This window comes from Streptomyces sp. NPDC006552, assembly GCF_040611655.1.
Taxonomy (GTDB): Bacteria; Actinomycetota; Actinomycetes; order Streptomycetales; family Streptomycetaceae; genus Streptomyces.
In genome coordinates, this window is sequence record NZ_JBEXOS010000023.1 from 1 (window position 1) to 97,828 (window position 97,828).

Annotated in this window: 65 protein-coding genes; 17 read left to right on the forward strand and 48 right to left on the reverse strand. The window is 73.5% G+C overall.

The genetic code is table 11. The annotated features are described in order from the left end of the window. Nucleotides 1-524: sigma-70 family RNA polymerase sigma factor (locus ABZY33_RS15895; RefSeq protein WP_356492151.1), on the reverse strand; the 524-nt coding region annotated here is incomplete at its 3' end. A gap of 138 nt (nt 525-662) precedes the next feature. Continuing rightward, nucleotides 663-1,610 (reverse strand): DUF389 domain-containing protein, encoded by a 948-nt coding sequence (locus tag ABZY33_RS15900; RefSeq protein WP_356492152.1) that lies wholly within the window; start codon nt 1,608-1,610, stop codon nt 663-665. A gap of 107 nt (nt 1,611-1,717) precedes the next feature. Here ABZY33_RS15900 and ABZY33_RS15905 point away from each other — a divergent pair, with 107 nt between their 5' ends. After that, nucleotides 1,718-2,116, forward strand: a complete 399-nt coding sequence (locus ABZY33_RS15905) for an ATP-binding protein (protein ID WP_356492153.1) — start codon at nt 1,718-1,720, stop codon at nt 2,114-2,116. Nucleotides 2,117-2,146: 30 nt separating this feature from the next. On the opposite strand, the gene ABZY33_RS15910 is transcribed toward ABZY33_RS15905, so the two are convergent. From ABZY33_RS15910 to ABZY33_RS15935, 6 genes are all read right to left on the reverse strand, one after another. Beyond that, nucleotides 2,147-2,557: an STAS domain-containing protein gene (locus tag ABZY33_RS15910; RefSeq protein ID WP_356492154.1), complete on the reverse strand. Its 411-nt coding sequence runs from the start codon at nt 2,555-2,557 to the stop codon at nt 2,147-2,149. A gap of 34 nt (nt 2,558-2,591) precedes the next feature. After that, complete coding sequence (locus ABZY33_RS15915) at nt 2,592-3,734, reverse strand: serine hydrolase domain-containing protein (RefSeq protein ID WP_356492155.1); 1,143 nt, start codon at nt 3,732-3,734, stop codon at nt 2,592-2,594. Further along, nucleotides 3,734-4,663 carry a hypothetical protein gene (locus ABZY33_RS15920; RefSeq protein ID WP_356492156.1) on the reverse strand — a complete coding sequence of 310 codons (930 nt, stop codon included), beginning with the start codon at nt 4,661-4,663 and terminating at the stop codon, nt 3,734-3,736. Before ABZY33_RS15920 ends, ABZY33_RS15915 begins: the two co-directional genes overlap by 1 nt. Nucleotides 4,664-4,808: 145 nt before the next feature. Further along, nucleotides 4,809-5,546, reverse strand: coding sequence for a hypothetical protein (locus ABZY33_RS15925; RefSeq protein WP_356492157.1), 738 nt, complete (start codon nt 5,544-5,546; stop codon nt 4,809-4,811). A gap of 56 nt (nt 5,547-5,602) precedes the next feature. Further along, on the reverse strand, nt 5,603-5,797 hold the full coding sequence (locus ABZY33_RS15930; RefSeq protein WP_356492158.1) for a hypothetical protein: 195 nt from the start codon (nt 5,795-5,797) through the stop codon (nt 5,603-5,605). 302 nt (nt 5,798-6,099) lie between these two features. After that, nucleotides 6,100-6,561: a DUF6299 family protein gene (locus ABZY33_RS15935; RefSeq protein WP_356492159.1), complete on the reverse strand. Its 462-nt coding sequence runs from the start codon at nt 6,559-6,561 to the stop codon at nt 6,100-6,102. A 469-nt stretch (nt 6,562-7,030) separates the two neighbouring features. Here ABZY33_RS15935 and ABZY33_RS15940 point away from each other — a divergent pair, with 469 nt between their 5' ends. The 4 genes from ABZY33_RS15940 (at nt 7,031) to ABZY33_RS15955 (ending at nt 9,763) form a co-directional block, all read left to right on the forward strand. Beyond that, nucleotides 7,031-7,234, forward strand: coding sequence for a cold-shock protein (locus tag ABZY33_RS15940; protein ID WP_324768226.1), 204 nt, complete (start codon nt 7,031-7,033; stop codon nt 7,232-7,234). A 219-nt stretch (nt 7,235-7,453) separates the two neighbouring features. After that, on the forward strand, nt 7,454-7,861 hold the full coding sequence (locus ABZY33_RS15945) for a YciI family protein (RefSeq protein ID WP_356492160.1): 408 nt from the start codon (nt 7,454-7,456) through the stop codon (nt 7,859-7,861). Nucleotides 7,862-7,869: 8 nt separating this feature from the next. Then, entirely contained in the window at nt 7,870-9,030 is a 1,161-nt protein-coding gene (locus ABZY33_RS15950) for a DUF6596 domain-containing protein (protein ID WP_356492211.1), read from the forward strand. An 88-nt stretch (nt 9,031-9,118) separates the two neighbouring features. Then, nucleotides 9,119-9,763 (forward strand): GPP34 family phosphoprotein, encoded by a 645-nt coding sequence (locus ABZY33_RS15955; protein ID WP_356492161.1) that lies wholly within the window; start codon nt 9,119-9,121, stop codon nt 9,761-9,763. Between the two features lie 13 nt (nt 9,764-9,776). Here the strand turns inward: ABZY33_RS15955 and ABZY33_RS15960 are convergent, their stop codons facing one another. Next, nucleotides 9,777-10,748, reverse strand: coding sequence for a quinone oxidoreductase (locus tag ABZY33_RS15960; protein WP_356492162.1), 972 nt, complete (start codon nt 10,746-10,748; stop codon nt 9,777-9,779). A gap of 159 nt (nt 10,749-10,907) precedes the next feature. Further along, on the reverse strand, nt 10,908-12,539 hold the full coding sequence (locus tag ABZY33_RS15965; protein WP_356492163.1) for a tannase/feruloyl esterase family alpha/beta hydrolase: 1,632 nt from the start codon (nt 12,537-12,539) through the stop codon (nt 10,908-10,910). 492 nt (nt 12,540-13,031) lie between these two features. Between ABZY33_RS15965 and ABZY33_RS15970 the strand changes: the two genes are divergently transcribed. Beyond that, nucleotides 13,032-14,666 carry an ABC-F family ATP-binding cassette domain-containing protein gene (locus ABZY33_RS15970; protein ID WP_356492164.1) on the forward strand — a complete coding sequence of 545 codons (1,635 nt, stop codon included), beginning with the start codon at nt 13,032-13,034 and terminating at the stop codon, nt 14,664-14,666. Between the two features lie 31 nt (nt 14,667-14,697). Here the strand turns inward: ABZY33_RS15970 and ABZY33_RS15975 are convergent, their stop codons facing one another. Beyond that, nucleotides 14,698-14,844, reverse strand: coding sequence for a hypothetical protein (locus ABZY33_RS15975; protein WP_356492165.1), 147 nt, complete (start codon nt 14,842-14,844; stop codon nt 14,698-14,700). Nucleotides 14,845-15,020: 176 nt separating this feature from the next. Then, nucleotides 15,021-15,935 carry a LysR substrate-binding domain-containing protein gene (locus ABZY33_RS15980; protein ID WP_356492166.1) on the reverse strand — a complete coding sequence of 305 codons (915 nt, stop codon included), beginning with the start codon at nt 15,933-15,935 and terminating at the stop codon, nt 15,021-15,023. A 101-nt stretch (nt 15,936-16,036) separates the two neighbouring features. Here ABZY33_RS15980 and ABZY33_RS15985 point away from each other — a divergent pair, with 101 nt between their 5' ends. Further along, complete coding sequence (locus ABZY33_RS15985; protein WP_356492167.1) at nt 16,037-16,870, forward strand: oxidoreductase; 834 nt, start codon at nt 16,037-16,039, stop codon at nt 16,868-16,870. Between the two features lie 364 nt (nt 16,871-17,234). On the opposite strand, the gene ABZY33_RS15990 is transcribed toward ABZY33_RS15985, so the two are convergent. After that, on the reverse strand, nt 17,235-20,471 hold the full coding sequence (locus ABZY33_RS15990; protein WP_356492212.1) for an RHS repeat-associated core domain-containing protein: 3,237 nt from the start codon (nt 20,469-20,471) through the stop codon (nt 17,235-17,237). A gap of 243 nt (nt 20,472-20,714) precedes the next feature. Continuing rightward, nucleotides 20,715-21,290: a hypothetical protein gene (locus ABZY33_RS15995; protein WP_356492168.1), complete on the reverse strand. Its 576-nt coding sequence runs from the start codon at nt 21,288-21,290 to the stop codon at nt 20,715-20,717. 1,386 nt (nt 21,291-22,676) lie between these two features. Between ABZY33_RS15995 and ABZY33_RS16000 the strand changes: the two genes are divergently transcribed. Both ABZY33_RS16000 and ABZY33_RS16005 read left to right on the forward strand, forming a co-directional pair. Beyond that, complete coding sequence (locus ABZY33_RS16000; protein ID WP_356492169.1) at nt 22,677-22,892, forward strand: hypothetical protein; 216 nt, start codon at nt 22,677-22,679, stop codon at nt 22,890-22,892. Next, nucleotides 22,879-24,051, forward strand: a complete 1,173-nt coding sequence (locus tag ABZY33_RS16005; protein WP_356492170.1) for a helix-turn-helix transcriptional regulator — start codon at nt 22,879-22,881, stop codon at nt 24,049-24,051. Before ABZY33_RS16000 ends, ABZY33_RS16005 begins: the two co-directional genes overlap by 14 nt. A gap of 82 nt (nt 24,052-24,133) precedes the next feature. Here ABZY33_RS16005 and ABZY33_RS16010 read toward each other — a convergent pair whose 3' ends face one another. Continuing rightward, complete coding sequence (locus ABZY33_RS16010; RefSeq protein WP_356492171.1) at nt 24,134-25,576, reverse strand: aldehyde dehydrogenase; 1,443 nt, start codon at nt 25,574-25,576, stop codon at nt 24,134-24,136. A gap of 178 nt (nt 25,577-25,754) precedes the next feature. Between ABZY33_RS16010 and ABZY33_RS16015 the strand changes: the two genes are divergently transcribed. Then, a complete protein-coding gene (locus ABZY33_RS16015) occupies nt 25,755-26,798 on the forward strand; it encodes an alpha/beta hydrolase (RefSeq protein ID WP_356492172.1) in 1,044 nt (347 codons plus the stop codon). Between the two features lie 51 nt (nt 26,799-26,849). On the opposite strand, the gene ABZY33_RS16020 is transcribed toward ABZY33_RS16015, so the two are convergent. The 5 genes from ABZY33_RS16020 to ABZY33_RS16040 all read right to left on the reverse strand — a co-directional run bounded on the left by ABZY33_RS16020 (nt 26,850) and on the right by ABZY33_RS16040 (nt 29,747). Beyond that, nucleotides 26,850-27,188 (reverse strand): MerR family transcriptional regulator, encoded by a 339-nt coding sequence (locus ABZY33_RS16020; RefSeq protein ID WP_356492173.1) that lies wholly within the window; start codon nt 27,186-27,188, stop codon nt 26,850-26,852. A 327-nt stretch (nt 27,189-27,515) separates the two neighbouring features. Beyond that, nucleotides 27,516-27,878, reverse strand: coding sequence for a hypothetical protein (locus ABZY33_RS16025; RefSeq protein ID WP_356492174.1), 363 nt, complete (start codon nt 27,876-27,878; stop codon nt 27,516-27,518). Nucleotides 27,879-27,882: 4 nt separating this feature from the next. Next, nucleotides 27,883-28,821 carry an alpha/beta hydrolase gene (locus ABZY33_RS16030; RefSeq protein WP_356492175.1) on the reverse strand — a complete coding sequence of 313 codons (939 nt, stop codon included), beginning with the start codon at nt 28,819-28,821 and terminating at the stop codon, nt 27,883-27,885. A gap of 153 nt (nt 28,822-28,974) precedes the next feature. After that, nucleotides 28,975-29,169, reverse strand: coding sequence for a hypothetical protein (locus tag ABZY33_RS16035; RefSeq protein WP_356492176.1), 195 nt, complete (start codon nt 29,167-29,169; stop codon nt 28,975-28,977). A 143-nt stretch (nt 29,170-29,312) separates the two neighbouring features. Continuing rightward, a complete protein-coding gene (locus ABZY33_RS16040; RefSeq protein WP_356492177.1) occupies nt 29,313-29,747 on the reverse strand; it encodes a DUF6299 family protein in 435 nt (144 codons plus the stop codon). 331 nt (nt 29,748-30,078) lie between these two features. On the opposite strand from ABZY33_RS16040, the gene ABZY33_RS16045 reads away from it, so the two are divergent. Both ABZY33_RS16045 and ABZY33_RS16050 read left to right on the forward strand, forming a co-directional pair. After that, on the forward strand, nt 30,079-30,282 hold the full coding sequence (locus tag ABZY33_RS16045; protein WP_324768226.1) for a cold-shock protein: 204 nt from the start codon (nt 30,079-30,081) through the stop codon (nt 30,280-30,282). A gap of 105 nt (nt 30,283-30,387) precedes the next feature. Beyond that, nucleotides 30,388-31,188: a GNAT family N-acetyltransferase gene (locus ABZY33_RS16050; protein WP_356492178.1), complete on the forward strand. Its 801-nt coding sequence runs from the start codon at nt 30,388-30,390 to the stop codon at nt 31,186-31,188. A 28-nt stretch (nt 31,189-31,216) separates the two neighbouring features. Here the strand turns inward: ABZY33_RS16050 and ABZY33_RS16055 are convergent, their stop codons facing one another. After that, entirely contained in the window at nt 31,217-32,098 is an 882-nt protein-coding gene (locus ABZY33_RS16055) for an alpha/beta hydrolase (protein ID WP_356492179.1), read from the reverse strand. Nucleotides 32,099-32,444: 346 nt separating this feature from the next. Between ABZY33_RS16055 and ABZY33_RS16060 the strand changes: the two genes are divergently transcribed. Beyond that, nucleotides 32,445-32,933, forward strand: coding sequence for a TetR/AcrR family transcriptional regulator (locus tag ABZY33_RS16060; protein WP_356492213.1), 489 nt, complete (start codon nt 32,445-32,447; stop codon nt 32,931-32,933). Between the two features lie 161 nt (nt 32,934-33,094). After that, the gene (locus ABZY33_RS16065) at nt 33,095-33,604 is read left to right on the forward strand and encodes a hypothetical protein (RefSeq protein WP_356492180.1); all 510 of its coding nucleotides are present in this window, start codon (nt 33,095-33,097) and stop codon (nt 33,602-33,604) included. Between the two features lie 141 nt (nt 33,605-33,745). Here ABZY33_RS16065 and ABZY33_RS16070 read toward each other — a convergent pair whose 3' ends face one another. After that, on the reverse strand, nt 33,746-35,197 hold the full coding sequence (locus tag ABZY33_RS16070) for an MFS transporter (protein WP_356492181.1): 1,452 nt from the start codon (nt 35,195-35,197) through the stop codon (nt 33,746-33,748). A gap of 146 nt (nt 35,198-35,343) precedes the next feature. Here ABZY33_RS16070 and ABZY33_RS16075 point away from each other — a divergent pair, with 146 nt between their 5' ends. After that, a complete protein-coding gene (locus tag ABZY33_RS16075; protein WP_356492182.1) occupies nt 35,344-35,907 on the forward strand; it encodes a TetR/AcrR family transcriptional regulator in 564 nt (187 codons plus the stop codon). 59 nt (nt 35,908-35,966) lie between these two features. On the opposite strand, the gene ABZY33_RS16080 is transcribed toward ABZY33_RS16075, so the two are convergent. From ABZY33_RS16080 to ABZY33_RS16105, 6 genes are all read right to left on the reverse strand, one after another. After that, entirely contained in the window at nt 35,967-37,994 is a 2,028-nt protein-coding gene (locus tag ABZY33_RS16080; protein ID WP_356492183.1) for an ATP-dependent DNA helicase, read from the reverse strand. Nucleotides 37,995-38,285: 291 nt separating this feature from the next. Further along, on the reverse strand, nt 38,286-49,670 hold the full coding sequence (locus ABZY33_RS16085; protein ID WP_356492184.1) for a type I polyketide synthase: 11,385 nt from the start codon (nt 49,668-49,670) through the stop codon (nt 38,286-38,288). A 2-nt stretch (nt 49,671-49,672) separates the two neighbouring features. Next, nucleotides 49,673-68,269 (reverse strand): type I polyketide synthase, encoded by an 18,597-nt coding sequence (locus tag ABZY33_RS16090; protein ID WP_356492185.1) that lies wholly within the window; start codon nt 68,267-68,269, stop codon nt 49,673-49,675. A gap of 88 nt (nt 68,270-68,357) precedes the next feature. Continuing rightward, nucleotides 68,358-69,902: a long-chain fatty acid--CoA ligase gene (locus ABZY33_RS16095; RefSeq protein ID WP_356492186.1), complete on the reverse strand. Its 1,545-nt coding sequence runs from the start codon at nt 69,900-69,902 to the stop codon at nt 68,358-68,360. Further along, nucleotides 69,899-71,185, reverse strand: coding sequence for a 5-aminolevulinate synthase (hemA, locus tag ABZY33_RS16100; protein WP_356492187.1), 1,287 nt, complete (start codon nt 71,183-71,185; stop codon nt 69,899-69,901). The genes ABZY33_RS16095 and hemA overlap by 4 nt, the downstream gene beginning before the upstream one ends. An 87-nt stretch (nt 71,186-71,272) precedes the next feature. Next, nucleotides 71,273-72,841, reverse strand: a complete 1,569-nt coding sequence (locus ABZY33_RS16105) for a long-chain fatty acid--CoA ligase (RefSeq protein WP_356492188.1) — start codon at nt 72,839-72,841, stop codon at nt 71,273-71,275. A 230-nt stretch (nt 72,842-73,071) separates the two neighbouring features. Here ABZY33_RS16105 and ABZY33_RS16110 point away from each other — a divergent pair, with 230 nt between their 5' ends. After that, the gene (locus tag ABZY33_RS16110; RefSeq protein WP_356492189.1) at nt 73,072-73,602 is read left to right on the forward strand and encodes a DUF3291 domain-containing protein; all 531 of its coding nucleotides are present in this window, start codon (nt 73,072-73,074) and stop codon (nt 73,600-73,602) included. 67 nt (nt 73,603-73,669) lie between these two features. On the opposite strand, the gene ABZY33_RS16115 is transcribed toward ABZY33_RS16110, so the two are convergent. From ABZY33_RS16115 to ABZY33_RS16135, 5 genes are all read right to left on the reverse strand, one after another. Next, nucleotides 73,670-74,947 (reverse strand): MFS transporter, encoded by a 1,278-nt coding sequence (locus ABZY33_RS16115; protein WP_356492190.1) that lies wholly within the window; start codon nt 74,945-74,947, stop codon nt 73,670-73,672. Nucleotides 74,948-74,951: 4 nt separating this feature from the next. Beyond that, nucleotides 74,952-76,841: a carbamoyltransferase C-terminal domain-containing protein gene (locus ABZY33_RS16120; protein WP_356492191.1), complete on the reverse strand. Its 1,890-nt coding sequence runs from the start codon at nt 76,839-76,841 to the stop codon at nt 74,952-74,954. Then, on the reverse strand, nt 76,838-77,563 hold the full coding sequence (locus tag ABZY33_RS16125) for a hypothetical protein (RefSeq protein ID WP_356492192.1): 726 nt from the start codon (nt 77,561-77,563) through the stop codon (nt 76,838-76,840). The genes ABZY33_RS16120 and ABZY33_RS16125 overlap by 4 nt, the downstream gene beginning before the upstream one ends. Further along, the gene (locus tag ABZY33_RS16130) at nt 77,560-78,252 is read right to left on the reverse strand and encodes a hypothetical protein (protein ID WP_356492193.1); all 693 of its coding nucleotides are present in this window, start codon (nt 78,250-78,252) and stop codon (nt 77,560-77,562) included. The genes ABZY33_RS16125 and ABZY33_RS16130 overlap by 4 nt, the downstream gene beginning before the upstream one ends. Nucleotides 78,253-78,365: 113 nt before the next feature. Next, nucleotides 78,366-78,680, reverse strand: a complete 315-nt coding sequence (locus ABZY33_RS16135) for a hypothetical protein (RefSeq protein WP_356492194.1) — start codon at nt 78,678-78,680, stop codon at nt 78,366-78,368. Nucleotides 78,681-78,845: 165 nt separating this feature from the next. On the opposite strand from ABZY33_RS16135, the gene ABZY33_RS16140 reads away from it, so the two are divergent. Then, nucleotides 78,846-79,379, forward strand: coding sequence for a GNAT family N-acetyltransferase (locus ABZY33_RS16140; RefSeq protein ID WP_356492195.1), 534 nt, complete (start codon nt 78,846-78,848; stop codon nt 79,377-79,379). Between the two features lie 19 nt (nt 79,380-79,398). Here ABZY33_RS16140 and ABZY33_RS16145 read toward each other — a convergent pair whose 3' ends face one another. The 15 genes from ABZY33_RS16145 to ABZY33_RS16215 all read right to left on the reverse strand — a co-directional run. Then, nucleotides 79,399-79,947 (reverse strand): ABATE domain-containing protein, encoded by a 549-nt coding sequence (locus tag ABZY33_RS16145; protein WP_356492196.1) that lies wholly within the window; start codon nt 79,945-79,947, stop codon nt 79,399-79,401. Between the two features lie 218 nt (nt 79,948-80,165). Next, the gene (locus ABZY33_RS16150) at nt 80,166-80,480 is read right to left on the reverse strand and encodes a WhiB family transcriptional regulator (RefSeq protein WP_356492197.1); all 315 of its coding nucleotides are present in this window, start codon (nt 80,478-80,480) and stop codon (nt 80,166-80,168) included. Nucleotides 80,481-80,638: 158 nt separating this feature from the next. Further along, on the reverse strand, nt 80,639-81,862 hold the full coding sequence (metK, locus tag ABZY33_RS16155) for a methionine adenosyltransferase (protein WP_356492198.1): 1,224 nt from the start codon (nt 81,860-81,862) through the stop codon (nt 80,639-80,641). A gap of 198 nt (nt 81,863-82,060) precedes the next feature. Continuing rightward, nucleotides 82,061-82,651, reverse strand: a complete 591-nt coding sequence (locus ABZY33_RS16160) for a TetR family transcriptional regulator (RefSeq protein WP_356492199.1) — start codon at nt 82,649-82,651, stop codon at nt 82,061-82,063. A 321-nt stretch (nt 82,652-82,972) separates the two neighbouring features. Next, nucleotides 82,973-83,821, reverse strand: coding sequence for a class I SAM-dependent methyltransferase (locus ABZY33_RS16165; RefSeq protein WP_356492200.1), 849 nt, complete (start codon nt 83,819-83,821; stop codon nt 82,973-82,975). Then, nucleotides 83,815-84,588, reverse strand: coding sequence for an alpha/beta hydrolase (locus ABZY33_RS16170; protein WP_356492201.1), 774 nt, complete (start codon nt 84,586-84,588; stop codon nt 83,815-83,817). Before ABZY33_RS16170 ends, ABZY33_RS16165 begins: the two co-directional genes overlap by 7 nt. Further along, on the reverse strand, nt 84,585-85,229 hold the full coding sequence (locus ABZY33_RS16175; RefSeq protein ID WP_356492202.1) for a LysR family transcriptional regulator substrate-binding protein: 645 nt from the start codon (nt 85,227-85,229) through the stop codon (nt 84,585-84,587). Before ABZY33_RS16175 ends, ABZY33_RS16170 begins: the two co-directional genes overlap by 4 nt. Further along, entirely contained in the window at nt 85,223-85,987 is a 765-nt protein-coding gene (locus ABZY33_RS16180) for a DUF6182 family protein (RefSeq protein WP_356492203.1), read from the reverse strand. The genes ABZY33_RS16175 and ABZY33_RS16180 overlap by 7 nt, the downstream gene beginning before the upstream one ends. Beyond that, nucleotides 85,984-87,108, reverse strand: a complete 1,125-nt coding sequence (locus ABZY33_RS16185) for a hypothetical protein (RefSeq protein ID WP_356492204.1) — start codon at nt 87,106-87,108, stop codon at nt 85,984-85,986. Before ABZY33_RS16185 ends, ABZY33_RS16180 begins: the two co-directional genes overlap by 4 nt. Then, nucleotides 87,108-88,565 carry an FAD-dependent oxidoreductase gene (locus ABZY33_RS16190; RefSeq protein ID WP_356492205.1) on the reverse strand — a complete coding sequence of 486 codons (1,458 nt, stop codon included), beginning with the start codon at nt 88,563-88,565 and terminating at the stop codon, nt 87,108-87,110. The genes ABZY33_RS16185 and ABZY33_RS16190 overlap by 1 nt, the downstream gene beginning before the upstream one ends. Beyond that, entirely contained in the window at nt 88,562-89,416 is an 855-nt protein-coding gene (locus tag ABZY33_RS16195; RefSeq protein ID WP_356492206.1) for an SAM-dependent methyltransferase, read from the reverse strand. Before ABZY33_RS16195 ends, ABZY33_RS16190 begins: the two co-directional genes overlap by 4 nt. A gap of 92 nt (nt 89,417-89,508) precedes the next feature. Next, complete coding sequence (locus ABZY33_RS16200; RefSeq protein WP_356492207.1) at nt 89,509-91,209, reverse strand: GH3 auxin-responsive promoter family protein; 1,701 nt, start codon at nt 91,207-91,209, stop codon at nt 89,509-89,511. Next, nucleotides 91,206-91,907: a hypothetical protein gene (locus ABZY33_RS16205; protein ID WP_356492208.1), complete on the reverse strand. Its 702-nt coding sequence runs from the start codon at nt 91,905-91,907 to the stop codon at nt 91,206-91,208. The genes ABZY33_RS16200 and ABZY33_RS16205 overlap by 4 nt, the downstream gene beginning before the upstream one ends. A 309-nt stretch (nt 91,908-92,216) precedes the next feature. Beyond that, complete coding sequence (locus ABZY33_RS16210; protein WP_356492209.1) at nt 92,217-93,725, reverse strand: MFS transporter; 1,509 nt, start codon at nt 93,723-93,725, stop codon at nt 92,217-92,219. 154 nt (nt 93,726-93,879) lie between these two features. Beyond that, the coding region (locus ABZY33_RS16215; protein WP_356492210.1) for an SDR family NAD(P)-dependent oxidoreductase at nt 93,880-97,828 on the reverse strand (3,949 nt) is incomplete at its 5' end.

The window sequence follows — 97,828 nt, forward strand, 5'->3', positions numbered from 1 at the left end:
TGCATCAGCTCGGCCAGCTCGGCGGTGGAGGGCGTGCGGCCGAGGCGGGTGCGCAGCTCCTCGGTGGCCTTGGACAGTTCGATCCGGGCTTCCTGGAGGCGGCGCGGGACGTGCACGGCCCAGGAGGTGTCACGGAAGAACCGCTTGATCTCGCCGGTGATGTAGGGGACGGCGAAGGAGGTGAACTCGACCTCGCGGGTCAGCTCGAACCGGTCGATCGCCTTGATCAGGCCGATCGTGCCGACCTGGACGATGTCCTCCATCTCCTGCGGGCCGCGGTGCTTGAACCGGGAGGCCGCGTACTGCACCAGGGAGAGGTTCATCTCGATCAGGCAGTTGCGTACATAGCTGTACTCGTGCGTGCCCTCTTCCAGTGCGGCCAGCCGGTCGAAGAAGTGCCGGCCGACCTCACGGGCGTCCTTGGGCGCGATCGACGCGGGGTCCGCGTACGCGCGCTCGATCAACCCCTGCGCCGTCTGCGCGGTGAGGTCCTGAGCCTGCTGCTGCGTAGCCACGGTGGTCATGCTCTGTCCCCTTCGCCTCTGCTCGCTCCGCTCGTACGGAAGCTGTGCGTCGGGCCCGCTTACCCCGGACCCGGCCCTTCATACCTATCACCCGGCACGAGATCCTCCGAAGTGGCTCCCCATGCCGGACCCGGCTCCTCAGGGCCGCCGTGGCGTGGCGCCGCGGGTGCGCTGCCGCGCCCACAGCCCCTTCTGGACGACGAGGGTGAGGGTGCCGGCCAGGACGATGCCCAGGAGGTTCAGCAGGAGTTGCTGCGTGGAGCCCCAGGTCTGCCCGGTGTCGCGGTAGCCGAGGGCCACCGCCGCGTTCGCCGCCGCGGGCACCGTGGTCACCGAGATCGCCACGCCCACCAGGGCGCCCGACTTCGCCGAGGTGAGGGAGAGCATGCCGGCCGCGCCCGCGAGCACGGCGACCACGAAGGAGAACCAGTCGGGCGCGTAGACGAAGCCGGTGTTGGGGCGGTCGGCCTCCAGTTGCGCCCGGCTGAACAGGCCCACCGCGTCCATGAACCAGCTGAAGCCGACCGTCACCGCCATCGCCGCCGCGAAGCCGACGAGCAGCGCCACCAGCGAGCGCAGCGCGAGGCGCGGGGCGCGCTGCACCAGGGCCGTGCAGACACCGGCGAGCGGGCCGAACTCCGGGCCGACCGCCATCGCGCCCACGATCAGGATCGCGTTGTCGAGCACGACGCCGCACGCGGCGATCATCGTGGCGATGACGAGGAACGCCACGTACGTGACGGTGAGCGTCGACTCCTCGTGCGTGGTGTCGCTGAGCTGTTCCCACAGCACGGCGTCCGCGCCCTCGCCCGGCGCCTCGTGCTCCGCGCGGTCGGCGCGGCGCGACAGCGACAGGCCGATGTGCTCGACGGCGATCGAACCCACCTCGTCGATGCCCAGCCCGCGCAGCCCGTCGATGAGTTCGTCCCCCGCCTCCCGGGCGGCGTCACACAGCACGACGTCGCCGGCCGGGGCACGCGCCGCGCCCGGCAGCACCGCCAGGTGTGTGGTGCCGACCGTGCTCTCGATCAGACGCACCACGGCGTCCGTCTTGTCGGCCGGTGTGATCAGGCGCAGGTGCAGCATGCGCGTACCGTAACCGGCGGCGTCCGCCCCGAGGTGTGCCCACCCCGCTGACGGGCACGCGGTGTGCGTAGGACACCCGACGCACCCGCACGAAGGAGGTTCCCGCCATGAGCGCTCCCGCCATGCCCTTCACGGAGCGCATGACCTGCTCACAGGCGCGCGCCGAGACCAGTACGGCCGTCCTGCCCCTGTGTGAGGGCCTCGCCCACCACCAGGCGCGGCGGCTGCGCGAGGACGCGCTGCTGGTCGCCAGCGAACTCGCGGCGAACGCGCTGCGCCACGGCGGCGGCATCACCCGCTTCAGTGCCTGTGTCCGCGAGCACGCGCTGGTGGTACAGGTCAGCGACCGCAGCGGCAAGGAGCCGCTGCTGCTCCCGCACGATCCCACGACGCCCGGCGGTTTCGGCTGGCTCATGGTGCAGAACCTCTCCCGCTCGGTCACCGTCGAGCGGCACGGCGGCGGGAAGACGATCACGGCCGTGCTCGCGCCGCCACCCCGCTCCTGACCGGGCCGGCCCGGTCTGCGGGCCAGGTCCTCAGGACGTCTCGGAGGCGCGCAGCCGGTCGAGGGCGTCCTGTCGGCCGGCGGCCAGCGGCAGGACGGTATCGGTGCCCGTGACCTGCAACAGCCGTGCCACGGCCGCCTGGAGCGGTCCGCACAGGACGAGCGGGCGGCGCTTCACGGCGTGCCCGGAGTAGGTCACCAGGAGCTGGTTGAGGAAGGCGCTGTCGGCGAACGACACCTGCGAGAGGTCGATCAGCGTCGCGTCGGTCGCCGGGTCGGACAGGACCCCCGCCAGCGTGTCGACGACCTCGGTGAGGTCGTGCAGGTCCAGCTCACCGCGGGGGGCGACCACCGCCACTCGTTCCTGCTGGTCAACGCTTATCTTTCCGCCGCCGGACGTCATGGGCAGCACCCTCGCACATCTCCCGCCCCGGATGCACATCGCCCGCGGGCCGCCGGTGACGCCCGCGTTCCGGTCAGGCGCCCAGCCGGCGCAGTGTGGTGTACGCCTGCTGGATGAGGCCGTTGCCGTGGCCGGGGGCGCAGTTGGCCAGGGCGACGACGGCGACGCGGCGCCGGGGGTCGAACCCGGCGAAGGCGGTGCAGCCGCGGGTGCCGCCCGAGTGGTGGTAGACGCGTGAGCCGTCGGGCTGCGGGCGCAGGTTCCAGATGAGGGCGGTCTGCTGTGTGCCGCGCCGCAGGGCGAGCCGCGGCCGCACGGTGTCGGCGAGGGCGGCGCGCAGCGGGCCCTCGCCGACACCGGCGTCGTCGGGGGCGAGCAGCGCCTCGGTGAGGGTCAGCAGGTCGCGCGCGCTGGAGCGGAGGGCGCCGGCCGCGGGCATGCCGGGGATGCGGAACGGCGGCCGGGGGCGGTGGTGCCAGTAGCCGGTGGCGTCGGCGGTGCGGTCCGCGCCGCCCGGGTCGCCCGCGCTCTCCATGTCGTCCGCGGGCGTGCTGCCGCAGTCCGTGTCGCGCAGGCCCAGCGGGCGCAGGACGCGGGCGTCCAGGAGGGCGGCGTACTCCTGCGTACCGGCCGCGCCGCACAGGGCGTGGCCGAGGAGGCCGACGCCGAAGTTCGAGTAGTGGACGCGGCTGCCCGGCCGGGAGCGCAGCCGGGTGCGGGCCAGGGCGTCGAGGGTGTCGGCGGCGGTGAAGGCGGCGTAGGGGTTGGTGAACAGGTGGGGCAGGGCCGTGCGCAGCAGGCCCGGGGGGAGGCGGGGCAGGCCGGAGGTGTGGGTGGCGAGGTGGGCCAGGCTGATGGCGGCGCCGCCGGGCGGCAGGCGGGTGCCCGGCGGCAGGTGACGGGCGAGGGGGTCGCGCAGGCGCAGTTCGCCGCGGGCGGCCTGTTCGGCCAGGAGCAGGGCGGTGAACGTCTTGGTGAGCGAGCCGATCTCGAAGCGGGTCGCCTCGCCGGCCGGTACGCCGCCGTGGTGGGCGGTGGCGCCGTGCACGAAGAGGGCTCGCCGTCCGCGCCGGTGTACGCCGACGGCGACCGCGGCGGCCGTCGGTACCGCGGCCAGCAGTGCCTGGAGGTGCGGGGTCGCCGCGGGCCACAGCGGGTCGTCCCGCGGCGGGCCGGGCGGCGTCCGGCCGGTCGCGGGGTGTTCGGCGCGCGGCATCAGCTCGGTCGCGGGGTGTCCAGCGCGCGGGTGAGCGCGAGGTTGCCGGCGATCACGGCGACGATGGTGGGGTGCTGGTGGTCGTCGAAGCGCTGGGCGGGGTCGTCGGCCACGGGCTGGTCGTCGCGGGGCACCATGCCGTCCTCGTGCTGGACCTCGGCGAGGCGGTGCCAGTCCGCGGGGTCGACATGGGCGTCGGGCAGGCACATCTCGACGATCATCAGCTCGGCCATCAGGTCCCAGTGGCCCGCCTCCGACCAGATGTCGGTCCACACCGGGAGCCAGCGGTGCAGGTACGCGGCGAGCTGCGTGGGCAGGCCGGTGGGCAGCCGCCCCCAGTCGGTGAGGTGGTAGACGGTGTGGGTGACGGCGTAGGCGGTCAGCCAGTCCAGGTGCCAGGGGTCGGGTGTGCTGCCGAGCCAGGTGGCGCGGGTGAGTTCGGCCCATCGGGGGGTGCCCTCGCCCCGGTCGAGACCGCTGACCCGGATGGCGTTGGCGACGCCGAGCCGGCGGTTGGGCACGTGTTCCGAGGCGTGGGTGGACCGCAAGGTGACCGTGTGGGCGAGGAGTTCGTCCAGCTCCCGGTGGCGGAACCCGCCGCGGATGAAGTGGGCGTACGTCTCCAGCGGGTCGGTCTTCAAGGGGTAGCGCAGCAGCCGCTCGTACAGCAGGGAGCCCTCGCCGGCCTGCTGCCAGCAGTAGGTGAGCAGTTCGCGGGCGAGGGTGAGTTCGGTGGTGCCGGCCGCGCCGCTGCGCAGGACCAGGGAGGCGGCGAGCGCGGTCTCGCCGAGCGCCTTGTACGCGCCCCGGTCCGCGCTGAGGTCGGCGTCGGGCAGCTCGGACAGGGCGCCGTAGTGCCGGTTGGCGTGCAGCCAGCCGAGCGCCCGGGAGCTGATCGCGTGGGCGAGGTCGGCGGGAGGGTGGCTCATCGGTTCTCCAGGCGGCACGGGCGGGGAGGTACGGCGGACGTGTCGCGGCGGGTGCGGGTGCGGGCAGGTGCCGTGCAGCGTGTGCGCGTACGGGCGGGCGCCCCGCCGCGCGGGTCCGTACGGGCGGACGTCGCGTACCGCGCGTTCACGTGGTGTCCAGGCCCAGGAGGCGGTGGGCGATGGCCGTGTCCAGGGCGACGCGGCCGCCGCCGCCCAGCAGCGCGAGGTGCTCCGTCAGCGGCACCGGGTCCAGGGGCAGCTCGGTGCGCTCGGCGTGCAGCCAGGCCAGCCAGCGGGTGATGCGGGCGGCGGTGGGGTAGTCACGGCGCAGGACGGCGCGGGTGGCACCGCGCGCCAGACCCAGCGCACCGTCCCGGGCGGCCCGGTGCACCGGTCCGTCCAGGCCGGGCAGGGCGAGCGGGGCCAGCGCGCCCATCCGCACCGACCAGGGCACCCACCCCTCGCGCGTCCCGTCGCCGTGCGGCGTGGCGGGAGCGCGCCGGGGCGCGGTCGGGGCCTCGCACCGCGGCGGGGGCGGGGGTTCGGGCGCCGCGGGGGCGACGGCCGCGGGGTCGACGCGGGTCAGGACGGTGACGAGGGACCAGTCGATCCAGGCCCGTACCCAGGCGGGTTCCGCGCCCTCGGGCGGGGCGGCGGGCGGCGGCTGGACCGGCGGGAGCGCGTCCAGCGTCGCGGCGATGGCGACGGTCTCCTCGGCGGGCGGGACCTGGCCGGTCAGGACGGCGGGCGCGAGGACGTCGGCGCCGAGGAGGCGGATCGCGCCGAGGGCGGCCACCTGTTCCTGGGGCGGCAGAGCGGCGGCTTCCTCCAGGTGGGCGGCGGCGACAGCCGTGTGCCCGGCGCCCCGGAGGGCGTCGAGCACACGACGAGCCAAACGCTCAGCCGACCCGCTGTGGGCGGTGCGTGAGCATTCGTCGATCACCGGCCTTTCGGCTCCTTCGGCTCCTTCGGCGAGAGCAGCAGGCCCAGGCCGAGCAGCAGCGCTCCGGCGCCCTCGCCCGCGTCTTCCAGGGAGGGGATCGGAGCGTCACTCACCGGCGCTTCCGCCGGAGCCATCAACACATCGATGACGTCCTTGTCGAGCACGAGGCCCGTGGTCTGGAGGGTGAGCATCGTTAGCTCCTCCGCATCGAGGTCGGCACTTCCTGAGTGCCCCAACACCTCACCCAAACACCACAAATTGGTACGCAGCAACATATGCGGGACGCCGCTGGGCGGCCGAGGGAGCGCAAGCGCGGCGCCGAACCCCCGAGGCCCCGTACGGACGCGCGGGAGACCGGTGGGCACCGCCGCCGGGCCGACCGTCCGGCGCTGTTCCGGCATTACGCCGAACGGGTGAATAGATGAAAATAATACGAAAGGAGGACAAGAAGGGTGCGGCGGCGGCCGGGTCCCGGGCGGGCCCAGCCTTCCGCTCAGCCCTTCAGGGTGACGTCCTGCTTCTGCACCGCGTGGAAGTACGGCAGCGGCAGGCCGTGCTGGAGCCGGAGTTCCATCACGGTGGCCTCCACCTCCACGGCGCCGGCCCTGACCCCGGCCCCGGAGGCCTTGCCCGTGTTCTCCCAGCGGTGCTCGGCGCCGTCGCAGACGGCCGCGCTGCCGCCGATTCCCTGCCGGGCGATCGAGCCGCCCTGCCGGACGGAGGAGGAGACGAGGGGCAGGCCGGCGCTGTCGGCGCAGCGGTAGGTGCCGGACAACGTCACCGTGCCGTCCGCGGTCACCTTGCCGACCGGGTCGACGGTGACGAACTCCTTCGGTTCGGCGGGCGCCGCGGCCGGGGCGGCGACCGCGGCCGGGGCGGCGACCGCGGCCGGGGCGGCGAGCAGGAGCGAGGCGCCGACCACCGCGCCCAGGGTGGGGTGAAGCCGAGGTGACATGGGAGATCCTCCTAGTTCGGGATCTCCATTGATATCCGGCCTCCCGCGTCCCGTCGCCGACCGTCATCCCTTCGGCGGCGAGTCCGTCACGGTGATGGACGCATGCGCCGTCACGGGGCCCCGCGCACCGGTGGCCGGGAGGCCCGCGCCCGGCCGGCCCCGCCCCCGAAGTCGGTCTGGCCGGTGGCGAGTTCGGGGCCGTTGCCGGATGTGCGCCGCGGCCGGTGGCGACGGTGCCGGGCCACGTGGCCCGGCGGCGCCGACACGGAGCGTCGCGGCCCCCGCCCGCACGGCCGTCACTCCGGGTCAGAACCGGCCCTCAGCAGAACGGAGCAGCGTGGCCGGGGCAGGGCTGGTGTGTGCACACGTACGCGGGGTAGAACGGTGCATGGCCTGCCCGTGATCATCGGACAGTGCTCTCGACATCCCAGCCCGGCACCCTGTCGGGCGAGAGTTAAAGGACAGCAGTATGGCCAGCGGTACCGTGAAGTGGTTCAACTCCGAAAAGGGCTTCGGCTTCATCGAGCAGAGCGGTGGCGGACCCGACGTGTTCGCCCACTACAGCAACATCGCCGGTAACGGCTACCGCGAGCTCGTCGAGGGCGAGACGGTCACCTTCGACATCACCCAGGGCCAGAAGGGCCCCCAGGCCGAGAACATCGTCCGGGGCTGAACCACCCCCCGGCACTGACACAGGCCCACGAGGGCGGACCCGACCGGCACCCCCGGCCGGGCCCGCCCTCCGCCGTTCCCCCACCCGCGGGCCCGTCCGGCCATGCGGGCGAAGAAAACCGGAAACGGTCCGGCCGATGATGTCGAGAACCCCGGACCCGCTCCGTCCCCGGTGCGAACGCGGCCACAATGGGCCGCACCCGCACCAAGGAGAGCTCTCATGGCCAAGTACCTGCTGCTGAAGCACTACCGCGGCGCCCCGGCCCCGGTGAACAACGTACCGATGGACCAGTGGACGCCGCAGGAGGTCTCGGCGCACATCCAGTACATGAACGACTTCGCGGGCCGGCTCGAGAAGACCGGCGAGTTCGTCGACGGCCAGGCGCTCGCCCCCGAGGGGACGTTCGTGCGCTACGACGGCGAGGGGCGCCCGCCGGTCACCGACGGCCCGTTCGCCGAGACCAAGGACCTCATCGCGGGGTGGATGGTCATCGACGTCGACAGCTACGAGCGCGCCGTCGAGCTGGCCGGGGAGCTGTCCGCCGCTCCCGGCGCGGGCGGCGAGCCGATCCACGAGTGGCTGGAACTGCGCCCGTTCCTGAGCGCGCACGGCACCGTCACGGAGTGAGCGTTCCGATGGACGAGGCCCTGCTGCGCGGCCTCACCCCGGGCGTGCTCGCCGTCCTCGTCCGCCGCGGAGCCGACTTCGCGGCGGCCGAGGACGCGGTCCAGGACGCGCTGACCGAGGCGGTGCGCGTCTGGCCGGACGATCCGCCGCGCGACGCCAAGGGCTGGCTGATCACCGTGGCCTGGCGCCGGTTCCTCGACGCGACCCGCGCGGACGCCGCGCGCCGCCGCCGCGAGGACCTCGTCGACGAGCAGCCGGCGCCGGGCCCGGCCGCCGCGCGGGACGACACCCTCCAGCTCTACTTCCTGTGCGCGCACCCGTCCCTGACACCGTCGTCCGCCGTCGCGCTCACCCTGCGCGCCGTCGGCGGCCTGACCACGCGGCAGATCGCCCAGGCCTACCTGGTCCCCGAGGCGACGATGGCGCAGCGCATCAGCCGGGCCAAGCGCACGGTCTCCGGCGTGCGGTTCGACCAGGCGGGCGACGTCGCCACCGTGCTGCGCGTCCTCTACCTGGTCTTCAACGAGGGCTACTCCGGCGACGTCGACCTGGCCACCGAGGCGATCCGGCTCACCCGGCAGCTCGCGGCCGCGATCGACCATCCCGAGGTGTCCGGGCTGCTCGCCCTCATGCTGCTGCACCACGCCCGGCGGGCCGCGCGGACCGCGCCCGACGGCAGCCTCGTCCCCCTCGCCGAGCAGGACCGCGGCCGGTGGGACACCCGGGCGATCGCCGAGGGGGTGGCAGTTCTGCAGGCGGCGCTCGCCCGGGACCGGCTCGGCGAGTTCCAGGCGCAGGCCGCCGTCGCGGCGCTCCACGCCGACGCGCCCACGGCGGCGGAGACGGACTGGGTGCAGATCGTGGAGTGGTACGACGAACTCGCGCGGCTGACCGACAGCCCTGTCGTGCGGCTCAACCGCGCCGTCGCCGTCGGGGAGGCCGACGGGGCGCGGGCGGGTCTGGCGGCGCTCGCCGCGCTGGACCCCACGCTGCCCCGGCACACTGCGGCCGCCGCCTACCTCCATGAGCGCGACGGCGACCTGGCGACGGCGGCACGGCTGTACGCCGAGGCCGCGCTGCACGCTCCCGCTCTTGCCGAACGCGACCACCTCACACGTCAGGCGGCCCGGCTCAACACCCGGCTGCGCCACGGGCCCACAGCTGGGTGAGAGGTGGGGAAGCGACCCTCGGGTCCTGCGGGTCCTGGCCGTGGACGGCACCCTGGACGGACCACCGGCGAGCCACATGGAGGCACGTATGAACACCGCACGCGACCTGGCGATCACCGTCCTGTCGGCGCCCGACCGTGAGGTGGGCCAGGGGGATCTGTCGCTCGCGCTCGCCGGTGCCGAGCTCCTCGACCTCGTCGAGGCGCGGGTCGTCGCCCTGGACGGCGACCGGCTGATCCCCGCCGGCGGGCCGGCGCCCGGCGACCGGCTGCTGGGCGAGGCCGCCGCCACCCTCGTCCGGCAGGCGCCGTACGAGCCGGTCGAGGAGTGGCTGTGGCGCCGGGGGCACGAGCTGTCCCGCGCCTACACGGCCGAGTTGGCGCGGGCCGGCGTGGTCCACCACGCCCGCGGCTCACGGCTTCTGGGGCGGAACGAGCGGACGGTGGTCGTGGATTCGCCCGCGGGCCGCGAGGCCGCGGCGCGCCGGGTGGCGGGCGAACCCGTGCTCGCCGCGCTCGCCACCGCGGTCGGCCTGCCGGACCGCGCGGACGAAAGCGCCGGGGCCACCGGGGGTGACCCGGCGGCGGCAGGGGCGGGCGTGGACATGGGGCTCACCGATGACGAGACCGTGGTCCTGGCCGCGGTGGGGGACGCGGTGATGGAGCTGGAGGCCGTACGCCAGCGACGTTCGATCGAGAAGGCGGCCTTCGACAACATCTGGCGGGGGTTGTGAGCGGCTCGGTCCGTCAGCGGCCCGCGTCGAGCAGCAGCTTGCCGGAGGTGCGCCGGGATTCGATGTCGGCGTGGGCCCGTGCGGCCTCGCCGAGCGGGTAGCGGCCGGTGATGTCGACCCGCAGGTCCCCCTGGCGGATCTTGTCGAACAGGTCCGTGGTGTGCCGGAGCAGCAGCTCCCGGGTGGGGATGTGGTCCGCGAAGACCGCGTAGCTGACCTTGATGCTCTTCGGCAGTTCGAACAGCCGCACCGTGGGGACGTCGCCGATGAGCGGGCCGAAGTAGACGAGCGTTCCGGAGCGCCGGAGCACTTCGGTGGAGGGCCAGAACGTGCTGGCCCCGCCGCCGTCGAACACCGCGTGCACGCCCTCGCCGCCGGTCAGTTCCCTGACCCGGTCGACGAAGTCACCGCCCTGGGAGACCAGGACGTCGGCCGCGCCCGCGTCCTGGGCGGCCGCGGTCTTCTCCGCGCGGGAGACGAGGCCGATCACCCGGACCCCGCGCTGGGCGAGCAGTTGGGTGAGCATGCGGCCCACCCCGCCGGCGGCGGCGTGCACCAGCGCGGTCTCGCCCGCGGCCAGCGGCGCCGTCTCGGTGACGAAGTGGTGGGCGGTGACGCCCTGCATCATCGTCGCGGCGGCGACATCGCTCGGGATGTCGTCCGGTACGGGCACGGCCTGGTCGGCGGGGATCGCGATCTTCTCGGCGTAGCTGCCGAAGACCCGGACCCAGGCGACGCGGTCGCCGAGCGCGAAGCCCTCGACGCCCGCGCCGATCGCGGAGACCCGGCCCGCGCCCTCGACGCCGGGGACGAGGGGGAGTTCGCCGGGGAGCGAGAAACCGGTCCGGCTGCCGGTGTCCATGAAGTTGACGCCGGCGAACTCGACGTCGACGACGAGTTCGCCCGGGCCTGCCTGGGGGTCGGGCCACTCCTGCGCCCGGAGCACCTCGGGACCGCCCACCTCGTTCAGAACGACAGCACGCATGGTCACACCTTTCTCTGTCCGGTTCCTCTTTACGGTCACACGTATGCAGGGACCCAGGGAGGGGAGACACCTGCACACGTGGTGGCCGGTATTGCCGTTGTCGCGTTACGAGGAGGAACGTAGGCCGCATTTTTTGGACCAGCAAGTCCAAAGTGGGTGTCAGTGCCGGGCGGGGGCGACGCAGCGGAAGCCGGCGGGACGGGACGGGTCGCCGTGGCCCTGGTAGCGGGAGACCTTCGGGTAGGCGCACAGGTCGCGGCCGACCTGCTCGCCGTCGGCGTTGACCAGCGTGGCGGGCAGGGTGGCGGGCGCCGTGCCGTGTTCGACCCAGCGCGTCAGGGCGGCGAGGCCGTCGGTCGAACCGTCCTGCCCGTCGAGGCCGCAGTGGCCGGTGCCGGGCGCGAGGAAGAGCCGGTAGAAGTCGTCGACCCGCCGCGCGCCGCCCAGCTCGCGCGCGACCTGCTGGTGGTAGCGGACCGTGCCCTGGGCGGGGATGAACTCGTCGGCGTCGCCCTGCCAGGTCAGCAGCTTGCCACCGGAGCGGCGGAAGTCCGAGAGGTCCGGGTCGTCGGTGCCGATGACCTTGTCGTACTCGGCCTGGGACTGCCGGAACAGCGTCGTGAACTCGTCGTAGCCGATCCTCGTGAGGTCGAACGACGGGTCCTTCTTCAGGAAGAGCTGGACCCAGCGGGCCGGGACCGGGAAGGGCTGGCCGGCGAGGGGGCCGCCGGGCTCCGCCGGCGCGGAGTGGGCGAGGCCCGCCAGGTCGGCTCCGACCGGGACACCGGCCCACAGCTTGCGGCCCGAGGTGGTGCGGGGGCCGTCCCAGATCTTGCGGACCACGGCCGCGTCGGCGGCGGTGACGGTCAGCTCCTCGCCCTCGCAGTCGACCTTGGTGCCGATCAGCCGGCGCGGGTCGAAGTCGCAGCGGGACGCGTCGTCGACCAGCCCGTCCCTGACCCCGTCGAGCTGGTCGCACGCCGTGACGGCGGCGTCGGTGAACGCGGTCAGCTCGCAGTCGCTCGGGTGCGTCTTCTCGTTCTCCAGGACCACCTGCGGCCACAGGGTGGCGACCTCGAACTCGTCCCAGTTGATGGCGGGCGCGTCCGCGAGGATGCCGTCGTAGTCGCCTGGGTGGGCCTGGGCCTCCATGTAACCCTGGCGTCCGCCGGTGGAGCAGCCGGTGAAGTAGGAGTACGCGGCCGGCTTGCCGTAGACGCCGCTCACGACGGCCTTGCCGACGGCCGCGGCCTCGTGCTGGGAGCGGGAGGCGAAGTTCTTCAGCGCGGTGCGGTCGACCTCGCCCTCGTGGTCGAGGACCCAGCTGGTGTCCAGTACGTCGCCGACGCCGGCGTCCGTGGTGGTCACCGCGTAGCCGGCCTTGACCGCGCCGCCCAGGCCGACACCGTTGTCCCCGGCGCGGTAGGCGCTGCCGCCGATCGCCTGGAAACGGCCGTTCCACCGCTGCTCGGGCAGCCAGGTCCGCACCGTGGCGTGGTCGCCCTCCCCGGGGTGGGTGAGCACGACCGTCACCTGGCAGAACGCCGGAACGCCAGAGACCTCGCCGCCGAGGAGACCGGTGCCCTTGACGGTGCCGCCGGCCTGGCGGACCGCTGTCACGGACTCGATCCTGGTGCCGTCCGGCGCCCGCGGGGAGGGGGCCGTACAAGCGGTGGTCGACGTGGTCGCGCCGGCGCCACGGGTCTCTGCCGCCGAGGCGGCCGGCGGCAGCCATACCGCCGCCGCGATCAACGGCACACCGGCCGCTAGTGCCGTCAGAACCTTTTTCATCGTTTCCCGTCCCGGGGGTGAGGTGAGCAGGCAGGGGTGGAGTGAACAGGCAGGGGTGAGGTCAGCAGGCAGGTGAGTCAGTGGAAGGCGGCGCCGGGGAAGGTCTCGCTCGCCACCGGTGCCGTTACCAGTGCCACTGCCGGCGCCAGTGCTGCAGCCACTGTCGCTCGTCACCGTTCAAACCGGTTATGAGATTGGCATGGCCTAGGACCGCTGTCAACGCGTTCGTCCGGGACGCTTTCGGCACACGTATGAGGTACGGGGGCGCCCGCTCCGCCCGGCTGTTAAGCTGCTGAGGGACATCGACTGTCGAGCGGGAGTTCACGGACATGGTGGGTGACGACGACATCTCCGGATGAGATCCGGTGGTGACGGCCCAGCGGCCGGCGCATCGGGCGCCGTCGACGCGGGCCGGTTTCTGCGTACCTCCTTCCCCCCTTCCTCCCGGGGCAGAGCTCTGTTCTCCGCCTCCACACCGCCGAGGTCATCGCCATGTCCCACGCCTCCGTCGTCTGCTCGAACGTCTCCTTCGCCTGGCCCGACGACACCCCGGTCTTCCACGACCTGTCCTTCAACCTCGCCCCCGGCCGCACCGGCCTGGTCGCGCCGAACGGCGCCGGCAAGAGCACGCTGCTCAAGCTGCTCGCCGGTGAGCTGCGGCCCACCGCCGGTTCCGTCTCCGTCGACGGCACTCTCGGCTACCTCCCGCAGTCCCTCCCCCTGACCGGGGAGCTCACGGTCGCCGAGGTGCTGGGCGTCGACGCGGTGATCCGCGCGATCGACGCCGTGGAGTCCGGCGACGTGGCCGAGGAGCACTTCACCACGATCGGCGACGACTGGGACATCGAGGAGCGCACCCGCGCCCAGCTCGACCGCCTGGGCCTGGCCGGCCTCGCCCTGGACCGGGTCCTCGCCACGCTCAGCGGCGGCCAGGTCGTCTCCCTCGGCCTCGCCGCGCAGCTCCTGCGGCGCCCCGACGTCCTCCTCCTCGACGAGCCCACCAACAACCTCGACCTGGAGTCTCGCCACCGCCTCTATGACGTGCTCTCCGACTTCTCCGGCTGCCTGCTGCTGGTCAGTCACGACCGTGCGCTGCTCGACCGGATGGAGCGCATCGCCGAGCTGAGCGTCGACGAACTGCGCCTGTACGGTGGTGACTTCACCACGTACGAGGAGGCCGTCCGCGCCGAGCAGGAGGTCGCCGAGAAGAACGTGCGCAACGCCGAGCAGGAACTCAAGCGGGAGAAACGGGAGTTGCAGCAGGCCCGGGAACGCGCGGAGCGCCGCGCGAGCAACGCCGCCAAAAACCTGAAGAGCGCCGGGCTGCCGAAGATCTTCGCCGGCAATATGAAGCGCGGTGCCCAGGAGGCCGCCGGCAGGTCCGGCACGATGCACGCCTCCCGGGTCGGCGAGGCCAGGGCCCGCCTCGACGAGGCCGGCCGCGCCCTCCGTGACGAGCAGCGGCTCACCCTCGAACTGCCCGACACCCAGGTGCCCGCCGGACGCAACCTCTTCCTCGGCGAGGGCATGCAGGTCCGGCTCGGGGACCGGGACGTGTTCGCTGCGGGCGGGGTCTCGCTGAGTGTCCGCGGGCCCGAGCGGATCGCGCTGGTCGGGCCGAACGGCGCCGGGAAGACCACCCTGCTGCGGCTGATCACGGGCGAACTCACCCCGCGGAGCGGGGAGATCAAGCGCAACGACGGCCGCATCGCCTACCTCTCCCAGCGCCTTGACCTGCTCGACCTGGAGCGCACGGTCGCGGAGAACTTCGCCGCGTTCGCCCCCGAGCGGCCCGAGGCGGAGCGGATGAACCTCCTCGCCCGCTTCCTCTTCCGGGGTACCCGGGCCCACCTGCCGGTCGGGGTGCTCTCCGGCGGCGAGCGGCTGCGGGCCACGCTGGCGTGCGTGCTGTGCGCCGAGCCGGCCCCGCACCTGCTGCTGCTCGACGAGCCCACCAACAACCTCGACCTGGTCAGCGCGGCCCAGCTGGAGGGCGCGCTCAACTCCTACCAGGGCGCGTTCATGGTGATCAGCCACGACGAGCGGTTCCTCGGCGAGATCGGCGTGAACCGGTGGCTGCGGCTGGCCGGGGGCGAACTCACGGAGACGGCCGCGCCGGTGCGGTGAGGACGGACCGCCCTGAAGGAGACTCGGTGCGTCAGCGCCTCCGCTTCCGCGTTGACCGCCCATAAATGATCATCCCGATGATGACGGCTATCGCCACCAGGAAAATGACCAGCCCGGCCGTTCCGTCGGGCATGAGCCGACCACTGTTCGCAAGCGGAATCCGTTCCAGCTCACTCATGATCCTCCTCGCTGCGCCAATAACGGTGAAGCAGGCCGCCATGACGACGACTTCACCTCAACGTGCCCGAGGCGGCTGTGAACGAACGACGAGACCGAGGCTTTTTCCCTGCGCTCTCCATGCCATCAAGCGCAGAATGACGGTACCGATCAACGAGGACGAGCTGAGCGGCCATCTCAGTGGGCGGTAGGTGTCGTCTCGGTCGCCAGCGCACACGCCCGCGCGTACGCCTGCACCAGCGGGCGGCGGTCGTCGGCGCGCCAGGCCAGGGCGAAGCGGCTGGGCGCGATGCCGCTCACCACACGGGTGACGACTCCGCCGAGGGTGATCAGCGGGGTGTTCCCGGCCGCCAGCAGGACCACGCCGAGACCCGCGACGAGCGCCTCGTACGTCTCCTCGGTACTTGCCACCTCCGCACCGATCCGTGCCGGTCTCCCGCCGCGGGCGTCGGTGGCGAGCCAGTAGTCGCGCAGCGGCCCGGCGCTGCCGGGCAGGGCGAGGAACGGCTCGTCCAGGAGATCGGTGAAGTCGATGATCTCCCTGTCGGCGAGCGGGTGAGTCTCGGGCATGGCGACCAGGCGGGGCTCCTCGGCGACCACCACCCACCGGTAACGGTCCGGATCGGGCAGCGGCAGCCAGACGAACGCCGCATCGCACGTGCCGTCGGCGAGCCCGGCGGTCGCGTCGTACCAGGGGACCTGGTGAAGTCGGAGGCGGGCGTCGGGGCGCGCGGCGGTGAAGCGGGAGCGGATCGCCGGCAGCACACCGCCGCGGCCCGGGCTGGTGCTCATCCCCACGACGAGGACAGCCGCCTGGTCGGCCACGGCCCGGGCGACCGCTTCCTGGGCTGCCTCCCACTCGGCGAGCATGCGCTGAGCGTGGGGCAGCAGCGCTGTGCCCGCCGCGCTCAGGCGTACCTCGCGCCGGTCACGCTCGAACAACGCGGCCCCCACCTGCTTCTCCAGCATCCTGATCTGCTTGCTCAGCGCGGGCTGTGAGACGTACAGCCGCTCGGCTGCGCGCGTGAAGTGCAGCTCCTCGGCCACGGCAGCGAAGTACCGCAGGTCCCGTCCGTGAACGTCCATAACCATCGGCTATCACAGCGGATCTTGGACGGGCAACCGCTGTGCCCCGCAGGGTAATTCACACGAACCGCCGAGAACGGCGGATCACCCGGCACAAGGAGAAGACCGTGAACAAGGTATGGCTGGTCACCGGGGCGAGCAGCGGGTTCGGCCGGGCGATCACCGAAGCGGCGGTGGCGGCGGGAGACATCGTGATCGCCGCCGCCCGCCGCACCGAGCCGCTCGCCGACCTGGTCGCCGCGCACCCGGACCAGGTCGAGGCGCTGCCGCTGGACGTCACCGAGATCGCCGGCATTCAAGACGCGGTCGACGGCATCGTGGCCCGGCACGGCCGCATCGACGTCCTGGTCAACAACGCCGGACGGGGCATGGTGGGAGCCGTCGAGGAGACGACCGACGCCGAACTGCGGAACCTGATGGACCTGCACTTCTTCGGCCCGGCCGCGCTCACCCGGGCCGTACTGCCCCACATGCGCCGCCGGGCCTCGGGTGCCGTCGTGCAACTGACCAGTATGGGCGGGCGGTTCGCCTTCGCCGGGGTCGGCGCCTACTGCGCCACCAAGTTCGCCCTGGAAGGGCTCTCCGAGGCGCTGGCCGCCGAGGTCGCCCCGCACGGCATCCGGGTGCTGATCATCGAGCCCGGAGCGTTCCGCACCGGCTTCGCCGGCACCGGGGCCCTGCAGCAGTCCGCGGCCCTGAACGCCTATGAGGACACCGTGGGTCCCGTCCGTTCCGGCCTGCCGGGCGGGGCCGGCCAGGAGCCCGGGGACCCGGCCAAGGCCGCGGCCGCCATCCTCACCGCGCTGGACGCCGACGAACCGCCGCTGCGTCTGCCACTGGGAAACGACGCCACCGACGCGATCATCCACCACCTCGACCGTGCCCGCACCGAACTCCACTCCTGGGAAAAGCTCGCCCGCTCCACCGACTTCGGCAACTGACGCCTGGAGAGCTGAAGGCACGACGTCCCTTGCCGGCCGCGGCGAGTCAGCGGCCGGATCTGCTCGCCCCCATCAGCTTCCCTCCTCGCCGACCGCCGCATGTCGGCCGCCTGTAAACGTCCTGTAGAGGGCGCTTGCCGCTCACGTCGACCGGACCGGTTCTATTGCCACGCATAGTTGGGGGCCCGGGGAAGTAATCAGACCCCGGGCCCCCAACACTGGCTTATTTACGGCGCTTCGCCAGATGAACGAGGAATACCACAGCCAGAACCGCAACGATGATGCCGAAAACTATGCCAAGCCACGGCGGCCCATCAGGGCCCCCGCCAGGAGCCGCAAAATCAATCATGCCTACCTCCCTTTGTCACCATGTCTTTTTGATCTTTGCCGAACACCCCGGCTTGGCGCTGTAGTCCGTGCTCACCCCAGCCGACGTCTCGCCCTGCGTGCTGGCGGAGGCTCGGTAGAAGCCGGCGGAGCACTCAGCTTCTCCAGTCCAACCCGCCGAAGCGTCGCTCGCGCTCGCCTCGTACCCGCCGCTGACTCCCGGAGTGCCTGCTCCCAAAGAGAGGCTGGGGTGAATACCGCCATCGTCGTTGACACTGACCCCGCCTCCGATGCATCCACCGAAGGCACAGACCTCGAGGTTGACTCCTTGCGATGACAGGCCCGAGGCGTCGAAGCGGTTGATGGGGTCGCCGGCTGCGTAGGCGTAGAGGTTGGATTCCTTGCCCGACGGGTCGGGCTGGGTGAAGCGGCCGAGCTGGGGGTCGTAGTAGCGGGCGCCCGTCTTGTACAGGCCCGACGGGTCGAGGTAGGTGCCGGTGTAGCGGTAGGGCTGGTTGGTGCCGGTGGTGGTGCGGGCCTCGCCGTAGGGGCCGTAGCTGTAGGTCGCGGTGCGCTTGCCGCTCGCGTCGACCAGGCCGATGACGCTGCCCTGGACGTCGGTGAGGTAGTACTGGCTCGCCCCGCCGCTCGTCATGGCTGTCAGCGTGCCCGAGGCTTCCCGGACGAAACCGGTCGTGTTCTCGCGGGTCATGCCGGTCGCGGCGTTGGTGAACGTCGAACTGCCGCGCGTGAGACGGTCGTTGTTGTCGACGCCCGCGTAGGTGTACGTCGACGCCGTGCCCGACGCGGTCAGGGCGGACAACTGGGCGTACGGGGTCCACTCGCCGCCCGAGCGCGTACCGGTGGGCGAGGCCGCGGAGGTCTCGTTGCCGTCGCTGTCGTAGGTGAAGCCGGAGTTGCCGCCGAGGGAGGTGAGTTCGTTCGCGTTGTTGTAGGCGCGGGCGGACTGCGTGTCGGCGCAGGCGGGGAGGGTGGTGCCGGTGGAGCGGCCGGTCATGTTGCCGGCCTTGTCGTAGCAGTAGGCCCAACCCGCGGTCGTGGCGCCGTCCTTGGTCTCCACGGCCTTGGTCAGGCGGCCCTTGGAGTCGTAGGTGTAGGCGGTGGCGGCGCCGTCGGTGGTCCGCTTGTAGATCTTGTCGCTGTCCTTGCCGGACTTGTTGTAGTCGTAGGAGATCGTGGACAGGACGGTGGTGCCGTTCTTGACCTCGATCTTCTGGGCGCGGCTGGACTTGTCGTAGTCCGTCTTCTGCACCGTGCCACCCGGGTAGGTGGTCGTGATGCGGTCGCCGTTCTTGTCGTAGTCGTAGCTGGTCTTCGCGCCGCCCGGCTGGGTGAGGGTGATGAGCTGGTTGGCGTCGTTGTAGTCGTAGGTGAGGGTGCCGCCCGCGTCGGTGGCGGTCTTCACGTTGCCGGACGCGTCGTAGGTCACCGAGCCGGCGCCGCCGGCGGGCAGGCTGCGGGTGCGCTCGCGGCTCTGCTCGTCGTAGGTGTACGTGCTCGTGCCGGCGGGCGACGTACGGGTCTTGACGTTGCCGTCGGCGTCGTAGACGAAGGTCGTGACTTTGCCGTCACTGGTCTGTGTCTTGAGCCGGTCGCGCTTGTCGTAGGTGTAGACCGTCTTGACTCCGCGGCCGTCGGTGACCGTGTCGGTGCGGCCCAGCGCGTCGTAGGTGTAGGTGATGTCCTCCTGCGCGGAGGGGCGGTCGACCTTGGCCAGGTTTCCCTTGGAGTCGTAGGTGAAGGACGTCTTGTTGTCCTCGGGGTCGGTGGCCGAGCAGCGCTGGCCGGGCAGGCCGCCGCAGTCCATCGTGCCGGACTTCGGGTTGTAGGCGTAAGACCACTTGGCACCGTCGGAGCCGGTGGTGGTGTCGGTCTGCGACATCATGTTGCCCGAGGTGTCGTAGCCGTTGGTGACCTTGTCCCCGCTGGCGGAGGTGAGGGTCTCGGGGTAGTGGCCGCCGGACTTCTGCGTCCAGGCCGCGGTCGACTGCGCGCCGGTGGGCTGGGTCGCCGTCTTCGGGTTGAAGGAGTCGTCGTAGTCGAACTTCACCGTGTTGCCCGCGGTCGAGCCGGTGCCCATGCCGTCGACGGCGCTGGTGACGTTGTTGTCCGGCCCCCACGACTTGGAACGCTCGCGGCCGAGCGGGTCGGTGGTCTTCGTCACGCGCCAGCGTGCGTCGACCGTCTTCTCGGTGCTCTTGCCCCGCGGGTCGGTGATACGGGCCACGCCCTCACCCTCGCTGCCGGGCTGCGGCAGGATGTAGCGGAACGCGGTGGTGGCGCCGGTGCCCGCGGTCTTGTCCACGACCCGGGTGACCGACGCCAGGAGGTTGGTGTTCCAGGTGAACCGGGTCTCGCGGCCCTCCGGAGTGGTCACCTTCGTCATGCGGTGTGAGGTGTCGTAGTCGAAGGCCGTGGTCTTGCCGTCGGTGTCGGTGAACGCCTTGAGGTCGTTCCCGGACCACGTGTACGACGCGTAGCGACCGGTGTTGTCGGTGACCTTCGTGATCTGCTTGCCGTCGTTGTCGAAGGTCAGCGTGCGCCCGGACGCAGCGGTGATCTTCGACGTGAACGCGCCGGAGTACGCGATGGTGGTGGCGTTGCCGTTCTTGTCCTCGACCTTGCTCACCCGCGCGTCGCCGGTGGTGCCGGAGCGGGTGAAGGTCGTCTTCTGCCCGTTCTTGCGCGAGGTGAGCGTGAACGACTTCTTGTCCGAGGACTCCGTGAGGTCCTGCTTGTAGCCGGGGGCGGGGGTGAACGTGGACCCGTCCCGCTCGAACACCGCGATCGTGCTGGAGGGGCCCTGCACGTAGACCGAGGTGGTGTTCGGCTCGTGGATCAGGTAGTCGCTGCCGGTCGTCGCCTTCCAGCTGGTGTTCAGGCCGTTGTAGGCGTGGCCGAGCGAGAGGCCGGGGCCCGCGTCGGCGATGTCGAAGGCGTTCACGGAGACCAGCAGGTTGCCGTTGCCGTAGTTGACCTGCGCGCCGACCGAGTCCGACAGCGGCGCCTCGAAGAACTCCGACCAGGGGACCTGACCGATGCCCAGGCCCTGGAAGGTGGACTGGAGGATGCCGGGCTCCACCAGCTTGCGGTCCTTGCCCGCGGTGCCGATGGGGGTGCTCTTGGGGGCCGCGGTCCGGCCGACGGGGGACGCGGACAGCCTCGGCGGGGCGGGTTCGTCGGCGGGCGCGGCGGACGCCGTCGCCGGTATCAGGGCGACGAGCAGCGCGGTTCCCGCGGCCGCGGAGACCATCGCGGTCACTGCGGAGCGTCTGCCGCGTCTGGCTCGCCGGTTTTCGGGCATGACAGAGTGCACGAGGAACTCTCCTTGGATCAAACAGGCTTCGCAGGCCGTGTGGTTGAGGAGTGGGACCCGGCGGGTGGCAGCCGGTGGGCGGCTGCCACCCGCGCACATCAGGTGTGGGTCACGGCGCGGAGGGCCGCGGGGTCCCGTCGTGGGAGCCGGTGCGGGGTGGGCGCCCGCGCCGACGGCGGGTCAGCAGCGCTTGGACGTCCTGGCGGAGTAGCCGCCCTGTTCGTCGGCGATGGTCAGCGTGCCGTCGCCGGAGGTGCAGTCGTCGACGGTGTCGGCGCCGTTACCCCAGAACTCCTGGCTGAGGGAGTCGTATTCACGCCGGACACCCAGCAGCGTGGAGCGGTCGTAGTCCCAGACACCTACCTGGAGATCGAACTTGATCTTCTTGTCCAGGAACGACTTCCACACCCACACGTAGCCGTAGTTCTCCTTGCACCGCGGTGAGTAGAACTGCTTGACCGAGGCGATCGTCTCGGTGCCCCGGTACGCGTACGAGACCGTGCCGATCTGGTACGCGTCCGAGCAGACGCCGGCGGCCGCCGCCCGGGCGGTCAGCGGGTTTCCCGCCTCGGACGGAACGCTCGAGGCCGGAGGCTGATCGCTGCCGGGCGTCGGCGTCGGGCCCTCCCCCGCGGACGCCGTGCCCGCCCCGGCCAGCGTCAGGGCGAAGGCCCCCGACGCGGCGGCCGCGCAAGCAAGCGATCTGAGGCTCTTCTGGGCGCGCGAGAACCGCGCACCGTTGGTGCGTCGCAGCAAGACTTCCCCCCACAGGAAGACAACCCCGCAGACCCCAGCGGTCACGAGGGAGCCACAACCTGTCACAGGAACCACACAAGCCGGGCCGCGCTGCCCTCGAACGCGCGTTCAACACGGTCTAGAACAAGCCCCTCCGCATCACGTCTTTCAGACAGACCGCCCGCTCCAACACCGGCCTACGCGCGTCCGCAGGCCGGCCACACCCCCGCAAAGCGGCGGTAAAACGCGACCGGAAATTGCTGTTTTTGGCACCGACCGCGCACCTATGGGCAGTAAGTCGCACACTTTCAGCCAGGCTTGAACTATGAAGGCGTACTGTTTGTCCGTTATTCCGTCCCGTTTGCAGCTACATACCCCTTCTACGGGGGTGGGGAGAATGGCGCCCGGCATCAGTCACACGCAGAAATGCGATTGACAAGCGCTTTCTCGGCCGGTTCGGCTCCGGCCGCAGAGATGCGTACCGACGCGGCGTTCGCGCACTGGGCAGGGGCGGGCCGGCGGAACCGTCCGAGCGGGACGACCCACGGTTCGAAGGGTTCTCGTTGGGCTGGTCAGTCGCTTAGGGCGGCCATCGACCCCGGCGTTCTTGTGACATGCGCCACACGCGTACCTTCATTTCGAAGGGAGGGGTCTAGACCCCTTCGGCGTGATCAATCGCGGGCGCTTGTGAACAAGTGAAAGGGGCGGCTCCTGAGGGCCGCCCCTTCCTGGTGCGCCCGGGGTCGTTGCAGCGACTTCCCAGGTCATTCAGGTGTATCCACGCTCGGACTGGTACGCCGAACTCATAGCTCCGGCACACCCCCGCAGGGCGAGGGGCGACAGGCCTACACCTGGGAGTTTGTGTGTGGCGCCGTTGTACGTACAGCCGCGGCTCGTCACTCGTATGACGCCGTAAGGGCGCGGACAATCCTTATCAAGCCAATCAACCCTCCCCCACCCCTCTGACCTGGGCTGACATCGCTCTCCGGCATTTTTGTCACGGCAGGACGGGCGCGAGTTGTTCAGGTAGCAATATCTGCGCAGTAATCAAAAACCGGGCCCGTTACATCCCTTTCGGGATATTTCTAAACGGAACTCGATATTCCTTTGCCTATTACTTGCCGGTACGCAAAACGGGTGTGATGCGGCGACCGATCCGATCTCCGGTTTAATCGAACGCGGCGGTGCTCGATTGCAGTCGGCACCGCTCGGACTGGTGAGACGGGAGGCTTTCGGGCCGCACGTCACGGCGCTCGCTTCTCCTCGGAGGAGCGAGCGCGCCGACTTATATGGATCTTGTCGACGGCTCGCCGCCGACAGGCCGAAACGGGAGCGAGAATGCCTCCGAAAAGCAATGACGCCGGGCGGTCCACACCGTCCTGGCGGTCCATTTCGATGATCTTGGTGGTGCTGGGCGGAATCTGCGGGGTGATCTGCCTGCTGGTCGCGCTGGGCCTGCCCGTGGGTGCGGCGATCGGCGCGGTGGGCGGTCTCGTGGCCGCCGCGGTCGCGGTGGTGCACCCGCCGCAGCGTCCCCAGGACCCCCCGCGCGTGCGGCGCCCGCCCGCGGGCGACCGGATATCCGCCGGCCCGGACGAGGGAGGGCGGCATGGGGCGGCCTGAGGCCCCGATCTCCCCGAGCGCACCCCCGCCGCTGCGCCGTTTCGCGGAGGGCCTGCGGGCGCTGCGCCGGGAGGCAGGTCTGAACTACCGGGCCATGGGCCAGGCCGCCGGGGTCTCCTCGACGGCGCTGTCGCAGGCGGCCTCGGGACACCGGCTGCCGACCGAAGCGGTCGTCACCGCCTACGTCTCCGCCTGCGACGGGAACACCCGGGAGTGGCTCCAGCAGCGACGCGCGGTGGAACTCCGGCTCCAGGAAGCCGCGTCGCCGGTGCCGCCGCCGGTGAGCGCCCCGCCGTCCGCACCCGTGGTCCGGGAGGGAGGAGCGGCGCTGCGGCGCTCGCGCAGGACGTGGGAGCGGAATCTGTCCACGGCGGGAGAGCGGGCCAGGTCCGTGCGGCACCGGACATGGTGCCGCACGCTCGCGGGGGCCCTGCGCGACGTCGGCTACGAGCGCGCCGGCGGTTCGGCGCTGGCGAGCGGTCAGGTCCTCAGCGGCCTGACCATGGTCGGCGAGCCGTTCGTGTCCCGGCAGTTGCTGGCCCTGAACGTCCCGCTGACCGTGTGCGAGGGCCTGTGCGCGGAACTCGGCGCGGTCCTGGCGGACCTGGCGGGCGCGCGGGGGGCCGCGGGCCCCGCCGAACTGGCCGGCAAACCGGACGAGGGGCGCGAGGAACCGTTTCTGTACGAGGCCGTCGCCGTGGCCCATGTGGGCCGCCGGCCCGAGCTGGAACTCGTGGCACTGCCCGGGGAGTTCATAAGGGAGCTGCGCCGTGCGCTCACCGTCTCCGGCAAATCGTTCCGCCAGCTCAGCAAGGCGTCCCACATACCGTCGAGCACGATCAGCGATCTGATCCGCCCGACCAAGAGCCTGAGCGGCGATGTCCGTCTGCCGTCCTTGGATCTGGTGACCCGGCTGCTGAAGGCCTGCGGTGTGACGCCGCTGGAAATGACCTACTACGAACAGGCGTTGCGGCGGGTCCAGAAGGTCGAGATCGAACTCAGTGACCGTCAGGGCCGGCCGCCGGCGCCGAAGGCACCGGCGATCTCGCGGGCCAGGTTCGGTGGGCGGTTCTTCTCGCAGCGGGCGGGCCTGCTGATGCTCGGGTTGTCGACACTCGGCCTCGTGTCGTCCCTCTACATGCTGGTCCGGACGAAGTAGGCGGACGGGCGGTACGCAGGCCCGGGGTGAGGCTGCCCCGGGCCTGCGTGCCGCCCGCTCCCTTGGCCAGGGCAGTGCGGCCTCACACCGTGACGGTCTTGTACTCGGTGTACGTGCCGAGCCCGACCGCGCCGTACTCGCGGCCGATGCCGCTGGCCTTGAAGCCGCCGAACGGGCCGTCGAAGCCGACGGAGGCGCCGTTGACGGTCACGGTGCCGGTGCGCAGGCGGCGGGCGAGCGCGAGGGCGCGTTCCTCGTCGGTGGACCAGACCCCGCCGGACAGGCCGTACTCGGAGTCGTTGGCGATCCGGACGGCGTCGTCCTCGTCCTCGTAGGCGATGACGACCAGGACCGGGCCGAAGATCTCCTCCTGCGCGATCCGCATGGAGTTGTCGACGTCGGCGAAGACGGTGGGCGTCACGTAGTTGCCCTGCTCCAGTCCCTCGGGGACGTCCGGACCGCCGACGACCAGGCGGGCGCCCTCCTCGATGCCGAGCGCGATGTAGTCGCGTACCCGCTGCTGCTGGTCGGGGCGGATCATCGGGCCGATGAAGGTGTCGGGGTCGGCCGGGTCGCCGACCCGCAGCGAGCCGACCAGTTCCTTCAGGGCGGCCACGACCTCCTCGTACCGCTCGCGCGGGGCCAGGACGCGGGTCTGCGCGATGCAGGACTCGCCGTTGTTGAGCAGGGAGGCGTACTTCAGGCCCGCGACGGCCTGGTCGATGTCGGCGTCGGGGAGGATGACGGCCGCCGACTTGCCGCCCAGTTCCAGGCTGACCCGCTTGAGCTGCTCGCCGGCGATCGAGGCGATCCGGCGGCCGGCCCGCGTCGAACCGGTGAAGGCGATCTTGTCGACGTCCGGGTGCGACACCAGGTACTCGCTGGTCTCCCGGTCCGCGGGCAGCACGCTGACGACGCCCTCGGGCAGTCCCGCCCGCTCCAGGAGTCCGGCCAGGAAACCCATGCTCAGCGAGTTCTCCGGCGAGACCTTCAGGACCACGGAGTTGCCCGCGAGCAGGGCGGGGAGGAGCTTCGACGTGGCGGAGGAGAAGGGCGAGTTCCACGGGATCACCGCGGCGACGACGCCGATCGCCTCGCGGCGCACCACGCTGCGCACCGGGGACGACGGGTCCGAGGGAGCGAGCGTCTCCTCCCAGCCGAACTCCTCGGCCGCCTTGAGGTAGGCGTTCGCCTGCCGGGTCAGGCCGGGCTGTCCGGCCCGGGTGAACCAGCCCGCCGAGCCGTTCTCCTGCGAGATCAGCCGGGCGGCCCGCTCCGCGTTCTCCTCGCGCAGCGCGTTGAACCGGCGCAGCAGCGCGATCCGCTCGGCCGGCGGGGTCAGCCGCCACTCCCCCTTCTCGAACGAGGCACGGGCCGCGGCCACCGCGCGGTCGATGTCCGCCGGGCGCGCCTGGACCGCGCGGCCGATCAGCGATCGGTCGTGCGGCGAGACGAGGTCGAGCGGTGCGGGGTCGCTCGGCTCCACCCAGGAGCCGCCGATGAAGAGCCGGTCGTAGGTGAGCACGTGCCTTCTCCTTACTGTTCTGATCTGTCCCTGTTAAGTGTCACGCCACTGTAGCACTTAATCGCTCGGGCGCGCCGATATGTTTCTGTCTCCTCCGGCCGAATAACTAGTTAGAGGGGTGACAAGGGCGGTGAGGGTGTGTCTCAATGGTCATCGCGCACACACGAGAGGATCCGACATGATCAACAGGCGTACCTTCGGCAAGGCCGTCGGCCTGGGCGGCGCCGCGGCCGCGGCCTCACTGTCCGGCCTGCCGGGTTCCGCGTCCGCCGACACTTCCGGCGCCCACACCGGCTTCGCGCGGCTCAAGCACGTGCGGGCAGGTGTCCTGAACATCGGTTACGCCGAGGCCGGCCCGGCTCATGGCCCGGTCGTGCTGCTGCTGCACGGCTGGCCGTACGACATCCACAGCTACGTCGACGTCGCCCCGCTCCTGGCCGATCAGGGGTACCGGGTGCTCGTCCCTTATCTGCGCGGCCACGGCAGCACCACGTTCCTGTCCCGCCGCACTCCGCGTACGGCCGAGCAGTCCGCCGTCGCGCTCGACATCATCGCGTTCATGGACGCCCTGAAGATCCCCGAAGCGCTCCTCGCCGGCTTCGACTGGGGCTCACGCACCGCGGATGTGATCGCCGCCCTGTGGCCGGAGCGGGTCACCTCTCTGGTCTCCACCAGCGGTTATCTGATCACCGACGTCACGGCGCAGGCCGAGCCGGCCGCGGCGGCCGTGGAGCACAACTGGTGGTACCAGTGGTACTTCGCGAGCGAGCGCGGCAAGCGGGCCATGGAGAACGAGGAGGACCGCATCGCGCTGTGCCGGTACGTGTGGACGCTGACCTCACCGAACTGGCACTTCTCCGACGCCGTCTTCGCGCGCACCGCGGAGGCCTTCAAGAACCCCGACTACGCCGCGATCGTGCTCTTCAACTACCGCTGGCGCATCGGTCTCGTCGAGGGCGAGCCGCGCTACGACCGGTACGAGAAGCGGCTGTGGGCGCAGCCCTCCATCGGCGTGCCGACGGTCACGCTGGACGCGGCGCTCGATCCGTTCACGCCGCCCGGCGACGGTTCCGGGTACCGCGGCCACTTCACCGGGCCCTACCTGCACCGCACGATCGCGGACGTCGGGCACAACCTGCCGCAGGAGGCGCCGGCCGCCTTCGCCCGCGCCGTGGTCGACGCGGATCACCTTCGATGGTCCCGGCCGCGCAGGGCGTTCTGACCGCTCATGCCCCGCGGGCCGGTGCCCGCGGGGTGATGGGTGCGGGCCGGCTCAGGGTGCGGCGGTCGGCTTCGCCGTCCCGGTGGCGCGGCGGTACTCCTCGTTGATGCGCTGTGCCTCTTCGAGCTGGTCCTCAAGGATGACGATCCGGCAGGCGGCCTCAATGGGGGTGCCCTGGTCGACGAGTTCGCGGGCGCGGGCGGCGATGCGCAGCTGGTAGCGGGAGAAGCGGCGGTGCCCGCCCGGGGAGCGCAGCGGCGTGATGAGGCGGGCCTCGCCGATGGCCCGCAGGAAGCCCTGGGTGGTGCCGAGCACTTCGGCGGCCCGGCCCATCGTGTAGGCGGGATAGTCGTCGTCGTCGAGACGGCCGTAGGAGTCGTCCGCTGTCATCGCACCTCTCTGTGGAACGCGTGGAGGGGCCCTGGCGCCATTGGCGCCAGGGCCCCGAAGGAACTAGCTACACCATCTGCCGGCCCTGGTACTGCGCCGGCTTGCCGTTACCGCTGTTCCCGGCCTGACTGCTGTCGGGTATGCGGCTGCTGGGATCGCGTCTTGCCTGACCGGAGACCACCTCACTATCGATGTCCTGCGGTACCCGGGCTCAGCAGTTCCGCCCGGGCGATCCTGATGGCGCCGCTCCTCCGTTCTTTCCCTCGGTGAATCTCTGTCAACTGCTGGTGGCGGCCCCTGATCACTGCGGGCCACCCGGTCCGGTCGTCAGTCCCGTCGCCGTCCTGCGAACACCTGGCTTCGGAACTCCACCACCGCACCGTCCTGCACCTGCTGGTACTGCACTTGCTGATACTGCGTTTCCGACGGCGGGCAGTCCGTGTCTGCCGCGCCTTGTTGATCTCGGCTACAAGAGAAACCATAGTCACCCGGCATCGCAATGTCTACCGTGACCGCCATAGATTTTCGCGTGTTCGACAGCGAGGTAATCGGCCTCGAACAGCCTCCGCCGCCGGTGGACGTCCCGTCCGCGAACAGCGCGTTCACACCGGCCAGGTCGCCGGTGTCGACCGACTCCGCGTACGCGGCGATGAGACGGGTGTTGGCGGTGGTGTCCGCGAGGGTGCTCATGGCGTCAGCGGTCCGTTTCCGGGTGGGGGCCGAGGTGCGTGGCGCAGAAGTCGGTGAGCTTGTCGACGGCGCGGTCGACGTGCTCCTTCTTGTCGTACAGGTCGACGTGGTCGGCGCCCTCGATCCAGTGCAGCTCCTTGGGGCCGGTGGCCCGCTGGTGGACGTCGACGGCCATCCAGGAGGTGACGGCGCGGGCGCCGACGATCTGGAGCAGAGGGCGCGGCGCGAGCAGCGGCACCGCGTGGAAGGCGTCGAAGGAGGCGAGCCTGTCGACGCTCTCCCAGGCGAGGAACTTCGCCGACCGCTCGTGCGCGCCGCGCGGGGTGCAGTAGTACTCGAAGCCCTGCACACCGTGCTCGCCGCCGAGTGCGCCGGCCTGTTCGGCGGTCTCGGGGAACATCGTCAGCACGCCGGGGTGCTCGCCGCGGGCCGCGGTGGTGCGGGCCCGCGCCGCGGCGTCGAGCAGGCGCTGGAAGACGGCCGGGTCCTGGGTGCCGTCGGCGCCGAGCCGGAACTGGCGGGCGACGTCCACCCCGCTGACCGTGGCGACGGCCCGCACGCGGTGGTCGCCGCCGGCGGCGGCGAGCGCGTAGCCGCCGGAGGCGCAGATGCCCAGCAGGCCGATGCGGCCGGCGTCGACCTCGTCCCGGGTGGTGAGGTGGGAGACGGCGGCCTTGAAGTCCTCGACCCGCTGGGCGGGGTCTTCCAGGCCGCGTGGCAGGCCCCCGGACTCGCCCTGGTAGGCGGCGTCGAACGCCAGGGTGACGAAGCCGCGCTCGGCCATCCGCCGCGCGTAGGCGCCGGCGGTCTGCTCCTTCACGCCGGTGCCGGGGTGGCCGACCACGAGCGCCGGGCGCGGGCCCGCCGCCGGGGCGCCGGGGGTGTAGAGGTGTGCGGCGATGCGGATGCCGGCGCTGTCGAAGGTGACAGTGGTCCGGGACATGTGGGTCCCCCTGGAGGGTGTGAGTGGGTTTCTCCGGTGGCCGGGGTGGTCTCTCCGTACGGTCGTCGCGGCCGCGGCCGCGGCCGGGGCCGGGACCGGGGTGGGGACAGGAGCCCCTCACACGCGTCCCGGACCCGGGCGGCATCGTCCGTCCTACAGGCCCAGATCGAGAGCCAGGCAGGAGAAGTACTGCCACTGCCCCTCGGGGTTGTACGCGCCGGCGGACCGGCCCGGTCCGGTGTGCACACCCTGAGTCGTGTCCTCGGTGCGGATGCGCTCCGGGAGCTGCCCGAAACGTGCGTGCCGGGCCGCAGCTGCGGTGTCGATGGCGGTGGCTTCCTGATCCATGGCCGTCCTCCACTTCGTGGACCGTGTCCGTCTGCCTCCCGGACAGCCCTCAGTCTCCCCCGCTCACACGTAACCAGTCAAGGCGGTGATGCGAGAGAAGGGGAGGGGAAGGGGAGGAGGAGAGCAGCGCGGCCGTGCAGGACTCAGCCCTGCAGGGTGACCTCCTTCTTCTGCAGCGCGTGGAAGTACGGCAGCGGCAGGCCGAGCAGTTGCGTGCGCAGCTCCATCACGGTCGCCTCGATCTCCGCGGTGCCCGGCTTCACGGCGCCCTGGGTGACCTCGCCGGTGTTCTGCCAGCGGTGCTCGGCCCCGTCGCAGTCGGCCAGGGTCCCGCCGACGCCGTACCGGGTGTTCGCGGAGCCCTGTCGCACGGACGAGGAGACGAAGGTGCGGCCGGGACTGCCGGTGCAGCGGTAGGTGCCGGACAGAGTCACGGTCTGCCCGGTGACGCGGCCGACGGGGTCGACGGTGACGTACTCGCCCGGGGCGGCGGAGGCGGACGGGACGGCGAGCAGGAACGAGAGGCCGAGGGCGGCGCCGAGGCCGGGGCCGAGAGCGGTGCGGAACCACGTGGACATGGGGTCCTCCTTGGTTGGGGAGTCCCTTCCTAGGGGCCGCGGCGGGTCCGGGGGGCGACCGTCATCCCTTCGGCGGCGAGTTGCTGCCGCCCCCTGGGCGAGGCGGCGGGGTCCGGGGGCGGTGCGGCGGCCTGCCGCCGCGCTCCATGGCTCGAGGGGCAGTGGTGGATCGAGCGATTTTTACCTGACGAGTCTGTTGTCAACGGCCTGTGGGGCTGGTGTGTGCACACGTCGTCGGGGTAAAACGGTGCAGGGCCCACCCGTGTTCGTGGGTGGCGCCTTCGGCATCCCAGCCCGGCACCTGGCCGGGCGTCAGTCAAAGGACAGCAGTATGGCCAGCGGTACCGTGAAGTGGTTCAACTCCGAAAAGGGCTTCGGCTTCATCGAGCAGAGCGGTGGCGGACCCGACGTGTTCGCCCACTACAGCAACATCGCCGGTAACGGCTACCGCGAGCTCGTCGAGGGCGAGACGGTCACCTTCGACATCACCCAGGGCCAGAAGGGCCCCCAGGCCGAGAACATCGTCCGGGGCTGAACCACCCCCCGGCACTGACACAGGCCCACGAGGGCGGACCCGACCGGCACCCCCGGCCGGGCCCGCCCTCCGCCGTTCCCCCACCCCACGCCCGGAGGAGCTCGGATGCACGCGCTCGCGGACTCGATCGAATCGATGGAGCAACTCGCCGTGGTCTGGCGGGCCATGGTGCTGGACCGCGATCCGGACGCCGACGTCCGCGACCTGCCGGGCATCGCCGTGCGGTGGGCCGACTCCCGCTTCCCGTTCTGGAACTGCCTGACGCTGACCGAGGTGCGTGCGGACACCGCCCTCGTGGGCCGACGCCTCAGCGAGGCCGCCGCGATCATGCGGTCGAAGCGGCGGCCCGGCTTCCTGTGGGTCTTCGACGACCTGCTCCGGGACGACGCCGCCGCGGCGCTCGACGCGGCGGCCGGCCGGGCCGGGCTCGTCCACGCCTTTCCCGGCACGGGGATGGCGGGCGACTTCCTGCCGCTCCCCGAACCCTCCCACCCCGAGCTGACGTTCGTCCGGGTGACGACCGACGCGCAGCTGCTGGCCTACGCCGATCTGAACGCGCGTGCCTACGGCTTCCCGGTGCAGGACGCCCGCGACGGCCTCGCCGGGTCCACCCTGTGGCGGACCGGCGTGCACGCCTATCTGGGGCTGCGGGACGGGGCGCCGGTGACGTGCGCCGCCACCGTCGAGGCCGACGGGCGCCTGTTCGTCGCGCTGGTCGCCACCGATCCGGCCTGGGAGCGGCGCGGGTACGGCGAGGCGGTCACCCGCAAGGCGCTGTACGAGGGGGCGCGGGCCACCGGGCTGACCCGGGCGACCCTGCACGCCACGGTCGCCGGGGCGCCGGTCTATCCGCGCATCGGCTTCGAGCCGAACTCGCCGATGCGTTTCTACGCGCTCACGGACTGAACCGGCCGCCCTGCCCCGCTGCCGGGGTTCAGCGCAGGCCGTGGACCTCCAGGACCGCGGAGACGAACGCGTCGGGGCGCTCCTGCGGCAGGTTGTGGCCCGCGCCGGGGACGACGTGGTGGCGCCAGGCTCCGGTGTAGTGCGCCGCGTAGGAGCCGCCGTCGGTCCAGGGCGTCACGCCGTCGGCCTTGCCGTCCAGCGTGACGGTGGGCGCGGCGACGGCGGGCTGGGCGAGGAGGCGGTGCTCCAGTGGGGCGTAGCGGGGCGCGCCGGGCGCCGCGCCGAGGCGGTGGCGGTAGCTGTGCAGCGTGACCGGGACGTGGTCGGGGTTGTGCCACACGTGCGCGGCCTCGGCGAACTCCGCCTCGGTGAACCGCCATGCGGGCGAGTTGTGCCGCCAGACGACGCGGCCGATGTCCTCCCGGCTCCGCTCCAGGCCCTTCGCGCCGCGCTCGGTGAGGAAGTAGAAGAAGTACCAGAAGCCCTGTTCGAGGGAGGGTGCCAGGGGCTCCTGGGCGCGGGCCAGATTCTGGATGAGGTAGCCGTTGACGGAGACCAGGCCCGCGCAGCGGTGGGGCCACAGAGCCGCGGCCACGTTGGCGGCGCGCCCGCCCCAGTCGTACCCGGCGTACAGGGCACGGCGGATGCCGAGCGCGTCCATGAAGTCGATCAGGTCGGCGCCGAGCGCGGCCTGCTGGCCGGAGCGGTGGGTCTCCGCGTGGCGAAACGTGGTCGTGCCGTGGCCGCGCAGGTAGGGGATGTAGCAGCGGAACCCCTGGGCGGCGAGCGGCGGCGCCACCCGCGCGTAGGAGCCGACCGGGCTGAACGGCCAGCCGTGCAGCAGGATCACCGGCGTTCCGTCGACTGGGCCGAGGGCGTGATAGGCGATGTCGAGGACGTCGGTACGCACGTGTCGCACCGGTCCGAGCCCCTGGTGTGACCGTTCCTGGGGGTGGTCGGGTGTGTCCACCTTGGCGGGTGTCTGGGTCCGGCCCGCTTCCGCCGTGCCGATCGCGCCTGCCACCGCCCGGGAGACCCTGCCTCTGCTGATCACGTGGTTCCTTTCGTCGCCGCGGGGACGGGGCGGCCGCGCGCCGTCGTGTGCCGCCTCCGTTACGTCACCACTCTGACAGGTTACTTGCACACCCACAAGGCTTCCGGCCGGGCGGTCACCGGCACCGGGCTCGTCTAGACTCCCGGCCATGAGGGCCGACGCCGCACGCAATCTCGAAGCCGTCCTGACCACCGGGGCGCGCATGCTCGCCGCCGATCCGGGTGCGAGCATCGCGAGTATCGCCGCGCAGGCGGGTGTGGACCGCAGGACCGTCTACCGGCGGTTCGCCACCCGCGAGGAGCTGCTCGCGGCGATCTATGTGTCGCGGCTCGAGGCCATCGAGCGGGCCATCGCCGACGCCCGCCTGCGCGAGGCGCCCGTCCCCGTGGCCCTGCACCGGTACGTGGAGAACATCATCGGGGTGAACCGCACCTGGCCGGTCGACCTCGCGCGCATGCTCGCCGACGACGCGGTGCGCGAGCGGCGGGACGCCTCGGTCCGGGAGGTCGACGCGTTCGTGCGGCGGGCGGTCGACGAGGGCATCTTCCGGGCCGGGGTGCCCGACGGCTGGGCGCAGGCGCTCCTGCCGGAGCTGATGCACCTGGTGGTCCGGCGGATGCCGGGGCTCTCCGACGGGCAGGCGGCGGACCTCGTCGTCGACACCGTCCTGACCGGGCTCGGCGCCGCGTGACGGGCCCGGAGCCGGTGCGGCAGGGACAACCCACCGGGTATGGACGGCCCGTGCGGGTATGAACACCTCGGCGCACACCTGACCGCTTCCGCTCTCCTCCTCACGGGCTCCCGGCGTGGGTACCATGCCGAGGGTCCACCATTACTAGGGAGTGACCGGTTGTGACCAGCCAATCAGCCGCCACGCTCCGATCGCGGTACGCAGAGCAGGCCGCGTCGGATCTGGAGGAGAACCGCCGCCGACAGCAGGAACTCCACGAGAAGCTGCGGATGTTGCAGCAGGAGGAGACTCTCCTGGCGGACATCATGAAGCTCGCCGAGCGCGCCGGTGCCCCCGCGGACCCCGCCCCGCTGCCCGGGCAGGCGCAGAGCGCGCCCGCGCCTGCCGGCAAGGCGTCCCGGCAGCGGTCCGCCGCCCCGAAGGCGAAGACCGCCGGTGGTGCGGCCGGGCGGCAGCCGCTGCTCGGCGCGCTGCTGATGGAGCTGCTCGCGCGGCACGACGGGCCGCGTCCGGCGAAGGAGTTGCGCGCGGAGCTGATGCGCGAGCACCCGGACCGCGAGCCGACCCCGCAGGTCGTGCGGAACACCCTGGAGTCGCTGGTCGCCAAGGGAAAGATCCGGCGCCACAAGCAGGACCGGTCGGTGATGTACACCCTCGTGGCGGGCGCGTAGCCGGGCCGGGCCACGGGCTCGCCGGTCGACGCCGGTCCCGTCCACGTCAGTTGCGGTACGCCCCGGCCCTTCTCTTTCGTGTCGTCATCGGGGCCGCCCGGGACACACACGTCCGGCACCGGCCCCGCACAGGTGTCGCCGTCAGTGGCTGGTCGCGGGTGCCGCCTGCGACGGGGTGAGTGTGTCCGCGGCGGCGGGGGCCTGCGCGGGCCTGGACCTCGCCAGCCACAGGCCGGTGAAGACCGCGGTGGCCAGGGTGACGGCGCCGGCGGCGAGGAAGGCGCTGTTGAGGCCGGTCTCGAAGGAGGCGCCGCCGGACTGGCGGGTGCGCACGACCGCTCCGAGCAGGGCCACGCCGAGGACCGCGCCGATCTGCCGGGTGGTGGCGCTGATGCCCGAGGCGAGGCCGCCCTCCTGGGGGCTGACCGCCTGGATGGCGGCCCCCGTCAGGGGGGACAGGGCCAGGGCGAAGCCGGCGCCGGCGAGGGCCAGGCGCCACCACACGTTCCCGTAGCCGGTGTCGGCGTGCACCGTGCCGAGCGCGAGGAGACCGAGGCCGGCCAGGGCCAGGCCGGTGGTGACCACGGAGCGGAAGCCGTACCGGGCGGCGAGCCGGCCCGCGTACGGGCTGACGACCACCATGGCGAGGGAGAGCGGCAGGGTCTGCAGGCCGGCCCGGAGGATCGAGCTGCCCTGGACGTAGACGAAGAACTGGGAGAAGAAGAACGACGAGCCCATGAGCGCGAACCCCACCACGGTCATGGCGGTGTTGGACACGGTGAACAGGCGCTGCCGGAACAGCCGCAGCGGCAGCATCGGGGCGCGGCGGCGCGCCTCGACCGCGAGGAAGGCGGCGAGGAGGAGCACCGCGGCGGCGAAGCCGCTCAGGATCAGCGGTGACGTCCAGCCGCGGGCGCCGCCCTCGATCAGCGCGTAGGTGAGCACTCCCACGCCGAGAACGGAGAGCACGGTTCCGGGGACGTCGATCGCGGGGGCGTTCGGGTTGCGGGATTCGCCGAGGCGGCCCAGGCCGACCAGCAGGAGGAGCGCGCCGATGGGCAGGTTGACCAGGAAGATGGCGGGCCAGCCGTAGGCGTCCGTCAGGACGCCGCCGGCCACGGGGCCCGCGGCCAGGCCGATTCCGCTGAGTCCGGCCCACAGGCCGATCGCCTTGACGCGTTCCTGCGGCACCGGGTAGGCGGCGGCGAGCAGGGCGAGCGAGGCGGGGCTCAGGGCCGCGGCGCCGATGCCCTGCAGGACCCGGCCGGCGATCAGCCAGCCGAGGGAGGGGGCGAGGGCGCACAGCAGCGACGCGGCGGTGAAGACGGCGACGCCGGTCAGGTACACCCGCTTGCGGCCGAACCGGTCGGCGAAGACGCCGCCGGACAGCAGCAGCATGGCGACCAGCAGGACGTACGCGTCGACGATCCACTGCAGGCCGGTCAGCTCGGTGTGCAGCCGGTGCTGCATGTCGGGGAGCGCCGCTCCGACGATCGTGTTGTCGAGCAGGACCATGAACTGGCCCAGGCAGGTCACCGCGAGCAGCACGCCCCGGTTCTGTCGACTGCCTGCGCCCGCGGGCGATGCTGCCATGGGGGTTCCTCTCAAGGGTTGTGGTGCCTCTCCACGGCTGACGTGATCAGCCTTCGGATCCGCTAAAGCAGTCAAGGGCTGCGTTAGTCGACTATAGAGAGGTCCGACCCCTTAACGCAAGTCTCGACTGCGTTAAGGTGGTGGGTATGAATGAGCAACAGCGAGCCCGGCGGCCCGGCGGGCGCAGCGCCCGGGTCGGCGCGCAGGTGCACCAGGCCGTCACCGACCTGGTCAACGAGCGCGGCTACGGCACCTTCACCGTCGGCGAGGTCGCGGCCCGCGCGGGGGTGGCCGACAGCAGCGTCTACCGCCGGTGGGGCAGCCTGGAGGCCCTGCTCACCGACGTGGCGCTCACGCGTCTCAACGCGCAGTCGCCGATGCCCGACACCGGGAGCCTCGCCGGGGACCTGCGCACGTACGCGGCCACCGTGGCCCGCGAGATCACCGGGCCCGACGGGCTCGCGGTGGTGCGGCTGGCCGTCGCCCTGTCGAGCAACGGTCCGCAGGGCCTGCGGGCGCGGGACGACCTTCTCGCCGAACGGACGCGGCAGCTCCAGGCCATGCTCGACCGCGCCCGGGCACGGGGTGAGGAGCCGCCCGACGCGTTCGGCGTGCTGGACCACATCATGGCGCCGATGTACATCCGCGTCCTGTTCGGTATGGAGCTCACCCCGGAGTACGTCGACGGGCTGGTCGACCGGTTGCTGTGACCGCGATCCGGCGCGTCCGCCGGGTGCGCCCGCGGCGACGGCACGGGCGCACCCGGGCATCAGACGGGCTGGACGGTCAGGGTGCACAGGCGTTTGGTGGCCCGGGTCAGGGCTACGTACAGGTCCCTCTCCCCGCCGGGGCGGGCCGCGATGATCTCCTCGGGGTTCAGGACGACGACCCCGTCGAATTCCAGGCCGCGGGCCTCGGACGCCGGCACGATGCGTGCCTGGTCGGCGAGGCCCCGGGCCGTCAGTTCGTTCACCCGGGTGTCCGCGCAGACCACTCCCAGCAGCTCGCCGGGGTGTGCGCTGCTCTGGGCGCGCAGTTCCCGGGCGACGGCGGCGACCGAACCGTCCGGGGGCGTGGTCACGGTGCGGGGGCTTTCACCGCTGCGCAGCGAGCGGGTGGGTTTCTGGTCCGGGGCGATCCGCGAGAGCAGGTCCCGGACGCTCTCCAGGATCTCCTGCGTGGTGCGGTAGCTGACGGTCAGGTCGTGCAGTTTGAACCGCGGTCCGACGTGCGGGCTCAGGGCTTCCTTCCAGTCGCGCGCCGTCGCGACCGGGCCCGCCTGGGCGAAGTCGCCCACCAGCGTCATCGACCGTGCCGGGCAGCGGCGGACGATCATCCGCCACTGCATGGCGGTCAGTTCCTGCGCCTCGTCGACGACGACGTGCCCGTACGTCCGCTCGGGCGGGCCGCCGACCAGACTCGCCGCCTCGTCCAGCAACGGCAGATCGGCGTCGGTCCACGGGGCGTCGGGGCCGCGCAGCAGCAGGGCCCGCTCCGGCGCGCTCAGGCGGGGCAGCCACTCGGCGAGGGCGTCGGCGTCCGTCAGGAGCGCCGCCACGAGGTCGCCGGGGGCCAGCCGCGGCCACAGCGCCTCCACCGCCGCGTCGACGCCGGCGTCGTCGAGGAGGTCGGCCCGGATGGCGTCCAGGTCCAGCTCGTGGGCCGGGCCCGCGTCGGCCGCACCCTCGGCACGGCGCTGGGCGACGCCGGTGAACCGGTCGAGGTTCAGGCCGGTCATCCGTTCGGTGTCGGCGTCGATCTGCTCCAGGAGGTCGCCCATGTCCCGTTGCATCGCGTCGGTGACGGCGTCGGCCAGGAGCTCCTTGAACACCTGGCGCGCGGGGTTGTGGCCCTGCACGGCCGCCAGCGCCGCGTCGCGGGCCGCGGCGACCTCCCCGGCGGGCAGGTGCACCCGTTCCTGGCCGACCCGGACGGTGAAGTCGCCGGCCGGGGCCTGGTGGCGGCGGAGCAGGCCCGCCAGGGCGTCGGCGAGGTCGACGCCGCCCTTGAGCCGTGCCGTGCCGATGGGGTCCGCCGCGTCCGTGGCGACCCCGGCCAGCTCCCGGCAGGTCGCGAGGTCGACGTCGTTCTCGCCGAGCGAGGGAAGGACCTGGGAGATGTAGTCGAGGAACCGGGCGTTCGGGCCCACCACCAGGACGCCCTCCTCGGCGGCGCGCGGGAACGCGTACAGGACGTAGGCCGCCCGGTGCAGGGCGACGACGGTCTTGCCGGTGCCGGGGCCGCCCTGCACCACGGTCACGCCGCGGTGGGCGGAGCGGACGATCTCGTCCTGCTCGGCCTGGAGCGTCGCGACGGCTGCCTGCATCGTGCCCGTACGCCGCGCCGACAGGGCCTCGGTCAACGGGCCGTCCCCCACGACGTCCTCGTCCGTCGGGGCGGTTCCGTCGAGGAGTTCGTCGCTCACCGAGACGACCGTGCGCTCCTCCAGGCGCAGGTGCCGGCGCCGCCGCAGGCCCATCGGGTGGACCGGGGTCGCCTCGTAGAAGGGCCGTGCCGCGTTCGCGCGCCAGTCCACGAGCAGCGGCAGGTCGTCCTCCTCCGTGTGCACTCCGATCCGGCCGATGCGCAGGGCGGTGCCGTCCGTCCAGTCGATACGCCCGAAGACGAGACCCTTCTCGGCGCCTTCCAGGCGGGCGATCTCCTTGGCCAGGCGCTCGGCGGCGATTTCTCTCTCGTATGCCTCACCCGCGCTGTCGGCCGGGGCCTTCAGCACATTCGCCCGGTGTACTCGCGCCTCGGAGATCCGCTCGCTGATCAGCTCGTACAACGAGGACACATAATCCTGCTCCGACGCAAGCGCACGCACAGCGGGATCATTCTTCTTCGACAACAGGGGCTCCTTCGATTCGAGCAATACCATACGGCCAACAATCCCCAAAGGTAAGTCTTGACTTGCTTGTTGAAGCTATGCCCCTGCGCTGTTCCTGCTCTGCCCGTGCGGCTGGATCCACCAGGGCCGCATTCACTGTGACCGGATCCATAATGCCGGGTCGTCGACGGTATTGCGGTCCGCGTATTTCATTGTTCCTCATCTCTCCAATTGCACTCCCTTTCCCTCGTCCGGATATCAGTGACCGCCGAGCGAATCAAGCCAGCGGCGAAGGTGCGCGGCGGTTTGTGCCGCCTTTTCCTCGACGATCGAGAAGTGGTCCCCCTCGACGTGCTCGACCGGTCCGCGGTGCTGCCAGCCGGGGACGGGGGCGACGTCGCCGAAGCTGCTCAGCGTCTGGGTGGCGCGCAGGTTCAGCGTCGGCGCGGTGATCGGCTCGGCCGCGCGCTCGGCGTATATCCGCACGTAGCCGCCCATGGCGACCAGGGCGTGGTCGTCGACGGGGGTCAGCGCGTTGTCCCGGGAGAGGATCTGGCCGAGGGCGTCGGTGAGCACGCGCCGGTTGAGGTCGGCGTCCTGCGGGGAGTAGGTGTCGATCATCGCGACGCCCGCGAGTTCGTGGCCGTCGTCCTCCAGCCGCCGGGCGACCGCATGGGCGAGCGCGCCACCGGCCGAGTAGCCGACGAGCGCCACCGGGCTGCGTCCGAGTTCCGCCGCGACGGTCGCGGCGAGGGATGCGATCGCCGCTTCCCAGGTCGCCGGCAGGTCGTCGCCCGCGCGCGTGCCGGGCAGCCGCACCGCGCTGACCTGTCGCTCGCCGCCCAGTTCGCGGGCGAGACGGGCGAACTGGTGCGTGCCCGACCCCGCCAGGAACGAGGGGAGGCAGATGAGCGCCGGCGCCGTGGCGCCGCGCGCCAGGAGCTGGACGGCCGGGCGCCGCGCACCGGCCTCGGCGGCGGAGTAGGTCGTCATCAGGGCCGAGCCGGCCGTCAACAGGGGCAGCGCCCCGGCCAGTTCGCCGCGGCGGTGCGCCGCCGACACCAGGTCGGTGATCGTGCCGCGCGCGCCGGCCGGTGGCTGCTCGGCCACCCCGGTCTCGCTCTCCTCGATCCGCGAGCGCACCAGTTTCGCCACGTCGGCGACGGTCGGCTGGTCGAAGACGAGCGTCGGCGGGAACGTCAGCCCGGTCAGCTGTGCGAGCCGGTTGCGGAACTCGACGGCGCTGAGGGAGTCGAAGCCGAGCTCCGTGAACGGCGCGTTCGGGTCGACCGCGTCGCCGGACGGGTGGCCGAGGACCGACGCGGCGACCGTGCGCACCTCCCGCAGGACCATCGCCTCGGCGTCGGCGTCGGAGCCCGCGGCCAGCTGCCGCGCCAGGCCGAGACCGGCACGCGCGGCGGCCGGGGGGACCCGGACCAGGTCGCGCAGGACCGCGGGCAGGGTGCCGCCGCGTGCCAGGGCGGTGAGCGCCGCCGTGTCCAGCAGGGCCGTCGTCGGCGTCGCCCGGTCGCTCGCGAGCGCCTGGTCGAACAGGGCCGTCCCGGCCTCTTCGTCGATCGGGACCAGGCCCAGTCTGGTCCGGATCTGGCGAGCGTACTGCTCGGCGCCGTCCCCGCTGAGCGCCTCCGCCATGCCGACGGTCCACAGTCCCCACGCCAGCGAGTGCGCGGGCAGGCCCGCGCTGCGGCGCACGCGGGCCAGCGCGTCCAGCACGCTGTTGGCGGCGGCGTAGTTGCCCTGTCCTTGTCCGCCGAGCATCGGCGCCGCGGACGAGAACAGCACGAACGCCGACAGCTCCAGGTGGCGGGTCAGCTCGTGCAGGTGGAGTGCCGCGTCGGCCTTCGGCGCCAGGACCCGTGTCGTCTGCGCGGCGGTGAGGGTGTCGAGCGTGCCGTCCGCCAGGACGCCCGCCGCGTGGACGACGGCGGTCAGCGGGGCATCGGCGTCGATGCCGGCCAACAGTGCCTGGAGCGCGCCGCGGTCGGTGACGTCGCACGCCTCGACCCGCACGTGGGCGCCGAGGCCGGTCAGCTCGGCGGCCAGGCCGGCGGCGCCCTCCGCGGCGCCGCCGCGCCGTGACACCAGCAACAGCCGGCGTGCGCCGTGCGCGGCGACCAGATGCCGGGCGACGATCGCGCCGATGCCGCCGGTGCCGCCGGTGATGAGCACCGTGCCGCGGCCGAGCGGGAGCGGCGCCTCGGGCCGGGTGACGGGCAGCGGCCGCAGGCGCGGGGCCAGGAGCCGGCCGCCGCGCACGGCCAGGTGGGGTTCGTCCTGGGCCAGGGCGGCGGCGAGCGTCCCGACCGGCAGGGCGTCGCCGTCCTGGTCGATGAGGAGGAAGCGGCCCGGGTGCTCGGACTGCGCGCTGCGCACCAGGCCCGCCACGGCGGCACCGACCAGATCGGGTTCCTCGCCGGGCAGTCCGGCGGATGTGCGCGTCAGGATCACGAGCCGCCCGGGGTGTTCGGCGCTGATCCACCGTTGCAGCAGGCGCAGCGTCGTCAGTACGCCGTCGTGTACGTCCGCCGCGCCGGCGCCGGTCCTCCGGGGCGCCGGCCAGACCACGGTGTCGGGCGCGTCGCGCAGCACGGGCAGGTCCGCGAGGTCGGCGCGGCTCGCCGGCGGCTCGGCGGCCTCGACGGCCGCCGGGTCGCCGAGCACGACCAGGCGCCCGGTGTCCGCTCCGGGGACGGTGGGCACGGCGGTCCACTCGATGTCGAACAGCGGCGGCGCGCCGCGCAGTTGGGCCAGCGCCCGCGGCTCGACGGGGCGTACCCGCACCGTGTCCATGGTCAGCACCGGGGCGCCGGCCGCGTCGACCGCCTCCACGCGGAACGTGTCCGGTGCGACGCGGGTGACGCGGGCGCGCACGGCACCGGCGCCGGACCGGTCCAGCTGGACACCGTCGAAGGCGGACGGCAGGGGCACCCGGTCGCCGGGCCCGTCCTCGGCGAGCCGGCCGGCCGTCGCGTGGAACACGGCGTCCAGCAGCGCCGGGTGGACCCCGAAATCGGTGGCGTGCGCCGCGGTGCCGGGGTCGAGCGCCAGGTCGGCGAAGATCTCGTCCCCGCGCGTCCATGCGGCGCGCACGCCCTGGAAGGCCGGGCCGTACCCGAAGCCGAGGTCGCCGAGCGCGCGGTACAGCTCCGCCACGTCGAGCGGGTCACCCGCCGGGGGCCAGGCCCGGGACCAGTCCGGCGCCGCCGCCGGTGCGGCGGGTGCGAGCAGGCCGCGGGCGTGCGGCGCCCAGGTGTCGCCGGCGCGGGAGTGGACGGTCAGGGGCCGGTGCCCGTCGGCGTCGGGTGCGCCCACGGTGAGTTGCAGGTCCGCGCCGCCGTCGGCCGGGAGGATCAGCGGCGCCTCGACCGCCAGTTCCGCCAGGCGCGGTACGCCGAGCCGGGCACCGGCGGCCAGCGCCAGTTCCACGAGTGCGGTGGCCGGCGCCACGGCCGTGCCGAAGACGGTGTGGACGGCGAGCCAGGGGTGGGTGCGCGTGGAGAGCCTGCCGGTGAACAGCCACTCGTCCGTGCCGGCGAGCTGCATCTGGGTGTGGAGCAGCGGGTGGCCGGCGGAGTCGGCACCGGCGAGGGGCGCGACGGCCTCGGCCGGCCGCAGCCAGAACCGTTCGTGCTGGAAGGGGTAGGTGGGCAGCGTGGTCCGGGTCCTGGGCCGGGCGCCGAAGAACTCCGTCCACCGCACCGGCCGCCCCGCGCAGTCCGCGGTCGCCAGCGCGGTGACCAGCTGCTCGGGTTCGGCGACGGTGCGCCGCGATCCGGCGACCGCCGTCGCGTGTGTGGCGGGGTCCGCCGCCAGGGTGGCGCGGGTCATCGTCGTCAGGACCGCGTCCGGGCCCAGTTCGACGAAGAGGCGCACACCGGAATCGAGCAGGGACCGCACCGCCGGCGCGAAGCGCACGGTCTCGCGCACCTGCCGGACCCAGTACGCGGGTGTCCCCATCGCCTCGTCGGCGACGGCGCCGGAGACCGTGGAGCACAACGGCAGGCGGGGCTCGTGGTACGTCAGTTCCGCGGCGATCCGGGCGAACTCGGGCAGCATCGGGTCCATCGAGGCGGAGTGGAACGCGTGGCTCACCCGCAGCCTGCTGGTCCGCACGCCCTCGGCCGCCAGCGTCGCTTCGAGCGCCGCCACCGCGTCGCCGTCCCCGGAGAAGACAACGGCGTCGGGGGCGTTCACGGCGGCCAGCGAGACGGCGGTGTGGTCCGCCGCGAGCAGTTCCAGGGCCCGCGCCTCCGGCACCGCTGCGGCCAGCATGCTCCCGCCGGCCGGCAGCGCGCCCATCAGCCGGCCCCGGGCCGCGACGAGCCGGCACGCGTCCGGCAGCGACCACACCCCGGCGACGTGCGCCGCGGCCAGCTCGCCGACCGAATGCCCGGCGACCGCGTCGGGGACCACGCCCAGCGACTCCACGAGGCGGTACAGCGCCACCTCGAACGCGAACAGCGCGGGCTGGGCGTACTCGGTGCGGTCCAGCAGGGGTTCGGCGGTCGCGCCGGACATCACGTCCCGCAGCGGATGCTCCAGCTCGGCGTCGAAGTGCGCGCACACCTCGTCGAGCGCGGCGGCGAAGGCCGGGAACGCCCGGTACAGCTCCGTGCCCATGCCGGCCCGCTGCGCGCCCTGGCCGGTGAAGAGGAACGCGGTCGTACCCGTCCGGCCGACGCCGTCGATGAGGCCCGTCCCCTGCTCGTCGGCGGCCAGCCGTGCCAGGGCCGCCAGCAGCGTCTCCCGGTCCTGGCCCACGACGGCGGCGCGCTGGTCGAGTCGCGCGCGGTGCTGCGCCAGCGTCACCGCGACGTCGGTCAGGTCGAGTTCCGGGCGCTCGCGCAGCGTGTCGTGCAGCCGGTGCGCCTGGGCCCGCAGCGCGGCGGGCGTCTTCGCGGAGAGCAGCAGCGGCAGGGCCGCCGGGCGGGTCGGGGCGGCCGGCCGCGGCGGGGCCGGGGGCGCCTCCTCGAGGATCACGTGCGCGTTGGTGCCGCTGATCCCGAACGACGAGACCCCCGCCCGGCGCGGACGCTCCGTGGCCGGCCACGGTTCGGCCTCGGTCAGGATGCGGACCGCGCCCGCCGACCAGTCCACGTGCGGCGAGGGCGCGTCGACGTGCAGGGTGGACGGCAGCGTCTCGTGCCGCAGCGCCTGCACCATCTTGATGACGCCGCCGACACCTGCCGCGGCCTGGGTGTGCCCGATGTTCGACTTGAGCGATCCGATCCGCAGCGGCTCGGCGCGGTCTTGTCCGTAGGCGTTGATCAGCGCCTGCGCCTCGATCGGGTCGCCGAGCGTGGTGCCGGTGCCGTGCGCCTCCACCGCGTCCACCTCGGCCGCGCTCACCCCCGCGTTGCTGAGTGCCTGCGCGATCACCCGTTCCTGGGAGGGGCCGTTCGGTGCGGTCAGGCCGTTGCTCGCACCGTCCTGGTTGACGGCGCTGCCGCGGATCACGGCCAGCACGGGGCGCCCGTTGCGCCGCGCGTCGGAGAGCCGCTCCAGGGCGAGTACGCCGACGCCCTCGGCCCAGGAGACACCGTCCGCGCCGTTCGCGAACGCCTTGCAGCGTCCGTCGGGGGAGAGCGCCCGCTGCCGGGAGAACTCCAGGAACAGCAGCGGGGTCGACATGACCGTCACGCCGCTGGCCAGGACCAGTGACGTCTCTCCCGCGCGCAGGGCCTGCACCGCCAGGTGCAGGGCCACCAGCGACGACGAGCACGCGGTGTCCACCGTCATGGCGGGGCCTTCCAGGCCGAGGGCGTAGGAGACCCGGCCGGAGACGACGCTGCCGGCCGATCCGGTCGCCAGGTAACCGTCCGCGGCGCCGTCGGCGGCCTCGCGCGCCGTGTAGCCGTAGTCCTGGTACATGACGCCCGCGTACACCCCGGTGTCGCTGCCGCGCAGGGTGGTCGGATCGATGCCGGCGTCCTCGAGCGCTTCCCAGGACGCTTCGAGCAGCAGTCGCTGCTGCGGGTCCATCGCCGCGGCCTCGCGGGGGCCGATGCCGAAGAAGGCGGCGTCGAAGTCGCCCGCGGCGGGCAGGAATCCGCCTTCCCGGCTGTAGATCCTGCCCGGTTTGCCGGGGTCGGTGTCGTACAGGTTCTCGACGTCCCAGCCGCGGTCGTCCGGGATCGGGGTGATCGCGTCGACGCGCCCCTCGATCAGCTCCCAGAGCTGGTCGGGGGTGTCGGCGCCGCCGGGGTAGCGGCAGCTCATGCCGACGATCGCGATCGGTTCGTCGGCCGGGGCCGTGGTCCGGGGCCGGGCCGGGGCGGGGCGCGGCCGGGACGGCTCCGCGTCGTCGACCCGGGTGCGCAGGAAGCCCGCGACCGCGGCGGCGGTCGGGTAGTCGAAGACCAGGGTGGAGGGGAGCGGGACGCCGGTGGCGGCGGTCACCTTGTTGCGGAACTCGACGCCGCCGAGCGAGTCGAAGCCCAGTTCCGTGAACGGGGTCTCGGGGTCGATGGCGTCACCCGACTCGTGGCCTAGGACCCCGGCGACGATCGCGCGGACCTCGTCGCGGATCAGCGCCTCCCACTGTTCGGCGGGGGCGTCGAGCAACCGGGTGCGCAACGGGCTGTCGCCGGCCCGGCCGCGCGCCGGGAGGTGGATCAGGCCGCGCAGCAGCGCGGGCAGGGTGCCGAGGCGGGCCAGCGCGGTGAGGGCGGGAGTGTCGAGCACCGCGGTCATCAGCAGCGGGTCGCCGGTGTGCAGCGCGGCGTCGAACAGCTGCATACCGGTGTCCGGCTCGATCGGGGAGAGCCCGAGACGGGTGCGGATCCGGCGCACCAGGTGTGCGCCGCCCGGCTCGTTCAACGCCTCGGCCATGCCGCGCTTCCACAGCCCCCACGCCAGCGAGTGCGCGGGCAGGCCGGCGCTGCGGCGGGCCTGGGCGAGCGCGTCCATCGCCGCGTTCGCGGCCGCGTAGTTGCCCTGGCCCGCTCCGCCGAGCAGCGGCCCGGCGGAGGAGAACAGCACGAACGCCGAGAGGTCCAGGTCGCGGGTGAGTTCGTGCAGATGCCAGGCGGCGTCGACCTTCGGGGCGAGGACGCGGTCCACCTGCTCGGCGGTCAGGGTCTCGACGGTGCCGTCGTCGACCACGCCCGCGGTGTGCACGACGGCGGTCACCGGGGCGTGCTCCGGTACGGAGGCCAGCAGCGCCCCGACGGCGGCGCGGTCGCTGACGTCGCACGCGGCGACGCGTACGGCGGCGCCGAGTCCGGTCAGTTCGGCGACCAGTTCCCCGACACCCGGTGCGTCGGCGCCGCGGCGCGAGACGAGCAGCAGGTCGCGCACCCCGTGCCGGGTGACGAGGTGGTGCGCGGTGACGGCGGCCAGCCCGCCCGCGCCGCCGGTGATCAGGACGGTGCCCTCACCGAAGGGCTTGCCGGCCGGTGCGGCGGTGGTCGTCCAGGTCAGCCGCGGTGCCAGCAGGGCGGCGCCGCGGAGCGCGAGTTGCGGTTCGTCCGTGGCGAGCGCGGCGGCGATGTGCTGGTGCAGGCCGGTGGGGTCGCCGGCGTCGAGGTCGAGGGTGACGATGCGCCCCGGGTGTTCCGATTGCGCGCTGCGGACCAGGCCGCGGACGGCCGCCGCGGCGGGGTCCGGCGTCTCACCGGGCAGCCCCGCCGCGTTGCGGGTCAGGACGGTCAGCGTCGCGTCGGCGCAGCCCGGCGCGGAGAGCCAGTCGCGCAACACCGCGAGGGCGTCGTGCACGGCCGCGCGGACGGCCGCGGGGACGTCGGCGCCGTCCGCAGGCGAGGTCCGGGGCGTCCAGAGGACGGCCGCGCCAGGCTCTCCCCCGCGGGCCGCGAAGTCCGCGGCGTCCGCGTACGTCTCGGCGCAGCCCGCGACGGGCCGGCCCAGGGCGACGAGGCGCCGGGGCGCCGCCGCGGCCGCCGGCAGCGCCGTCCAGTCGAGCGCGTAGAGCGGGCTGCGGGCCCCGGCGAGGGCGCGCGCCTGCGCGGGGCGGGCGAGCACGGCGTCGATGGACAGCACCGCGGCGCCGGTGGCGTCGCAGGCGTCGATACGGACCTTCTCGGGGCCCGAGCGGATGATGCGGGCGCGCACCGCGGTGGCGCCGGGCCGGTACAGGCGGACGCCGCCGAAGGAGAAGGGGAGCGGCAGTTCGCCGTCGGGCAGGTCGGCGGCGAGCACGTCGATGACGGCGTGGAAGGTCGCGTCCAGGAGCGCCGGGTGCACCCCGAAGCCGGCCGCCCGGCCCGCTGTGGTCTCGTCCAGGGCCACCTCGGTGAAGACCTCGTCCCCACGGGTCCAGGCGGCGCGTACGCCCTGGAAGCCGGGGCCGTAGCCGAATCCCAGGTCGGTGAGCCGGTCGTAGAGCCGCTCCGCGTCGACCGGCGCGCCGTCGGCGGGCGGCCAGTCGGGGCCGGTCCAGGCGGGCGCCACGTCGTCGGCGGGGGCGAGGGTCCCGGTGGCGTGCAGCGTCCACTCCGGCTCGCCGGGGTCGGGCGCGGTGGCGCCGGTGGCGGTGCGCGAGTGGACCGACAGGCGCCGGCGGCCGGTGTGGTCGGCCTCGGTCACGGAGAGCTGTACGTCCACGGCGGCGGCGCCGTCGAACAACAGGGGCGCCGACAGGACGAGTTCGTCCAGGACGGGCAGGTCGAGGCGGCGGCCCGCGGCCAGCGCGAGGTCCACGAATCCGGTGCCGGGCAGGAGCACCGACCCGAAGGCGGCGTGGTCGCTCAGCCACGGCTGGTCGGTGGTGGAGAGCCTGCCGCTGAACAGCCATGCGTCGCGGCCGGCGAGCGGCGCGGCGACGCGCAGCATCGGGTGGTCGAGCGCGGCGAGTCCGGCGCGGCCCAGGTCGCCGAGCGCGCCCTCGTCGGGCCGCACCCAGTAGCTGCGGTGCTGGAAGGCGTAGCCGGGCAGGTCGAGGTGGGCGGCCGGTCCTTCGGGGGCGAGCGGCGTCCAGTCGACGGCGGCGCCCGAGCAGTGGGCGGCGGCGAGCAGCCGCAGGAACTGCTCGGCCTCGTCGACGGTGCGCCGGGCCGCCGCGGCGACCAGTGAGCGGGAGGCCACCTCGTCGGTCAGGGTCTGGCGGGTGAGTGCCGCCAGCACCGCGTCCGGGCCGACCTCGACGAACCGGCGCACACCGGCGTCGGCGAGGGCGCCCACCGCGGGGGCGAACAGCACGGCCTCGCGCACCTGGCGCACCCAGTACCGCGGGGTCAGCAGTTCGGGGCCGGCCGGTGCGCCGGTGACCGTGGAGCACACGTCGATGCGCGGTGCCCGGTAGGCCACCGAGCCGGCGACCTGTTCGTACTCGGCGAACATCGGCTCCATCAGCGCCGAGTGGAAGGCGTGACTGACCGTCAGGCGATGCGTCTTCACGCCCTCCCGCGTCAGCCGCTCCTGGAGTGCGGCGATCTCCGCGCTCGCGCCGGAGAACACCGTCGCGGCCGGCGCGTTCACGGCCGCCAGGCTGACCGTCCCGGCCGCGGCGATCTCCCGCGCCCGCTCCTGCGGGAGGGCGGCGGCGAGCATCGCGCCGCCGGACGGCAGGGCGCCCATCAGCCGGCCGCGGGCGGCGACGAGCCGGCACGCGTCCGGCAGCGACCACACCCCGGCCACATAGGCCGCGGCCAGTTCACCGATCGAGTGCCCGACCACCACGTCCGGGGTCACACCGAAGGACTCCAGGAGGCGGTACAGCGCCACCTCGAACGCGAACAGCGCGGGCTGGGTGTACTCCGTCCGGTCGAGCGGGGCCGTGCGCCCGCTGGCGTCGGCGCTGTCCCCGGCCCCCTCGCTCCCGCCGAACATGATGGCGCGCAGCTCCACGCCCAGCAGGGCGTCGAAGTGGCCGCACACCTCGTCCAGGGCGGCGGCGAACACGGGGAACGCGGCGGCCAGTCCGGCGCCCATCCCGGCCCGTTGCGCGCCCTGCCCGGTGAACAGGAAGGCCGTCTCGCCGGTGGTGGCGGCGTCCGACACCACCTGCGGGGAGTCCTCGCCCGCGGCCAGGGCCGTGAGGCCGGCGAGCAGGGCGGCCCGGTCGGCGCCGAGCACCGCGCCGCGCCGGCCCAACTGGGCGCGGGTACCGCTCAGGGCGGCGGCGATGTCGGCGTCGGCCGCCTCGGGATGGTCGGCGAGCCAGGCCAGCAGCCGGCCGGCCTGGGCCCGCAGCGCGCTCTCCGATCTCGCCGAGAGCAGCCACGGGGCCGGCGGGGTCGAGGGGCGCGCCGACGTCTGTGGTGCCGCGGGGGCGCCGTCGCGCGGCGCCTCTTCGAGGATGACGTGAGCGTTGGTCCCGCTGATGCCGAAGGACGACACACCTGTACGCCGGGGGCGGTCGAGTTCGGGCCACGGCTGAGCCTCCGTCAGCAGCCGCACCGTCCCCGCCGACCAGTCGGCCTCGGAGGTCGGCTCGGCCACGTGCAGCGTCGGGGGCAGGACCCCCGCGCGCATCGCCATGACCATCTTGATCACGCCCGCGACGCCCGCCGCGGCCTGCGTGTGGCCGATGTTCGACTTGAGGGAGCCCAGCCACAGCGGATGGTCCTCCCCCCGGGCCGTGCCGTACGCGGACACCAGCGCCCGCGCCTCGATCGGGTCGCCGAGCCGCGTGCCCGTACCGTGCGCCTCCACCGCGTCGACGTCGGCGGCCGCCAGGCGGGCGTCGGCGAGCGCGGCGCGGATGACCCGCTCCTGCGCGGGCCCGTTCGGCGCCGTCAGCTGGCTGCTCGCGCCGTCCTGGTTGACGGCGGAGCCGCGCAGCACCGCGAGCACCCGGTGCCCGTTGCGCTGGGCGTCCGAGAGCCGCTCCAGCACCAGCACGCCGACGCCCTCGGCCCAGCCCGTGCCGTCCGCCGACGACGAGAACGCCTTGCACCGCCCGTCCGGCGCGAGGCCGCGCTGCCGGGAGAACTCGACGAACGTGCCCGGTGTCGCCATCACCGTCACGCCGCCGGCGAGCGCCATCGAGCACTCACCCTGGCGCAGCGACCGGGCGGCGAGGTGCAGCGCGACGAGCGAGGACGAGCACGCGGTGTCGACCGTCACCGCGGGACCTTCGAGACCGAAGGTGTAGGACAGCCGGCCCGACGCGATGCTGCCCGCGCTTCCGGTCAGCAGGTAGCCCTCGAACTCCTCCGGCGCCTCGGGGGTACGCGATCCGTAGTCGTCGTACATGACGCCCGCGTACACGCCGGTGCGGGTGCCGCGCAGCGTGGTCGGGTCGATGCCCGCGTGCTCGAAGGCCTCCCAGCCGGTCTCCAGGAGCAGCCGCTGCTGGGGGTCCATCGCCGCGGCCTCGCGGGGGCTGATGCCGAAGAACTCGGCGTCGAAGCGGTCGGCCTCGTACAGGAACCCGCCTTCGCGGCAGTACGAGGTGCCGAGGCGGGCCGGGTCCGGGTCGTACAGCTTCTCCAGGTCCCAGCCGCGGCCCTGCGGGAAGGGGCCGACCGCGTCGCGGCCGGCGCTCAGCAGCTCCCACAGCTCCTGCGGGGTGGTGACACCGCCCGGGAGCCGGCAGGCCATGCCGACGATCGCGATCGGCTCGTGGGCGCGCTCCTCCAGCTCCTGCACCCGCTGGCGGCTCTCCCGCAGGTCGACCGTTGCCCGCTTGAGGTAGTCGCGAAGTTTCTGCTCGTTGTCCATGTCTACCTGCCGAGTTCGGAGTCGAGTGCCGCGAAGAGTTCGTCGTCGGTGATCAGGGCGAGGTCGGAGCTGTCGGGGCCGCCGTCCACCGTCCGGAGCAGGCCGCGCAGTTGCGCGGCGTAGGTGTCCGCCGGTCCGTCGCCGTCCAGGGGGCCGGCCGCCGCGAGGGCGGCCTCCAGGGCGTTCAGGGCCGCCTGGACCGGGTCCGCCGCCTCGCCGGTCAGCTCGCCGCGCAGGTGTTCGGCGACGGCCCGGGGGGTCGGGTGGTCGAAGACGAGCGTGCTGGGCAGCCGCAGCCCGGTGGTGGTGCTCAGCCGGTTGCGCAGTTCGACCGCGGTGAGGGAGTCGAAGCCCAGGTCCATCAGGCCGCGCTCGACGTCGATCGTCCGCGGGGCCGGGTGGGCCAGGACGATGCCGACCTGCTCCCGGACGAAGTCGAGGAGCAGCCGCTCCTGCTCGTCCGCGTCCAGGCCCGTGAGTCGCTGCGCCAGCGGGACCTGCGCCGCGGCGGAGGCGGGCGCGGCGGTGCGGCGCTCGGTGCGCAGCAGGTCCCGGTACAGCTCGGGGGCCGCGTCCCCGAGGCCGCGCAGGGCCGCGAGGTCGAGGGCCAGCGGCGCGAGGACCGGGTTGGTCCTGGCCGCCCCGCCGGCGGGTGGGCTCCCGGCTCCGGCGAGGGCCGCGTCGAGGGCGGCGAGGGCCTGGCCGGTCGGCATCGGCAGGATCCCGTTGCGGGCGAGCCTGGCCCGGCCGGCCCGGTCGAGGTCGTTCGCCATGCCGTCCTGCCACCGGCCCCAGGCGAGAGAGACGGCGGGCAGGCCGGCGGCGCGGCGGTGTGCGGCGAGCGCGTCCAGGAAGGTGTTGCCGGCCGCGTAGTTGGCCTGTCCGGCGTTGCCCACCAGGCCGGCGACGGAGGAGAAGAGGACGAAGTCCGTCAGCTCGGCTGTGGCGGTCAGCTCGTGCAGGTTCCACGCGGCCGCCACCTTGGGCCGCAGGACGCGGGCGAGGCGCTCCCCGTCCATGGCCTCCAGCGTGGCGTCCTCGACGACGCCGGCCGCGTGCACGACCGCGGTGAGCGGGTGCGCGTCCGGGACCGAGGCGAGCAGTTCGGCCAGCGCGGAGCGGTCGGCCGCGTCGCAGGCCGCGACCCGCACGTGCGCGCCGAGCGCCGTCAGTTCGGCGGCCAGCTCCTCGGCCCCGCCCCGCCGGCTGGTGAGCAGCAGGTGGCGGGCGCCGCGGGCGGTCACCAGGTGCCGGGCGACCTGGGCGCCGAGTGCGCCCGTGCCGCCGGTGATCAGCACCGTGCGCTCCGGGTCGAACGCGTCGTCGTCATCCGGGGTCCGGGCCGGGTGCGCGGCCTTGGCGAGCCGGGTCACGTAGGCCGTGCCGTCGCGCAGTTCGAGCTGCGGGCGGGGGTCGGCCAGGGCCGCGGCCAGCAGCGCGCGGCCGGCCGGCGAGCCGTCCGTGCCGTCCGTGATCACGTGCTGGAACCGTCCCGGGTGTTCCGCCGCGGCGGTCCGCAGCAGCCCGGACAGCGCGCTGTGCGCCAGCTCCCCATTGCTGACCACGGCGAGCCGCGCGCCGGGCGGGGTAGCGGTGGTGAGCCACTGCCGCGCCACCGCCAGCACCTCCGCCGTGACGCGGCCGGTCTCCGGCACGGTGGCCGGGGGCACCGGCAGGACGACCACGTCGGGTGCGGCCGCGCCGGCCGCCGTCGAGGCGGCCAGGGCGGCGAGGTCGGCGTGGTGCTCGGCGGTGAGTCCGAGGTCCGCGGAGCCGAGGACCGCGAGGACCGGGTCGCCGCCTCTCGCGAGCTGCACGGCGGCCTGCTCCACGGCGTACACGTGCCGTCCGGCGGGGCGGGCCGGCGCGGTCCCGGCCGGCAGGGGCCGCAGGGCGAGCGAGGCGACGGTGGCGACGGGCGTGCCCGCCTCGTCGGCGGCGGTGAGGGCGACCGTGCCGTCCGGGCCGGGCGCCAGCCTGACCCGCAGGGTGTCGGTGCGGGCGCCGGTCAGCTGGACGCCGCCGAAGGAGAAGGGCAGCCGCACTCCGGCGGGATCCGCCAGGAGCAGTGCGTGCAGCGCGGCGTCGAACAGGGCCGGGTGCAGGGCGAACTGCCCGGGGTCGACCGGCAGCCGTACCTCGGCGTAGAGGTCGTCGCCCGACCGCCACGCCGCGTGCAGGCCCTGGAAGGCGGGGCCGTATCCGTAGCCCTGGTCGGCGAGGCGGTCGTACAGGTCCTCGACCGGCAGGGGTGCGGCGCCGGCCGGGGGCCAGGACGCCAGGCCGGGGTCGGGGGCGCCGGGAGCGGCGGCCGTCACGGTTCCGGTGGCGTGCCGCTGCCAGACGTCCCCTTCCTGGTTCCCGCGGGAGTGGACGGCGACGGGCCTGCGGCCGTCCTCGTCGGGGTCGCCGACGGTGATCTGGAGCTGGAGCGCGCCCTCGTCGGGGAGGAGCAGGGGTGCCTGGAGGGTGAGTTCCTCCAGGTGCTCGCAGCCGAGTGCGGCGCCCGCGTGCAGCGCCAGCTCCACCAGGGCCGTGCCCGGGACCAGCGGGGTGCCGGCGATGGCGTGGTCGGCGAGCCAGGGGTGGCTGCGGGCCGAGAGCCGGCCGGTGAACAGGGCGCCGTCGGAGTCGGCGAGCGCCACCGCGGCGCCGAGCAGCGGGTGGCGCGCGGCGTCGAGTCCGGCCGAGGTGACGTCGCCGCCGCGGGGCCCCTCCGTGAGCCAGTAGCGCTGGCGCTGGAAGGGGTAGGTGGGCAGGTCGGCGGCGGGTCCGGGGTGCGCGCCGAAGAGTGCGGGCCAGTCCACCGGCACGCCCCGCACGTGCGCGTGGGCCAGGGCGGTGAGGAGGGTGTGCGGTTCGGGGCGGCCGCCGCGCAGTACCGGGACCAGGAGCGAGCCGGCGCCGAGGAAGTCCTGTCCCAGCGCGCTGAGCACGCCGTCCGGGCCGAGCTCCAGGAAGGTCCGTACGCCTTCGGCCTCCAGGGCGCGCGCCGCGTCCAGGAAGCGCACGGGCCGGCGGACGTGGCGGACCCAGTACTCGGGCGTGGCCAGTTCCTCGGCGCCGACCGGCTGCCCGGTGAGGGTGGAGACGATCGGGATGGCGGGCGCGGCGAACGTGAGCTGCTTCGCGATCTGCCGGTACTCGTCCAGCATCGCGTCCATGTGCGGGGAGTGGAAGGCGTGGCTGACGCGCAGCCGCTTGGTCTTGCGGCCCTGGGCGGCGAGTTCGGCGCCGATGGCCTCGACGGCTTCCGCGTCGCCCGAGAGCACCACGGAGGCGGGGCCGTTGACGGCGGCGATGTCCAGCAGGTCCTCCCAGCCGGCGAGCAGCGGCAGCACCTCGTGCTCCGCGGCCTGTACGGCGAGCATCGCGCCGTCGCCGGGCAGGGCCTGCATCAGGCGGCCGCGGGCCGCGACGAGCCGCGCGGCGTCCGCCAGGGAGAGGACGCCGGCGACGTGCGCGGCGGCCAGCTCACCGATGGAGTGGCCCGCGAGGAAGTCCGGCCGTACGCCCCAGCCTTCGAGGAGCCGGAAGAGCGCGACCTCGGTGGCGAACAGGGCGGCCTGGGTGGCGCCGGTCCGGTCCAGCGGTGCCGGGTCGGTGCCGAAGAGGACGTCGAGCAGCGGTGTGGGGAGCCACCGGTCGAGTTCGTGGCAGACGGCGTCCAGGGCCTGGGCGTAGGCGGGGTAGGCGGTGTACAGCTCGCGGCCCATGCCGAGGCGCTGGCTGCCCTGTCCGGTGAAGAGGAAGGCCGTGCGGCCCTCGACGGGGGTGCCCTGCACGGTCGGCGCGGCGAGTCCGGCGACGGCTTCGGCGGCGGTGGCGGCCACCACCACGGCGCGGTGCGGCAGAGCGGCCCGCCCGACGGCCAGGGTCCGGCCCGTCGGCGCCAGGTCCTGCGGCCCGGCCGCCGCGAGCGCGGCGCCGATCCGGCCGGCCTGCGCCAGCAGGGCCGCGTCGGTGTGCCCGGCCAGCAGCAGCGGCACGGTCGGCATCGGCCCGGCCGCCGGGGCCGGCTCCTCGGCGGGCGGCTGCTCCACGATGACGTGGGCGTTGGTGCCGCTGATGCCGAAGGAGGAGACGCCGGCCCGGCGCGGCCGCGCGGACACGGGCCACGGTGCCGCCTCGGCGAGCAGTTCCACCTCGCCGGCGCTCCAGTCCACGTGCGGGCTGGGCTCGTCGATGTGGAGGGACTTGGGGAGCACGCCGTGCCGCATCGCCATGACCATCTTGATGACACCGGCCACGCCGGCGGCGGCCTGGGAGTGGCCGATGTTGGACTTCAGGGAGCCCATCAGCAGGGGTGCGGGGCGCTCCTGTCCGTAGGTGGCGAGTACGGCCCGCGCCTCGATCGGGTCGCCCAGGGCGGTGCCGGTGCCGTGAGCCTCCAGGGCGTCGACGTCCGCGGTGGTCAGGCCCGCGTTGGTCAGGGCCTGGCGGATCACCCGCTCCTGGGAGGGGCCGTTGGGGGCGGTGAGGCCGTTGCTCGCGCCGTCCTGGTTGACGGCGGTGCCGCGGATCACGCCGAGGATGCGGCGGCCGTTGCGCCGGGCGTCGGAGAGCCGCTCCAGCAGGAGGACGCCGGCGCCTTCGGCCCAGGCCGCCCCGTCCGCCCGCGCGGAGAAGGACTTGCAGCGGCCGTCCGGCGCCAGGCCGCGCTGCCGGCTGAACTCGACGAACAGGGTCGGCGCGGCCAGTACGGTCGCGCCGCCGGCCAGGGCGAGGCCGCATTCGCCGCTGCGCAGGGCCTGTGCGGCGAGGTGGATCGAGACGAGCGAGGAGGAGCAGGCGGTGTCGACGGTGATCGCCGGTCCCTGCAGGCCGAGGGCGTAGGCGACGCGGCCGGAGGCGACACTGACCGTGCTGCCGACCGACAGGTAGCCCTCCAGTGCCTCGGGCGCGTCCTTCAGGCGGGCCGCGTAGTCGTTGGCCATGACTCCGGCGAACACCCCGGTCCGGCTGCCCTTGAGCGAGGTCGGGTCGATGCCCGCGCGCTCGAACGCCTCCCAGCAGATCTCCAGCAGCAGGCGCTGCTGCGGGTCGATGGCGGTGGCCTCCCGGGCGCTCACCCCGAAGAGTTCGGGGTCGAACTCGGCGGCTCCGTAGAGGAATCCGCCGTGCCGGGTGTACGAGGTGCCGGCGTGGTCGGGGTCGGTGTCGTACAGGCCGTCCAGGTCCCAGCCGCGGTCGTCCGGGAACGGCCCGATGGCGTCGCGCTCGTCGCTCAGCAGCGTCCACAGCTCTTCCGGGGAGCTGACCTCGCCCGGATAGCGGCAGGCCATCGCGACGATCGCGATCGGCTCGTCGGCGGCGCCGGCGGCCGGGGCGGCCACGGCCGCACCGGGGGCCTCGGCGGTCCCGGGCGCCGGGCCGAGCAGTTCGGTGCGCAGGAAGCCGGCCAGTTCGACCGCGCTCGGGTGGTCGAACAGCAGCGTCGCGGGCAGTTTCAGCCCCGCGGCCGCGTTCAGCTGGTTGCGCAGCTCCACGGCCTTGAGCGAGTCGAAGCCCAGTTCGTTGAAGGCCCGGTCGGGGGCGACCTGGTCGGCGTCGAGGTGTCCCAGGACGGCGGCGACCACGCCGCGGACCAGGTCCAGGAGCGCGCGCTCCTGGTCCGGCAGGGGCAGGGGCGAAAGGCGTTCGCGCAGGGAGTTCCCGCCCGGCTGCTCAGCGGCGGCGGTGCGCCGCGCCGGGCGTACCAGGTTGTGGAAGAGCGGGGGCAGCGTGCCGTCCGCGCGCCGGGCCCGCAGTCCGGTGTGGTCGAGGAGCGCGGGGACGAGCACCGGACGGCGGGTCGCGAGGGCCGCGTCGAAGAGCGCGAGGCCCTGCTCGCCGCCGATCGGGGCGATGCCGCCGCGGGCCAGGCGGGCGAGGTCGGCGTCGGCCAGGTGACCGGTCATCCCGCTGCCCTCGGCCCACAGGCCCCAGGCGAGGGACGTGCCGGGCAGGCCCAGGGAGCGGCGGTGGTGCGCGAGAGCGTCCAGATAGGTGTTGGCCGCGGCGTAGTTGGCCTGTCCGGCGGTGCCGACCGTTCCGGCGAGCGAGGAGAACAGGACGAACGCGTCCAGTTCCAGGCCGGCCGTCAGTTCGTGCAGGTGCCGGGCGGCATCGACCTTGGGACGCAGGACGGTGTCGAGCTGCCCGGGGGTGAGGGTGTGCAGGGTGCCGTCGTCGAGGACGCCCGCGGTGTGCAGGACCGCGGTGAGCGGGTGCCGGGCGGGGATCGCGTCCAGCAGCGCGGCGAGGGCGGCGCGGTCGGCCGTGTCACAGGCGGCCACGGACACGTCGGCTCCGTGAGCGGTGAGTTCGGCCTCCAGCTCCAGCATGCCCGCCGCGTCCCGGCCGCGGCGGCTCGCCAGCAGCAGGTGCCGTACGCCGTGTTCGGCGACGAGGTGGCGGGCGAACAGCCGGCCCAGGGTGCCGGTGGCGCCCGTGATGAGCACGGTGCCCTGCGGGTCCAGGGCGGGCACGGTGTCGCCCGCCGGGGGCGAGGGGACCAGCCGCGGTACGAGCAGGGCGCCGTCGCGCAGGCTCACCTGCGCGTCCGGTACGGCCAGCGCGCGGCCGAGTTCGGTCTCGGTCGGGGGCCGGTCCGCCAGGTCCAGCAGGCCGAACCGGCCGGGGTTCTCGGCCATGGCGGTGCGCACGAGACCCCAGACGGGGGCCGAGGCGAGTCCGGCCTCCGTGCGGGCGGTGGTCGCGTCCCGGGTCGCGAAGACGAGCCGCGAGTCGGCGAACCGCTCCTCGGCGAGCCACTCCTGGGCGAGCCGCAGGGCCCGGTGGGCCACGGCCCCGGGGCCGTCGTCGCCGTGGACGGGGGCCACGACGAGCGGCGGGGCTTCGGTCAGGTCGGTGAGGTGCGGGTAGCTGCCCCGCGGGGCGGGCAGCCCGTGGCCGTGGGCGTCGAGGACGGCCCATCCGGTGGCCGGGGCGGCGGGCGCCTGGGCGGGTGTCCACTCCAGTTCGAGCAGCGGCTGGCGTGGGGTGCCCGCGCCGGACAGCCGCGCGGGGTCCGCCGCCCGCAGGCTGAGCGTGGCCACCGACGCGATCGGCGCGCCGCTCGCGTCCGCGAGGGACAGGGCGGCGCCCGCGCCCTGCGGGGTGATCCGTACGCGCAGCAGGCCGGCGTGGGCCGCGTGCAGCCGGACGCCGGTCCAGGCGAACGGCAGGACCAGGCGGCCGTCCTCCGCGAGCGCCAGCGGGTGCAGGGCGGCGTCGAGGAGGGCCGGGTGGATCCCGAAGTCGCCCGGGGGGACGTCCTTCGGGAGCGCGACCTCGGCGAACATCTCCTGGCCCGCGCGCCACAGCGCCCGCAGCCCCTGGAAGGCGGGCCCGTACTGGAAGCCCCGCTCGGCGAGGGTGTCGTACGCCGCCGTCAGGTCGACCGGCTCGGCGCCGGGCGGCGGCCAGGCGGTGCCGGCCGGGAGGTCCGCGTGGCCCGGCGCGCGGCCCAGGACGCCGGTGGCGTGCAGGGTCCACGGGTGGGGTGCGGCGTCGTCGGAGCCGGGCTCGGGGCGGGAGTGGACCGACAGCGCGCGCCGGCCCTCCTCGTCCGGGGCGTCGACCACGACCTGGAGCTGGACCGCGGCGCGGCCGGTCAGCACCAGCGGTGTCTGGAGGGTCAGTTCGTCGAGCTGGTCGAGGCCCGTGTGGTCGCCCGCCCGGACGGCGAGGTCCACGAAGGCGGTGCCGGGCAGCAACACGGTGCCGGCCACGGCGTGGTCCGCCAGCCAGGGGTGCTGGGGCAGGGCGAGCCTGCCGCTGAGGACCAGCTTGTCCGCGTCGGCCAGCCAGAGCGCGGCGCCGATGAGCGGGTGCCGCTCGGCGGCCATGCCGAGGCCGCCCGCGTCGCCGGCCGGTGCCGGGCCCTCCAGCCAGTGGCGCCGGCGTTGGAAGGGGTAGGTCGGCAGGGGGACGGCCGCGCCGGGGCCGCCGGCCACGGCGGCCCAGTCGAGCGGGGCGCCCGCGACGTGGGCGCGCGCGGCGGAGGCGAGGAAGTCGTCGAGTCCGCCCCGGTCGCGGTGGAGGGAGGGCACGGTGACGGCGTCGTCGTACGGCGTCTCGTCGATCGTCTCCTGGAGCGCGACCGTCAGCACCGGGTGGGCGCTGGCCTCGATGAAGACGCGGTGCCCCTGGTCGAGCAGGGTCCGGGTGGCCTCCTCCAGCCGGACGGTGCGGCGCAGGTTGCGGAACCAGTACGAGGCGTCGAGTTCCGTGCCCGTCAGCGGCTGCCCGGTGACGGTGGACAGGAAAGGCACCTCGACGGCGCGCGGGGTGAGCGAGGACAGGGCGTCGAGCAGCTCGTCCTGCAGGGTCTCCACGTGCGCGGAGTGGGAGGCGTAGTCGACCGGGATGCGTTTGGCGCGCATCTTGTGTTCCTTGCAGTGGGCGACCAGCTCGTCGAGTGCCTCCACCTCTCCGGCGACGACCACGGAACGCGGGCCGTTGTGCGCGGCGATGTCGAGGGCGCCGTCCCAGCGCGTGAGGAGTGCGCGGACCTCGTCGGCCGGCCGGGCCACCGCGACCATCCCGCCCGTGCCCGCAAGCCGTACGATCGCCCGGCTGCGCAGCGCCACGACCTTCGCCGCGTCGTCCAGCGACAGCGCACCCGCCACGGCGGCCGCCGCGATCTCGCCCTGCGAGTGGCCGATCACCGCGTCCGGCTCGATCCCCGCCGAACGCCACAGCGCGGCCAGGGAGACCATCACCGCCCACAGCGCCGGCTGCACCACCTCGACCCGGTCGAGACCGGGCGCGCCCGGCTCCCCGCGCAGGACGTCCAGCAGCTTCCAGTCCGTGTACGGCGCGAGCGCCCGCTCGCACTCCAGCAGCCGGTCGGTGAAGACCGGGGAGGAGCCGAGGAGTCGCAGGGCCATGCCCGGCCACTGCGAGCCCTGGCCCGGGAACACGAACACCGTCTTGCCCGCTCCCGTGGCCGCGCCCCGCGCCAGGTTGGCCGCGGTCCCGCCGGCGGCCAGCGCCTCCAGGCCCGCCGTCAGTTCGTCCCTTCCGGCGCCGGTGACGGCCGCGCGGACGGGGAGGTGCGGGACCCGGGTCGCGAGCGCCGAGGCCACCCGCGCCGGGTCGGCGTCCGGGGCGGCCAGCAGTTCGCGCACCTGGCCGGCGCGGGCCGCGAGGGCCGCCTCGCTCTTCGCCGAGAGCAGCAGCGGAAGCTCCGCCACCACCGCCTCGCCGGCCGCGGCCGGCTCCGGGCCCTGTTCCAGGACGACGTGCGCGTTCGTACCGCTGATGCCGAACGAGGAGACGGCCGCGCGGCGCGGTCGCGCCACCTGTGGCCACGCCCGGTGTTCGGTGACCAGTTCCACCGCGCCCGACGCCCAGTCGACGTGCGGGGTCGGCTCGTCCACGTGCAGCGTCGCCGGCAGCTCCCCCGCGCGCATCGCCATCAGCATCTTGATGATGCCCGCGACTCCGGCGGCGGCCTGGGTGTGACCGATGTTCGACTTGACCGACCCGAGCCGCAGCGGCTCGTCGCGGTCCTGGCCGTAGGTGGCGAGGAGCGCATTGGCCTCGATGGGGTCGCCGAGGCGGGTGCCGGTGCCGTGCGCCTCGACCGCGTCCACCTCGTGCGGGGCGAGGCGGGCGTTGGCGAGGGCCTGGCGGATGACGCGCTCCTGCGCGGGCCCGTTGGGGGCGGTGAGGCCGTTGCTCGCGCCGTCCTGGTTGACCGCGGAACCGCGGATCACACCGAGGACGTGGTGCCCGAGCCGCTGGGCGTCCGAGAGCCGCTCCAGGACCAGCATGCCCGCGCCCTCGGCCCAGCCGGTCCCGTCGGCGGTGGCCGCGAACGACTTGCAGGTCCCGTCCGGCGACAGGCCGCGCTGGCGCGAGAACTCGACGAAGGTGGTCGGTGTGGACATCACGGTGACCCCGCCGGCCAGCGCCATCGAGCACTCGCCCTGGCGCAGCGCCTGAGCGGCCAGGTGCACCGCCACCAGCGACGAGGAGCACGCCGTGTCCAGGGTCACCGCGGGCCCTTCGAGGCCGAAGGTGTAGGCCACCCGGCCCGACAGGACGCTGGAGATCGTGCCGGTCAGCAGATGCCCTTCGAAGCCTTCCGGGGCGCTTCCCAGGCGCGAGCCGTAGTCGTTGTACATCACGCCCGCGTAGACGCCGGTCGGGGTGCCGCGCAGCGAGGCGGGGTCGATCCCGGCCCGCTCCATCGCCTCCCACGCGACCTCCAGGAGCACCCGCTGCTGCGGGTCGGTCGCGGTCGCCTCGCGCGGGCTCAGGCCGAAGAACTCGGCGTCGAACTCGGCGGCCTCGTAGAGGAATCCGCCCCTGCGCGTGTACGACGTGCCGGTCTTGTCGGGGTCCGGGTCGTAGAGGCTCTCCACGTCCCAGCCGCGGTCGGCGGGGAACGCGTCGATGGCGTCGCGGCCCTGTGTCACCAGCCGCCACAGGTCCTCCGGCGAGGAGACGCCGCCCGGGTAGCGGCATCCCATGCCGACGACGGCGATCGGCTCGTCGTGTCCGGGGGCGTGGGCGGCCACCGACGGGACGGCGGCCGTGCCGGTCGCGTCGAGCCGCTCCAGCAGGAAGTCCGCCACGGCCTGGGGCGAGGGGTGGTCGAAGACGAGGGTGGTGGGCAGCCGCAGCCCGGTCACCGCGCCCAGCCGGTTGCGCAGTTCGACACCGGTGAGGGAGTCGAAGCCCGTGTCCTTGAAGGCGCGGGCCGGGTCGATGTCGGCGTCGGTACCGTGCCCGAGGACCAGCCCCACGGTCTCGCGTACGGTCCGCAGCACGGCCTGGGCCCGCTCCTGCGCGCTCAGCGCGGTCAGCTGCCGCACCCAGGACGAGTCGGTGCCGCCGGCGACGCGGGCCGCCGGCCGGCGGCGGCCGCGGACGAGGCCGGTGAAGAGTCCGGGGAGCGTGTCCTCCTCGGCGCGGGCGCGCAGGGCGCCCAGGTCGAGTTCGGCGGGGACCAGCAGCGGCTCCGCCGAGGCGAGCGCCGCGTCGAACAGGTCGAGGCCGAGCTCGGGGGTGAGCGGGACGACCCCGCTCCGCTTCCACCGCGCCACGTCGGCGTCGGCGAGGCTCGCGGCCATGCCGTCGGCGCTGTCCCACAGGCTCCAGGCGAGGGAGGTGGCGGGCAGGCCCTGGGCGCGGCGGTGGTGGGCGAGGGCGTCGAGGAAGGTGTTCGCGGCCGCGTAGTTGGCCTGGCCGGCGTTGCCCATCAGGCCCGCGATGGACGAGAACAGGACGAACGAGGTGAGGCCGAGGGGCTCGGTGAGGCGGTGCAGGTTCCAGGCCGCGTCGACCTTCGGACGCATCACGCGCTCCAGGTGGCCGGCGGAGAGCGACGTGAGCGTCGCGTCGTCCAGGACACCGGCCGTGTGCACCACGGCGGTCAGCGGCCGCTCGGCCGCGGCCTCGTCCAGCAGAGCGGCCAGCGCGTCGGCGTCGGACACGTCGCACGCCGCCACCCGGGCGTCGGCGCCCAGCTCCGCCAGCTCCGCCACGAACGCGGCGGCACCCGGGCTCCCGCCCCCGCGACGCGACACCAGCAGCAGGTGCCGCGCGCCGTGCCGCGTCACCAGGCGGCGCGTGACCAGCCGGCCCAGTGTGCCCAGCGCTCCGGTCACCAGGACCGTGCCCCGCGGGTCCAGGGCCGCGGCCCCGTCCGCCGGGGCGCCCGCGGCCCGGGCCAGCCGCGGCACGGACAACTGCCCGTCCCGTACGGCCACTTCGGGCTCGCCCGACGCCAGCGCGGCGGGCAGCAGCTCCGCGCCGCCCTCGTCGACGTGGACCAGGACGAGGCGGCCGGGCTGCTCGGTCTGCGCGGTACGGACCAGGCCCACGAGCGGGGCCGTGTGCAGTGCGCCGTCCGGGACGACGAGGACGAGGCGGCTCTCCGCGAAGTGCGGTTCCGCCAGCCATTGCCGCACCGTCTCCAGGCCGCGCGCCGCCGTGGCGTGGGTGCGGTCGAGCAGCTCGCCGGGGGCGCCGGCGGCCGGTTCCGGTGCGCCGATCACGACGAACTCCGGTACGGCCGTGCCCGCGTCGGCGGCGGCGCCGAGCGCGGCGAGGTCGGCGCAGGACTCCTCGCCGAGGCGGAGCCAGCGCCGGCCGGCGACGGGCTCGGGCACCGGGACGCTCTCCCAGGCCAGCCGGTACAGGGAGGTCGCGGCCGGGCCGGCGGCGGTGAGCCGGTCGCGGGCGACCGGCCGCAGGGCGACCGATGCGACCGCCGCCACGGGGGCGCCGGCGCCGTCGGCGAGTGCGAGCCGGGCCGTGTCCGGGCCGGTACGGGTCCAGCGCACGCGCAGCACCGTGGCGCCGACCGCGTGCAGCGCGAAGCCCGAGAACGAGAACGGCAGCCGGATCGTGGCGTCGTCCGGCGCGGTGGCGGACGCCTCCAGCACGAGTGGGTGCAGGACCGCGTCGAGCAGGGCGGGGTGGACGCCGTAGCGCGCGGCCTCGGTGTGCAGCCGCTCGGGCAGGGCGACCTCGGCGTAGAGGTCGTCGCCCGCGCGCCAGGCGGCGCGCAGGCCGTGGAAGGCCGGCCCGTAGCCGTAGCCGAGGTCGCCGAGGCGGTCGTAGACGCCGTCCAGCGGGACGGGGGTGGCGTCGGCCGGGGGCCACTGGTCCAGGGGAGCACCGGCCGAGGGGAGGCGGGAGGTGAGCAGGCCGGCCGCGTGGGCGGTCCACTGCTCGTCGCCGCTTCGCGCGTACACGGTGAACGGCCGGTCGCCGCGCGCGTCGGCGCCGTCGACGGCCAGCCGCAGCTGGACGCCCGCCGTCGCCGGGAGGATCAGGGGTGCCTGGAGGGTGAGTTCCTCGACGGCGGCGTGCCCCAGCTGTTCGGCGGCGGCGCCCGCCAGCTCCAGGAACACCGTCCCCGGGACGAGGACCGTCCCGCCGATCGTGTGGTCGGCCAGCCACGGGTGCGAGGAGAGGGAGAGGGAGGCGGAGAACTGGACCGCGTCCCCGTCGGGCTCGGTGATCACCGCGGCCAGCAGCGGGTGGTCCACGGCCGTCAGACCCAGGCCCGCCGCGTCACCGCCGCGCGGCGTGTCCAGCCAGAAGCGTTCACGCTGGAAGGCGTAGGTCGGCAGCTCCGCCACGGCGGAACCCGGCAGGAACGTCTCCCAGTCCACGTCCACGCCGTGCGCGTGCACGGCGCCCAGGGCGGCGAGCAGGGAACGCTTCTCGGGACGGTCCTTGCGCAGCACCGCGACCACGGTGGTGCCCTCGGTGTCGGCCAGGCACTCGCCCGCCAGGCCCGCGAGCGTCCCGTCCGGGCCCAGCTCCACGAACGCCGTCACGCCGAGACCCGCCAGCGTGGCGATGCCGTCGGCGAACCGGACCGCGCAGCGGGCCTGGCGGGCCCAGTACTCGGCGGTGAACTCCTCGACCAGCTCACCGGTGACGTTCGAGACGACCGGGATCCGCGGCGGAGCGTACGTCAACTCCCTTGCTGTCGCGGTGAGTTCGTCCAGCATGCCGTCCAGGTGCGCGGAGTGGAACGCGTGGCTCACCTTCAGCCGCGTCGCCTTCACACCCTCGTCGCGGGCCAGCTCCAGGACGTCGAGCACGGCCGCCTCGTCGCCCGAGATCACGGTGGCGGCGGGGCCGTTGACCCCGGCCACGTCCACGCCCGAACGGCCCGCGAGCCACCCCGCGACGCGCGCTTCACCCGCGTTCAGGGCGGCCATCGCGCCGCCCTCGGCGACACCGTCCATGAGACGGGCCCGCGCACACACCAGGCGCGCAGCGTCCTCGAGGGACAGCACACCCGCCACGTGGGCGGCCGCCAGTTCACCGACGGAGTGGCCCACCAGGTAGTCCGGGGTCACCCCGTGGTGGGTCAGCAGCCGGAACAGGGCCACCTCGATCGCGAAGAGCGCCGGCTGCGTGAACGCCGTCCGGCGCAGCAGCTCCGGCTCGCCCTCGATCACGCCGGCGAGCGGGCGGTCGAGGTGCGGGTCGAGGGCGGTGACGACCTCGTCGAACGCGGCCGCGAACACCGGCTCCGCCGCGTACAGCTCACGGCCCATGCCCAGGCGCTGGCTGCCCTGCCCGGAGAAGAGGAACGCGACGGAGCCCGCCGGGGCGGCCTCGCCCGGGGTCAGCGCCCGCAGGGCGTCCAGGAGTTCCTCGCGGGTCTCCCCCACGACCACGGCACGGTGGTCGAAACGGGCCCGCGACACGGCCAGCGCCCGGCCCACGGTCACGACGTCCAGCTCCGGCCGCTCCTCCAGGAACGACACCAGCCGGTCCGCCTGCCCGGCCAGGGCGGCCTTCGACCGGCCCGACACCACCCACGGCACCGGTCCCGGCAGCGGCGGCCGCGCCGTCGGGGCCTCGACCTCCGCGACCTGCTCGACGATGAGGTGGGCGTTGGTGCCGCTGATACCGAACGACGACACGGCCGCGCGGCGCGGCCGGTCGAGTTGCGGCCACGGCGTGGCCCGCGTCAGCAGCTCCACCGCGCCGGCCGACCAGTCGACGTGCGCGGTCGGCTCGTCCACGTGCAGCGTCGCCGGGAGGACCCCGCCGCGCATCGCCATGACCATCTTGATCACGCCCGCGACGCCCGCCGCGGCCTGCGTGTGACCGATGTTCGACTTCAGCGAGCCGAGGCGCAGCGGCTCCGCGCGGCCCTGCCCGTAGGTGGCCAGCAGCGCCTGCGCCTCGATGGGATCGCCGAGCCGCGTGCCCGTGCCGTGCGCCTCCACCGCGTCGACGTCGGCAGCCGCCAGGCGGGCGTCGGCGAGCGCGGCGCGGATGACCCGCTCCTGCGCGGGCCCGTTCGGCGCCGTCAGGCCGTTGCTCGCGCCGTCCTGGTTGACGGCGCTGCCGCGGATCACGGCGAGCACCTGGTGCCCGTTGCGCTGGGCGTCCGAGAGCCGCTCCAGGACCAGCAGGCCCACGCCCTCGGCCCAGCCGGTGCCGTCCGCCGACGAGGAGAACGCCTTGCACCGCCCGTCCGGCGCGAGGCCGCGCTGCCGGGAGAACTCGACGAACATGCCGGGGGTGGCCATGACGGACGCGCCGCCGGCGAGGGCCACGGAGGACTCGCCCCGGCGCAGCGACTGCGCGGCGAGGTGGAGCGCGACGAGCGAGGACGAGCAGGCGGTGTCGACCGTGACGGCCGGGCCCTCCAGGCCGAAGGTGTAGGCGAGGCGGCCCGAGGCCACGCTGGCGGTGTTGCCCGTCAGCAGGTAGCCGTCGTGTCCGCCGGACGGTTCGTGCAGCCGCGGCCCGTACTCCTGTGCCGTCGCGCCCACGTACACGCCGGTGCGGGTGCCGCGCAGCGCGGCGGGGTCGATGCCCGCCTGCTCGAAGGCCTCCCAGGCCGTCTCCAGGAGCAGCCGCTGCTGGGGCTCCATCGCCGCGGCCTCGCGGGGGCTGATACCGAAGAACCCGGCGTCGAAGCGGTCCGCGTCGTGCAGGAAGCCGCCCTGGGCGGCGTAGGTCGTGCCGGGGCTGTCCGGGTCGGTGGCGACGAGCGAGGCGAGGTCCCAGCCGCGGTTGGTGGGGAAGCCGCCGACCGCGTCGGTCCCGTCGCTGACCAGGCGCCACAGATCCTGCGGCGAGGCGATGCCGCCGGGGAGCCGGCAGGCCATGCCCACGATCGCGATCGGCTCGTCCGCGGCCACGGGGTCGCAGGCGTCGTCGTCCTGGCCGCGGGCCGGGTCCTGGCCGCGGAGCTGGTCACCGAGGTGGGCGGCGAGCAGGGCCGGGGTCGGGTGGTTGAAGAGGAGGGCGGCGGGCAGCGCGAGGCCGGTGGCCGTGTTCAGCGCGTTCCGCAGTTCGACGGCCGAGAGGGAGTCGAAGCCGAGGTCCTTGAAGGTGGTGTCGGCGTCCACGTCGCGCGCCGAGCCGTGGCCGAGCACCGCCGCCACGTGCGCGCGCACCAGCTCCAGTTCGTCGCCGCGCGGCACCGGCCGCCGCGGGCCGCGCCGCGGCGGCGCGAGGGCCTCGGCCGGCTCCGGTCCGGTCGCCGGAGCGTCCAGCCAGAACGGCCGGCGCTGGAAGGCGTACGTGGGCAGGTCCGCCGGCGCCGCGGCCGGCAGGAACTTCTCCCAGTCGACGGCCGTACCTCGTACGTGCACCGCCGCCAGGGCCGTGGCCAGGGAGCGCCGCTCGGAACGCTCCCGGCGCAGGGTCGCCACCACCACAGTGTGCTCGGCGTTCTCGGTGTCCGTCAGGCACTCGCCCGCCAGGCCCGCCAGCGTCGCGTCCGGGCCCAGCTCCACGAAGGCCGACACGCCGAGGCGGGACAGCGTCGCGACGCCGTCGGCGAACCGCACCGCCGACCGGGCCTGGAGCGCCCAGTACTCGGCGGTGAACTCCTCGACCAGCTCCCCCGTCACGTTCGACACGACCGGGATCCGCGGCGGAGCGTACGTCAACTCGCTTGCTATCGCGGTGAGTTCGTCCAGCATATCGTCCAGGTGCGCGGAGTGGAACGCGTGGCTCACCTTCAGCCGCGTGGCTTTCACACCCTGCGTACGCGCCAGGTCGAGGACGTCGAGCACGGCCGTCTCGTCGCCGGAGATCACGGTGTTCCCGGGGCTGTTGACCCCCGCCACCTCCACGCCCGCCCGGCCGGCGAGCCAGGCCGCGACCCGCTCCTCGTCCGCGCTCAGCGCCGCCATCGCGCCGTGCGCGGCCACGCCCTGCATGAGCCGGGCCCGCGCGCAGACCAGGCGTGCCGCGTCCGCGAGCGACAAGACGCCCGCTACGTGAGCGGCGGCCAGTTCGCCCACCGAGTGCCCGACCAGGTAGTCCGGCTTCACCCCGTAGTGGGACAGCAGCCGGAACAGGGCCACCTCGACCGCGAACAGCGCCGGCTGGGTGTACCGCGTCTGCTCCAGCAGCCCCGGCTCGTCCTCGATGACCGAGGCGAGAGGGCGGTCCAGCTGCGTGTCGAGAGCCGCGACCACCTCGTCGAAGGCGGCGGCGAACACCGGCTCCTGCGCCCGCAGTTCGCGTCCCATGCCCAGGCGCTGGCTGCCCTGCCCGGAGAACATGAAGGCGACCGCGGCGCCCGGCGCCGCCGCGCGGCCCGTGACCACGCCGGCCGCCGGCACCCCCGCGGCCAGTGCCCGGACACCGTCGACCAGCTCGTCACGGGTGTGGCCCACGACCACCGCGCGGTGCTCGAATCGCGTGCGCGACACCGCGAGCGAGCGGCCCACCGCGGCGGGAGCCAGCTCCGGGCGCCGCGCCAGGAACGACACCAGCCGCTCCGCCTGGCCGGCCACGGCCCCGGCGGACTTGCCGGACAGGACCCACGCCACCGCGCCCGGGTGGGACTCGGCGCCGGGCAGCTGCGGCGCCGCCGGTTCGGTATGCCCGTCCGAGAGCACGACGTGGCAGTTGGTGCCGCCCATCCCGAACGAGCTGACACCCGCGTAGAGCGGCTCCTGCGGCCGGGGCCACGACGCGGCGCTGCGCTGCACGGAGAGCTTCAGCTCGTCGAAGGCGATGGCCGGGTTCGGGGTCTGGAAGTTCAGGCTCGGCACGAGTTCGCGGTGCCGGATGCAGAGGGCCGCCTTCAGCAGGCCGACGATGCCGGCCGCGCCTTCGAGGTGTCCGACGTTGGTCTTCACCGAGCCGACCCGCAGCTCGGCGCCGTCCGCCCGGCCGGCGCCGAGCACCGCGCCCAGGGCCGACGCCTCGATCGGGTCGCCCACCTTGGTGCCCGTGCCGTGCAGTTCGACGTACTGCACCTGCTCCGCGGGGATGCCGGCACGCTCGTACGCCTGGCGCAGGACATCCCGCTGGCCCGCCGGGCCCGGGACGGTGAGGCCCTCGGTCGCGCCGTCGTTGTTCATCGCGCTGCCGTGCAGCACGCAGTAGACCGGGTCACCGTCCGCCAGGGCGGCGCGCAGCGGCTTGAGCACGACGAACGCGCCGCCCTCGCCGCGTACGTAGCCGTTGGCGCGGGCGTCGAACGTGAAGCTGAGGCCGTCCGGTGACAGGGCGCCGAACCGCTCCGCGCCGAGCGTGCTCTCCGGCGCCAGGTTGAGGCTGACCCCGCCGGCGAGGGCGGTGGCGGACTCGCCGCGGCGCAGGCTCTCGGCCGCCAGGTGCACCGCGACCAGCGAGGAGGACTGGCCGGTGTCCACGGCGGCGCTCGGCCCGTGCAGACCCAGGGTGTAGGAGATCCGGTTGGCGACGACGCCGCGGTTGAGACCGGGCAGGGTGTGGCCGGTGACGGCCTCGGCCCCGCGCTGGTGCGTGAGGGCGGCGTAGTCGTCGGCGATGACGCCGACGAAGACACCGGTGCGGCTCTCGGCGAGCGCGGCGGGCAGGATCCGGGCGTCCTCCAGCGCCTCCCAGGCGAGTTCGAGCATCAGCCGCTGCTGCGGATCCATCGCGGACGCCTCACGCGGGCTGATGCCGAAGAAGCCCGCGTCGAAGCCGCTGACGTCCTCGAGATAGCCACCGGGCCGCTCGGGCAGTCCGGGGCGGCCCGCCGGAGGCGCGCCGATCGCGCTGCGGCCCTCGCGCAGCAACCGCCACAGCTGAGCGGGATTCTCCGCCTGCGGCAGTCGGCAGGAAATGCCGACAATGGCGATCGCTTCGGTCGATGTCGACGTGTCCGCTTGGAATTCAACCATGGTCGAGCTGCCCCATTTATTGTCACGTACGATGCCTGCGCGGAGGCGTAGCACCCGCAGTCGTGCTGCGGGTGCTACGCCGATGGATTCATGCCGCTGCGGCGGCCGGCTCGTATTGCGAGACGAGCATCCGCTTGAGAACTTTTCCGCCGGTTCCGATCGGGAGAGCGTCGGTGAATTCGACCCGCCGGGGATATTTGTAGGCGGACAGCCGCTGTCTGGCCCATTCCGCGATCTCTTCGCCCGAGGTGCCGGTGAGGTCCTGCGGCCGGGCCGGCACGACGATCGCCCAGACCTCCTCACCGAGCTGGGGGTGCGGGACGCCGATGACCGCCACCTGCGCCACGGCCGGATGCCCGGCGAGGACCTCCTCGATCTCGCGCGGGTAGACGTTGTAGCCGCCGCGCAGGATCAGGTCCTTCTTGCGGCCCACCACCGAGAGGTGGCCGTCGCCGTCCAGCCTGCCGAGATCGCCGGTACGGAACCAGCCGTCGTGCAGGACCTCGGCCGTGAGATCGGGCCGGCCGAGATATCCGGCCATGACGGTCGGACCGCTCACCACGATCTCGCCCACTTCCCCGACGGGCAGGAGATCGATTTCCCCGGCATTCGGCCGCGCTATACCGACGGTGACACCGGTGATCGGCACACCGACCGACCCGGGCCGGAATGTCAGGCCCGGATAGTGATAAGCGACGCTGCACGAGGTCTCGGTCATTCCGTAGCCCTCGTACACCGGGCATCCGAACGTGCTCCGGACCTCTTCGAGGGTGTGGACCGTCAGCGCGGAACCCCCGCTGTACACCCGGTCGAGCCGCGGGGCCGGCTCTCCCCCGGCCACCGCGTCGAGCAGCTTGTGATACATGGTCGGTACGCCCATGAAGACCGTGCAGCGGTGCTCCCTCATCAGCGCGAGGGCCTCCCGTGCGGAGAACCTCTCCATCATGACGATGGAGATACCGGCGCGGAATCCGGTCAGCATGCCGCAGATCTGACCGAAGCCGTGCGACAGCGGCAGACATCCGAGCAGTACGTCGTCACCGCGGAACGCATAGGGAGTGGTGACCATCCTCTCGACGTTGTACAGGATGTTCCGGTGGGTGAGCATCACGCCCTTGGGCTCACCCGTCGTGCCCGATGTGTAGAACACGACCGCGACATCGTCGGGTTCGCGCGCTACGGGCTCGTCGACCGGCGCCGTGTCCCGCGCCGCGCTCTCCAGGTCGACGGTGCCGGCCGGGCCGGGTCCGACGGACAGGAGCACCGTGCCGAGCCGCTCCGCCGCCTCGGTCGCCCGGGTGAGCAACGAGGCGGCGCAGACCAGGAATCCGGCGTCGGCATCGGTCAGTACGTGCTCGATCTCCGCCGCGGTCGCCATGACGTTCAGCGGGATCGCGACGGCGCCGGCCGCCAGTACGCCGAAGTACGCGACGGGGAACTGCGGGGTGTCGGCCAGGAGCACGGCGACCCGGTCCCCCGGCCCTACCCCGTTGGCCCCCAGTACGGCGGCGTAGCGACGGGCCTGTTCCCACAGCCACCCGTAGGTGACGTGCTCGGCGTCGTGGATCACGGCGGGGTGGCCGGGTCGCTGCGCCGCGGCGTCGGCCAGTACGCCGGCAACTGACATCGTCATTGCGTCAGCAGTCCGTCTTTCGCGGCGGTGCGGGCGCCACCGCGCAGTGCGGAGGTGAACCAGGACCGGGCGCTCGCGGTCGGGATGTTCAGCTCCGTCCAGATGCCGTGCAGGGCGCGGGCGAAGGTCTCGACGTCGCTCTGCTCGTGGACGGCCGACGGGGCGATCCGCAGGATCTCCTCGCCCGCGGGCACGCTGGGGGCGTTGATGGACTGGACGTAGATCCCGTGCTGCTCGAACAGCAGCTGGGACGCCCGCTTGCACAGGTCGTCATCGCCGACGAAGGCGGAGACGATGTGGGAGTCCGTCGAGATGAACGGGATGTCGGCCTCGGTGAGCAGGCTGTGCAGCAGCCGCGCGTTCTCCGCGAGGGACTTGCGCTCGACGTCGGAGGAGCGCAGGTACCGGACCGACGCCAGCGAACCGGCCGCGATCGCCGGGGGCAGCGAGGTGGTGAAGACGAACGAGCGCGAGTAGGTGCGCACCGCGTCGACGAGGGCGGCCGGTCCGGCGATGTAGCCGCCGACCGTTCCGTACCCCTTCGCGAGGGTGCCCATCACGACCGTGAACCGGTCGGCGATGCCTTCCTGCGCGGCGATGCCGGCGCCCTGCGGGCCGTACATGCCGACCGCGTGGACCTCGTCGATGAAGGTCGTGGCACCGTACTTGTCCGCGATGTCGGCGATCGCGGCGAGCGGCGCCACGTTGCCCGACATGGAGTAGACCGATTCCGCGACGATCAGCTTCGGGGCGTCGGCGGGGACGGCCGCGATCAGCTCTTCGAGGTGGGCGACGTCGTTGTGCCGGAAGATGTGCTTCTTCGCGCCGCTGTGCCGCAGGCCGTCGATGATCGAGGCGTGGTTCTTCGCGTCGGAGAAGACGATGGTGTCCGTCGGCATCCCCGCCAGAATGGAGAGGGAGCCTTCGTTGGCCGTGTAGCCGGAGGTGAAGAGGAGGGCGGACTCCTTGCCGTGCAGATCCGCCAGCTCGTTCTCGAGCCGGACGTGGTGGTGGTTGGTGCCACCGATGTTGCGGGAACCTCCGGAGCCGACGCCGTGGACCTCGATCGCGGCCTGCACGGCCGCGATGACCTCGCGGTTCTGGGCCATGCCCAGGTAGTCGTTGCTGCACCAGACGCTTACTTCCGAATCCACCCCGTCGCGCCGCGCGGTGGCCAGGGGGTAACTGCCGGAACGGCGGCCGATCTCGAGGAACTCGCGCTTGCTCTCCGCGAGATCTTCAGCGGTTATGCCGCTGAGGTAGGATGCCAGGTGAATGTTCATTCACTCGCCTTTTCGACGTAGCGGTTGGATTGACATGCGAAACCGACAGGCGGCCATGAGGTCCGGTTTCCGGGGAAGCAGACGTTTCTAGAGCAGAGCGCTCTGCGCTCTCAGGACCACCTTGTCGGGCTTGCCGCTGCCGTTCATCGGCAGAGCGTCCAGGACATGTATCTTCTCGGGCACGTGAATCGGGGAGAGCGTCTCAGCGATTCCCGCGCGGATCTTCTCCACGTCGACCGGCTCGGCCGGGTCGCATTCGATCGCGGCGTGAATGTGGTCGCTGCCGTCCGCGTCGCGCACGCCGTACACGGCGGCGTGCCGGACACCCGGACGGGAGAGGATCTCCGCTTCGAGGACGATGGGGTGCACCTTGACGCCCCCGACCTTGATGACGTCGGCCACCCGGCCCAGGAGCGTCAGATATCCCCGCTCGTCGAGGAAGCCGATGTCGCCGGTGAAGTACCAGCCGTCGCGCAGCGCCCGTTCGGTCAGTTGCGGTTCGTTGTGGTAGCCGTCCATCAGCTGGGGCGAGCGGACGCAGACCTCACCGGCTTCGCCCGCCGCGAGGCACGCCCCCGAGTCGGCGTTGCGGACGGTGACCTCCACCTTGGGGAAGGGCCGCCCGACGGTGACCGCGAGCTCGGGGTCGCCGTGCTCCGGCGGCGTCAGCGTGGTGACCTTCCCGGACTCGGTCGTGGCGTACCCCTGCGCAAGGACGGGGCCGAAGAGCTGGAAGCCCTGGGCTATGCGGGCGGGTGCCGCCGGGCTGCCGCCGTAGACGATCCGCTTCAGCGAGGAAAGGCCCGCCGCCGCCACGGCGTCGACGTCGGCGATGCCCTGTTCGAGCAGGTGGTCGATGAGCTGGAACACGTGGTTCGTCGCCATGAACGTCCACGAGACCTCCTGCTCCGCGGCGGCGGTGGCCACGAACTTCGCGACGTCGAAGCTCTCATGGACGTAGAGCGCCGCGCCCGTGGCGAGCACCGAGTCCGCCAGCGGCGCGACGCCGTGGCTGAGCGGGGTCGACACCAGGAGCGAGGCGCAGCCGTACTCCCGGCCCAGCTCCACCCAGGCCCGCAGGGTGGCCTCCCACGCGCGGCCCGACAGCCGGATGCCCTTGGGCCGGCCCGTGCTGCCGCTCGTGTAGCTGATGACGGCCAGCTCGTCCGGCTGCCAGGACACGGCCTGCGGGACGTCCGCGCCCCCGGCGCCGCCGAGCACACGCGTCACCGGGATGCCACTGCCCTCGGCGAGTTCCGCGGCGCGCTCCGCGGTCTCGGCGTCGGCGTAGACGGTGACGGCCCCGGTCTCGCGCAGGATCTGGAGCTGGTGGTCCAGCGGGAGGACCGTCGTCCGGGTCCCCGGGTTGGTGGTGCGCACGTAGCACACGGCGCCGCCGAGCAGGTGGACCGCGTACCTGGCGGTGAGCGTCTCGGGGCTGTTGGGCGCGACCAGGATCGCCACCATGTCCCCGCGGCCCACTCCGCGATCGCGCAGCGCGAGATATGTCTCCGTGACGGACCGGATCAGGTCACTTCCGGAGAAGGATGTGCCACGCCAGTGAAAGACATCTTCTTCCGGGGCGGCCGCGAGCTGGGAGAGGATCTCCGAGGCATAGCTCCGGCTTGCGCTCCACCAATGCTCGGGCAGACTCATGGGATTTTCCTTCGATTTCGCCTTGGCAATGTCATCCGATCGGGCGACCCATCCTCGCCAGGCGATTTCAGCGGAGCAAGCGTGTTCCGGCGACCCCTGAGTGTTCGTCATGCGCCTCTTGAGGAGCGCCGTACGAGAAGCCACTTCTGGAAGCGGAACGCAACTTCGACAGGGCCCGCCGAGGCGGCTACCTTCGCCTGGTCTTCCGCACCCCCGACCAGGAGAGACGCATGCCTCGTCTTGCGCTGTACACATTCGGCGTCCTGAAGTCACCCCTCGCCGATCCCGGACCTCTCATGCGCGAATTCCACGACAGCAGCGGGGACATCTACCGGAGATTCAGCGAGCACCCCGGGTACCTCGGGCACGCTGAAGCGGCGGAGGGCGAGCGGTACACCCTCTTCGACTCGGACTGGGGCGTCTGGGGGGAGTTCGCCGTACCGGCCTGGTACGGCAAGGGCCGTACGGGCGAGACCGCCGCGCTGGCCGCGACCCTCTCCCTGTGGACCGGGGTGCGCCCCGCCCGGGACGCCGTCTACACCGGTCTGCACCGTACGGCGCTGAACAGGCGGCACGACTGGTTCGAGCGGACGGGGCGGCCGGGACACGTGTTCTGGTGGGTCCCCGACGACGCGGTGCCCACCTGGCAGGACGGGGTCCGGCGGCTGGAGCACCTCGACGGCCACGGCGCCGCGCCGGACGCCTTCACCTTCCGCCACGCGTTCACCGCGGAGGGGGCCGCGGCCACGCCTGCGCGGTAGCGGCGCAAAAGAGGTGGCCGCGGCCGGCTCTCCGCCGGTCGCGGCCACGTCACTCAGCGGTGCGCGCTCATGAGAGCCGCACCGGCCGGGACCAGATCAGGGCGGCCGGCACGGTCATGAGCAGGCCGATGCCCAGCAGCAGCGTGGCCGGGCTCATCATGACGCCCGCGAGCCCGCCGACCGCGAGGCCCACCGGCACGGCCGTGAGGTTCGCGGCGCGGTAGGACGCCGTGGCCATCGGGCGTTCCGCGTCGGTGATCGCGCGGGCGCGGAAGGTCTGGACGCGGACCATGACGACGCCCGAGCAGAACTCGTCCACGACGAATCCCGCGAGCACCAGCAGCAGTCCCCCGCCGCCACCGGCGTACGCCCCCAGCCCGATGACGGTGTACGCGCCGACCGCACCGCACCCGAACAGGGAGGTGCCCCGGCCGCCGCGGAGCGCGGGGGGCAGCCGGTCGGCCAGGTACGCGCCCAGCACGGCGAACAGCACCGAGCAGCTGCGGATGACGCCGAACGTCGCCGCGGTGAGGGGGGTCGTGTCCAGCAGGGTGATCAGCAGGACGGCTTCGATGACGCACTGCCCGAAGTTGTAGGACAGGGACCACACCGTCACCGTACGCAGGGCCGGGGTACGGAGGTTGACCGCCCAGCCGGCGCGCAGCGTGCTCTTGCGCGGGACGGCGAGGTCCGGGGTGGTGTCCGGGGTGGTGAGGTCCGTGGTGGTGCTCGGTACGCGGACGCGCGGGATACGTGTCAGGAGCGCGCAGGCGGCCAGGGCCAGGGCGGCGGCGGCGCCGAAGGTGGGGGCCAGACCGAAGGCGGCCAGGCCGAGGCCGGTCAGGAACGGCGCCGCCGCGTCCGCCGACGACTCGGCGATGCCGAGCCGTGCGTAGATCTTCGGCAGGGCCGCGTCCGGGAAGGTCCGCGGGATCAGTACCTGGGTGGAGATCGCGGTCAGGACGGAGCCGCAGGCGAGGGAGATGTTGGCCAGGCAGAAGACGCCGATGGCCACACCGGGTGCGCAGGCGAGACCGAGCGCCGCGAGGACGAAGGCCGCCACGCGCAGCAGTTCGGAGCCGAGCATGACGGCCCGCTGGTCGAAGCGTTCGACCAGCCGGGCCGCCGGTCCGGCCAGGAGTACCTGGGGGGCGAACCGGCAGATGCCGAGGACGGCGACGATCGTCGCGTCGGCGCCGAGGGCGTCGACCGCGACGAACGGCACCGAGAACTCCACCGCGGCGATGGCGAAGAAGGAGAGGAAGTTCGCCACCGGCAGCGATCGCGCCAGCGTCTCCCGGGTCTGCGGTGGAGCGGTGGTGATCGTCATCTGCTCTCCGGACATCCGTTCAGGCTCGGGTGAGGACACCCGCGCGCAGGCAGGCGACGACGTCGGCGGCGGTGCTGTCGGTCAGGACGGCCTCCTGCTCCAGCAGGGCCACGAAGAGGTCGCGGCCGATGGGTACCTGGGCCTCGCCGTTGCTCAGCACGTACCGCGTGTCGGCGCCGGAGCCGAAGGCCGCCATCGCCGTCGCCGCCGAGCGCCGGACGGGGGTCTTGCCCGGCGGCGGGGAGCGGAAGAGGCCGTCCTCGGCGAGGAGGAACGCGATCTCCGGGTTGCGGGCGAAGTCCAGCGCGTCGTCCGCGGATTCGATGATCGGCTGGGCCGGCCCGTTGAAGGACGTGTTGACCAGGACCGGGATCTGACCTGCCGCGGCGATGTGGGTGAGGATCTCGTGGATGGCGGGGTTGTCGTCGGGGGTCACCGTCTGGACCCGCGCCGATCCGTCGTCGTGCACGATCTCCTTGAGGACGGCCCGGTACTCCTCGCGCACCATGAAGTCGTAGTTCATGAAGGGCGCTTCGTCGGGCCCGGTGAAGTACGTGTGCAGGTCCTCCGTCCGCACCATGGGTGCGACCGGGCGCCAGGGCTGCCTCTTCTTGATGCTGTTCAGCTTGGACTTGGCGTCCTGGCAGGCGACCGGGTGGCACAGGATCGACCTGTTGCCGAGCGCCCGCGGGCCGAACTCGGCCCGGCCCGCGTAGCGGACCATGACGGCTCCGTCGAGCAGGACACCGGCGGCCGCGCGGTTCAGGTCCGTGTCGGGGGTGGCGGTCACCGTGTAGCCGTGGCCCTCCGCCTGGTGCGCCGTGACGGGTTCGGCGGCGCGCCCCAGGAAGTCGCACGTGACCTTCGCCGCGCCCGCCGGCGGGGTGGGTTCGGTGCGGGCCCAGCCGAGGTAGGCGGCGCCGGTGGAGATGCCCGCGTCGTGCGGGCAGGAGGGTACGTACAGGTTCCGGACCTGGGGCAGTTCGTGGATGGCGCTGTTGCCCGAGAGGTTCAGGAAGACGCCGCCCGCGCAGCACAGGTCCGCAAGGCCGCTGAGGTCCACGGCGCGGGCGGCGTGGGCGACGATGAGGCGGTTGAAGGCCTCCTGGGTGGCGCGGGCGATGTCGACGTTCTGGGTGAGGTCGGCGGCCGCCTCCAGGAGCTGCCAGCCGTTGTGCAGGTGTGGCGGGCTGCCGGGGGTGACGATGTCGTCGGCGGTCAGCCGGGCGGGCCGGTCGCTGTCGAGCGCGGCCAGGGCCATGAGCTGGCCGTGCGCGTGCTCCTTGCGGAACAGGAACCTGGCGACGTTGTCGTAGAGGCTCGCTTCGCTCTGCACGAAGACGTCCGGCTGGTTGTGCGGCTGGCTGAACGCGCGCTCCAGCAGCTCGAAGCGGCCGTGGCGGAACGCGTACAGGGAGCGCATCTCGGTGCGGACCGCCGGGGCGGACACGTCGCTGTAGTACGTGCGGAAGAACTCCTCGAAGGGGACGTAGAAGTCCTTGCCGTCCCGCGAGGTGGTGCCGGCGCTGTCGGAGACCAGCACGGCCGCCGCCGGGAAGCCCGAGGGGTACACCGCCGAGGCCGCGTGCGCCAGGTGGTGGGAGACCACGTGGTGGCGGGGGTCGAAGGGGTCGAAGAGGCTGAAGGAGGCGGAGAGCAGCGGCCGTTGCAGCCCGACGCCGGAGGGGCCCGCCGCCTGGAAGGAGCTGACGATCACGTCGACGTCGTCGAGTGTCAGCCCCGCCGCGGCGAGGACCTCCCGCACGGGGAGCCGGTCGGTCAGGGCTTCCTGGCCGTCGTATTTGCGCCGCGTCACCCGTTCTTGCTGGATCGCGGCCAGCAGGACGCCGTCTCGGACGACGGCGCAGGACGATTCGTGTCCACAGTGGATTCCGAGGGCGACCGTCATTGCTTGTAGTTGTCCAGCGGAGCACCCTCGGGCATGAAGCCGAAGGTGAGGATGGAGACCCGCTCGTCCTGGCGGATCGGTGTGCGGCTGTGGGCCTGGGTGCCGGCCAGGAAGATGACGACCTCGCCGGGCTCCAACTGGAAGCGCTCCTTGCTGCCGTCCGCGTAGTGCATGTGCAGCGCGGAGGGCTCCGGCGTCCCCGCCGGGATGTCGTGTTCGAGCATCATCAGCACGTTCAGGGAGAAGATGTCCGTGTCGATGTGCGGGATGATGCCCTGGCCCGCGTCGCGGTAGTAGAGGTAGCTCGCCACCCCGGTCGACTCCGCCCTGGGCACCACCGAGGCCACCAGGTCGGCCAGTTCACGGCTGGTCGCCAGCCGGTTGGCGGTGGGCCCGCCGTGGCCGAGGTAGTGCTCGTCGTAGGGCACGGCGGTCCTGCCGACGTGCCGCGACTCGGCGATGAGGGAGGTCAGCACCTCTTCGGTGAGGAAGTCGGGGCGTCCTCGGTACTGCACCCCGCGGGGGTCCGCGACGTCGTAGGGGCAGAGGATCTCCAGGGCGTCGGTGACCGCTTCGCGTCCCGGCGCCGCCCCGGCCTCGCCCGAGGCCACGAGCCGTCCGGCGGAGAGCCCCAGGATCAGCTTGAGGTTCGCCTGCTCGGCGGGCGACAGGTGTTCGTGCAGACCGGCGAGGCGCCGGCCCATGGTCGACGTGTCACTCATGAGTTCCCCTCAAGGGTGCGGTAGCCGAAGGAGACCAGGCGGATCGACTCGTCCGCGACGGTCCTGGTGCGCTGGTGGGTCACGCTGTCCGCGAAGAAGACCAGCGACTCCCCCGGCTGCAGGTGGAAGTGGATCGCGTCCTGGCCCGGCGGGTGAAGGATGAGTTCGGAGCGCTGCCCACCGCCCGAGCGGTGCTCCAGCATGGTGAGGATGTTCAGCGAGAACTCGTCCTTGTCGACGTGCGGATCGATGCCGAGTCCGGGCTCGTCGTAGTACAGGTAGTTGGCCCGGCGCGTCGGCGCGACGGCGCCGACGGTCTCGCCGAGGAAGGCGCGGACCGGCTCGCTGAGGGACGCCTCCCTCGCCGCCGGGGCGCCGGAGGCCACGTAGTGGTCCATGAACCGCTCGGCCCGGGAGCGGCACTCGCGCGACTCCTGGTCGAGGGTGGTCAGCTGTTCGTCGGAGAGGAAGGGTGCCCGGCCGTGGAACACGATGCCGGTGGGGTATTTCTCTCGCGGGCCGGCCAGGAGTTTCGGCAGCGACTGCTGCGAAACTCCGAGTGCCTTGTCCCGGAGTTCTTTGGAGATTCCCTGGGCATGGCCGCTGATGATTCCACCGGCGGCCATGCTCAGCAGGAATTTCAGGTTCTCTCGTTCTGCGGCGGTGAGGCCCGTCGACAGCTGAGACAACCGCTGTACCACTACCGAAGCTTCGCCCGCAGACGCCATTTCGAGATCCCCTGACTTTTCTCGGTTATTTACTGTTCTCCGCTGTGGAGAGGTGCCGGCCCGGTGCCTCCGGCTCAGTCCTCGACGAGACCCAGCTCGTTCGGCAGGCCGATGAGGCGGCTGCGGATCTCCGGGGTGGCGGCGGCCGAGATCGGCTTCGCGAAGACGAACAGCGCCTCCTCGTTGCCCTTCTGCAGCTCCTGGAGGTTGAGGCTGGCCGAGGTCACGATCGAGCTGAGCACGGCGCGCTCGTCCGTGGAGAGGTCGCCGGCCAGCACGGCGAGCTTCTCGGCCAGCGTGGGAAGTGCCGCCTCCAGCGCCGCGGCGTCCAGTTCGGCGTCGAGCAGAATGTCGGGGTTCTGGGTGGTGACGTCAGTTCCGTTCGTCATTCTTCTGCCTCCGTTTTTTCGGGCGGTGATGCCCGGTTCTTCTTGCCTGGTGCGGCGCTACAAAGATTGGCCAGAACCGCTTGAGAACCGCTTGAGAACCGCTCGCGAATCAGTCCTGGACAGGGCCCGGACCCTTTCTGAGCTGCGACGGTTAGAATCGCTCGCATGCCTGAATCGAATTCCTGGCCCGGCGCCGCCCAGCTCGACTCGGCGCGGCTGCTGCTGGAACCGCTGACCGTCGCGCACGCCCCGGAAGCCGCCGCCGTCCTCGGCGACGCGCGGCTGCACACGTGGATCGGCGGGGACCCGCCGACGCCGCAGGAGCTGGCGGCGCGCTACCGGCGCCAGGTCGTGGGGCGCTCACCCGACGGACGGCATGGCTGGCTCAACTGGCTGTTGCGCGACCGGGCCACCCGGCAGCTGGTCGGCACGGTGCAGGCCACGCTCTACCGGGCGCACCCGGAGCGGGTCGAGGCCGAGCTGGCGTGGGTGGTCGGCCACGCTTTCCAGGGGGCCGGTTACGCCAAGGAAGGCGCCGCGGCCATGGCCGCGTGGCTGCGTACCCAGGGGGTGGTGCGGTGCGTGGCACATGTGCACCCGGGCCACCGGGCCTCGGAGGGCGTCGCGGCGGCGCTGGGGATGCGGCCGACCGGTGAGGTGCACGACTCCGAGATGCTGTGGGCCGACTCCGGCTCGTGAGGCGTGCGGCGGCCGGCGGTCAGTCCTGGGCGCTGTGCCGGCGGGCCCGGTACGTCGCGGCCTTGACGCGGTTGCCGCAGGTCCGCATCGCGCACCACTCCCGGCGGTGGCCGCGCGAGCGGTCGAGGTAGGTCTGGGTGCACTCGGGACGGGCGCACTCGCGCAGCAGCGCGCCGTCGGGGCCGCCGAGGATCTCCACGGCCTCACGGGCGAGGGCGGCGAGCCCTTGCGGGACCGAACCGGTGCGGGTCGCGCCGTCGGGGCCGAGCCGCAGCGTGACGGGCAGCCCCGACGCGTGCAGGTTCAGCTCGGCGACGGCCTCGGCGGGCAGCGGCTTGCCGTCCATGCGGGCGACGACCAGGTCGTAGATCGATTCGCGCAGGTCGACGGCGAGGGCGAGGTCCACCTCGCTCGCGCCCGGCGCCAGATCGAGCATCCCGGACTCCACGAACCAGGCGTCGAGCAGCCCGGGGGTGGCGAGCTTCTCCGCCGGCAGGTCGTTGCGGCGGGCGCGCAGCGTGCCGACGAAGTCGAGGGGGAGCGTCCCGCAGGGGAAAGCATGGTGCACGTAACCATTCTGGACGGTGAGCGGGCAGAAGACAACCCCGGCCCAGAAGACGATCCCGGCCCCCTACGAACCAGAACGCAGGTGTGGTTCCCGTCCGGCGGGACACCCGGTGCGGACGGTGCGTGCAGCAGTGAAACCCCGCGGGGTCTGCCGCGCCGAGGCTCTCCCGGTTCAGGCTGTAGCCGGGAGAGCCGCCCCCGCGCCGTGCGGCGGCGCGCTCAGGAAGCCGCCGCGTCCTGTGGCCGCGCCGGGCGCCGGCCGTGTTCGGCGCGCGCCGTCTCCAGGAGCAGGCGCCAGGAGGAGACGGTCGGGCGGCGGCGCAGCAGGGCGCGGCGTTCCCGTTCGGTCATGCCGCCCCAGACGCCGTACTCGATCCGCTGGTCCAGCGCGTGGGACAGGCACTCGGTCCTGACCACGCAGGCGGAGCAGATCCGTTTGGCACCGGTCTGCGCGGCTCCCTCGACGAACAGCTCCTCCGGGTCCGCCGTGCGGCACGCCGCTCGTTCCCACCAGGTGTCCCTGCTGTCAGCCACAGTCCCGCCCCTTGCTCAGCTCTGGTCTCTCGGTGCAGTTGGCGGGTGACAGTACGCTACCTGCCCGAGGTCGAGCACCCCATCACCATTGGTTGAACGGGGAGTTACGGAGATCTGGCCGGGGGGTCCGCCGTCCGGGCGGCGGACCGAGGGGCGGGTCAGAGTCCGGCCGCGGCCTTGAGCTGCTCGGCGCGGTCGGTCTTCTCCCAGGTGAAGTCGGGCAGTTCACGTCCGAAGTGACCGTAGGCGGCGGTCCGGGAGTAGATCGGGCGCAGCAGGTCGAGGTCGCGGATGATCGCGGCCGGGCGCAGGTCGAAGACGTCGTTGATGGCCCGCTCGATGTCGGCCTGCGGGACGGCCGCGGTACCGAACGTCTCCACGAAGAGACCGACCGGCTCGGCCTTGCCGATCGCGTAGGCGACCTGGACCTCGCAGCGCGCGGCGAGACCGGCGGCCACCACGTTCTTGGCGACCCAGCGCATCGCGTACGCGGCGGAACGGTCCACCTTGGACGGGTCCTTGCCGGAGAAGGCGCCGCCGCCGTGGCGCGCGGAGCCGCCGTACGTGTCGATGATGATCTTGCGGCCGGTGAGGCCCGCGTCGCCCATCGGGCCGCCGATCTCGAACCGTCCGGTGGGGTTGACCAGGAGGCGGTAGTCCTCGGTCTCCAGCTTGATGCCGTCCTGGGCGAGGCCGTCGAGGACATGCTCGACGACGTGCTCGCGGATGTCCGGCGTGAGCAGCGCGTCCAGGTCGATGTCGCTCGCGTGCTGCGAGGAGACCACGACCGTGTCGAGCCGGACCGGGCGGCTGCCCAGGTACTCGATGGTGACCTGCGTCTTGCCGTCGGGGCGCAGGTAGGGGACGGTGCCGTCCTTGCGGACCGCGGTCAGGCGGCGTGAGAGGCGGTGGGCCACCTCGATGGGCAGCGGCATCAGGTTCGGGGTCTCGTTGCTGGCGTAGCCGAACATCAGGCCCTGGTCGCCGGCGCCCTGCTGGTCCAGCTCGTCCCCGCCGTCGTGGCGTGAGGCGCCCTCGACCCGGTTCTCGTACGCCGTGTCGACGCCCTGCGCGATGTCCGGGGACTGCGACCCGATGGAGACCGAGACGCCGCACGAGGCGCCGTCGAAGCCCTTCTTCGAGGAGTCGTAGCCGATCTCCAGGATCTTGTCGCGCACGAGCTGCGCGATCGGCGCGTACGCCTTGGTGGTGACCTCGCCGGCCACGTGGACCTGGCCGGTGGTGATGAGGGTCTCCACGGCGACGCGGGAGGTGGGGTCCTGCCGCAGCAGCGCGTCGAGGATGGTGTCGCTGATCTGGTCCGCGATCTTGTCGGGGTGGCCCTCGGTCACGGACTCCGAGGTGAACAGGCGACGGGACATGGCTCTCCATGTTCTGGTAGGAGGTACGGCGGGCGCGCGGTGGCGATGGGACGACCTCGCCGCGGCGGCCAGGGCCTGGCGCGAAGGCGCGGTCTGCCGCCGACGCCACTTTCGCGGCAGTGCCTCGCCCGCCGCTCGCGCCTCGTCGGAGTTCCCGGCGCCGGGCGGCCGCCTGCCGGACCTCCCGGGCGGCGACGCTCACCCGGCACGGACGGTGTCGTCAGCCAGCAGCCGCCGGGTGAACTCGCCGACCAGGTCGGCCCCCGCGTAGGGCGCGAGCACCTCGGGGACGGTGAGGTCGTCCAGGATCATGCCGTGCATGACGAGGTAGAGCACGACGACGTCGATGCGGTCGCCGGGCAGCCCGGCGTCCAGGTGGAAGCGGACGTTGTCCTCCAGCACCTGGCTGAGGACCTTGTTCAGCTCGCGCCCCAGTCCGGGACGGCGGGTGGCCTCCAGGCGCAGTTCCAGCATGGCGAGGTAACCCGCCCGGTCGGCCTCCATGCGCCCCTGGAGCTGACGCATCAGGAGCGTCACGAGGTCGCGGTCGGGCTTGGCGCGCATCGTCTGCGTGACCTGGTCCGGATCGGGCGTGATGCGCTCGTGGGTACGCCCCGCGATCTGGAGCAGCAGCTCGTCACGGTTGCGGAAGTAGTTGGAGCAGGTGCCGATGGGCAGGCCGGCCTGGGCGTCGACCGCACGCAGCGTGAGGCCGCGCGAGCCTTCGCGGGCGAGGACCTCGATGGCCGCGTCGAGGAGGGCGGTACGGCGTGCCGAGTTCTGTCGCAAGGGAATTCCCTCCGGAAGGTGTTGACACCACTGCAAGTGAAGTACTACGGTCGAACCACTGCAATCAAAGTACACCGCAGCGACCTCCGGGAGTCAACATGCGAGTACACCAGTTCGACCGACCTGAGTCCCTCTCGTTCGCGCCGTTCGACGGCGCTCGCCGCGGTCACGACGTCCGCCAGCCCAAGCCGCGCTCCGTCCCGCGCCCCCGCCCGCTCCCCAAGCCCGGCACCCGCCGGTGACAGGACGCCCCCTCCGGCGCACGACAGTGGCCGGCCCCGTCGCTTCGACGGGGCCGGCCACTGTCGGTGCCTACGGGGATCAGCCAGGCGGGACGACGCCCACCGCGAGGGTGTTCCCCTCGGCGATGTAGCCGTCGGGACGGTCCAGCGGGTGGTGCGCGCTCTCGGGGTCGGCGAAGGGTTCCCAGCCCGCTCCGAGACCGAGGTCGCCGGCCTGCGCGGCCAGCCGGGCGCACGCGGCCTTGTAGAAGCGCAGGGCCGCCTCGCCCAGCGGGGCGAAGTGTTCGATGAGCACCGTACGCTGCCGGACGTCCCGGAATCCGGCCGCCTCGACATGGCGGTAGAGGTCCCGGGTGCGCAGGAGTTGCCGCGCGTAGCCGGGGCGGGCGCCCGCGGCACGGAAGAAGTCGGAGAAGAGGTACGGACCGGCCGGGCGGGCGGTGATGAGGTGGGCGTCCAGGTCCTTGACGGCGACGATCCCGCCGGGGCGCACGACGCGGCGCAGTTCCGCGAGGACCTGCCCCAGTTCGGCGTCGTCCAGGTACTGGACGGTGTTGGCACACCAGACGGCGTCGAAGGTGTCGTCCGGCCAGGGCAGGGAGCGCAGATCGCCCTGGTGCACCCGGGCGGGGCTGAGGGCGGGGTGCCCGGGCAGGCGGCGGCGGGCCAGAGCCGCGTTCTCCGCCGCGAGGTCGACGGCGCTGACCTGCCCGTCCGGGCCGACGAGTTCGGCCAGCCACGGCAGGAAGTCCCCGCTGCCGCAGCCCGCGTCGAGCACCCGCCACCCCGGCTGGATCCCGGCCCGGTCCAGGAGCTGGAGGTAGTCCTCGCGGCAGGCCTGGAAGTGCGCGTCGACGATGGTGTGGTGGGTGAAGCCGAGGCCGGTGGACGCGGCATGGCCCCACGCCCGGTGGTCGTCGGTCAGCATGCCGCCTCCTGTACCTGGCCCAGCAGGGCGTCGAGTTCGGCCCGGAACGGTCCGGGGGTCTCCAGCGGCGGCAGATGCCCCGCTCCGGCCAGCGCCTGCCACCGTCCGCTCGGCAGGGCCGCCACGGCCGCGGCGGCATCGGCGGGCCGGATCAGCGTGTCCTCCTGCCCGGTGATCACCACGGCGGGCACGTCCGTCGCCCGCAGTACGTCGAGGCAGTCCTCGCGGGCCGCGATGGCGCGCTGCGCCCAGGCCAGCGCGGCGGGTTCGGCGGCGGCCGCCGTCGCGGCCACGCGGGCGGCGAGCGCCGGGTGCCGCTCCCGGGTGCCGGGGCCCACCAGCTGCCCGGCCGCGGCGGCCACCAGCGCGGGTCCCCGCTCGGGGTCGGTGACGGCGGCGGCGAAACGCTCGCGCGCCGTGCGCGCGGCCGCGTCGTCCGCCGTGGCCCGGGTGGAGACCAGCGCCAGGCCGAGCGCCCGGCCGGGGTGGCGGCGCAGGAACGCCATCGCGGTGTAACCGCCCATCGACGCGCCCACGAGGACGGCGCGTTCGATGCCTTCGGCGTCGAGCGTACGCGCCAGGTCGTCCGCCACCACGTCCAGCGAGGGGCCGGCCGGGCCCAGCGGCGTGCCACCGAAACCGCGCTGGTGCGGGGCGACGACCTGGTGCCCCCGTCCTTCGAGCGCGCCGCGCGTCTCCTGCCACATCGAGGCGTCCAGCGACAGCGCGTGCAGCAGCACGACCGGGCAGCGCCGCGCGGCGCTCATCGCCGGTCTCCGCCGGCCGCGGCGACGAACTCCGTGACGTGCCGCGCCGGCCCGGGCTCGCGCAGCCAGGCCAGCGCCACCGGGGCGGGCGGCAGATCGTGGACCGGTACGACCCTGATGCCGGGCGGCACGACGTCCCGGAGGGAGAGGAAGGAGAGGTGGACCGCGTCCGTGGTGGCGAGGATGGCGTTCATCGCTTCGAGCGTCGTCATCCGGTGGACCCGGCGGATGCGCGCGCCGGCGGGGGTGCGCGGGGGCACGACCCGGTCCCAGACGTGCGCCGGGAAGTCGCCGGGGCGGGCGAAGGCGTCGTAGCGGGCGACCTCTTCGACGGAGACCGTCTCCCGGGTGGCGAGCGGGTGGTGGGCGCCGACGATCACGGCCCGCGCGTCGTGGGCCACCGGCCTGCTGAAGGCGATGTCCGGTTCCTCGATGTCGTACTTGACGATCATGGCGTCGACGGTGCCGTCGCGCAGCGGGACGAACGGTTCGGTGACGTCGTAGGGGACGAACGCGAAGGCGTCCGGACGCAGGCCCGCGGCGGTGATGATGCCGGTCGCCAGGTGCGGCGAGCCGTGGATGCCCAGGCGGACGGGGCGCGTCGGGTCCGGGGGCGCGGTGGGCGGGGCGTGGGTCACCATGCGGTCTCCTGGGTCAGTCCGGCGTAGGCGCGGAGTTCGTGCGGGCGTTGGTTGTCGGTGTCGACGCGCAGGGCGGCGAACGGCATGTCCAGGCCCGACAGCCGGGGCACCGGGCGCAGGGTCACGTGGTCCCCGGGCGCGATGACCCCTTCCAGGACCGCCTCGGCCAGCAGGTGGTTCACCTGGACGAGCGCGTCGGCGACGGTGACCTTCGCCGTGGCGATGTACAGGTCCCGGTGGACCGGGGGCCGGTGGCGCGGGCGGGGCTCTGGGTCGGGCGTGACCGGTTCGGGGATCTCCACGGTGGTGGGGGTCCAGGTGGGCAGCGTGCGGGCGCCGTGAAAGGTCCGCAGGAGCCGGCGCAGGGCACGCGTGGTGTCGGACGGGGCGGGGCCGGCCCACGCCACGGAGCCGTCGGCGGAGATGTGGTCGAAGGCGAAGCGCTCCCGGAGGTTGTCGGGGCGGCCCGCGAGGTAGACGGTGCGGGTGAAGGAGCGCTGCCAGGCCACGGCCCGGTCGGCCGGTACGGACAGGGCGAAGCGGCATGCCTCGCGCACCCAGACCAGGGGGGAGAGGTCGCCGACGACGGTGACGACCAGGGTCTCGTCCTGGGTGTCCGCCACCGGGGCGTTGACGGCGGCCTTGGCGTCGCGCAGGGCGGCCGGGGTGGACAGATCGAGCCGGGCGGCGATCTCGGGGCGCAGGGCGCGCAGCCGGTCCGCCGCCACGGTGAGCAGGGTCTCGGAGCTGAGGGTCATAGGAACACCGTGGTGAGCAGGGAGCGGTCGGGGGTGTGACGGCCCCGGCCGAGCAGGGAGGACGTCAGTCGGTAGGGGTCGACGTGGGTGTGGTCGCGCCGGTGGGCCGCCAGCAGCCGGGCCAGGTCGCCGGGCTCGCACGGCGGTACGTCCTCGGCCCGGCGCAGCAGTTGTCCCGCGCGGGCCAGGCTCTTGCGCAGCAGGTCGTGGCGGAAGGACTCCCGCTGTCCGGGGCCGAGGAGGGCGATGAAGTAGAGGCGCATGCCGAGCCGCAGGACCGCCGGGTCGTACTCCTCGCCGGCGGAGCGCAGGAGGGCGGCGACGGTGTGGTCGTGCCAGCCGCCGTGCCGTGCGGAGGTGACCTTTCCGTCGATCGGCACGCGGCCGATGGGCACGCGGTGCACCGTCGGTCCCTGCCGCGTGAGCACGCGTTCGAGGAGCTGGTAGTCGGGGTCGAGCTCGCGGTCGTACAGGACCACCACCTCGTCGTGACAGGCGGCGAGCGGCAGGAGTTCGCGCAGGGCGCAGGCGAGGTAGTTGGGGCGGCCGTCGGCCGTGATGACCTGGCGCAGAGGCAGGCCGAACCGGGTGGCGTCGAGGAACACGGGTCCCCCGACGCCGCGTTGGTCCAGGCCCATGCCGAGGCCGGTCAGGGTGTCGACCATCTCCTCCAGGCCGAGGCCGGGCGGCTGGTGGGCGAGGAGCCCGGGGTCGTGCAGGCCAAGACGCCGGTAGTGGTCGGACCACAGCCGCAGGACGCGGGCACCGGCCGGATGGACGAAACCGTTGTTCTCGACGGCGTCGGCGTACGGGCGCACGTCCTCGGCGGTGACGGACCTGCCTTCGGCCCGGTAGCCGACGTACAGCTCACCGATGTCCTCCTCCGACAGGAGGGCGTAGTCGGTGTCGCCGCGGGTGCGGTCGAGGTACTCCCAGAAGCCCAGGGTCTGTTCGGTGGGGTGGTAGGTGGTGTGGCTGTAGCGGTAGGTGACGTCGGCCAGTTGCGCGGTGGCCCGGTACATCACGTCCGTCCAGAACAGACCCTTGAGGTGGCTGGGGGTCAGGGGTTTGGACGGGGTGACGGTGATCGGGGCGATCAGCACCTTCTTGCGGCCGGCCATCAGCCCTCCCCGGCGGCGGTGAGGGCGGCCAGCAGGTCCTGCCGGGTGGGCGGACGCCGGCCGGCCGGGGCGGTGGCCGGGCCGGCCGCCGTCACCCGGTCCCGGAAGGCGGGGCTGTCGAAGACCTGGGCAGGCGTGTCCAGCCCCATCAGCACGCGGGTCAGGCCGCGCCATACGGTGGCGTCGCCGGCGGCGGCGTGCCCGATGCGGGCCAGGTCCGGGCGGCCGGGGGCGGCGGGCCGCGGCGCCGCGGGGGCGGTGCCGTTTGCGCGGGCCTGCCACAGCAGGGTCCGGGCCCGGCTGTCGTACACCGCCTGCTCGTACCAGGGGCGCATGATCCCGTCGGCGAGTTGGGCGGCCTGTTCCGCCTGGGCGGCGTCCGCGGCGGGGTGGCCGGCGAGGAGGTCCGCCAGCCGGAAGGCGTGTTGAAGGGCGAGGGAGAGCCCGCGCCCGTAGAGCGGGTCGGTGACGCAGGCGGCGTCGCCGACCGGGAACACCCCGGCCACCTGGGGGGCGCCGGGGCGGACGGTGCCGCGCAGCGTGTTCGCCGGGGCGGCGATGACCCGGACGTCGGTCAGGGGCGTCGCGACGCCCGGGCGGGTCCACGCCGAAAGGTGCGGGGTGAGCCGGGCGGCGGCGGTGAAGGCGGCGGGAGCGCTCAGGGCGCGGGTGGCCGTGTCGCCGGTGAGGGTGCCGAGGGAGAGGGCGAAGACACCGTTGTCGGCCGGGTGCGCGACCGCCGCGTAGTGGTCCCAGACGGCGCCCGCGGCGTTGCCCCGGTTGAGGGGGCCGGGCAGCGGGCCGTCGGGGTCGGTCAGGCGGTAGAAGCGGGTGAAGCAGCGCAGCCGTACGGGGTCGCTCAGGTCGGCGGCGGGCGGCGCGCCCGCCGCCGACAGCCAGGCGCGGGAAGCGGCGCCGCGTCCGGTGGCGTCCACCACCGACCGGGCGGCCATCCGTTCGCCCCGGCCGGTCCACACCCCGCGCACGCGGCTCCCGGAGGGGTCGAGCCACAGGCCACGGACCGTCGTGCCGTACTCCACGACGACGCCCGGCTGGGCGGCCAGGGCCCGGTGCAGGAGCAGGTCGAGCAGGGAGCGGCGGACCGCGAGGGTCACCAGTTCCGGGTCGGCGGCGCCGCCTCCGGCCGCCGCGCCGGGCGCCGCCTCGGTCAGGTCCAGCAGGCGCGCGCCCTCCTCCAGCGCGCTCGCCAGCAGGTCGGGCGCCTCCTGGCGCAGGACGCGCACGCCCAGGGAGTTGAGGACGTGGGAGTGTCCGCGCTGCGGCATGGCGGGCCGCTCCCACAGCTGGGCGGCCTTGGCCGCCGGGCCGTCCGGCGGCGGGCCCGAACGCTCCAGGAGCCGTACGCGCACCCCGCGGCGGGCCAGCGCCAGAGCGGTCGCCGGGCCGGCCACCCCGCCCCCCACGACGATGACGGGCGGGTCGGCCGCCGGTATCAACGCAGCCGTCCGTGGACGAAGAACACCCTGCGTACGTCCTTGACGTCCCGGGGCGGCACCGGGTCGGGCCACCGTCCGAAGTCGGCGCCCTCCTCCCCCGGCTGGGCGGCCCGGACGTCGAAGCCGTAGCGCGCGAAGAGCGCTTCGGGCTCGTCGCTGCCGAACAGCCAGGGGCAGCCCCAGCTGTCGAAGACGTCCAGCAGGCCGCGCATCTCGGGCAGCTCGAGCGCGGCCTCGTTGACCAGGTCGGCGGCGATACGGCTGCCGGGCGCGGCGAGGGCGGCCACCCGCTTCAGCATGCGGTGCGTGTCCGGCTCGGGGATGTAGTAGAGCAGCCCTTCCAGCAGCCAGATGGCGGGGAGTTCGGGGTCGTACCCGGCGTCGACGAGGTGGCTCTCCCAGTCGTCCGCGGTGAGGTCGACGGCGACGGTGCGGTGCGCCACCCGCGGGGCGACCCCTGCGAGCCGCTCCGCCTTGAACTCCAGTACGGCGGGCCGGTCGATCTCGAAGTAGCGGATGTGCTCCGGCCACGGCATGCGGTAGGCCCGGGAGTCCATGCCGGCCGGGGCCAGCACGACCTGGGTCAGGTCCGGGTCCGCGGCCGCCGTGCGCAGGAAGTCGTCGAAGAACCGGGTGCGGATCGCGTTGTAGTCGGGGGTGCTGGGCAGGGTGCGCGGCCGGTCCGGCGGGAAGGTCGCGTCCCGCACCTCGGCCAGCAGTCCGGGACCGGCGTCGCCGGCGAGCCGGGCGGCGTACGGGTCCTCGTAGAGGCGGTCCGCGCGCCGGGTCTCCGCGGCCCGCAGGGCGGCGGTGAGCAACGCGGTCCGTTCCACGGGGTTGAGGTCGGTCATGGGGGCTCCTCGGGGTCCGGGGCAGAGGTCGGGACGGTGGCCGAAGCGGTGTGCGGCCGGGCGGCGGGGCGCGCCGCGCTCCGGCCGGTGGATCAGGTGCGGTCGGGGGCGGCGGTGCCGGTGAGCCGCTGCCAGAGGGCGGGGTCCTGGCGGAAGAGCCGGTCCTTGACCTGGGTGGGCCGGATGCCGCTGCCGACCGCCGCGTGCCAGTCGCGGTGGAACGCCTCCGCGTCGAGCAACCGCAGCCGGGGGGCGGCCAGCCGGCCGCCGGTGCGGGCGCGGAGGTAGTCGGCGGACTCCCGCCCCAGCTCGGCGTCGAGTGCGGCGGTGAAGCTCGCGGCCTCGGACGGCTGCCAGGGCGACCGGGGGGCGACGGCGAAGGTGTAGTGCTGGGCCGTCCCGGCGGATCCGCCGGTCCGGCAGGCGACGTTGACGAGTTCGAGGCCGGTCCTGGTGAGGGCGGTCCGCAGCGCGCGGACGACCTGCGACTCGCGCAGCCGCTCCCCGGCCGCGTCGGAGCGCCCGGCCCGCCCGGCGTAGGCGAGGCGCGGTACCCCGCCGGTCCGGTCGACGACCCGGACCACGTCTCCGACGGCGTAGCGGTACAGACCGCCGACGTGAGTGAAGATCACGTGGTACTCGTGGCCCTCCTCCAGTTCGTGCGGCAGCAGGGTGTCGGCGTCGGGGGTGAGGTCGGTCGCGGCGTCGACGAACTCGTAGACGGCGGCCGACGCCACGAGGCTGCCCGCCGATCCGTGCCGGTCCAGGGGCACACCCACCGGCCCCTCCGACGCGGCGACCGGCGCCGGGAGCGCGGTCACCCCCGCGCCGAAGCCCGCGCGCAGCGCCGGGAGGTAGAGGGAGGCGACGCCGGTCGTCCAGCCGAACAGGGCCCGCATGCCGGGCCACACGTGGGCCGGGGTCACGGTGCCGAAGTAGTCGGCCAGCCGCTCCAGTTCCGCGGCGCGGCGGGGGTCCGGGGCGACGGCGCGCACCCCGCCCAGCAGGCCGTCGCGCACCTCCTTGACGATGCGTTCCCACCAGAGGTTCAGCTGGTAGGGGACGGCCGCGATCATCGCCGGGTTGATACCGATGACGCAGCGCACGTCGCTCTGCACGGCCAGCCGCAGCCGCAGGTACATCTTCTCCAGGTGGTCGTCGGGGGCGACGTCCACCGGCAGCGTGGCCCAGGGCGCGGCGGTGCCCAGTTCCGCGGAGAGGGGCTCGCCGAACTTCGCGCCGAAGTCGACCTGGCTGGCCCCGACATGGGGGTGGCCGTCGCGGGTGGTGGGCGGCGCGGCCAGCGGGTCGTGCTTGAGGTTGAGCACCGCGTCGGCCCGTGCCGTGACGTCGGGGAAGTTCTCCAGCAGGGGCGCCCAGGCCGCGTAGTAGAACGGGAAGAAGGTGGTGCGCATGAACCGCGGGGTGACCGGGATCTTCTTGTGGTCGCCGGTGCTGCCGCTGCTGGTGAAGTAGACGGCCGGCCGGTCGGCGGTGAGCACGCCGGTCTCACCCTGCGCCATGCGCTCGATCAGCGGCGCGTGGGCGGCGTAGTCCTGCACGGGGACGGCCTTGCGCAGGTCGTCGACGGAGCGGATGCGGTCGAACCCGTGCGCTCTGCCGAACTCGGTGCCGGCGTTGAACTCCACGAGGTCGGTGAGGACGCGCCCCTGCCACCCGGCCGCGTCCGCGCACTGCGCGGCCAGCCGGCCGCGTTCGGCGAAGACCCGCTCGCGGTAGCGGTCGGCATGGCCGGGGGCCGCCCAGCCGGTGGCCGCTGTGGTGTCGCTCATGCGGTAAGCACCTCCACCACCGCGTCCGCGGTCCGTGCCGTGTCGGGTCGCTCGTCGATGACGGTCACCGGCATGTCCTGTATCTCCTCCCACATGAGTTTGCGCAGGCCTTTCTGGTAGCTCTCGAAGCCCAGCCACTCGGGGCGGGCACCGAAGTACTCCAGGGGGTTGAGCCGCGCGCCGTTCCCCGAGCGCCGCCAGGCGGTCTCGGGCGACACGTCGAGGTAGACCACCGCGCGCGGCTGCGGGAACGAGCGCCACCACGTGTACATGGGGTTGTCCTGGACGCCGGCGAGCCGGCACTTCGCGAGGATCTTGTAGTAGTACGAGTCGACCAGCAGCGGGACCCGCGGGTCGTAGCGCTCCACCTGGTCCTTCAGGTGGATGACGGCGGTCTGCAGGAGGCCGGCCAGGAAGTCGGCGGAGTAGTCGGTGCCGAGCTTCGGCAGGAGTCCCTCGACCACGTCGTGCCGCAGCCGGGTGACGAGCCGGTGCTCGGGGCCGACGAACGCGTCGTCGGTGGAGAGGGTCCGCCAGCCGGGCAGCCGGTCGGCGATCTCCGTCATCACGGAGGACTTGCCGGCCCCGTCCGGCCCCAGCAGGACGTAGAAGGGCCGGTCCGTCGTCGCGTTCTGGTCAGGGATCGTGCCGGGGTAGGTCTCGGTCGCGGACTGCGGGAAGAAGAGGCGTCGGGACATGACTCTCCTGGTCTGTGGTCGCGAGGTGGCGACGGCCGGCGGTGGCGGTGCACCGGAGTCCGGCGCCACGGCCCTGTCGTCATGGCCGAAACCGTCTGCCGCACGCTAGCTCCGACGGGCGGACCGGCCCTGGTCTCTCCAGTCGCGCTGGAACGCTTCGCGAGGCGCCGCCCAGCTGTCCGGTGCGCTTCCGGGAGCTTCTGGGCCTGTCAACGGTGAAGGGGGCCCACAAGGGGCCCCCTTCGGGACGAGGATCGGTTCACCGCCGCTCAAAACGCGGTCTCCCTGAGCGTCGGCGGTACGGACCGGCTACACCGGATCGGCCACCAGGGCGCCGTCGGGCCGGCCGGCCGCTGCGGGGCCTTCCGTCGCCGCGCCGTTCGCGGACCCGGACGTGTGGCCACGGGGCAGCAGCAGGGCGAGCACGGCTGTCAGCAGGAACGCGGCCACGTTGCACCAGAGCGTCAGGGGCACGGCGGCACTGAAGTCGGCGGCGCGGTCGGCCGGCGCTCCCGGGACGTCGCCGACGAGGGCGAAGAGCAGCGCGCCCACGGCGGCGACACCGACAGCCGAGCCCAGTTGCGTGGTGGCGTTGACCACCCCGGACCCCGCGCCCGCGTCCTGCGGTGGCAGGTCGCCCAGTACGGACGTGGCGAGGATCGGCGTCGACAGTCCCATGCCGAGCCCCGTGAGCAGCGCGGCCAGCGCCACGTACGGCCAGGTGAGTTCCGCGCCGCGGGCGTGCACGGACCACAGCGCGGCCAGTGAGCCGGCCGCCATCACGACGGCGCCCGCCGCCACGAACAGCCGTTCCCGGCCCGCGCTGAGGCGGAAGGCGATCTGGAACGTCGCGACGATGCCCAGCGGCCACGCGGCGATGGCCCATGCCGTGGCCCCGGCGGACCAGCCGAGTCCGAACTGCAGGTGGTACGTCAGGACGAAGGAGAACGAGGAGATGCCGGTGAAGGCGAGCAGGGACACGAGCAGCCCCACCGAGAAGGACCGGTGGCGGAAGAGGGTCGGGGGCACCAGGGCGGAGCCGTCCGCCTGGTGGCGCCTGCGCTGGTAGCCGACGAAGACGAGCAGCAGCAGCACCGCGGCGCCCGCCATCGCGAACATCCAGCCCGGCCAGCCCTCTTCCCTGCCCTGCATGACCGGGTAGAGCAGTCCCACCGAGACCGCGGTGAGCAGCGCCACGCCGGGGATGTCCAGCCGAGCCGGTGTCTCGGCGCGGAAGGAGGGCAGGTACCGGGCGCCGAGGACCAGCGCGCACAGGCCCACGGGCACGTTGACGTAGAACACGGTGCGCCAGCCCAGGCCCATGAGGTCCAGGTCGGTCAGCAGGCCGCCCAGCAGGGGGCCGCCGATGCTTCCGATGCTGAGCATGCCGCCCACCAGGCCGGCCGCGAGCGGCCATTCCCTGCGGTCGAAGACCCTGACGATGACCGCCATGACCTGAGGGAGCATCAGGGCGGCGGTGAGCCCCTGCGCGAAGCGCGCCCCCACCAGCATCACCGGGGAGAACGCGAGGCCCGCGACGACGGAGGCCAGGGTGAACAGGGCGACGCCGGTGATGAAGACGCGTTTGGCGCCGAGGATGTCGCCGAGGCGCCCGCCGGTGATCAGGAACATGGCGAAGGCGAGGGCGTAACCGGCCATGGTCCACTGTGCGGTGGCGAAGCCCACGTCCAGGTCCCGCTGGATGCTGGGCAGCGCGACGGTCACGATGTTCGTGTCGAGGCCGTCCAGGAAGGAGGCGAGGCCCAGCACGCCGAGGGCCACCCACCGGCCCCGGGGAGCCTGTGGTGTCTCTGTCACTTGATCAGCTCCTGTGTGAGGGGCGGGGACGGGCGCGGCCGGCCGGACGCGCGGGGCTCCGCCCGCCCGGCCACGGGCGGACGGCTCCCCCACCACCTTCACCACCGGTGCTCGAGCCGCGCTCGAGCGTTCCCGCAGCGGCGCGGCGGGCGGGTCACAGGGTGCCGAGCACGGCGTCCAGGGCGCGGTCCATCTCCTCGGCCGTCAGGTCCTCGGCGCTCTGCAGCGCGGCCACGGCGCTGTCCTGCGTCTCGGGCCGGGCGAGTTCGAGGAGCCGGTCCAGCAGCCCGCTGTGGCGCAGCTGTTCGGCGCTGATCCGGCCCAGGGCCCACTGCGCGGCCCCGGCCGGGTCGAGCGGGGGCCCGTCCTCGGGGGCCGGCTCGTCGGGGGTGAACTGCGCGTGCAGGAAACCGGCGATGGCGCTCGGCGTCGGGTAGTCGTACGCGAGTGTGCTGGGCACGGCGATCCGCGTGTATCTGTCGATGCGGTTCTTCAGCTCCACCGCCATCAGCGAGTCCCAGCCCAGCTCCCGCATCGGTGTGTCCAGCGGCACCTCGGCGGAGTCCGGCAGGCCGAGCACCGCGGCGACCTCCTGCTGGACGAAGGTCCGCAGTGCGGCGGCGCGTTCGTCGCCCGGCAGCGACGCCAGCCGGTCGCGCAGCGCGGACGACTGCTGCGCCGAGTGGCCGGCCCGCTTCGGCTTCTGCCGCACCAGCAGCCGCAGCAGGGCGGGCAGCCGTTCCCCGTCGGCCGACCGCAGCCGGGCCAGGTCGAGCTTGCCCGGCACCAGGTGCGCGTCGGCCCGGTCCAGGCCGGCGTCGAACAGGGCGAGGCCCTCGTCCGGTGTCATCGCCAGGGCGCCCTGGCGGCGCATACGGGCCAGCCCGGCGTCGCCGAGCCCCGCCGTCATGCCGCCCTCCTGCGCCCACAGGCCCCAGGCGAGGCTGGTCCCGGCCAGGCCCCTGCGGCGGCGGTGTGCGGCGAGGGCGTCCAGGAAGGCGTTGGCCGCACCGTAGTTGCCCTGGCCGGGCGAACCGATCGTGCCCGCCACGGAGGAGAAGAGCACGAAGGCGGCGAGGTCGAGGTCGCGGGTCGCCTCGTGCAGGTTGCGGGCCCCGCTCAGTTTGGGGGCCAGGACCCGGTCGAACCGTTCCGGGGTCTGCTGGGTGACCACTCCGTCGTCCAGCACCGCCGCCAGGTGCACCACGCCGGTGAGCGGGTGCTCCCGTCCGGCCTCGGCGACGGCCGCGGCGACCTGCTCCCGGTCCGCCACGTCGCAGGCCACGACGCGTACGGACGCGGCGCCCGCCGCGGTCAGCTCCGCGGTCAGCTCCGCGGCGCCCGGCGCGGCCGCGCCCTGACGGGACGTCAGGACGAGGTGGCGCACGCCGTGCCCGGTCACCAGACGGCGGGCGACCCGGCGGCCGAGTTCCCCGGTGCCGCCGCTGATCAGCACGGTGCCGTGCGGGTCGAGCGCGGCGGGGGCGGTCAGCACGATCTTGCCGATGTGCCGGGCCTGCGCCATGTGGCGGAAGGCGCTGGGCGCCTCCCGTACGTCGTAGGCGAGATACGGCAGCGGCCGGATCTCACCGAGGTCCAGGAGGTGCGTCAGTTCGTCGAACATCCGGTGCAGGTGCGACGGCTCCAAGGACATCAGGTCGAAGGCGCTGTACGCCACGCCCGGGTGCGCCGCGGCGACCTCCCGGGCCTCGCGGATGTCGGTCTTGCCCATCTCCAGGAACCGACCGCCCCGGGGCAGCAGCCTCAGCGACGCGTCCGTGAACTCGCCGGCCAGCGAGTTGAGGACGACGTCCATGCCCGCCCCGCCGGTGGCGGCCAGCCAGCGCCGCTCGAAGTCCGTGTCGCGGGAGGAGGCGATCCGGTCCGCCGGCACCCCGAGCCGCCGCACGGCCGGCCACTTGCCCTGGCTCGCGGTGCAGTACACGTCCGCCCCCGCGTGCCGGGCGAGCTGCACGGCGGCCATGCCGACACCGCCGGCCGCGGCGTGCACCAGCAGTCGTTCGCCGGCTCGCAGAGCGCCCAGTTCGGTGAGCGCGTAGTAGGCGGTGAGGAAGGCGAGCGGGATGGTCGCGCCCTGTTCGAACGTCAGCGAGTCCGGCAGCCGCACCATCAGGTGCCCGTCGCCGCGCACCTCGGTACCGAAGCTGCCGAGCGCCAGTCCCATGGCGCGGTCACCGGGCCGCAGGTGTGCCACGGCGGATCCGGTCTCCAGCACGACGCCGGCGAATTCCAGGCCGAGTTTGGGGGTCGCGACCATGCCGAGGGCGTTCAGGACGTCCCGGAAGTTCATGCCCGCGGCCCGGACCGCGATGCGCACCTCGTTCTCGCCGAGGGGCTCGGTGTCGTCCACCGGCACCAGTTCGAGGCTGTCGATACTGCCCTTCTCGCGGAGGTCGAGGTGCCAGGGGCCGCTTCCGGCGGGCGGCACGAGGGCGCCGTCGCCCTGGTTCGCCCGTACCAGGCGCGGGGCGTGGAGCGTCGTCCCGCGCAGGGCCAGTTCGGGTTCGTCCTCGACCGTGAGCGCCGCGGCCAGCAGTTCCGCCTGCGCGGTCCGCTCGGCGCCGCCGTCGAGGTCGATCAGCCGCAGCACACGGTCCGCGACTTCGCCCCGTACGGAGCGGATCAGCCCCCACAGGGGCGCTTGGGAGAGCGCGGCCACGCCGTCCTCGGGCCGGGCGGCGACCGCGTCCCGGGTCAGCCAGACCAGCTCGGTGCCGGCGAGGCTCGGCTCGGACAGGAGCCGCTGCAACACCGCGAGCGCGTCGAGGGTGGCGGCGCGGGCCGTCGTGCCGCCGTCCGGCTCGTCGGCCGTGCCCGTCGCGTCCACGACGATCCGGCGGGGCGGGTCGCCGGCTGCGAGCAGCGTGTCGAGGTCGGTGAAGCGGGGGGCGTCCAGGGGCGTGGCCACCGCGTCACCATCACCGTGGCGGTCGCGGTCGCGGTCGCCGTCGCCGAGCACCACGGTGCCGAGGGCGGTCGGTGTGGTCCCGGGCGGTTCCACGGGCTGGAAGTCGACGCGGTACAGATGGTCGGTGGCGCTCGGTCCGGCGACCCGTAGCTGTGCCGCGTTCGCCTGCTGGATCTCCAGTCCGGCCGCGTGCAGCACCGGTTCGCCGGCCGGGTCGGTGGCGAGCACCGTGACCCGGCGGCCGGTGGCGCCCGCCACCGCGGGTTCGACCTCGAGGCGCACGCGCAGTTCGGTGGCGCCCACCGCGCAGAGCGAGACGTCCGTCCAGGCGAACGGCAGCGGCACCGTGTCCTCGGGCCGCTCACCGGTGTCCACACCGGCCAGCGTGTGCAGGGCCGCGTCCAGCAGCGCCGGGTGGACCCCGAAGGCGGGCGCGGACGCGTGCTCGGCCTCCGGCAGGACCACTCGCCCGTACACCACGTCGCCCTGCCGGGCCAGGGCCGTGAGTCCTCGGAAGGCGGGGCCGTACTCGATGCCCTGGCCGGCCAACCGCTCGTAGAGGCCGTCGAGCGGCAGCGGTTCGGTCCCCGCCACCGGCCAGTCGCGCAGCCCGGCGAGGCCGTCGCGCGGCGGGTCCTGCGCGTCGGCCGCCAGCCGGCCCGTCGCGTGCATGGTCCAGGAGGCGGCCTCCGCGGTCGCTTCCGGCTGGCTGTGGATCGTGAGGGGCCAGTGGCCGTCGTCGAGTTCGCCGACCTTGACCTGGATCCGCACGGGAGTGTTCTCGCCGAGCACCAGCGGCTGGGCGAGGGTGAGTTCTGCCACGCGGCCCGCGCCGACCGTGCGGGCGGCCGCGAGGGCGAGGTCGAGCAGACCGGTGCCGGGGACGAGGACGGAGCCGAAGACGGCGTGGTCGCGCAGCCACGGGTGCTCGGCCGGTGCCAGCCGGCCGGTCAGCAGGTGCCCCTGGCCGTCGGCGAGCGTGAGCACCGCGGTCAGCCAGGGGTGGTCGCCCGCTACGAGGCCCGACCGTCGTGCGTCGGCTCCACCGCGCCGGGCGGGTTCCGCCCAGAAGCGCTGCCGCTGGAAGGCGTAGGGGGGCAGGTCGACGGGGGTGGCGCCGGGCAGGACCCGGTCCCAGGCGATCTCCTGCCCGGACACATGAAGCGCACCGAGC

Coding starts and splice junctions, on each gene's coding strand:
- ABZY33_RS16105 (WP_356492188.1), bottom strand. CDS start 72,841: ATGAGTCTGCCCGAGCATTGGTGGAGCGCAAGCCGGAGCTATGCCTCG.
- ABZY33_RS16135 (WP_356492194.1), bottom strand. CDS start 78,680: ATGACGAACGGAACTGACGTCACCACCCAGAACCCCGACATTCTGCTC.
- ABZY33_RS15970 (WP_356492164.1), top strand. CDS start 13,032: ATGTCCCACGCCTCCGTCGTCTGCTCGAACGTCTCCTTCGCCTGGCCC.
- metK (WP_356492198.1), bottom strand. CDS start 81,862: ATGTCCCGTCGCCTGTTCACCTCGGAGTCCGTGACCGAGGGCCACCCC.
- ABZY33_RS16035 (WP_356492176.1), bottom strand. CDS start 29,169: ATGGATCAGGAAGCCACCGCCATCGACACCGCAGCTGCGGCCCGGCAC.
- ABZY33_RS16125 (WP_356492192.1), bottom strand. CDS start 77,563: ATGAGTGACACGTCGACCATGGGCCGGCGCCTCGCCGGTCTGCACGAA.
- ABZY33_RS15910 (WP_356492154.1), bottom strand. CDS start 2,557: ATGTGCATCCGGGGCGGGAGATGTGCGAGGGTGCTGCCCATGACGTCC.
- ABZY33_RS16030 (WP_356492175.1), bottom strand. CDS start 28,821: ATGTCCCGGACCACTGTCACCTTCGACAGCGCCGGCATCCGCATCGCC.
- ABZY33_RS16205 (WP_356492208.1), bottom strand. CDS start 91,907: ATGTCCCGACGCCTCTTCTTCCCGCAGTCCGCGACCGAGACCTACCCC.
- ABZY33_RS15975 (WP_356492165.1), bottom strand. CDS start 14,844: ATGAGTGAGCTGGAACGGATTCCGCTTGCGAACAGTGGTCGGCTCATG.
- ABZY33_RS16185 (WP_356492204.1), bottom strand. CDS start 87,108: ATGGCCGGCCGCAAGAAGGTGCTGATCGCCCCGATCACCGTCACCCCG.
- ABZY33_RS16075 (WP_356492182.1), top strand. CDS start 35,344: ATGAATGAGCAACAGCGAGCCCGGCGGCCCGGCGGGCGCAGCGCCCGG.
- ABZY33_RS16090 (WP_356492185.1), bottom strand. CDS start 68,269: ATGGTTGAATTCCAAGCGGACACGTCGACATCGACCGAAGCGATCGCC.
- ABZY33_RS16175 (WP_356492202.1), bottom strand. CDS start 85,229: ATGGTGACCCACGCCCCGCCCACCGCGCCCCCGGACCCGACGCGCCCC.
- ABZY33_RS15955 (WP_356492161.1), top strand. CDS start 9,119: ATGAACACCGCACGCGACCTGGCGATCACCGTCCTGTCGGCGCCCGAC.
- ABZY33_RS16070 (WP_356492181.1), bottom strand. CDS start 35,197: ATGGCAGCATCGCCCGCGGGCGCAGGCAGTCGACAGAACCGGGGCGTG.
- ABZY33_RS16140 (WP_356492195.1), top strand. CDS start 78,846: ATGCCTGAATCGAATTCCTGGCCCGGCGCCGCCCAGCTCGACTCGGCG.
- hemA (WP_356492187.1), bottom strand. CDS start 71,185: ATGAACATTCACCTGGCATCCTACCTCAGCGGCATAACCGCTGAAGAT.
- ABZY33_RS16040 (WP_356492177.1), bottom strand. CDS start 29,747: ATGTCCACGTGGTTCCGCACCGCTCTCGGCCCCGGCCTCGGCGCCGCC.
- ABZY33_RS15960 (WP_356492162.1), bottom strand. CDS start 10,748: ATGCGTGCTGTCGTTCTGAACGAGGTGGGCGGTCCCGAGGTGCTCCGG.
- ABZY33_RS15950 (WP_356492211.1), top strand. CDS start 7,870: ATGGACGAGGCCCTGCTGCGCGGCCTCACCCCGGGCGTGCTCGCCGTC.
- ABZY33_RS16045 (WP_324768226.1), top strand. CDS start 30,079: ATGGCCAGCGGTACCGTGAAGTGGTTCAACTCCGAAAAGGGCTTCGGC.
- ABZY33_RS16115 (WP_356492190.1), bottom strand. CDS start 74,947: ATGTCCGGAGAGCAGATGACGATCACCACCGCTCCACCGCAGACCCGG.
- ABZY33_RS16110 (WP_356492189.1), top strand. CDS start 73,072: ATGCCTCGTCTTGCGCTGTACACATTCGGCGTCCTGAAGTCACCCCTC.
- ABZY33_RS15965 (WP_356492163.1), bottom strand. CDS start 12,539: ATGAAAAAGGTTCTGACGGCACTAGCGGCCGGTGTGCCGTTGATCGCG.
- ABZY33_RS16195 (WP_356492206.1), bottom strand. CDS start 89,416: ATGACCGACCTCAACCCCGTGGAACGGACCGCGTTGCTCACCGCCGCC.
- ABZY33_RS16095 (WP_356492186.1), bottom strand. CDS start 69,902: ATGACGATGTCAGTTGCCGGCGTACTGGCCGACGCCGCGGCGCAGCGA.
- ABZY33_RS16025 (WP_356492174.1), bottom strand. CDS start 27,878: ATGAGCACCCTCGCGGACACCACCGCCAACACCCGTCTCATCGCCGCG.
- ABZY33_RS15905 (WP_356492153.1), top strand. CDS start 1,718: ATGAGCGCTCCCGCCATGCCCTTCACGGAGCGCATGACCTGCTCACAG.
- ABZY33_RS15980 (WP_356492166.1), bottom strand. CDS start 15,935: ATGGTTATGGACGTTCACGGACGGGACCTGCGGTACTTCGCTGCCGTG.
- ABZY33_RS16180 (WP_356492203.1), bottom strand. CDS start 85,987: ATGACCCTCAGCTCCGAGACCCTGCTCACCGTGGCGGCGGACCGGCTG.
- ABZY33_RS16085 (WP_356492184.1), bottom strand. CDS start 49,670: ATGGACAACGAGCAGAAACTTCGCGACTACCTCAAGCGGGCAACGGTC.
- ABZY33_RS16170 (WP_356492201.1), bottom strand. CDS start 84,588: ATGAGCGCCGCGCGGCGCTGCCCGGTCGTGCTGCTGCACGCGCTGTCG.
- ABZY33_RS15900 (WP_356492152.1), bottom strand. CDS start 1,610: ATGCTGCACCTGCGCCTGATCACACCGGCCGACAAGACGGACGCCGTG.
- ABZY33_RS16060 (WP_356492213.1), top strand. CDS start 32,445: ATGCTCGCCGCCGATCCGGGTGCGAGCATCGCGAGTATCGCCGCGCAG.
- ABZY33_RS16050 (WP_356492178.1), top strand. CDS start 30,388: ATGCACGCGCTCGCGGACTCGATCGAATCGATGGAGCAACTCGCCGTG.
- ABZY33_RS15915 (WP_356492155.1), bottom strand. CDS start 3,734: ATGCCGCGCGCCGAACACCCCGCGACCGGCCGGACGCCGCCCGGCCCG.
- ABZY33_RS16020 (WP_356492173.1), bottom strand. CDS start 27,188: ATGACAGCGGACGACTCCTACGGCCGTCTCGACGACGACGACTATCCC.
- ABZY33_RS16015 (WP_356492172.1), top strand. CDS start 25,755: ATGATCAACAGGCGTACCTTCGGCAAGGCCGTCGGCCTGGGCGGCGCC.
- ABZY33_RS16165 (WP_356492200.1), bottom strand. CDS start 83,821: ATGCTGACCGACGACCACCGGGCGTGGGGCCATGCCGCGTCCACCGGC.
- ABZY33_RS15930 (WP_356492158.1), bottom strand. CDS start 5,797: ATGCTCACCCTCCAGACCACGGGCCTCGTGCTCGACAAGGACGTCATC.
- ABZY33_RS15935 (WP_356492159.1), bottom strand. CDS start 6,561: ATGTCACCTCGGCTTCACCCCACCCTGGGCGCGGTGGTCGGCGCCTCG.
- ABZY33_RS15945 (WP_356492160.1), top strand. CDS start 7,454: ATGGCCAAGTACCTGCTGCTGAAGCACTACCGCGGCGCCCCGGCCCCG.
- ABZY33_RS15940 (WP_324768226.1), top strand. CDS start 7,031: ATGGCCAGCGGTACCGTGAAGTGGTTCAACTCCGAAAAGGGCTTCGGC.
- ABZY33_RS16005 (WP_356492170.1), top strand. CDS start 22,879: ATGGGGCGGCCTGAGGCCCCGATCTCCCCGAGCGCACCCCCGCCGCTG.
- ABZY33_RS15990 (WP_356492212.1), bottom strand. CDS start 20,471: ATGGTCTCCGCGGCCGCGGGAACCGCGCTGCTCGTCGCCCTGATACCG.
- ABZY33_RS16120 (WP_356492191.1), bottom strand. CDS start 76,841: ATGACGGTCGCCCTCGGAATCCACTGTGGACACGAATCGTCCTGCGCC.
- ABZY33_RS16200 (WP_356492207.1), bottom strand. CDS start 91,209: ATGAGCGACACCACAGCGGCCACCGGCTGGGCGGCCCCCGGCCATGCC.
- ABZY33_RS15920 (WP_356492156.1), bottom strand. CDS start 4,663: ATGAGCCACCCTCCCGCCGACCTCGCCCACGCGATCAGCTCCCGGGCG.